At 68.2% G+C, this 108,550-nt stretch carries 89 protein-coding genes, 1 tRNA gene and 1 pseudogene; 45 read left to right on the top strand and 46 right to left on the bottom strand.

Going from position 1 to position 108,550, the window contains the following annotated elements; translation table 11 throughout:
• Nucleotides 1–264: 264 nt before the first annotated feature.
• The 7 genes from ACO0LV_RS16970 to ACO0LV_RS16940 form a co-directional block, all read right to left on the bottom strand.
• The gene (locus tag ACO0LV_RS16970) at nucleotides 265–1,518 is read right to left on the bottom strand and encodes an IS256 family transposase (RefSeq protein WP_424789103.1); all 1,254 of its coding nucleotides are present in this window, start codon (nucleotides 1,516–1,518) and stop codon (nucleotides 265–267) included.
• A gap of 91 nt (nucleotides 1,519–1,609) precedes the next feature.
• Nucleotides 1,610–1,738 carry a hypothetical protein gene (locus ACO0LV_RS16965; RefSeq protein WP_424789102.1) on the bottom strand — a complete coding sequence of 43 codons (129 nt, stop codon included), beginning with the start codon at nucleotides 1,736–1,738 and terminating at the stop codon, nucleotides 1,610–1,612.
• A 235-nt stretch (nucleotides 1,739–1,973) separates the two neighbouring features.
• Nucleotides 1,974–3,536 carry an IS1634 family transposase gene (locus tag ACO0LV_RS16960; protein WP_424789101.1) on the bottom strand — a complete coding sequence of 521 codons (1,563 nt, stop codon included), beginning with the start codon at nucleotides 3,534–3,536 and terminating at the stop codon, nucleotides 1,974–1,976.
• Between the two features lie 262 nt (nucleotides 3,537–3,798).
• On the bottom strand, nucleotides 3,799–4,116 hold the full coding sequence (locus tag ACO0LV_RS16955; RefSeq protein ID WP_424789100.1) for a transposase: 318 nt from the start codon (nucleotides 4,114–4,116) through the stop codon (nucleotides 3,799–3,801).
• 158 nt (nucleotides 4,117–4,274) lie between these two features.
• Nucleotides 4,275–6,056, bottom strand: a complete 1,782-nt coding sequence (locus ACO0LV_RS16950; RefSeq protein ID WP_424789106.1) for an FAD-dependent oxidoreductase — start codon at nucleotides 6,054–6,056, stop codon at nucleotides 4,275–4,277.
• A 2-nt stretch (nucleotides 6,057–6,058) separates the two neighbouring features.
• Nucleotides 6,059–9,052 carry a polysaccharide pyruvyl transferase family protein gene (locus ACO0LV_RS16945; protein ID WP_424789099.1) on the bottom strand — a complete coding sequence of 998 codons (2,994 nt, stop codon included), beginning with the start codon at nucleotides 9,050–9,052 and terminating at the stop codon, nucleotides 6,059–6,061.
• A complete protein-coding gene (locus tag ACO0LV_RS16940) occupies nucleotides 9,049–10,884 on the bottom strand; it encodes a glycosyltransferase family protein (protein ID WP_424789098.1) in 1,836 nt (611 codons plus the stop codon). The genes ACO0LV_RS16945 and ACO0LV_RS16940 overlap by 4 nt, the downstream gene beginning before the upstream one ends.
• Before the next feature lie 687 nt (nucleotides 10,885–11,571).
• Here ACO0LV_RS16940 and wecB (ACO0LV_RS16935) point away from each other — a divergent pair.
• The 8 genes and pseudogenes from wecB (ACO0LV_RS16935) (at nucleotide 11,572) to ACO0LV_RS16900 (ending at nucleotide 20,940) form a co-directional block, all read left to right on the top strand.
• Nucleotides 11,572–12,708: a non-hydrolyzing UDP-N-acetylglucosamine 2-epimerase gene (gene wecB / locus ACO0LV_RS16935; protein WP_424789097.1), complete on the top strand. Its 1,137-nt coding sequence runs from the start codon at nucleotides 11,572–11,574 to the stop codon at nucleotides 12,706–12,708.
• A gap of 271 nt (nucleotides 12,709–12,979) precedes the next feature.
• Complete coding sequence (locus ACO0LV_RS16930; protein ID WP_424789096.1) at nucleotides 12,980–13,720, top strand: DUF6270 domain-containing protein; 741 nt, start codon at nucleotides 12,980–12,982, stop codon at nucleotides 13,718–13,720.
• 98 nt (nucleotides 13,721–13,818) lie between these two features.
• Nucleotides 13,819–14,582: pseudogene (locus ACO0LV_RS16925) on the top strand (IS256 family transposase); the annotation flags it as partial.
• Nucleotides 14,583–15,328: 746 nt separating this feature from the next.
• Nucleotides 15,329–15,700 carry an integrase core domain-containing protein gene (locus ACO0LV_RS16920; protein ID WP_424789095.1) on the top strand — a complete coding sequence of 124 codons (372 nt, stop codon included), beginning with the start codon at nucleotides 15,329–15,331 and terminating at the stop codon, nucleotides 15,698–15,700.
• A 268-nt stretch (nucleotides 15,701–15,968) separates the two neighbouring features.
• Nucleotides 15,969–17,738 carry a polysaccharide biosynthesis protein gene (locus tag ACO0LV_RS16915; RefSeq protein ID WP_424789094.1) on the top strand — a complete coding sequence of 590 codons (1,770 nt, stop codon included), beginning with the start codon at nucleotides 15,969–15,971 and terminating at the stop codon, nucleotides 17,736–17,738.
• Nucleotides 17,708–18,748 (top strand): hypothetical protein, encoded by a 1,041-nt coding sequence (locus tag ACO0LV_RS16910; RefSeq protein ID WP_424789093.1) that lies wholly within the window; start codon nucleotides 17,708–17,710, stop codon nucleotides 18,746–18,748. The genes ACO0LV_RS16915 and ACO0LV_RS16910 overlap by 31 nt, the downstream gene beginning before the upstream one ends.
• The gene (locus tag ACO0LV_RS16905; RefSeq protein ID WP_424789092.1) at nucleotides 18,748–19,977 is read left to right on the top strand and encodes a glycosyltransferase family 4 protein; all 1,230 of its coding nucleotides are present in this window, start codon (nucleotides 18,748–18,750) and stop codon (nucleotides 19,975–19,977) included. Before ACO0LV_RS16910 ends, ACO0LV_RS16905 begins: the two co-directional genes overlap by 1 nt.
• Before the next feature lie 207 nt (nucleotides 19,978–20,184).
• The gene (locus ACO0LV_RS16900) at nucleotides 20,185–20,940 is read left to right on the top strand and encodes a hypothetical protein (protein WP_424789091.1); all 756 of its coding nucleotides are present in this window, start codon (nucleotides 20,185–20,187) and stop codon (nucleotides 20,938–20,940) included.
• A gap of 108 nt (nucleotides 20,941–21,048) precedes the next feature.
• Here the strand turns inward: ACO0LV_RS16900 and ACO0LV_RS16895 are convergent, their stop codons facing one another.
• Nucleotides 21,049–22,419: an aspartate aminotransferase family protein gene (locus ACO0LV_RS16895; protein WP_424789090.1), complete on the bottom strand. Its 1,371-nt coding sequence runs from the start codon at nucleotides 22,417–22,419 to the stop codon at nucleotides 21,049–21,051.
• A gap of 12 nt (nucleotides 22,420–22,431) precedes the next feature.
• Nucleotides 22,432–23,964 (bottom strand): CoA-acylating methylmalonate-semialdehyde dehydrogenase, encoded by a 1,533-nt coding sequence (locus ACO0LV_RS16890; RefSeq protein WP_424789089.1) that lies wholly within the window; start codon nucleotides 23,962–23,964, stop codon nucleotides 22,432–22,434.
• 80 nt (nucleotides 23,965–24,044) lie between these two features.
• Between ACO0LV_RS16890 and ACO0LV_RS16885 the strand changes: the two genes are divergently transcribed.
• Complete coding sequence (locus ACO0LV_RS16885; RefSeq protein ID WP_424789088.1) at nucleotides 24,045–25,808, top strand: PucR family transcriptional regulator; 1,764 nt, start codon at nucleotides 24,045–24,047, stop codon at nucleotides 25,806–25,808.
• A gap of 168 nt (nucleotides 25,809–25,976) precedes the next feature.
• Entirely contained in the window at nucleotides 25,977–27,506 is a 1,530-nt protein-coding gene (locus tag ACO0LV_RS16880) for a DUF222 domain-containing protein (protein ID WP_424789087.1), read from the top strand.
• A 53-nt stretch (nucleotides 27,507–27,559) separates the two neighbouring features.
• On the opposite strand, the gene ACO0LV_RS16875 is transcribed toward ACO0LV_RS16880, so the two are convergent.
• Nucleotides 27,560–28,705 (bottom strand): DUF3027 domain-containing protein, encoded by a 1,146-nt coding sequence (locus ACO0LV_RS16875; RefSeq protein WP_424789086.1) that lies wholly within the window; start codon nucleotides 28,703–28,705, stop codon nucleotides 27,560–27,562.
• Nucleotides 28,689–29,072 (bottom strand): cold-shock protein, encoded by a 384-nt coding sequence (locus ACO0LV_RS16870; RefSeq protein ID WP_424789085.1) that lies wholly within the window; start codon nucleotides 29,070–29,072, stop codon nucleotides 28,689–28,691. The genes ACO0LV_RS16875 and ACO0LV_RS16870 overlap by 17 nt, the downstream gene beginning before the upstream one ends.
• A 224-nt stretch (nucleotides 29,073–29,296) precedes the next feature.
• Here ACO0LV_RS16870 and ACO0LV_RS16865 point away from each other — a divergent pair, with 224 nt between their 5' ends.
• Complete coding sequence (locus ACO0LV_RS16865) at nucleotides 29,297–31,660, top strand: helicase-associated domain-containing protein (protein WP_424789084.1); 2,364 nt, start codon at nucleotides 29,297–29,299, stop codon at nucleotides 31,658–31,660.
• A gap of 483 nt (nucleotides 31,661–32,143) precedes the next feature.
• Here ACO0LV_RS16865 and ACO0LV_RS16860 read toward each other — a convergent pair whose 3' ends face one another.
• From ACO0LV_RS16860 to ACO0LV_RS16850, 3 genes are read right to left on the bottom strand one after another with little or no spacing between them, the layout of a single operon-like run.
• Nucleotides 32,144–32,902, bottom strand: a complete 759-nt coding sequence (locus tag ACO0LV_RS16860; RefSeq protein WP_424789083.1) for a DNA alkylation repair protein — start codon at nucleotides 32,900–32,902, stop codon at nucleotides 32,144–32,146.
• Nucleotides 32,899–33,879, bottom strand: a complete 981-nt coding sequence (locus ACO0LV_RS16855; RefSeq protein WP_424789082.1) for an SRPBCC family protein — start codon at nucleotides 33,877–33,879, stop codon at nucleotides 32,899–32,901. Before ACO0LV_RS16855 ends, ACO0LV_RS16860 begins: the two co-directional genes overlap by 4 nt.
• 40 nt (nucleotides 33,880–33,919) lie before the next feature.
• Nucleotides 33,920–34,267: an ArsR/SmtB family transcription factor gene (locus tag ACO0LV_RS16850; RefSeq protein WP_424789081.1), complete on the bottom strand. Its 348-nt coding sequence runs from the start codon at nucleotides 34,265–34,267 to the stop codon at nucleotides 33,920–33,922.
• A gap of 492 nt (nucleotides 34,268–34,759) precedes the next feature.
• On the opposite strand from ACO0LV_RS16850, the gene ACO0LV_RS16845 reads away from it, so the two are divergent.
• Both ACO0LV_RS16845 and wecB (ACO0LV_RS16840) read left to right on the top strand, forming a co-directional pair.
• A complete protein-coding gene (locus ACO0LV_RS16845) occupies nucleotides 34,760–35,752 on the top strand; it encodes a hypothetical protein (RefSeq protein WP_424789080.1) in 993 nt (330 codons plus the stop codon).
• A gap of 250 nt (nucleotides 35,753–36,002) precedes the next feature.
• On the top strand, nucleotides 36,003–37,085 hold the full coding sequence (gene wecB / locus ACO0LV_RS16840; protein ID WP_424789079.1) for a non-hydrolyzing UDP-N-acetylglucosamine 2-epimerase: 1,083 nt from the start codon (nucleotides 36,003–36,005) through the stop codon (nucleotides 37,083–37,085).
• 158 nt (nucleotides 37,086–37,243) lie between these two features.
• Here the strand turns inward: wecB (ACO0LV_RS16840) and ACO0LV_RS16835 are convergent, their stop codons facing one another.
• From ACO0LV_RS16835 to ACO0LV_RS16805, 7 genes are all read right to left on the bottom strand, one after another.
• Nucleotides 37,244–38,506 carry a nucleotide sugar dehydrogenase gene (locus ACO0LV_RS16835; RefSeq protein WP_424789078.1) on the bottom strand — a complete coding sequence of 421 codons (1,263 nt, stop codon included), beginning with the start codon at nucleotides 38,504–38,506 and terminating at the stop codon, nucleotides 37,244–37,246.
• Nucleotides 38,507–38,636: 130 nt separating this feature from the next.
• Nucleotides 38,637–40,592 carry an ABC transporter substrate-binding protein gene (locus ACO0LV_RS16830; protein ID WP_424789077.1) on the bottom strand — a complete coding sequence of 652 codons (1,956 nt, stop codon included), beginning with the start codon at nucleotides 40,590–40,592 and terminating at the stop codon, nucleotides 38,637–38,639.
• 195 nt (nucleotides 40,593–40,787) lie between these two features.
• Nucleotides 40,788–42,413, bottom strand: coding sequence for a DUF885 family protein (locus ACO0LV_RS16825; protein ID WP_424789076.1), 1,626 nt, complete (start codon nucleotides 42,411–42,413; stop codon nucleotides 40,788–40,790).
• Nucleotides 42,406–44,070 carry a DUF885 domain-containing protein gene (locus tag ACO0LV_RS16820; protein ID WP_424789075.1) on the bottom strand — a complete coding sequence of 555 codons (1,665 nt, stop codon included), beginning with the start codon at nucleotides 44,068–44,070 and terminating at the stop codon, nucleotides 42,406–42,408. The genes ACO0LV_RS16825 and ACO0LV_RS16820 overlap by 8 nt, the downstream gene beginning before the upstream one ends.
• A 61-nt stretch (nucleotides 44,071–44,131) precedes the next feature.
• On the bottom strand, nucleotides 44,132–45,142 hold the full coding sequence (locus tag ACO0LV_RS16815; RefSeq protein ID WP_424789074.1) for an LLM class flavin-dependent oxidoreductase: 1,011 nt from the start codon (nucleotides 45,140–45,142) through the stop codon (nucleotides 44,132–44,134).
• Nucleotides 45,139–45,543 carry a TIGR04076 family protein gene (locus tag ACO0LV_RS16810; RefSeq protein WP_424789073.1) on the bottom strand — a complete coding sequence of 135 codons (405 nt, stop codon included), beginning with the start codon at nucleotides 45,541–45,543 and terminating at the stop codon, nucleotides 45,139–45,141. Before ACO0LV_RS16810 ends, ACO0LV_RS16815 begins: the two co-directional genes overlap by 4 nt.
• Nucleotides 45,540–46,811 (bottom strand): amidohydrolase family protein, encoded by a 1,272-nt coding sequence (locus ACO0LV_RS16805; protein WP_424789072.1) that lies wholly within the window; start codon nucleotides 46,809–46,811, stop codon nucleotides 45,540–45,542. The genes ACO0LV_RS16810 and ACO0LV_RS16805 overlap by 4 nt, the downstream gene beginning before the upstream one ends.
• Nucleotides 46,812–47,010: 199 nt before the next feature.
• Between ACO0LV_RS16805 and ACO0LV_RS16800 the strand changes: the two genes are divergently transcribed.
• The 4 genes from ACO0LV_RS16800 to ACO0LV_RS16785 all read left to right on the top strand — a co-directional run bounded on the left by ACO0LV_RS16800 (nucleotide 47,011) and on the right by ACO0LV_RS16785 (nucleotide 50,901).
• On the top strand, nucleotides 47,011–47,247 hold the full coding sequence (locus ACO0LV_RS16800) for a FitA-like ribbon-helix-helix domain-containing protein (protein ID WP_424789071.1): 237 nt from the start codon (nucleotides 47,011–47,013) through the stop codon (nucleotides 47,245–47,247).
• Nucleotides 47,244–47,687: a type II toxin-antitoxin system VapC family toxin gene (locus tag ACO0LV_RS16795; protein WP_424789070.1), complete on the top strand. Its 444-nt coding sequence runs from the start codon at nucleotides 47,244–47,246 to the stop codon at nucleotides 47,685–47,687. The genes ACO0LV_RS16800 and ACO0LV_RS16795 overlap by 4 nt, the downstream gene beginning before the upstream one ends.
• Nucleotides 47,688–47,763: 76 nt before the next feature.
• Nucleotides 47,764–49,407, top strand: a complete 1,644-nt coding sequence (locus tag ACO0LV_RS16790; RefSeq protein WP_424789069.1) for a DNA repair helicase XPB — start codon at nucleotides 47,764–47,766, stop codon at nucleotides 49,405–49,407.
• A gap of 84 nt (nucleotides 49,408–49,491) precedes the next feature.
• Nucleotides 49,492–50,901 (top strand): sugar porter family MFS transporter, encoded by a 1,410-nt coding sequence (locus tag ACO0LV_RS16785; RefSeq protein ID WP_424789068.1) that lies wholly within the window; start codon nucleotides 49,492–49,494, stop codon nucleotides 50,899–50,901.
• A gap of 9 nt (nucleotides 50,902–50,910) precedes the next feature.
• Here the strand turns inward: ACO0LV_RS16785 and ACO0LV_RS16780 are convergent, their stop codons facing one another.
• The 6 genes from ACO0LV_RS16780 to ACO0LV_RS16755 form a co-directional block, all read right to left on the bottom strand.
• Entirely contained in the window at nucleotides 50,911–51,984 is a 1,074-nt protein-coding gene (locus ACO0LV_RS16780) for a LacI family DNA-binding transcriptional regulator (RefSeq protein WP_424789067.1), read from the bottom strand.
• Between the two features lie 47 nt (nucleotides 51,985–52,031).
• Nucleotides 52,032–52,976, bottom strand: coding sequence for a ribokinase (locus ACO0LV_RS16775; RefSeq protein WP_424789066.1), 945 nt, complete (start codon nucleotides 52,974–52,976; stop codon nucleotides 52,032–52,034).
• Complete coding sequence (locus ACO0LV_RS16770; RefSeq protein WP_424789065.1) at nucleotides 52,973–53,830, bottom strand: carbohydrate ABC transporter permease; 858 nt, start codon at nucleotides 53,828–53,830, stop codon at nucleotides 52,973–52,975. Before ACO0LV_RS16770 ends, ACO0LV_RS16775 begins: the two co-directional genes overlap by 4 nt.
• A complete protein-coding gene (locus ACO0LV_RS16765) occupies nucleotides 53,827–54,801 on the bottom strand; it encodes a carbohydrate ABC transporter permease (RefSeq protein ID WP_424789064.1) in 975 nt (324 codons plus the stop codon). Before ACO0LV_RS16765 ends, ACO0LV_RS16770 begins: the two co-directional genes overlap by 4 nt.
• 20 nt (nucleotides 54,802–54,821) lie before the next feature.
• The gene (locus ACO0LV_RS16760; protein ID WP_424789063.1) at nucleotides 54,822–56,138 is read right to left on the bottom strand and encodes an ABC transporter substrate-binding protein; all 1,317 of its coding nucleotides are present in this window, start codon (nucleotides 56,136–56,138) and stop codon (nucleotides 54,822–54,824) included.
• A gap of 86 nt (nucleotides 56,139–56,224) precedes the next feature.
• Complete coding sequence (locus ACO0LV_RS16755) at nucleotides 56,225–57,175, bottom strand: nucleoside hydrolase (RefSeq protein ID WP_424789062.1); 951 nt, start codon at nucleotides 57,173–57,175, stop codon at nucleotides 56,225–56,227.
• A gap of 314 nt (nucleotides 57,176–57,489) precedes the next feature.
• Between ACO0LV_RS16755 and ACO0LV_RS16750 the strand changes: the two genes are divergently transcribed.
• Together ACO0LV_RS16750 and ACO0LV_RS16745 are read left to right on the top strand one after the other, a co-directional pair.
• Nucleotides 57,490–58,053 (top strand): amidohydrolase family protein, encoded by a 564-nt coding sequence (locus ACO0LV_RS16750; protein ID WP_424789061.1) that lies wholly within the window; start codon nucleotides 57,490–57,492, stop codon nucleotides 58,051–58,053.
• 67 nt (nucleotides 58,054–58,120) lie between these two features.
• Nucleotides 58,121–59,119, top strand: a complete 999-nt coding sequence (locus ACO0LV_RS16745; RefSeq protein ID WP_424789060.1) for an aldo/keto reductase — start codon at nucleotides 58,121–58,123, stop codon at nucleotides 59,117–59,119.
• Nucleotides 59,120–59,180: 61 nt separating this feature from the next.
• Here the strand turns inward: ACO0LV_RS16745 and ACO0LV_RS16740 are convergent, their stop codons facing one another.
• The 4 genes from ACO0LV_RS16740 to trxA all read right to left on the bottom strand — a co-directional run bounded on the left by ACO0LV_RS16740 (nucleotide 59,181) and on the right by trxA (nucleotide 61,281).
• Complete coding sequence (locus tag ACO0LV_RS16740; protein WP_424789059.1) at nucleotides 59,181–59,738, bottom strand: hemerythrin domain-containing protein; 558 nt, start codon at nucleotides 59,736–59,738, stop codon at nucleotides 59,181–59,183.
• A gap of 203 nt (nucleotides 59,739–59,941) precedes the next feature.
• Nucleotides 59,942–60,208 (bottom strand): type II CAAX prenyl endopeptidase Rce1 family protein, encoded by a 267-nt coding sequence (locus ACO0LV_RS16735; RefSeq protein ID WP_424789058.1) that lies wholly within the window; start codon nucleotides 60,206–60,208, stop codon nucleotides 59,942–59,944.
• Between the two features lie 265 nt (nucleotides 60,209–60,473).
• Complete coding sequence (locus ACO0LV_RS16730) at nucleotides 60,474–60,866, bottom strand: DUF302 domain-containing protein (RefSeq protein ID WP_424789057.1); 393 nt, start codon at nucleotides 60,864–60,866, stop codon at nucleotides 60,474–60,476.
• A 46-nt stretch (nucleotides 60,867–60,912) separates the two neighbouring features.
• On the bottom strand, nucleotides 60,913–61,281 hold the full coding sequence (gene trxA / locus ACO0LV_RS16725; protein ID WP_424789056.1) for a thioredoxin: 369 nt from the start codon (nucleotides 61,279–61,281) through the stop codon (nucleotides 60,913–60,915).
• Nucleotides 61,282–61,497: 216 nt separating this feature from the next.
• On the opposite strand from trxA, the gene ACO0LV_RS16720 reads away from it, so the two are divergent.
• The gene (locus tag ACO0LV_RS16720; protein WP_424789055.1) at nucleotides 61,498–63,207 is read left to right on the top strand and encodes a formate--tetrahydrofolate ligase; all 1,710 of its coding nucleotides are present in this window, start codon (nucleotides 61,498–61,500) and stop codon (nucleotides 63,205–63,207) included.
• Nucleotides 63,208–63,345: 138 nt separating this feature from the next.
• On the opposite strand, the gene arsM is transcribed toward ACO0LV_RS16720, so the two are convergent.
• Nucleotides 63,346–64,158, bottom strand: a complete 813-nt coding sequence (arsM, locus tag ACO0LV_RS16715; protein WP_424789054.1) for an arsenite methyltransferase — start codon at nucleotides 64,156–64,158, stop codon at nucleotides 63,346–63,348.
• A gap of 84 nt (nucleotides 64,159–64,242) precedes the next feature.
• Here arsM and ACO0LV_RS16710 point away from each other — a divergent pair, with 84 nt between their 5' ends.
• Nucleotides 64,243–64,626: an ArsR/SmtB family transcription factor gene (locus ACO0LV_RS16710; protein WP_424789053.1), complete on the top strand. Its 384-nt coding sequence runs from the start codon at nucleotides 64,243–64,245 to the stop codon at nucleotides 64,624–64,626.
• 161 nt (nucleotides 64,627–64,787) lie between these two features.
• Nucleotides 64,788–65,066 (top strand): metal-sensitive transcriptional regulator, encoded by a 279-nt coding sequence (locus tag ACO0LV_RS16705; RefSeq protein ID WP_424789052.1) that lies wholly within the window; start codon nucleotides 64,788–64,790, stop codon nucleotides 65,064–65,066.
• Nucleotides 65,067–65,200: 134 nt separating this feature from the next.
• On the opposite strand, the gene ACO0LV_RS16700 is transcribed toward ACO0LV_RS16705, so the two are convergent.
• Nucleotides 65,201–66,001, bottom strand: a complete 801-nt coding sequence (locus tag ACO0LV_RS16700) for an SDR family NAD(P)-dependent oxidoreductase (RefSeq protein WP_424789051.1) — start codon at nucleotides 65,999–66,001, stop codon at nucleotides 65,201–65,203.
• Nucleotides 66,002–66,102: 101 nt separating this feature from the next.
• Nucleotides 66,103–66,879 carry a type 1 glutamine amidotransferase gene (locus ACO0LV_RS16695; protein WP_424789050.1) on the bottom strand — a complete coding sequence of 259 codons (777 nt, stop codon included), beginning with the start codon at nucleotides 66,877–66,879 and terminating at the stop codon, nucleotides 66,103–66,105.
• Between the two features lie 156 nt (nucleotides 66,880–67,035).
• On the opposite strand from ACO0LV_RS16695, the gene ACO0LV_RS16690 reads away from it, so the two are divergent.
• The 4 genes from ACO0LV_RS16690 to ACO0LV_RS16675 all read left to right on the top strand — a co-directional run bounded on the left by ACO0LV_RS16690 (nucleotide 67,036) and on the right by ACO0LV_RS16675 (nucleotide 71,918).
• Nucleotides 67,036–69,147: a TPM domain-containing protein gene (locus ACO0LV_RS16690; protein WP_424789049.1), complete on the top strand. Its 2,112-nt coding sequence runs from the start codon at nucleotides 67,036–67,038 to the stop codon at nucleotides 69,145–69,147.
• A 163-nt stretch (nucleotides 69,148–69,310) separates the two neighbouring features.
• Nucleotides 69,311–70,135 carry a PspA/IM30 family protein gene (locus ACO0LV_RS16685; protein WP_424789048.1) on the top strand — a complete coding sequence of 275 codons (825 nt, stop codon included), beginning with the start codon at nucleotides 69,311–69,313 and terminating at the stop codon, nucleotides 70,133–70,135.
• 184 nt (nucleotides 70,136–70,319) lie between these two features.
• Nucleotides 70,320–70,892 carry an NYN domain-containing protein gene (locus tag ACO0LV_RS16680; protein ID WP_424789047.1) on the top strand — a complete coding sequence of 191 codons (573 nt, stop codon included), beginning with the start codon at nucleotides 70,320–70,322 and terminating at the stop codon, nucleotides 70,890–70,892.
• 246 nt (nucleotides 70,893–71,138) lie between these two features.
• Nucleotides 71,139–71,918, top strand: coding sequence for an SDR family NAD(P)-dependent oxidoreductase (locus tag ACO0LV_RS16675; protein WP_424789046.1), 780 nt, complete (start codon nucleotides 71,139–71,141; stop codon nucleotides 71,916–71,918).
• Nucleotides 71,919–71,921: 3 nt separating this feature from the next.
• On the opposite strand, the gene ACO0LV_RS16670 is transcribed toward ACO0LV_RS16675, so the two are convergent.
• The 3 genes from ACO0LV_RS16670 to ACO0LV_RS16660 form a co-directional block, all read right to left on the bottom strand.
• The gene (locus ACO0LV_RS16670; protein WP_424789045.1) at nucleotides 71,922–72,800 is read right to left on the bottom strand and encodes an MBL fold metallo-hydrolase; all 879 of its coding nucleotides are present in this window, start codon (nucleotides 72,798–72,800) and stop codon (nucleotides 71,922–71,924) included.
• Entirely contained in the window at nucleotides 72,797–73,582 is a 786-nt protein-coding gene (locus ACO0LV_RS16665) for an inositol monophosphatase family protein (RefSeq protein ID WP_424789044.1), read from the bottom strand. Before ACO0LV_RS16665 ends, ACO0LV_RS16670 begins: the two co-directional genes overlap by 4 nt.
• A gap of 138 nt (nucleotides 73,583–73,720) precedes the next feature.
• Nucleotides 73,721–74,011: a WXG100 family type VII secretion target gene (locus ACO0LV_RS16660; protein ID WP_424789043.1), complete on the bottom strand. Its 291-nt coding sequence runs from the start codon at nucleotides 74,009–74,011 to the stop codon at nucleotides 73,721–73,723.
• 309 nt (nucleotides 74,012–74,320) lie between these two features.
• On the opposite strand from ACO0LV_RS16660, the gene ACO0LV_RS16655 reads away from it, so the two are divergent.
• Nucleotides 74,321–75,646, top strand: coding sequence for a DUF222 domain-containing protein (locus tag ACO0LV_RS16655; RefSeq protein WP_424789042.1), 1,326 nt, complete (start codon nucleotides 74,321–74,323; stop codon nucleotides 75,644–75,646).
• A 92-nt stretch (nucleotides 75,647–75,738) separates the two neighbouring features.
• Here the strand turns inward: ACO0LV_RS16655 and ACO0LV_RS16650 are convergent, their stop codons facing one another.
• The gene (locus tag ACO0LV_RS16650) at nucleotides 75,739–76,692 is read right to left on the bottom strand and encodes a permease prefix domain 1-containing protein (RefSeq protein WP_424789041.1); all 954 of its coding nucleotides are present in this window, start codon (nucleotides 76,690–76,692) and stop codon (nucleotides 75,739–75,741) included.
• A gap of 1 nt (nucleotide 76,693) precedes the next feature.
• Entirely contained in the window at nucleotides 76,694–77,086 is a 393-nt protein-coding gene (locus ACO0LV_RS16645; RefSeq protein WP_424789040.1) for a PadR family transcriptional regulator, read from the bottom strand.
• Nucleotides 77,087–77,325: 239 nt separating this feature from the next.
• Between ACO0LV_RS16645 and ACO0LV_RS16640 the strand changes: the two genes are divergently transcribed.
• The gene (locus tag ACO0LV_RS16640) at nucleotides 77,326–78,288 is read left to right on the top strand and encodes a DUF4031 domain-containing protein (RefSeq protein ID WP_424789039.1); all 963 of its coding nucleotides are present in this window, start codon (nucleotides 77,326–77,328) and stop codon (nucleotides 78,286–78,288) included.
• Nucleotides 78,289–78,452: 164 nt separating this feature from the next.
• Here ACO0LV_RS16640 and groL read toward each other — a convergent pair whose 3' ends face one another.
• On the bottom strand, nucleotides 78,453–80,081 hold the full coding sequence (gene groL, locus ACO0LV_RS16635; RefSeq protein WP_424789038.1) for a chaperonin GroEL: 1,629 nt from the start codon (nucleotides 80,079–80,081) through the stop codon (nucleotides 78,453–78,455).
• 331 nt (nucleotides 80,082–80,412) lie between these two features.
• Complete coding sequence (locus ACO0LV_RS16630; RefSeq protein WP_424789037.1) at nucleotides 80,413–81,897, bottom strand: phytoene desaturase family protein; 1,485 nt, start codon at nucleotides 81,895–81,897, stop codon at nucleotides 80,413–80,415.
• Between the two features lie 186 nt (nucleotides 81,898–82,083).
• Between ACO0LV_RS16630 and ACO0LV_RS16625 the strand changes: the two genes are divergently transcribed.
• Nucleotides 82,084–83,448: a glycoside hydrolase family 15 gene (locus tag ACO0LV_RS16625; protein WP_424789036.1), complete on the top strand. Its 1,365-nt coding sequence runs from the start codon at nucleotides 82,084–82,086 to the stop codon at nucleotides 83,446–83,448.
• Nucleotides 83,449–83,502: 54 nt separating this feature from the next.
• On the opposite strand, the gene ACO0LV_RS16620 is transcribed toward ACO0LV_RS16625, so the two are convergent.
• Both ACO0LV_RS16620 and ACO0LV_RS16615 read right to left on the bottom strand, forming a co-directional pair.
• On the bottom strand, nucleotides 83,503–84,186 hold the full coding sequence (locus ACO0LV_RS16620) for a LytR C-terminal domain-containing protein (protein ID WP_424789035.1): 684 nt from the start codon (nucleotides 84,184–84,186) through the stop codon (nucleotides 83,503–83,505).
• Between the two features lie 39 nt (nucleotides 84,187–84,225).
• Entirely contained in the window at nucleotides 84,226–84,516 is a 291-nt protein-coding gene (locus ACO0LV_RS16615; protein ID WP_424789034.1) for a DUF3263 domain-containing protein, read from the bottom strand.
• A 311-nt stretch (nucleotides 84,517–84,827) separates the two neighbouring features.
• On the opposite strand from ACO0LV_RS16615, the gene ACO0LV_RS16610 reads away from it, so the two are divergent.
• From ACO0LV_RS16610 to ACO0LV_RS16595, 4 genes are all read left to right on the top strand, one after another.
• Nucleotides 84,828–85,508 carry a uracil-DNA glycosylase gene (locus ACO0LV_RS16610; protein ID WP_424789033.1) on the top strand — a complete coding sequence of 227 codons (681 nt, stop codon included), beginning with the start codon at nucleotides 84,828–84,830 and terminating at the stop codon, nucleotides 85,506–85,508.
• 99 nt (nucleotides 85,509–85,607) lie between these two features.
• Nucleotides 85,608–86,516, top strand: coding sequence for an SGNH/GDSL hydrolase family protein (locus ACO0LV_RS16605; RefSeq protein ID WP_424789032.1), 909 nt, complete (start codon nucleotides 85,608–85,610; stop codon nucleotides 86,514–86,516).
• A 235-nt stretch (nucleotides 86,517–86,751) separates the two neighbouring features.
• Nucleotides 86,752–89,406: a cation-translocating P-type ATPase gene (locus ACO0LV_RS16600; RefSeq protein WP_424789031.1), complete on the top strand. Its 2,655-nt coding sequence runs from the start codon at nucleotides 86,752–86,754 to the stop codon at nucleotides 89,404–89,406.
• A 171-nt stretch (nucleotides 89,407–89,577) separates the two neighbouring features.
• Nucleotides 89,578–90,333 carry an SDR family NAD(P)-dependent oxidoreductase gene (locus ACO0LV_RS16595; RefSeq protein ID WP_424789030.1) on the top strand — a complete coding sequence of 252 codons (756 nt, stop codon included), beginning with the start codon at nucleotides 89,578–89,580 and terminating at the stop codon, nucleotides 90,331–90,333.
• A gap of 163 nt (nucleotides 90,334–90,496) precedes the next feature.
• Here the strand turns inward: ACO0LV_RS16595 and ACO0LV_RS16590 are convergent, their stop codons facing one another.
• The gene (locus ACO0LV_RS16590; protein WP_424789029.1) at nucleotides 90,497–92,740 is read right to left on the bottom strand and encodes a S9 family peptidase; all 2,244 of its coding nucleotides are present in this window, start codon (nucleotides 92,738–92,740) and stop codon (nucleotides 90,497–90,499) included.
• A 147-nt stretch (nucleotides 92,741–92,887) separates the two neighbouring features.
• On the opposite strand from ACO0LV_RS16590, the gene ACO0LV_RS16585 reads away from it, so the two are divergent.
• The 4 genes from ACO0LV_RS16585 (at nucleotide 92,888) to ACO0LV_RS16570 (ending at nucleotide 97,322) form a co-directional block, all read left to right on the top strand.
• Nucleotides 92,888–94,312, top strand: a complete 1,425-nt coding sequence (locus tag ACO0LV_RS16585) for a sensor histidine kinase (protein ID WP_424789028.1) — start codon at nucleotides 92,888–92,890, stop codon at nucleotides 94,310–94,312.
• Nucleotides 94,309–95,130, top strand: coding sequence for a response regulator (locus ACO0LV_RS16580; protein ID WP_424789027.1), 822 nt, complete (start codon nucleotides 94,309–94,311; stop codon nucleotides 95,128–95,130). Before ACO0LV_RS16585 ends, ACO0LV_RS16580 begins: the two co-directional genes overlap by 4 nt.
• Nucleotides 95,131–95,268: 138 nt before the next feature.
• Nucleotides 95,269–96,177, top strand: coding sequence for an ABC transporter ATP-binding protein (locus tag ACO0LV_RS16575; protein WP_424789026.1), 909 nt, complete (start codon nucleotides 95,269–95,271; stop codon nucleotides 96,175–96,177).
• Nucleotides 96,174–97,322, top strand: a complete 1,149-nt coding sequence (locus ACO0LV_RS16570) for an ABC transporter permease (protein WP_424789025.1) — start codon at nucleotides 96,174–96,176, stop codon at nucleotides 97,320–97,322. The genes ACO0LV_RS16575 and ACO0LV_RS16570 overlap by 4 nt, the downstream gene beginning before the upstream one ends.
• Before the next feature lie 237 nt (nucleotides 97,323–97,559).
• Here the strand turns inward: ACO0LV_RS16570 and ACO0LV_RS16565 are convergent, their stop codons facing one another.
• Nucleotides 97,560–98,546, bottom strand: coding sequence for a diaminopimelate dehydrogenase (locus ACO0LV_RS16565; RefSeq protein ID WP_424789024.1), 987 nt, complete (start codon nucleotides 98,544–98,546; stop codon nucleotides 97,560–97,562).
• A gap of 427 nt (nucleotides 98,547–98,973) precedes the next feature.
• Here ACO0LV_RS16565 and ACO0LV_RS16560 point away from each other — a divergent pair, with 427 nt between their 5' ends.
• The 7 genes from ACO0LV_RS16560 (at nucleotide 98,974) to ACO0LV_RS16530 (ending at nucleotide 107,892) form a co-directional block, all read left to right on the top strand.
• Nucleotides 98,974–100,260: an ABC transporter substrate-binding protein gene (locus tag ACO0LV_RS16560; RefSeq protein WP_424789023.1), complete on the top strand. Its 1,287-nt coding sequence runs from the start codon at nucleotides 98,974–98,976 to the stop codon at nucleotides 100,258–100,260.
• On the top strand, nucleotides 100,257–101,162 hold the full coding sequence (locus ACO0LV_RS16555; RefSeq protein WP_424789022.1) for a carbohydrate ABC transporter permease: 906 nt from the start codon (nucleotides 100,257–100,259) through the stop codon (nucleotides 101,160–101,162). The genes ACO0LV_RS16560 and ACO0LV_RS16555 overlap by 4 nt, the downstream gene beginning before the upstream one ends.
• The gene (locus ACO0LV_RS16550; protein WP_424789021.1) at nucleotides 101,162–102,082 is read left to right on the top strand and encodes a carbohydrate ABC transporter permease; all 921 of its coding nucleotides are present in this window, start codon (nucleotides 101,162–101,164) and stop codon (nucleotides 102,080–102,082) included. The genes ACO0LV_RS16555 and ACO0LV_RS16550 overlap by 1 nt, the downstream gene beginning before the upstream one ends.
• A gap of 104 nt (nucleotides 102,083–102,186) precedes the next feature.
• Nucleotides 102,187–103,887, top strand: a complete 1,701-nt coding sequence (locus tag ACO0LV_RS16545; RefSeq protein ID WP_424789020.1) for a glycoside hydrolase family 13 protein — start codon at nucleotides 102,187–102,189, stop codon at nucleotides 103,885–103,887.
• A 133-nt stretch (nucleotides 103,888–104,020) separates the two neighbouring features.
• Complete coding sequence (locus ACO0LV_RS16540) at nucleotides 104,021–105,259, top strand: ROK family protein (RefSeq protein ID WP_424789019.1); 1,239 nt, start codon at nucleotides 104,021–104,023, stop codon at nucleotides 105,257–105,259.
• Nucleotides 105,260–106,063: 804 nt separating this feature from the next.
• Nucleotides 106,064–106,822, top strand: a complete 759-nt coding sequence (locus ACO0LV_RS16535; protein ID WP_424789105.1) for an ATP-binding protein — start codon at nucleotides 106,064–106,066, stop codon at nucleotides 106,820–106,822.
• A complete protein-coding gene (locus tag ACO0LV_RS16530) occupies nucleotides 106,819–107,892 on the top strand; it encodes a tetratricopeptide repeat protein (RefSeq protein WP_424789018.1) in 1,074 nt (357 codons plus the stop codon). The genes ACO0LV_RS16535 and ACO0LV_RS16530 overlap by 4 nt, the downstream gene beginning before the upstream one ends.
• Before the next feature lie 125 nt (nucleotides 107,893–108,017).
• Here the strand turns inward: ACO0LV_RS16530 and ACO0LV_RS16525 are convergent.
• A tRNA-Thr gene (locus ACO0LV_RS16525) sits at nucleotides 108,018–108,092 on the bottom strand.
• A 173-nt stretch (nucleotides 108,093–108,265) separates the two neighbouring features.
• Between ACO0LV_RS16525 and ACO0LV_RS16520 the strand changes: the two genes are divergently transcribed.
• The gene (locus ACO0LV_RS16520) at nucleotides 108,266–108,499 is read left to right on the top strand and encodes a helix-turn-helix domain-containing protein (protein ID WP_424789104.1); all 234 of its coding nucleotides are present in this window, start codon (nucleotides 108,266–108,268) and stop codon (nucleotides 108,497–108,499) included.
• Nucleotides 108,500–108,550 lie beyond the last annotated feature (51 nt).

Raw genomic sequence — 108,550 nt, 5'->3', positions numbered from 1 at the left:
GTTGCATCTACGAGATGCCCTTCTTGCGTGGGATACGTGCCTTGAACAAGTCGTATTTTCCCAGGTCAGAGGGGCATTCTCGCTCTCACACGCCGGACCTGCGCCAGCTCACATCGGTGGATCCAGGCTAAGACGTCATCGATCTCTTCGAGGAACAGTCGCTCGTACTTCAGCGAGCCGAAGCCGCGTTCGCGTGAGCCGTTCTGCCCGGGTGTGGTCAAGTCCCCGGGAGTGGTGTAGCGGCTGATTCCTTCGGTCGGGTTTTCAGGCGCTGAGTTCGAGTCTGGGGTCGGGGTCGGTGGTCACCTCGTTTCGGGTGTTTTCGATGGCGGTGAGTCGGCAGCGGGCTAGGACGTCGAGTCCGAGGTAGCGGCGGCCTTCGGCCCATTCATCGGTCTGTTCGGCTAGCACGGCTCCTACGAGGCGCACGATTGCTTCCCGGTTGGGGAAGATGCCCACTGCGTCGGTGCGGCGGCGGATCTCGCGGTTGAGTCGCTCGGCGGGGTTGTTGGACCAGATCTGGGTCCACACCTCCTTGGGGAAGGTCGTGAACGCCAAGATGTCCTCGCGGGCGTTGGCCAGGTGCTCGGCGACCGCGGGAAGTTTCTCGGTGACGTAGTCGATGAGCCGGTCGAACTGGGCGTTGACGCTGGCGGCGTCGGGTTGGTCGTAGACCGAGTGCAGCATGGCCTTGACTGCCGGCCACATCGACTTGGGGGTGATGGCCATCAGGTTGGCGGCGTAGTGGGTGCGGCAGCGCTGCCATACCGCGCCGGGCAGGTTCGCCGCGATCGCGTCCTTGAGCCCGGCATGGGCGTCACTGGTGACCAGGCGCACCCCGGCCAGCCCGCGGGCGACCAGGTCGGCGAAGAACTCGTTCCAGGCGGCACCGGTCTCCGAGGTAGCCACCCGCAGGCCCAGGACTTCACGGTGTCCGTCACCGTTGACGCCGGTAGCCACCAGCGCCACGGCGTTGACCACGCCTCCGCCCTCGCGGACCTTCATAGTCAGGGCATCGGCGGCCACGAACGTGAAGGGGCCGGCCTGGTCCAACGGCCGGTGGCGGAACTGCTCCACGTGCTCATCGAGGTCGCTGGCCATGCGTGAGACCTGGGACTTGCTCAGCGCGTTGATGCCCAGGGTCTTGACCAACTTGTCCATCCGGCGGGTGGAAACTGCGGCGAGGTAGCAGTCAGCGACCACGGTGATCAGCGCGGACTCGGCACGCTTGCGCCGCTCGAGCAGCCACTCGGGAAAGTAGGTGCCCGATCTGAGCTTGGGGATGGCCATGTCGATGGTCCCCACCCGGGTATCGAGGGGCCGATGCCGGTAGCCGTTGCGCTGGGCCGTGCGCTCGGGGCTCGGCCGGCCCCACTCGGCCCCGACCACCGCATCGGCGTCGGCCGACAGCAAAGCGTTGATCACTGTCTGCAGCAGTGATCGCATCAGATCCGGGGAGGCCTCGGACAGGGCCTCGCCAAGCAGGCCGGCAGGGTCGACAATATGAGGAGCGGTCATCGTGATGATGTCCTTTCGAGGATTCTGTGGAAGGTTGACTCGAAGGACCACGGTGACCGCGCCCACGTCCACAACGACGCGGCCACCAGGGCTACACCACTCTATGGGGCACTACTCCGGGTGTCTTGACCCGCGTGCGCACGTGGTGCAGTTCGGGGTGGGCGGTGATGAAGTGCTCGAACCGGAATGAGCGGAACGGTCCGCCGTTGTCCCGAGTCATGCCGACACATCGCCCAGACCTTGCGATGGCCCCACGCCGGATGGGCCAGCGCGTGCCGGCGCGCCGCCTCACGTGCGTTCTCCCGAACCGGGCGAGGCCACGGACCCTTCGGCGGTCGTGTTTGCCGTGCCTTGGCCTGCCAACGCCGCCAGGTCCGCTCGGGCACGCCGATCACCGCACAGAACCTCGACGTCGGCATGCCCGCCTCAACGCGGATCACCCGAGTCATGCCGCTTTAGTGTGTTAGCCAGTCGGTGCCCGTCGCAGTGAGGATGTCGCGAGCGGTGTCGGTGAGTGGGTCGGTGGCGGTGTGCTCGTGGCCGGCGATGTTGACGGTGATCTGCTGGATGGGCCGTAGGGCCTGGACGATCTTCTTGATGCTCAGCCCGGTGGCCTCCTGCAGGGACCGGGCGATGGCCAGGGCGGTCATGACGACGGTCAGGTGAGCCTCGATCGCCTCGCGTTGGTGATGGAACACGGGGCGGGCACGTAGATCGCTCTTGGTCATCCGGAACGAGACCTCGACCTGCCACAACGAGTGGTAAGAGCTGATCACCTCGGCCGCGGGCATGAGCGTGGCGGGCAGGTTGGTGACGTAGCCCTTCAACCCGGCCAGCCGCCGGGAGCGGGCCAGCGCCGCCTCGTCCAGGGCCTTGGCGCCGTTGGTGTGCTTGACGAACCGGGGAGTGCGCGCCGCCTTCTCACCGGCGACGACGGCCTTGGCCTTGTTCTCCTGCAGGGTCAGGGTCTTGTTGTCCCGGGCCGCGCGCTTGGCTGAGTAGGCCCACACCGCCCGCCAGGACCGCTGATGGGTGGCTGGGTCCCACACAGGCTCGGCCCGTTTCTTGACGTCGTTGCTGCCCCTGGCACGGTCGGTCGCCACCCGTGGGGTGATGGTGTCGATGACCTGCCCGTCGGTGAACGCCTCCCCGTGCCAGCGGAAGTGGGAGGCCAGGTCGTTCGGGGCCTTGGTGACCCGGGAGCCGACGATGAACCGCAGGTTCGCCTCATCCAACTCTCTCAGGTTGCCGGCGGACAGCATGCCGGCGTCGGCGACGATGACCATGTCCGCCAACGAGTGCCGCTGCGCGAACGCGTTCACGATCGGCAGGATCGTGCTGGCCTCGGCCTTGTTGCCCTCGAAACAGCCGACCTCGAGCGGGAACCCGTTGCGGTCGACCAGCAACCCGACCACGACCTGGGGATCGACCCGGCGTTCCTTGGAGTAGCCGACCTTGCGCAACTCGTCCTCGTCGTCGGCCTCGAAGTAGAGCGTGGTGACGTCATAGAGCACCAGGGACAGGTCACCGTGCGCGGCGGCGTGGGCGAAGCAGGCCGCGGCGACCTGGTCACGGTAGCCCCGCTCCTGGCAGCGGGCCAGGGACCGGAACATCGTGCGCAGGGAGGCGTGCGGGACACCGAGCTCCTCCAGCACCCGGATCGAGTCGGCCTTGCTGGTCGGCTCCACCAGTCGGGCCAGGACCAACTGCTTGAACGCCTCGTCGCCCAGCACGTCGAACCCCAGCTGCGCGTAGGCGCTCGAGAGCACCTGCCACAGCAGCTCGCTGGACTTGGACCTGATCACCGACCAGCCCGCCGGGACCGACCCGGCACTCAGGTCCAGCTCTCCCTGGCCTGGGTAGATCCTCGCTCGAGCGGCCTCCAGCAGCGCCGCCAACTCGGCCTCGGTGTGCGCGGAGCCCAAATGCTCCAAGACCTTGTCCCGACCGCCCTGACGCTCGGCGATCTGTACCGCCGTCGCCCCCGAGGCGGTCCGGACCTTGCGCACGAACACCACCAGACGACCCTACTGACCCCCAATTAGTGTGTCGCCGCCCTCCACGCCGACCCGTTGACCAGCGACAACGCTACGACGCCACATCAATCAGCGGAAAGTGGCACGAGTCGGGCGTCACGTGCGTTCTCCCGAACCGGGCGAGGCCACGGACCCTTCGGCGGTCGTGTTTGCCGTGCCTTGGCCTGCCAACGCCGCCAGGTCCGCTCGGGCACGCCGATCACCGCACAGAACCTCGACGTCGGCATGCCCGCCTCAACGCGGATCACCTCGAGGTCCTCGAAGGGCCCACCTGGCCCTCCGCGCTCTTCTTCCACACCCGGGCTTCCAGGTGCGCCTCACCCAACGCCTGGGTCAGATCCTGCACCTCGGCTTCGAGCTGAGCCTCACGCGTCGAGGGCCCGGACTTGCCCGCGGCCAGGCCCGTGCGGCCGGCCTCAAGGAACGCTCGCTTCCAGTTACCCACCCACTGCTCGGAGACCTTCGCCCGCCGGGGCGCCTCGGCGACCGTCACTTCACCGGAAAGAATCGAGAGCACGATTCTCGTCTTCTCCTCCACCGGGATCGCCGCTGGTCTTGCCATGATCGATCAGACTCCTTCACAGGTCACACCCGCAAGAAACGGGTCCTGCCACTAAGTCTGACGCGCGACAAGGGCAACAAGCCCCCTACCTCAACGGTAGCGTACGCATAAGTATGGAGGCACAACCCGAGGCCTACGTGCGCAATCCACGCATTACGCTACTTATCCCACGACGCCGCCCCATTCAGAATGTCCTTACCAATAGTTCTTGCCACGCCACGCTCCACGCCGAGAACGCGCTCTCCAACCGCGCAATCCGCTTGGAACGTCGGCACCAACTCACGGATCACTGCGAGCGCAACGGTAGCGAAATCACTGTCAGTCCTCTCCAACCCCTTAATAGCTGAGTGAAATGGAAACGCACCGTTCCTGAGTAGACTAGTTTGAATTTGGAGCGACGACACTTCAGTAGGATGCGAATCCGTTCTGATAGATATGGAAGCCAGCGTGCCCACCGCTTCACCGATTCCAACAACAGTGGGATGCAGCCGAGTGGCACCCGCAACAATTCGTGACACAGAGATGTTCTTCTCTGCTAGCAGCAGACTAGGGATCCCCGCGTGAATTAAACAACCACTTGGGATACCGAATGGCCCTTCTCGCCAAGTAGTAGGTTTGTCCAGAAATGTCTCATCCAAGTCATCCTCAAGGTCTTCTTCAGCACGTCCACCGTGCAGGTCCGGTGGATACGTACCGACCGCTACAACATCTGAATACCACCGCGCAGGGGTCCGATTCTTGTGCCTGAATATGCTCTTCGCAGTCAACGTGTCTATACCGATTCCCCGACGCGATTCGCGCATGTAGACCCTAGGGGGGAAATGCTTCAGGACATTTTCGAATTGCACGAGATCAGCGAACCGCCGAGGACGCGTAATGGCCGCGAAGCCTTCGTCAGTCGCGACGCTCCATGGCGCCCCTACCTCCTGTTGAAGGAAGTGAAGGAGCGCCAGCGTCTTTAGCGTAGCTTGCCGATCGTCCTGCAGTTGCCGATCTTTATCGAGGAGGTAGGAGGCCTGAACTGGGAAATCATTCAAATAATTGAGCGACGTTCGCGTTACCTGCTCCCACTGGGAGCCAGTGTAAGCGACCCTACCACTCAAATCGGGTGTTGCACGATACCCGGCAAAACCCCGATCAGATACGCGTGCGCCTGATGGATCATAAGGATACGTCCCTAGAAACTCCCTCCTAAACTGCATATATCGTGGTGGTTCCGGCACCCTCAGATCGTCAGGCAAGCCCCCTGGGTAATACTGAACTGTCACCGCTTGAGTAATGTCCTGTATAGAGACCCGATCAGCGCTGCCCGCGCCCAAATCACCATCTCGGAACACGAGGTTGCCAACACGATGGTCCGCCCCAAGCAGAGGCAGCAAGGCACCATCCTCTGTGGCGTCTACTACATACTTGCCTGAGAAGACGCCACGGTCAGTGTCGACGGAAACACCCACTCGCGCCGTTCCTGCGTCGAGAACCTTCGACCTCCGGAAGACTGATACACCAGCCTCCTTAACCATCTCGCCCAGAACACGGTCAATAATAACCGGATTCGCAGCCAATGAGTCATCTCGATATCGAGCTGTATTCATGGCCAACCCCAACGAGTCGTATACAATGCGGAGACGGTCAACGATCTCGCCCCAGAGGCCATATCCATTCAAGAGGACCTCATACGCGAATGTTATATCGAAGGCCGCAACTGCTGAGGTGCTTGCCTGCCCTCCGAGCATATGGGACTCTTCGATAATCGCACATCGGGTACCCCTTCGGCTTGCTGCAACAGCCGCTGCGACACCAGATAGACCTCCGCCAACGACGAGAAGATCGAACGATCTATTTTTGACCGCATGGCCGTACCGCCACGCGGCTAGTTGCTGTTTAGTGGTGTGCCTCCAGGCCCGACTATCTGGGCGCCAGAGATCTGGCCCGTCTGACATCTCTATCCCCAAAGCTTCCACCAGGGTCGCGCACTACTTGCTCCCGATTCCCCGCCTATACCTGTCGGGACACGAGGGTCCACGTCGTTGATAATCTGATCCGGCGAGGCTTCGCCCGCTAAGGCCCTGCCAGGCGACTCACGTTCATTAGGTCCAACTTGGACTCCGGGGCTAGATGCTCCCCACACGAGATCCTGGTCCGACGGAGGATCCCAGGGCAACACTCGGGCCGCCTCGATAGTAATCGCCGTGGCTTTGCCCCAGTTCCAGTCCTCACAGTCCCTAAGAGCCAGAATCCGGACCTTTACAGTCATCTCTGACGACCGCTTACCAATCCAGACGCTATTGCGCGGCTGCCATGCGGTCACATCTTGCTCAAACAGCAGCGTCTCGTCCACTAATACCTGATACAGGAGCCGACCTTTGAACTTGTGTTTCTCGGCGTACTTCGGCTTGATCCATAACTCGACTCTAACCGCGTTCGAGTCAATGATGCGTACTGGTAGTCCCCATTCGGCTGTATCACCTTTCTTCGGAGCCCGAACGTCAAGGTGAAACGTGCTACCAGTGTAGCCGTCACGACGCTGATAAGGGACCACCTTCTCAGGCTCGAATTGATTGTAGCCCCTTACTGTTGCCCGTCTCACATCAAGCGACTCTTCCGGATTCCAGATTCTCAATTGCCGCTTCGTAGTAGAATCCTTGGATGGGCTATGGACCATCGAACCAGTGTCGGGAAGTTTGACATCGGCAGTAGAAAGCGCCCTACACAACTCATTTAGAGATTCATTCGCTCTTTCTTCGAAACTAGTCACGAGTTGCCGCGTACCGTCAGATTGTCGGGACCTAGAGATCGCCTCGTGCAACTTAATATGCAATTCATCACCGTTCACCGGCATGCCCACAAAAGCCGAGCCTCGTTTGAGCTGCTTGAAGTGTGCAGCGACTTTGGGGTCATACGCAATCCCTACGGGCATTTTGCCAGCGCGGTGTGCGAGGAGATTGGTGTGGAGCCGCATAGCAACGATGCCCGCAGCCCTTCTCAGGGCATCCATGAACACAGACCATGGGGCATCGACCGGAAGGATGGTAAAGGACGGGTGCGCAGAATCCAACCATGCCGCCATGGCCTTCTCATCAACCGGCTGCATTGGAATTCCCAAGACATGCCAATTCCGTTCAGACGCAATTCGCAGAACGGTATTGAGAACAGTTGCTACTGAGTCATCATCCTTGCCGAACGGACGGACATTGACCGCGATATACGGCTCAGTTGGAAGCCATTGGTGGCCCTCAGCCGAAGTCGGACTACCCATCGGCAATGTATACGCAACATCCGGGGATACCCGTGGTCGAGATGGCCAAGCCTTCTCGATTCCGTCCAGTAAGGCCCGAGACTCCTCATCACGAACCGTTACCGAATCCGAGATGAGGCCAGTCAGCCGCACAGATGCCTTGGCGGATGTGTCCTCAAGCGGCCCTACCCCCATCCCGTGCACATGGAACTCACCACCGTATGCTTTCACCATCAGCGGCAACTGTGCCAGGTGCGATGGGGATAATCTGGACCCATTAACTATTCCAGCAACACCGTCCCCTGCCTGGATCGTGTAGTCGTGCCACAGACCACCCGGACCCAAAATAAGTGCCGTGGCCGAACTGGCATACCTATCCGATATGTACGGATCGGTACGCTTGAATGCCTGTACACCCTGATCTCGTTCGACGACCAATGGATTGACCGCCGCTGCGATAACGTTTGCGTCAGGCACTTTCTCTCGAATGCGAAGAAGTAGCGCTTCGAGCAACAAATCATCACCGCGGTTCCTAGCACCGTAGTATCCGCTGATAATCACGTTACGAGGTCGCTTATGATCACTGCTTAGGACGCGCCAGATTCTGTCTACCCAACCTGAATCGCCGCCAATGCCTTGTAGCCATTCTTCGATAGAGCGAAAGAGGCTTATCCACCGGTGCTCGTAAAGATGTTCGGACAACAACCTATTAAATGCTCGGCGTCGTAGGCCCTCGAGTTCCGTTGGCCTGTTCAACAAACGTTTGATGGTGTCTGCCAGATCCGAAGCCTCTGTGTAGCCGACGATTTCATCATCATAACTAAAAAGGTCAGCCATTTCATCGAAGCGTGTCGTGCAGAGTACGGCGCCTGCCCCCACGGACTCGAACACGCCAACTTTCACGTTCGTATAGCCGGCTCTCGTGGCGGGGAAGTTTATGTGGAACGTACCAGCCTTGGCTGCCTGAAGGAGTCTATCCCCCGAAACAGAGCCCGTATCAGGAACGGGCCACCCCGAGCCGTATGTCTTCACATCCATGTGTTCAGCGAGGTGCAGCATGACCTCATGCCTGTCAGGTCGATCTTGTGCGTGACCTATGCAAATAGCATCTGCACGCAATGTGGGATCCTCGGCAACTGTGCGTAGGACGTAATTCCGGTCTATACCGAACGGGAATAGAAAGGTATTTGCATGGCCCTCGAGGCGGTAGCGGTCCAAGGCGAGTTTAGAATTGGTTGCGTGTACGTCGAAATTGGGAACATACGGAAATACACTCTCTTGAACATCCGGGTCGGAGAGGGTCAACCCGACTGACATGACTCCACGGGCTCGGAGCCAGTCGGAATCCTCGGAGGTAAGCACCAATCCACCTGCGCACGTTACAAGAATCTGCGGCTGGAATGTGTCGAATATTCGCTCAATGGACTGCGGAAGGAAGAAGACAGGTGCATAGCCACCTCTCGCACCACTCGATTTGTCCAGCGCCTGCTTATGCAAAGCGGTGTCTAGTTTGAAGACGGTGTGGCCAAGTGTCTCCAAGGAACGGTGCAACGTGGCAACTATTCCTGTCGGTCCTTGGAAGAAGTTGCCAACATAGAGTATTCGGTACTTACGGTCAGCTTCGAAGACGCGCTGTCGAAGGAAAGCCCGCTGCTCCTCAACGCTGGGATATTCGACCGCGTCATCGGTTGATACATTCATTTCCGTCCCCAGTTCCTCATTCTCCGAGTCATCCTACCAGTGTTCTGAGTTTGGGTCTCTTGCAGCCAGGCACCTATAACACTAGATACTGAGTAGGCTTCTTCGTGCGATTGGAGCCGCGTAAGGTAGTCCAGCATCAGACGCCGATCACGGGTATACAAAAGCATTTTGTACTCCAACTCTGCGATTCCGCCTACGGTAATGAATGGACCATTTTCTATAGTGTCAGTGCGCACTGTAGACATTCGTGGCGCGAACTGGAGTGCTGGTGACTGGAGGGCTAAACCATGGAGGGGTGACCGGGGAACAGGCCCCGTCATATCTGGCACAAGTAGGACCGCGTTCACAGTATGCCCTTCGGGGGCGCTTTGTTCCGCATCGTTTCCGTCTAGGTCGATCACCACCTCGTCTTGGAACATTTCATCAAGAATCCATGGTGCGGCGAGTTCGATATCCCTAAAGCGGTCCGCAATCACTCTAACCACGGCCCGTTGAGCAGGTTTATCCACCGATACAGGCTCGGAGTATTTAGTATACACGTTTGACGCGACAATTGTGTTGAAGTATCCCAAGTTCGCGAGTTCTTCCGCTAAAGCGGAGGAACTGATAATCAGCGCATTGCTGTGTTGAGCCAATCGTTCAACCCGTCGAGAACTATACTCGGAACGCTCCCACAGTGAAAGAACGGGTGGCAGGCTTGCACCAGTCGAGGTGATCAGGTACTCACCGCCGACGGATATAATTGTGTCGAGACGTTTGGCGTGTCTATCACGGGATAGGTCGATAATACCGCGGAAGTGCCCCTGTAAGTCTGAACGGATGAGATGAGGAAAGTGGAATGGATTTATTTGGATAACATCCGTTCTAGTGGCGCTCAGGGCATCATTAGTCCACTTCAGCAGACTCGACGGGTTTGCCCAGCCCGTACCGGTGAGACCTACCACCAGAGGTTTCGAGCGCGCCATCAACTTGACCTTATACTTCGCACGGCGAAATCTGGAGGGTTGGCGATCCGAGACTTCTTGTGAGAAATTTTGAAAAGCTTCGGCTCGGTCGTCTAACGACCACCGGCGCCATCGGTCGTTCTCCACAAGTTGCTGTAGAAACCGCGCTCGATTCGCAGCGTGGAATGCAGATCTTTGCCTCTGATGAGATTGTTGTGCGAGGTTGAGCCTGTCTGCTTCGTCCATATCGTCTGCGATAGCCCTTGCTCTGGCCGCACTTTGAGCCTCTAGCACCTCTGGCACTACACTTCTGCCTAGTGCATCAATATCTCGGGTCATGACAGGCAGACCCATTGCTAGGTACTGTACGAGTCTGCTTGTGAAGCTGAAGTGGCCTGACCTTTCAAGGGCTATCGACCAGTTTGGACTGTTCCTATACTGATAAAATCTCTGAGCAAAGTTCAAGCCGAAGCGTGATCTGCGCGCTACCGCATGCAGTTCTTGAAGGCTTTCGATGATACCGCGATGCTGGCTTCCTGCTTCCCTTGAGGGCTTCCCAAAATGTGCGACACGCTCGCCTAAGGCACTGAGGTACTCTTGCCTATCTCGACGGACTTCATCATGGACGTTTCCCAGGAAGAGGATGTCGAAGCACTTTTCCGTGGCCTCTCCATTGAAGGGGTGCTCAATATTATCCGTCCAGAATGGAAATTGTACGCCGTTTCTCAGGCCGAGAGACTCTCTGTAGACTTCGAGTGTACCGACCCCGCCCGTATGTAAAACGATATTATAGGCTGGGGCTGAGTCGGCGTAGACGGATTTGTAATGGACGGGATCATCTGAGAACCATGCAACTGTGAGATCGACTGCTTTACGTGCACGGTCCAAGAGAGGAGGAGGGAGGCTTCCTGGGCGAAAGCACACTAGGACATCAGCTCCACTTTGTTCCAGAGCACGGACACTCCGTTCGCATACCGCGTACTCTGCTGCGCTTTTCGGATAGCGTGACAGGTGGGTAATCTTCCCAGTAGTCGACACGGTATGGCCGTAACTCCGCAGGGCTCGTACCAGAGAGCGCTGCACGTGGTGTTCTGTTATGTCGTCATGAAACCAGAAATGCATGTAATCGTAGCCTCTTTCTGCGGTGCTATATCATTAGTGCATTCGAAGGGTGTATGAACTCTACGGATTGGATGGCTCCAGCCGTACCGGGACGGTCGGAGTTGCTTGAGGTTTGCAGTTAATGTACACGAGGCGGCAAACACCGCTGAGTCTCTGAGCAAGATCTAGGATCAATACTCGCCCTGTAAGGTGAAGCGATGGCAACTGGTGGTATGGCCCGGCGACGCGGAACTGCTGGGCCGCTCTGGGTAGTCCCGGGAGACGGATCGATCCAGACGGGAGCGGCCTTGAACGTCGTAAGGAGTTGGCCCTTTCGTGGTGGTGGTGTGTTGCGAGGCGCTTGTCTCCTGGTCGCCGAGGACCCCCAGAGCACCGGCGCAGTACAGTGATCTGGCCCGAGATAGTTGCCTGTGGATTAACGACAGAGGATTTCCAATGCCTAGACCCCGCGTTATGACGATCTACGGTACCCGTCCTGAAGCAATCAAAGTAGCTCCGGTCATCAAGGCCATCGAAGGAGCGCCAAAACTGGAGTCCATCACTGTCGTCACCGGCCAACACCGGATGATGCTGGACCAAGTCAACGAGATCTTTGATATCGATCCCACCTACGACTTGGACGTCTTTGGGGTCGGGCAGACACTGAACCTGCTGATGGCTAAGGTCTTCGACCGACTCGATCCAATTCTAGAGGAGGTTGCCCCGGACGCCGTGGTGGTCCAAGGGGACACCTCCTCCGTGGCTGCGGCTTCAATTGCAGCCTTCTACCGCCGCATCCCCGTGGTGCACCTAGAGGCCGGCCTGCGCAGTGGAAGCATCGAGTCCCCCTTCCCCGAAGAGGCAAACCGCAGGATTACGAGTCAGGTCGCTACGCTGCACCTAGCTCCCACGGCCACTTCACGAGCCAACCTGTTGCGTGAACAGGTCGACCCGGGTTCGGTCGTTGTTACGGGTAATACCGTAATCGACGCGCTTTTGCGCGCTGTAGAAGCCGGGGGGCCCTTCTCCGATCCGGACCTCGCGAGGCTGGCCGACTCCGGCAGGCAGGTGCTCCTTGTGACCACCCACAGGCGGGAAAACTGGGGGGAAGCCATGCATGGCGTGGGGCGCGCCCTGCACCGCCTTGCCACAGAGTTCCGTGACTATGTCATTGTGCTGCCTGTCCACCGCAATCCAATGGTGCGGACTGCGGTGCTGCCTTACCTCGCCGGACTGAGCAACGTAATCGTTACCGAGCCCCTCCCGTATGGCGACTTCACCCGGCTGCTCTCGCTGTCCACCCTCGTGCTAACCGACTCAGGTGGCATCCAGGAAGAGGCCCCGAGTTTGGGCAAGCCGGTGCTCGTGCTGCGGGAGAATACTGAAAGGCCCGAGGCCGTCGAGGCCGGAACAGTCCGGCTGATCGGAACAGACGAAAACCGCATCGTCACCGAGGTCCGCTCGTTGATAGCCGATCACGCGCAGTACGAGTTCATGTCGCATGCGGTCAACCCATATGGCGATGGGATGGCCGCCCCTCGATCGCTCGCCGCCATCGAGAGTATGCTCGGCATCGGTGACCGGCTTCCCGAATTCAAGGCTGAGGAATAGCCGCTGGCCGCTCCTTCACCCCCGACGCCAGTAACGCGCATGCTCGCGGCCCCGAAGGTGACAATATCCATCCTCTGAGCCAGGCGTCAGGTGCTCAGGAACCAACCACCGCATGAGCGGCAGCGCCACGCTGACATTGAGACGTCCTAGTTCCCTACTCAGGAGTCTCTCTACCAAACCCAGTCCAGTCACGATGCCAGGCCCTTCGAAGTAGTGACGCATTAGATTGGGTTGCAGTTCATCGGTCCACTGATCCCAGAAGGGAGACTCCATGGGTGGGGCCTCGCGTCGCGTGCTGCTATACGGCAGTTGCGTCTCCCGGGACATGTACGAGTATCTGGGACCGGATCACGTGCTCAATGGGTACACAGCGCGGCAGTCGTTGATCAGCACCACCACGGAGTCCGTGGACCTGCCCGAGGATCCCGACCTTGCGTCGACCTTCCAGCAGCGCATGGTGGTGAACGACTTCGCTAGTTCGATGCGGAGTGCTTTGGCGCAGCAAGCCGACGACATCGACGTTCTGGTGCTGGACTTGGTCGACGAACGCCTGGGCGTCGTGGCATTGGGCGACGGCGAGTACGTCACGCGCTCCCAGGAGTTGCTGGATTCCAACTTGCTTCAGCACTTTCCGGATGCGTCTCCGATGATCGCCTTCGGATCCAACGAGCACTTCGCGCTCTGGTTGCCAGCGGCGTCCGCCTTCATCGGGCTACTACGCCAAACCGGATTGATCGAACGGACGTTGCTCATCGAGGCCACCTTCGCCAGCCACACCGACGTAGGCACCCCGGCCAACAAGTGGTGGAACAAGTCGGCGCGGCACTGGAACAGGGCATTCTCTCGCTATCATCAGGTGTTCAAGGATGCGGGCGTTCGGACGCATGTGATCGGCAAGGACGCCATCGCAGACTCCGCGCACAAGTGGGGCCCGGCGGCCTACCACTACACCGAGCAAGCCTACCTGGGCATCACCCGCACCATCGAGCAGATGGTCGCTAACTCCAACTAGCGACCAATGAGGTTGACCCCGTTCGGTGGGGGACTGTGGATTTTTCGGTGTTTCCGGCCTGGCACGCCGGGCGTGGGCCTGGCGGGGAAGGTGCCGTGATGACTACGACACTGAGCGATGTGAATCCACCGAAGAAGAAATCCGAGCCATCGCCTGAAGTGGCCGCTGCAGCCGAGCTGGTCAAGTTGGCCAAGGACCAAGGCCTGTCGCTGACTGGCCCGGACGGGTTGTTGAAGCAGTTCACCAAGTACGTGCTCGAGACCGCGCTGAACGAGGAGATGACCGAGCACCTGGGCCATGAGAACAACCGGGCCGAACCTGAGCGTGGTGGCCGCGATGTGCGCAACGGGACCCGGCCCAAGACGGTGTTGACCGAGGCCACTGGCAAGGACGAGATCGAGGTCCCTCGTGACCGCGAGGGAAGTTTGAGCCGCAGATCCTCAAGAAGGGGCAACGGCGGTTGAGCGGGGTCGATGAGATCGTGCTCTCGCTGTATGCCAAGGGCCTGACCACCGGTGAGATCGCTGCGCACTTCGACCAGATCTATGGCGCCTCGGTCTCCAAGGAGACCATTTCACGGATCACGGACAAGGTGATCGAGGAGATGACCGAGTGGGTCAATCGTCCCCTGGAGGGCGTCTACGCGGCGATCTTCATCGATGCCATCATGGTGAAGGTCCGTGACGGTCAGGTCGCGAACCGGCCGGTCTATGCCGCGATCGGGGTCACCCTGGCCGGGGAGAAGGACGTCCTGGGCCTATGGGCAGGGACCGGTGGCGAGGGTGCGAAGTTCTGGATGAGTGTCCTGACCGATATCAAGAACCGCGGCGTACTCGATGTGTTCTTCCTGGTCTCTACCGGGTCCTTGGCCACGACGGTGAAGAACACCTTCAGGTCATACCCGCAAGCGAGCACCGTGTTCGGTCGGCATCGGGCCGCGACGAATCTGAGGTAGTCATCGACCAGTCCGTGGCCCAAGCGGACCTCGACCCCCGACACCCCCAAAGGACGGCGCTCTAAAAATGGTGACCAAGGCATGCAGGGACCTCTTCTCCGCCCTCCCCGGCGGCCGCGCATCGCGTCCTCAGACCCGGGAGAGGATCACCTGCATATCAGAGCCTTCTTCGTGGCGGAGAACGCGTCGAACCCGAACGGGCGTTCGCAGTGATCGAGGCGGAGAAGGCCAACTGTGACGTGACCAGGATGGTCGACCTGCTCGGAGTCTCCCGCTCGGGCTACTACGCCTGGCAGCAACGACAGTCCAGCCAGCCCGGGTCGCGGGCGGCGCGTCGGGCCGATCTGACGGTCAAGATCAAGGTCGCCCACGACGCCTCCGATGGCGTCAACGGCGCCCCACGGATCTTGGCGGACTACGCGATGCCGGCGAGGTCGTATCGCCTAAGACGGTCGCGAAACTCATGCGGGAGAACGAGATTCGCGGGATCAGTCCGCGCCCGTGGCGCCCGGTGAGCACGATCGCCGATCAGAAGCCGCATGCCATCCCTGACCTGGTCGAGCGAGACTTCGACCGAGGTGCGCTGAACCTCGTGTTGGACCTCAGACATCACCTCTCTGGCTACCGGACAGGGCTGGCTGTACCTGTGCGCGGTGCGCGACGGCTGCTCCCGTCGAGTACTCGGGTACACCGGCTCCACCGCAAAGGTCATCTTCCACGCCGACCGCGGCTGTCAATACACCTCGAGTCAACTGGCTGCCGTCGCCGAGGAGATCGACGTGCGTCTGTCCGTCGGACGCACCGGGGTGTGCTGGGACAACGCCCAGCAGGAGAGTTTCTGGTCGACGCTGAAGACAAAGTTCTACCAGCGGCACACCTTCGCCACCCGAGTCGAAACTATCGCCGCGGTCAGCTCATGGATCGAGAACGTCTACAACCGCCGCAGACGCCACTGCGCGCTCGGCCAGATCAGCCCGGTAGCCTTCGAGCACCGGCTCACCACGATAACCGCACAAGCCGCTTAACCGATGCCCACGAAACGGGGTCAACCCCAACAAGGCTAAGGTAGCGCCAGCGGTGCCAAACAGCACATGCTCTACCTGATGGTAGGGTCCCTCGGTACTCTGAGCAGGTAAGTTGCCCAATTGTAGGGGGTCTTTGGGGAGTGTCTGTGTGAGTAGGCCACCCGTACCACCATCCCCAGTTGACGCTGGCCGAGGGATCACTCCCCGCCACCAGCGCTCCAGCCGCGCCGACTGGGTGCTCCGCGCATCGGTGGATGTGCTGTGCTGGGTGGTGACTCTTACTGCGTTCGCCCTCGCGCGGTTCGATCTGGCGGATGTGCCCGTGCGGGCCGGGGGCCTCATGTCGGCCGTCCTCATTGCCGTGGTGATCCAGGTATCGCTCGGCGCGGCGCTGATCTACCGCGGCCAGTACCGGTATGGGTCTCGCGACGAGATCGTCACGTTGGCGATGATCGGCGCCTTGATCGCGATCGCGCTGACAATCTACACGGTCCTACTCCCCTCGCGACCGATTCCGCTGTCCGTAGCGCTGTTCTCCTTCACAGGTGCAGTCGGCCTCATGGCTGCGGTGCGCTTCTTCGCCCTTCGCCAAGGCAGCAACCAGACACGCAAGTCCAATGGTCCGCGCACGTTGATCCTCGGAGCCGGCGAGGGTGGGGCGCTGGCCATCGAGATGATGCAGACCGACCGGAACAACCACTACGTCCCGGTTGCACTCCTTGATGATGACCCGCACAAGCGATTCTTGCGTATCGGTGGCGTGCGGGTGATGGGCACGCTGGATGACTTGGCAAAGGTCGCCGAGCGCACCAACGCAGACACCGCCCTGCTAGCGATCCCGAGCGCGAGCAGTGAGGTGGTGCTGCGCGCCTCGCGGGTCGCCCGTGAGGCTGGTCTGCAGTTCCGTACCATGCCCTCCACCTCGGCACTGATGACGGTGGCCCCGGAGGAAGCACGAAGGGAACACCGCCTCACCACCCAGGCGATGTTCCGCAAGGTGGGCCTGGAGGACCTCATAGGGCGCAACCCGGTCGATACCGATCTCCAGGCCATCTCGGCGTACCTGGATGGCAAGGTCGTGCTGGTCACCGGCGCAGGGGGTTCGATCGGTTCACAACTGGCGCGGGAGATCTCCCAGTTCGCCCCCCGGCGGTTGGTGTTGACCGACCGTGATGAGTCCGGCCTGCACACCACGCAACTGTCCATCGAGGGCAGCGCGCTCCTGGATTCGGAGGACGTGGTCCTGTGCGACCTGCGCGTACCGGGCATGGTGGATGAATTGATCGGCACCATCAGGCCCGATGTGGTGTTCCACGCCGCCGCGCTCAAGCACCTGCCCTTGCTCGAGCGGTTCCCCTACGAGGCACTGTCCGCGAACGTGCACGTCACCTACGACCTCGCTCGCGCCTGCAAGCGGCACGATGTCGCCCGGTTCGTTCACATCTCCACCGACAAGGCCGCCGACCCCATCAGTGTGCTCGGCTACTCCAAACGCGCCGCCGAACGCTTGGTGGCCGGGGTGGCCAATGGATCAGGCAAGCACTACATCTCGGTGCGCTTCGGCAACGTGTTGGGTTCCCGTGGCTCGGCGCTGCGCACCTGGAGCGCCCAGGTCGCAACCAACCGGCCCCTGACCATCACCGATCCAGGCATGTACCGGTACTTCATGTCAGTCAACGAGGCTTGCCAGTTGGTGCTGCAGGCAGCCACGATCGGCGGCCCGGGCCAAGCCCTGGTGCTGGACATGGGCGACGCGGTGCACGTGGAGACCATCGCGCGCCGATACGCCGAACTCAACGGCGCAGTCAACGTCGATGTGGTCTACACCGGGGTGCGCCCCGGGGAGAAACTCCGGGAGAGCCGCCTGGGCGCCGCCGAAACCGATGAACGCCCCCACCACGAGCTGATCACGCACGTACAGGTTCCTCCCCTGCAGCCGCGGCAGTTGACCGACCTGGCCGAGTTGCGCAGTCGGGCGGGGTTGCTCCCGGCCGAGGACGTGCTCGCGTGGTTGAAGCGGGTGGGGACCGAAACTTGATGGGCGTGCTGGCCGCCGGCGCCGGCGCAGCGCTCACCGGCGCCGGCCTGACCTGGGTGCTGATCCGGGTGCTGCACCATTTCGGTGTGGTTGATGCTCCGGTCGCCCGATCGCTACACCACCAGCCCGTTGCTCGTGGGGGCGGGCTCGCCGTGCTGGTGGCCCTCGCGATCGGGGTGCTGGTCGGGGCAACCCTGGGGTCGGACTATCACGCCATGGGGGCGTCCTGGCTGTTGGCGAGCACGGTGTTGTACGGCGCGCTCGGCTTCAACGATGATCTCACCTCCCTCAGCGCCAGGTTCCGGTTCGCGATCCAAGTGGTGCTGGGATTCCTGGTAGCCCTGGTGGGAACGATCCTCACTGGGTGGAGCCCGGTGTGGGCATTGTTCGCCGCCGGTGCCCTGCTGGTGGCGGTCAACGTCACCAACTTCATGGACGGCGCCAACGGCTTGGTCTCAACCCACACCGTGGTCAGCGGACTCTGGCTCGCGGTACTGGCTCTGACCGCCGACAGCCCCACCACCGCACTGTTCAGCGCCTCCTTGGCCGGCGCCGCGTTGGGGTTCTTGCCGTTCAATGCGGTGGCGCCCAAGATCTTCCTCGGGGATGTGGGCAGTTACTCGATCGGCGCCGCGCTCACCGCGGCCGCACTGGTGCTGGCGGGCAACGGGGTACCAATCGCCGCGCTCCTGGCTCCGTTCCTGGTGTACCTCCTGGACACCGCCTACACCTTGCAACTACGGATCCGGGCCGGGGAACGCTGGTACGAACCGCACAAACTGCACATCTACCAGCGCCTGATCACCGCCGGCTGGTCTCACCTGCGGGTCGCCGGCACCGTGAGCTTCGTGGCCGCCTCGATGTGCCTGCTGACCCTGCCGATGCTGCTGGACGCCCCAGTGCCCTTGCAGGTGGTCACGGCGGTACTCATCCTCGCCGTGGCAGCGGCATACCTGCGGCTACCGGTGTGGGCCTCGGCGCCAGTGCCGTGGCGGAAGGCAGCAACCTGATGCGCGTGCTCCTGCTGAGCCACTACTACCCGCCCGAGGTCGGGGCCCCACAGCGGCGCTGGTCCGCACTGGTGCCGCACCTGCGCAACCGCGGCGTGCGGGTCAACGTGATCACGACTCCCCCGCACTACCCGCACGGCTATGTGCGCGCCGAACACGCTGTGCTTCGCCCCGGAGCCCGCTCAGCCGGTGCCTGGGGGGAGGTGGTGCACCGTGTGCGGTACCTGCCCTATGACAAGACGGTGCGCACCCGCGGATTGGACCAAATCATCGCCGCGGTGGACACCGTCCGGGTAGGCCTGACCAGATTCAGCCGGCACCGCCCGGACGTGATCGTGGCGACCGCCCCCAGTCTGCCCACAGTCCTCGCCGGTGCTGTCCTCGGGCGGTTGCTGGGCGTGCCGGTGGTGGTGGAGATGCGCGATGCTTGGCCGGACCTGATCTCCTACCGGCGCCAATGGCAGGACGACGAGTCCAGCGTGCTCACCAGTGTTCTCGCCACTGCGGCTCACCATGTGGTGACGTGGGCGCAGCGCCGGGCCACCGCGCTGGTCACCACCTCGGAGGCCTTCGCCCAACGGCTCCGCGACCGCGGCATGCCGCCGGTGCACGTGATCCGCACCGGGACCAACCAGCAGCAGGTGTCGGCACGCATCGACCACGATGGTCCGCTCCGCATCCTCTATCTGGGCACCGTGGGCCGATCTCAGGACTTGGCAACTGCGGTGCGAGCCGCCGCACTACTCCGGCAGCAGGGTGTGGGCGGGCAGATGCGCATCGTGGGCGATGGGGCGCTGCGCCCCGAGGTCCGGGCGCTGGCTGACCAACTCCAGGCACCGGTGACGTTCCTGGACCCGGTGTCCCCCGCCGAAACCGCAACGCAGTACACCTGGGCCGACACGGTGCTGGTGAGCCTGCGGCCCTGGGAGCCGATGGCCTGGACGGTGCCCTCGAAGCTCCTAGAGGTGATCGGCACCGGCCGACATGTCACCGGGGCGCTGGCCGGTGAACCGGCTCAGATCCTCACCGACGCCGGCGCTGGGCACGTGGTGCCCTCCGGGAATGTGGAGGCCCTCGCCGGGCTGTGGCGCACCCTCGAGCAGGACCGCAGCCTGCTCGACGTCGGGGACAGCGGCGCGCAGTGGCTCGCCACGCACGCCCGCGAGGAGGACCTGGCCGAGCGCTATCTCTCCCTCTTGCAGCACGTGACGACCACCGCCCGGCGGTGAGTTCTGCAACGACCGCCGGGCGTCGTCGTCGTCCGTTGTTACCGCTGGTTGGAACCGGGGTGGTTCTCGGTCATCGAGGCTAGGCGAGGGCTGATTACCTGCTCACCGTGGGTGGCGAGGACAGTCGAACGATGAGGCCCCTTGGTATAAACTCAGTCCTGCACTCGGATCCATCTTGGCGCTCCTCAACTTGACTCGCGTTGCGCTATGGGAAACACTGAAGCCTTGCTCCCCGCCGTCTACGGATTGGCGGGGATTTTTTTTCATGGAGGAGCAGTGCTGCGAGCATCCGTGGTGATCGACTACCAGAACGTTCACCTGACAGCGCGCGACGTCTTCGATCCGGGTGGGCCCGAACGCGACTCACTCATCCACCCGATGCAGTTCGCGCGAAACGCGATCCGCGAGCGAAATGCACGCCAACGAACGGGGTTTCCTCAAGCCGAGTTGCACCGCGTCACTGTGTTTCGGGGACTCCCCCACGTGGATCACGACTGGGAACAACACCGCCGTTGCATCGACCAGGCCAGCCAGTGGCGGGAGGACGGCGCGCAGGTCGTACTGCGCGACCTCAAGTACGCGTATCAACGAGGCGCAGACGGCAGGGAGACCCGAGATGTCAACGGCAAGAAGGTGCCGATCGGGCGACCGCGCGAGAAGGGAATCGACGTCTTGTGCGCGGTGGCGTGCATCAACGAGTCGGAGAGAGCCGACATCGATGTTGTTGTACTGGCCTCTCGCGATTCCGACCTGGTCCCAGTGCTGGACGAACTCTACGACCGCCATGGGCGCAGTTCCACACGGTACGCAGCGGTCGAGACCGTGGCCTGGTTGAATCGACACCCAAGACCGGGCGGTGTCACGGGCGGCCCCCTGGTACCGACCCGCCCACGACGCATCTGGAACACTAACCTGGGACAGCAGATCTACGAGGCCTCCATCGACCGGACAGCCTATCGCTGAGACAAACCTGGGCCCCACTTCGATACCCCTCGACGGGCGCAGAGACGACCACCGCCCGGCGGTGAGTTCTGCAACGACCGCCGGGCGTCGTCGTCGTCCGTTGTTGCCTTACCGCTGGTTGGAACCAGCGGTGGTGTGCGCATCGGCGACGTGCAGCACCTCATCGAGGATGTCTAGGCCCTGCGTCAACTCCGCCTCGGTCACGGTGCACGGGGGCACCACGTGGATGCGGTGGTAGTTGCTGAACACCAGCAGGCCGGCCTGCTTCGCCGCGCCGATGAGTTCACCCATCGCCGCGCTGGTGCCGCCGTACGGGGCCAGCGGTTCGCGGGTGTCGCGGTCGATCACCAGATCCAGGGCCCAGAACATGCCCAGGCCGCGCACCTCCCCGATCACCGGGTGGTCCTCGGCCATTGTGGCCAGGCGCGGGCCCACCACCTGCTCACCCAGGGTGGCGGCGTTGTCGATCACGCCCTCGTCGGTCATCGCCGTGATCGCCCCAACGGCCGCTGCGCACGCCAGCGGGTGGCCGGAGTAGGTCAACCCGCCGGGGTAGACGCGCTCATCGAAGGTGGCGGCGATCTCGTTGTTGAGCACCACCCCGCCCAGGGGCACGTATCCGGAGTTGACGCCCTTGGCGAAGGTGATCAGGTCCGGCACCACGTCGTAGTGCTCGAAGGCGAACCACGTGCCGGTGCGGCCGAACCCACTCATCACCTCATCGGCGATGTAGACGATGCCGTGCCGGTCGCACAGTTCGCGCACCCCGGCCAGGTAACCCGGCGGCGGGGGCATGATGCCGGCGGTGCCCGGCACGGTCTCCAGGATGATCGCGGCGATGGTGCCCGGACCCTCGAACGCGATGGTCTGCTCCAGGTGGGCCAGGGCGCGCTCGGTCTCCTGCTCCTGGGTCTCGGAGTGGAACGGGGAGCGGTACAGGAACGGGCCGAAGAAGTGCACGTACCCGGCGTTGCCGAACTCGTTCGCCCAGCGGCGCGGGTCACCGGTGAGGTTGATCGCCGCCGAGGTGGCGCCGTGGTAGCTGCGGTAGGTGGACAGCACCTTGTTCCGCCCGGTGTGCAGGCGGGCCATCCGCACCGCGTTCTCCACCGCCTCGGCCCCGCCGGAGGTGAAGAACACCTTCTCCAGGCCTTCCGGGGCGCGCTCGGCGATGAGGCGGGCGGCCTCGGAGCGGGCGTCGTTGGCGTGGGCGGGGGCGATGGTGCAGATCTTGTCGGCCTGGTCCTTGATGGCCTGGACCACCGCGGGGTGCTGGTGGCCGATGTTGACGTTGACCATCTGGGAGGAGAAATCCAGGTACTTCTTTCCCTGGTCATCCCAGACGTAGGAGCCCTGCGCCCGGGTGATGACCATCGGGTCCAGAGCGCCCTGGGCGGACCAGGAGTGGAACACGTGCGACCGGTCCAGGTCGTAGGTGCGCTGGGTGTCCGCTGTGCGTGCCGTCTCGGTGGTGGTCATGGTGCCTTCGTCTCAGTCGTTCTGGGGGAAGCCGAGGTTGATGCCGCCGTGGCTGGGGTCCAACCAGCGTTCGGTGATCACCTTGGTGCGGGTGTAGAAGTTGACCCCGTGATGCCCGTAGGCGTGCGCGTCACCGAAGAGGGAGGCCTTCCAGCCACCGAAGGAGAAGTAGGCCACCGGCACCGGGATGGGTACGTTCACCCCGACCATGCCGACCTCCACCTCGTTGCGGAACCGGCGCGCGGCGCCACCGTCATTGGTGAAGATGGCGGTGCCGTTGCCGTAGGGGTTGGTGTTGATCAGTTCCAGGCCCTCCTCGTAGGTGTCGGCGCGCAGCACCGAGAGCACCGGACCGAAGATCTCATCGGTGTACACGCTCATGCCCGGGGTGACCTGGTCCAGCAGGGTGGGGCCGAGCCAGAAGCCGGCCTCGTCGCCGTCGGGGGTGACGGTGCGTCCGTCGGCCACCACCACGGCGCCGTCACGTTCCCCGGCGTCGATGTAGGAGGCCACCTTGTCACGGTGGTCCTTGGTGACCAGCGGGCCCATATCGCAGTTGCGGCGGCCATCACCCACGGTGAGGTTGTTCATCCGTTCGGTGATCTTGGCGACCAACTCATCACCCACCGGCCTCACGGCCACCAGGGCCGAGATGGCCATGCACCGCTCCCCGGCGGAACCGAACCCGGCGTTGACCGCAGCGTCCGCGGCCAGGTCCAGGTCGGCGTCGGGCAGCACCAGCATGTGGTTCTTCGCCCCGCCCAGGGCCTGCACCCGCTTGCCCGCCGCGGTGGCGGTCTCGTAGACGTACCGGGCGATCGGGGTGGAGCCGACGAAGGAGACGGCCTTGATGTCGGAGTGGGTGAGCAGGGAGTCCACGGCGACCTTGTCGCCCTGGACCACGTTGAAGACCCCGTCGGGCAGACCCGCTTCGGCCAGCAGTTCGGCCAGCCACAACGAGGCGCTGGGGTCCTTCTCACTGGGCTTGAGCACCACGGTGTTGCCGGTGGCCAGGGCCAGGGGGAAGAACCACATCGGCACCATGGCCGGGAAGTTGAACGGGGAGATGATCGCCACCGGGCCCAGCGGGTGGTTCACCGAGTACACGTCCACGTTGGTGGAGGCGTTCTCCGTCATCCCGCCCTTGACCAGGTCGGCGATGCCGCAGGCGAACTCAACCACTTCCTGGCCGCGGGTGATCTCACCCAGGGCGTCGGAGAGCACCTTGCCGTGCTCGGCGGTGATGATCTCGGCCAACTCGTGCTTGCGGGCGTTCAGCAGTTCCCGGAACGTGAACAGGATGGCCGTGCGCTTGGCCAGGGACGTGTCCCGCCAGGCGGGGAAGGCAGCCGTGGCGGCGGCCACGGCGTGCTCGACGTCCTCGGCGCCGGCCAGGGCCACACGGGAGGAGACCTGGCCGGTGGCGGGGTTGAACACCTCGGCGCTGCGCTCGGCCGTGCCGGCGTAGGGCTGCCCGTTCACCCAGTGGGACACGGGCGTGTTGGCGGTGGTGGAGGCGGCAGTGGCTGTGTCGGTGGTGGTCATAGTGCCAGTCTGCGCCCGTGCGGGCCCCGGCGGTAGGTACATACTGTTCGTTTGGCGGGCGAATTCCATACACTGTGTCAATGTCGATCACGGTGCGTCAGGTGTTGGACTCCCCCGCCGTGCAGACCGGGATCCCCCGGCTGCTCACCGGTGCGGACCAGTTGGACCGGCCGGTGCGGTGGGTGCACGTGTTCGAAGGCGATGACCCGGCGGCGTTGCTCTCCGGTGGGGAGTTGCTGCTCACCACCCTGGTGGCCCTGCCCGACGACCCGGCGCGCCAGCGCGAGTACATCCGCGGGCTGGCCACGGCCGGGGCGGCGGCGCTGGTGGTGGAACTGGGGCGGCGCTTCGCCTCGGTGCCCCAGGTGATGGTCGATGAGGCCAGTGCGGCGGCGCTGCCGGTGGTGGCGCTGCACCGCACGGTCAAGTTCGTCACCATCACCGAGGCGGTGCATGCCCGGATCGTGGACGATCAGCACGAACTGCTCACCTTCACCCGGCAGGTGCATGAGGTCTTCACCCAGGTGGCCGTCGCCGGCGCCGATGCCCAGGAGATCATCGAGCGCACCGCGCAGATGGCCGGCACCGCGGTGGTGCTGGAGAACCTGGCCCATGAGGTGATCGCCTACACCCGGGCCGATGCGCAGGTGCTGACCGACTGGTCGGCCCGCTCCCGGCTGGTGGACCGGGTGGGCGGCACCCACGAGGTGCCCGAGCACGGGTGGCTGGTGACCGGTGTGGGCGGCACCCAGGGCGACTGGGGGCGGCTGGTTCTGGTGGGCAAGCCCGTGGTGCCCCCGTCGGCGGCGCGGATGCTGGTGGAGCGGGCCGCGCAGGCGTTGGCGGTGGCGCGGTTGATGGAACGCGATGCGGCCTCGCTGCGCTCCCGGGCCCTGCAGCGCTTCCTCGCCGGGTTCGCCGACACCGGTGCCCGCGCGCCCGATGAGGACGTGCGCGCGGCCGCCGAGGCGTTCGGCCTGGTGCGGGCGCAGCGTTACCTGGCGCTGTGCGTCGCGCGGGGGCGGGCCGACGACGGGGGTGCTGGGGCGGGGGCGGGGGCGGCCGGGGCGGGGGTGGCCGGGGCGGGGGCGGCCTCAGGCAGACGCGACGGCGCGGACTCACCGGGTGCGGACGCGCTCAGCGACCGCGGTGCCGACCCGCTCAGCGACCACCGCGCCGACCCGCTCGCCGGCCCGCGGTCGGAGCAGGCCCTGGCCGAGGCGGTCTCGCGCGCTATCGCCCAGGCGCAGTTATCCGCGTTGGTCAGCCCGCTGGACGAGGACCTGGTCGGGGTATTGGTAGCGCTACCGGCAAGGACGAGCCCGGAGGCGGCGCTGGAGACGTTCGCGGCAGCGCTGGGGCGCACCGCGGTCACCCCTGGCGGCGTCCGGCAGGGCGCGGTGGTGGGCGCCACGCCGGAGCGGCACAGCATCTCCCAGGCCGGGGCAGACCTGACCGAAGCCGGCTACATCGCCCGCGCCGCCGCGCTGATCCCGGCCGAGCACCGCAAGGCGTACCACCGCATCGCCGACATCGGGATCCGCGGGCTGCTGATGCTGCTGGGTGGCGACGAACGCCTCACCGCCTTCGCCGAGCGCCAACTCGCCCCACTGCTCATCCACGACGACCAGCACGGCACCGGCCTGGTCACCGTGCTGCGCCGCTACCTAGAGGCCGGCGGGGCCATCGCTCCCCTGGCCCGCGCCCTGCACCTGAGCCGGCAGGCCCTGTACGCCCGGCTGCGCAGGATCGAACGCATCCTCGGCGTGGACCTGGCCGACGCCGAAACCCGCACCGCCCTGCACGTGGCGCTGCTGGCCAAGGAGGTCGGGTCGGCGACCTGAACGGCCGGGCACCGCCGTCGTCGTCGGGCCTGGCTTCGACCGGCCCGGAACACAACGAACGAGCAGGGGCTTCATCGAATCTGCCATGCATCGGATCGAACGTGTGCAATGTGAAAGAGTTTCGTTCGAACCATTGACTCGAACGCCTGTTCTAGGTAGTGTGGGTTTATGGCAGTCCACCCGCTCCCGCATATCTCCCCCACCCAGGAGGTCTATGCCGCGCTGGATGGGTTGGTGGGGTTGGACCCACGTGGGTTGAACGCTGCAGGGCAGGGACAGTTGCTGGTGGATCTGAAGCGGATCGAGTCGCGGGTGCGGGCCTACAAGCTCAAAGTCCTCGCCGCCGCCGATCAGGCCAGAACCGCCCAGAGATCCGGTCATGCCGATACCGCCTCATGGGCGGCCAAGCACACCAACGACGACGGGCGTGAGACCAGCCGAGAGACCAAACTCGCCACCCGGCTCACCGATCGTGTCCCCACCCAGCGGGCCCTGGATGGAGGCGATATCTCTGCCGAGCACGCCGAGATCATCGTGGGCGCCGGAGAGAAACTCCCCGAAGGCCTCACCGCCGCGGAGCGGAACCGGGTCGAAGCGGACCTGGTGGACAAGGCCAAGCAGATACCCCCGTCAGCGCTGCGCCAACGCGCCCGGCGGCAACTGGAGGCGCTGAAGAGGGACCGCGAGACCGTCGACGCGCACGAAGAGGGCCAAATCGCCGATGAAGAAGCCCGCGCCCGGGCACAGACGCGTCTGACACTGCGGGACAACCACGACGGCACCGTCACCGGACACTTCACCCTCCCGGTCTTCCACGGCCACCTGCTGCGCAAGATCATCCACACCATGACCGCACCCCGCCGCACCAACGGACCCGCAGACAACAGCACCGACGACAGCACCGGCAACGCAGGCAGCGGTGCCGGGGCGTTCGGTAACGCCGGCGCGGGCCGTCAGGCCTTCGACAACACCAGTGCGGATGAGGACGCGCTCTTCGGTGCCGATGACGCCACCAGCAAAGCCCCCGGTGCCACCGCAGCAGGCACCCGCGCGGGTCCGGGCCCGCAGCCGGTCCCCGGACCGGGCACAGGACTGGGTGCAGAGGCACGCCGCGGCACGGGCGCGACCGACAGTTCGATGGAGGACCTGTCCGGGCTGCCCAACCCCGCCCGGGTAGCCCACGGGCGGCGCACCGACTGGGCGAACACGCACGGCCTGGCCCTGGCAGAACTCATCGAACACCTACCCACCGACCACCTCAGCCCCAAAACCGCGGCCACGATCGTGGTCACCCTCGATGAAGACGTACTCCGCGGACGACTCGCAGCAGCCGGGTTGGACACCGGAGAAAAGATCTCCGCCGCCCAGGCCCGCCAACTCGCCTGCAACTCCGGCCTCATCCCAACGGTCCTGAACGGAAAGTCGATCCCACTCGACCTGGGGCGCAGCAAACGACTCTTCACCGAACCCCAACGCACCGCCCTGACCGTGCGCCACACCACCTGCGCCGCCGACGGCTGCCAACGCCCCTACGCCTGGTGCGAACTCCACCACGCCATCCCCTGGTCCCACAGCGGACCCACCGATCTCGATAACGCGGTGCCACTATGTCATCGCCATCATCGGATGGCCCACGACCACAGATATCACCAGGGCCGAGCATCCGCCGGCGGCTACACCTTCACCATGCGGCAGTAGCGGCAGCGACGCGGTTGCAGCAGTAGCGGTGGCGTTTTCCACACCCGCCGAGGTTAAGCGTCGTCCTCGCGCCTCTCCGCGCCATCTGCATCGGTGTCAACACTGTTGTCCGCAGTAGAGCTATCTGCATCCGTGTCAACACTGCTGTCGGCAGTCGCCACGTCGTCGTCGGTCCGGGTGGCCTCGGTGCTCTGTTTGCTGCCAGCGCCGCCGCCGTCGTCCGTCTGGGTGGCCTCGGCGCTCTGCGGGCTCTCAGCACCCTCGCCGTCGTCCGTCTGGGTGGCCTCGGTGGCCTGCGGGCTACCAGCATCCTCGGCGGTCTCACGCCCGTCAGCGCCCTCAGCGGTCTCACGCCCGTCGAGCCCGTCGCCGCCGTCGTCGTCCTCTTCTTCGGCGCGGCTGCGCTCCACCGAGACGACCACTTCCAGTTCCAGGTCGTTCAGGTGCGGGTCGGACTGGGTCCACTCCCCACCCTGGCGGCGCACGTCGGTCTCCGAGTGCGCCCCGCAGCCGTGGTCCAGGGAGACCACCTTGCCGTCGTCGGGGGACCACTCGTTCGCGCACACCCCGAACAGGGTGCCCAGCGACCCGGCCAGCGGCACGATGAACCCGCAGGAGGCACAGTCCGCTCCGGCCTGGCGTGCCCCGGAGGTGTCCGGGCCGGCGGGGCCGTTGTACCAGCGGGTGGCGGCGGCATCCAGGGCCTTGCGGTTCATCACCCGATCCCGGCCCAGGCCCAACTCGCGGATCGCGACCCGGTCGGCCTCGGGATCCCCGGTGGCCACATACCCCCGCTCCAGACGCTCATCGTCGGGGTCGTAGGGCAACCGGTCGGTGGCGCTCAGGTCCCCCGGGGCCAGCCGGTCGGCCCACGGCACCCACTCCGGGGCCAGCAACGCCCCGTCACCGGGCAGCAGCCCGACCTCGGCCACCGCGGGCGTGCGCGAACGCGGGGCGCGGGTCAGGGTGACGAACCAGCGCCAGCCCACGTACCCGGGCGCGGTGGTGGTGAAGTAATGGGTGCCCAGCCGTTCGCCCTCGAGTTCGAACCCGAGGTACTCACCCAGGTCGGTCCCGGCCTCGCTGGCCACGGCCATCCGCGCCAGGTCCACGGCGCCGGACAGGACGGCGTCCTTGTTCGGCTTGCGCACCGACCCGGTGCGGGCCGGGGGGGCGAAGGTCTCACGCGTCGAACTCATCGGCCACCACCCTCAGGAGTCGGGCCAGGTTCGCCGCTTCGGCCTTCTCCGGGTAGCGCCCACCGCGCAGGCGCCCGCCGGCCCGGTCCAGGGAGCGGATCAGGTCCTCCACGATCACGGCCATGTCCTCCGCGGGGCGGCGCTTGGCGCGCACCACCGAGGGCCCGGAGTCCAGTACCTGCACCGACAGGGCCTGCAGGCCGCGCCGCCCGTCGGCCACCCCGAACTCCACCCGGGTGCCCGGGCGTGGCGTCTCGGCGTCGGCCGGTAGGGCCGAGGCGTGCAGGAAGACCTCTTGGCCGTCGTCGGAGGCGATGAAGCCGAACCCGCGATCAGCATCGAAAAACTTGACCTTGCCGGTGGGCACCTGGATCCCTGACTTTCTGTGCTGTGGTAACTGGGCAGGATCGAACCCGCCGGTATTCAATGGTCCCAGAGTAACGCCGCGCGTAGGCAGTGACGAACCCAATGGGGCGCGGGTGCAGGTGCGGTGGGGCCGGGTGGCGGCGCGGTCGGCGCGACCCTGACGCTGCCCGACCCTGACGCTGCCCGACCGCGAGCCGGAGCCACACACTTACTAAGATGGTGCGGATGACCTCCCGCCCTGCCGCACCCGAGACGGTGCCCTCCGGCGCCGACCTTGCCGGCACCCTGCGAGGCTGGGACGACGACGCCCTGGCGCACATGCTGCGCACCCGCCCGGATCTGGCCACCCCACCGCCGTCGTCGATCACCGCGATGGCCACCCGCGCCGGCTCGCGCGCCTCCATCACCCACGCGCTGGGGCAACTGGACCGCCCCACCCTGACCGTGGCCGAAGCGCTGGCGGTGATGAGCACGCCCTCCTCCCCCACCTCGGTGCGCGCACTCACCGAGGCGCTGGGGTTCGAGGCCGACGACGGCGCCGCGCACCTGCTCGACCGCGCCCTGGCGCTGGGGTCCCCAGAGGCGATCTCGCTGGTGGAGGGGGCCCGCGAGGCGCTGGCGTCGGCTCCGCTGGGTCTGGGCCCGCCGCTGCGCGCGCTCGGGCTGCGGGCCGCCGATGGATGGCCGACGACGAAGCCCGCCGTGACGGCAGCCCTCACCGGGGCGCCGGAACCAGCAAAGCGGATGCTGACGGCGCTGATGTGGGGGCCGGCAGTGGGATCCTTCGAGCAGGTGCCCGAACCGGTGCACTGGTTGCTGGGCGCCAAACTCCTGCACCGGCTCTCCGAGACCCAGGTGGTGCTGCCCCGGGAGGTGGCGCTGGCCCTGCGCGGGGGCCGGCTGGTGCGCGAGGTGCCCACGGCCGCCCCGCTCACGGAGGCGCCGGTGCGGGATGCCTCGACGGTGGCGGCCGAGGCGGCCCGGGCCGGGGAATCGGTGCTGCAACATCTGGACCAGTTGACCCGGGCCTGGGCGCAAGACCCACCGCCGGTCCTGCGCACCGGTGGCGTGGGAGTGCGGGACATGCGGGCCCTGGCCGGGATGCTCGACGCGGAGGTGGAACACGCGGCGCTGATCGCCGAGCTGGCCGGGATGCTCGGCCTGGTGGGTCACCACCATGGTGGGGACGGCTCGTTCTGGGCGCCGACCGCGGTGGGGTTGGAGCCCGAGCCCGACCCGGTGCAGGACCGGTGGGCCCAGATGGTGTGGACGTGGCTGGAGTCGGCGCGCACCCCGTGGCTGGTGGGCACCCGGACCGACAAGGGCGTGCTGCGCGCTGCCCTGGCCCCGGACCTGCAGCGCTCCTGGGCGCCGCAACTGCGTCGCCGGGTACTGGAGGCGTTGGACCGGTGGCCGGCCGGGTCCGCCCCGGACGCCGCGGCCGTGCAGGAGCACCTGGCTTGGCACACCCCGCGTTCGGCCCCGCCGGAGGCCACGGTGGCCGCGGTGCTGGCCGAGGCGGCAGCCCTGGGACTGACCGGAGCCGGGGCGTTGAGTGAGCCCGGCCGGGTGTTGCTGGCGGCGGAGGCGACACCCGCGGCGATAGCCGAAGCCTTCGCCGTCGGCCTGCCCCCGCTGGTGGAGGAGATGTTCATCCAGGGCGACCTCACCGGGATCGTGCCCGGCCGGCCGGACCCGGCGCTGGCGCGGCTGTTGGAGGCGACCGCGCAGGTCGAGTCGCGCGGCTCGGCGATGACGGTGCGGTTCACCCCGGACTCGGTGCGTGCGGCCCTGGACGGTGGGTGGCTGCCCGAGCAGATCCTGACCGACCTGGGTCGGTTCTCCCGCACCGGCGTGCCCCAGCCGCTGGAGTACCTGGTCCATGACACCGCCCGCACCCACGGGCAGTTGCGGGTGGGCCGGGCCGCCTCGTTCCTGCGCGCCGGGCAAGACGGGGTGCTCACTGCGCTGGTGGGTGAGAAGGGCCTGGCTGACCTGGGGTTGCGACTGCTGGCGCCCACGGTGGCGGTGGCCGAGGTGGGGCCGCAGGAGTTGATCGAGGCGCTGCGCGCGGCCGGGCACTCGGCGCTGGCCGAGGGCCCCGACGGGCAGGTGGTGGCCCTGGGCAGCCGTCAGGTGCGGGCCAGCCGGGGGCTGCGGGCGGGCACTGGGCTTTCTGCGGGCAGCGGAGCGCGGGGCGGCAGCGGGATTACTGCGGAGGGCTCAGCCGGTGGCGGGACGCACGCTGGAGTCCCTGCGGGCACGGTGACGCACAGCGCTGCCGATGATCCCGGTGCACTGGCCGAACTGATCGCCCAGATGCGCACCGGGGAGGAACGGGCGCATCGCAGTGCCGGCAACGGGCACAGCCAGGATCCCGTGTACGCCTTGGAACTCCTGCGCCAGGCCGCCGCCGGGGGCACGCAGGTGGAACTGGTGATCGCCGGATCGGCCGGAGCGCCCGAGCACCGCCGGGTGCGCCCCTTGAACGTGGCCGGCGGGCGGGTGCGGGTGCTCGACGTGGTGAAGCAGGCCGAGTTGACGGTGGCGGCCCACCGCATCGTCAGCGTCGCCACCCAGCCCGGCTGACGCCGTCTGGCCTCCCCTACCGACCACCACCCGATCGCGCCGCCCTTCCACCTGCCGTTGAGATCGCGGCACCTGCCTCGAGATCGCACCACCTGCACGGCGGACTCAGTCCAACTGCCGCGATCTCAGCAGCGGCGCTACGCAGCCCGGCAGTCGCCGTCGGCCCTCCGCTGCCGGCCCTCCCCTGCCGACCACGACCGCTCGCGCCGCCCCTCCATCTGCCGGCGCCAACCCTCTATCTGCCTGACGTCGCGGCATATGCCTCGAACTCGCACCACCTCCACGGTGCGCTCAGTCCAGGTGCCGCGACCTCAGCGTGATGGACCGCGGCCGGCGGGCCAGGTCCGCGGCCGGCGGGCCAGGTCCGCGGCCGGCGGGCCAGGTCCGCGATCTCAGCGGCGGGGGCCAAGGTGCCGGGACCTCAGCGGCGGCGGGTCAGGTGCCGCGACCTCGGGGCAGGTGGCGATCGGCACGCGGGGTGGGTCAGCGGCGGGGGCGGATGAACTGGGCGCGGGTGGCGTCGTCGAGGTTGCTGGCGGCCAGCCGCAGGCTCGGGCTGGTCATCTCCTGATGGTGCCGGTTCAGGAAGTCCACCAGAGCCTGCTCATCGACCGTGCCCACCTGGCGCAGCGCGGTGCCGACCGGCTTGGTCACCCACGGCGAGGGATCCGCCACCAGCATCCGGGCCAGCGTCAGCGGGTCCTCCAGATCCCCCGAGCCAATCAGCCAGAACGCCGCGGTGATCGCGGTGCGGCGTTCCAGCGCCACCTCCGAGCGGGCGAGGTCGTACAGGGGCTGCCTGGACTTATCCAACAAGTAGGCCCCCACCACCCGCGGTGCGGCCCGGTCGATGAAGTCCCAGGCGGTGAGCAGATAGTGGTTGTCCAAGTACACCTCGTACAGGGCGCGCCGGTCCTGCTCGCTCAGCCCCCGCCGTCGGGCCTTGAAATCCAGGACGGCCACGCCCACCATCCGCACCTCGTACCACCGGGATGCCAGCAGATCCGGCACGGAGGACACCGGGAGGCCGGTGGCGGACTTGGCCAGGTCGAACACGTCCCGCATCCGCACCCCGACGGCCGCCAACCCGCTATCGGGCGGCAGCCGCCGGGCGACCTTGTCCCGCTCGGCCGGTGAACTCACCTCGCGCAGGGCGGTGAAGATCTGCTCGACACCTGTGGCGTCGGAGCGGATCGGCTCGGCGCGAGCCCTCGCGGTGCCCGTGCTCCCGGCGGCGCTCATGCCGCGGCCAGCACCGCGCGCTCCAGCCGGGCGTAACTCATCTCCATGCCGTCGGTCATGCCGGTGGCCAGGATGGTGTCACGCAGTTCGGCGTTGTCGTAGGTGATGAGCAAGGTGATCAGGGTGCCACCGGTGACGGGGATGAGGGTCTGCTCGTTCAACGTGGGCGGGCCCTCCATGCCCTCCATCGCCTCGGTCTGCACCGCGCGGTGCGGTTCCTCGACCTCCAGGAGCTCACCGGTAAGGGCGAACCCGGGGCTGCTGCCGTCATCGGGGGCCCAGGCGTACCGGTAGGTCTGCCCGACCTCGGTGGCGACCTCACACGAGGTCATCGACCATCCGTCCGGACCGAGCAGCCAGCGCTTGAGCAACTCCGGGTCCTGATGGGCGTCCCAGACCTGCTGCGGTGTGCCGCGGATGATCCGGGAGAAACGCACCTGGGTGTCGGAGAGGATCTGGGCCTGGACCGGTAGGTCTGCGGCGAAGGAGGCCAGATCGGCCACCACGTCGTCGATCTGGCTCATCGCCGAGCGCATGCCCTCCTCCATGCCCATGGTGAGCATCCGCTCGAGGTCGCCTGCCGAGTTGAAGTAGGTGGTGGTGGTGCACCGGGACCCGGTGTCGGTCTCGGTGAACTCGTACACCATGCGCATGGCGGGCATTCCCCGATCGGGGTTGCCGTCCGGGCCGGTGAAGCCGTCCAGGACCTCGAAGGAGCGTCCCGGATCGACGGCCAGGAACTCCCAGTAACCGCCGGACCGCTCCCCGTTCGGCCCGGTCATGTAGTAGTGGGAGAACCCACCCGGGGCCATATCGTGGCGTGTGAAGGTGGCCGGCCAGGTGACCGGTCCCCAGAACTTTTCAATCTGACGGGCGTCGGCGTAGGCGTCCCAGAGCCGCTGCACCGGCACCGTGAAGTCGGCGACGATCGTCATCTGCAGGGTGTCGGTGTCCTTGTGGACGGTGGTGATAGGCATCGTTGGTGACCTTCCTCGGTCTGTCCTCGATAGGTGTTCCTCAGTCCTGCTCCAACAGCGCGTCGAGGCGGTCGATGCGGCTGCGCCAGATCTGCTCGTAGTGGTCCAGGAGGGCCTGGGCCCGGCGGATGGTGGCGGGATTGCCGCGGACGAGTCGTTCGCGGCCCCTGGAGTGTTTGGTGACCAGTCCTGCCCGTTGCAGGACGGTGACGTGTTTCTGCACGGCGGCGAACGACATGTCGTACTCAGCGGCCAGACGGGAGACGGAGAACTCCTCGACCAAGGTGCGCCGGACGATGTCACGCCGGGTGGTGTCGGCGAGGGCCTGGAAGATCCGGTCCACCTCGTCGTCGTTGAGTTCCAGTCGCTGCTGGTGATGTGCAACCATTTGGTTGTACATTAGACCCGCGGAGCGGTCTCGTCAAGGCCTAATTTCGGAACGAGGATGCCCGGAGTCGGCGACTGTCAAAGCGGGCCGGTGCCGGCTTCGGATGCGGGGAATGGATGGCTGTCAGAGCGGTCCGGAGCCGGCTTCGGATGCGGGGAATGGATGGCTGTCAGAGCGGGCCGATGCCGGCTTCGGATGCGGGGAATCGGCGACTGTCAGAGAGGCCCGGAGACGGCTTCGGATGCCGGAAACGAGCGGCCGCCAGAGCGGGTCGGCGCTGGCTTCAGATGCCGCGAAGCACGGCCTCAGGTACGGCCCGTGGGCACCGCACGGACCTGGCCCGGCGGCTAGCACAAAGCCGGCCGCTGCGCCCGTAAAGATGCGTTTGTGCACGTCAGGGCATTGCTTCACGGCAGGTTGGAGACGTACAGTGGATAGTCCCTGACATCGTTGGGCTCTCCCACGCGTCGGTGAGCCTGCCAAGGAGACACCGTGCGTAAGTCATCTCGCCCCGCCGCCGTGCTCGCCGCGCTGGCGCTGGCGGCTACCGGTGCCGTGGCGACCGCCGCTACCGCCTCGGCCGATCTGGTCACCCGTTGCGTGGGCACCGCCGGGGAGGTCACCGTGCCAGGTGATCTGGTGGTCCCCTCGGGGCGCACCTGCATCCTGGAGGGCACCACCGTGACCGGGCAGGTGCGGGTGCAGTCCGGCGCGAACCTGGTGGTCACCGACGGCACCCTCGCCGACCGGGTGGTGGTGGCCTCCGACGCCTACTTCGACGCGACGAACACCGCCATCGGGGCGAACCTGGCCAGCAACGGTGCCTACGGAGTGTTCCTGGAGGGCGCCCAGGTGGGCGGGCATGTGGTTGGCCGAGCCGGCGACGATGATCCGGGCTTCCTGTACTCGATGGACACCGACGTGGAGGGCCGGATCGACGCCGTCGACGGAGCCGTCTACCTCGACTCCACCAGGGTGGGCCGCTTCGTCAGCACCGAGGGCACCGTCTCCACCGACATCATCGACTCCACGATCGCCCGGGAACTGACCGTGGCCGACAACGCGGCGGGGGCACTGATCTGCGCCAGCGAGGTGGACGGCAACGCGAGTTATCTCGGCAACACCGCCGTGCAGGTGGGCGCCGGGGACGCGCTGGCCGAGTGCGACGAGGTGAACTACTTCGGCGCGGACCTGACCGTCTCGGGCAACACCGGAGGGGTGAGCGTGGCGGACAACATCATCCGCGGTGACCTGACCGGTGCGGACAACAACCCGGCCCCGGTGGGAGTCGACAACCGGGTGCGCGGAGAGCTGGGCGGCCAGTTCACCGATCTGCGCGCCGCCGGACCAAGCATCTCCGCCCAGCAGGACGCCCGCGCCGACGTGGAGGGCTACCGAACCGGTGAGGAGATCCTGACCGAGCGCCAGGACAAGCGCGAGGCGGCGATCAGCGAGGGCGAGCGCATCGGGCCGGCCGGGTTCTGACGCGGACGACCGGCTGACCTGACAGGCACATCAGGTTCGGACGGGTCCCGGGCGCGGACGGCGCGCAGCCGCGGACGCGGCGCAGACTCGGACGGGTCCCGGGCGCGGACTCGGACGGCGCGCAGGCGCGGACGGGTCCCGGGCGCGGACGGGCGCGGACGGGCGCGGACTCGGACGGGCCGCGGCTTTGGCGCCGGCTCCGCGCCATTAGGCTGGCCGGGACCTGACTCCGGCGATTGCTGAGGCCCTGATGAATCCGTTGGTCATCCATGTGACCGGTGCCCGCCCGAACTTTCCCAAAGCCGCACCTGTGCTGGCAGCCCTGGAATCCCGGGGCGTGGAGCAGCTCCTGGTGCACACCGGCCAGCACTACGACGAGCGGATGTCGGAGGTGTTCTTCCGGCAGCTGGGCATCCCCACCCCGGACGTGAACCTGGGCGTGGGCTCGGGCACGCACGCCAAGCAGACCGCGGCGATCATGGTGGCGATGGAGGACCTGCTCACCGAGCACAAGCCCGCGATGGTGGTGGTCTACGGGGACGTGAACTCCACCGTGGGAGCGGCTCTGGTCGCGGCCAAACTTGGCATCCCCATCGCGCACGTGGAGGCCGGGCTGCGCAGTTTCGACCTGACCATGCCCGAGGAGATCAACCGGATCGTGACCGACCGGCTGGCGGACCTGCTGCTGGCCACCAGCCCCGACGCGATCGCGCACCTGGGCAACGAGGGGGTGCACCCGGACAAGATCCACCTGGTGGGCAACCCGATGATCGACACGTTGCTGGCCAACCTGGACCGCTTCGACGCCGATGCAGCCCGGGCCTCCTTCGGGCTGGAGGGGCCCTATCTGGTGGGCACGCTGCACCGGCCGGGGAACGTGGACAACGACGACGACGTACGCCGGTTGGTCACGGCGCTGCACCAGGCCGCCGGGCTCGCCCCGATCGTGGTGCCGCTGCACCCGCGCGGACGCCCGCGCCTGGAGGCGGCCGGCATCCTAGACCACCCGAGCATCCGGCTGGAGGAGCCGCTGGGGTACCTGGAGTTCATGGGCCTGGTGCGCGGCGCCGCCGCGGTGGTCACCGACTCCGGGGGCGTGCAGGAGGAGACCACCATCCTGGGCGTGCCGTGCCTGACGCTGCGCCCGAACACCGAACGCCCGGTCACCATCACCCACGGCACCAACGAACTGGTCACCACCGACACTCTCGCGGGCAAGGTGGAGCAGATCCTGGCCACCGGACCGCTGACCGAATGGCCCACCCCGCCCCTGTGGGACGGCAAGGCCGGTCAGCGCATCGCGGACGTCATCGCCGGGTCACTGCCCGGCTGACCGGCCGCCCACACCGGCCCCCCGGACGCGCTAGAGCCACGCCGCGGCGCTCCACGACCCCCGCCGAAGTCAGCATAAGTCGGCCCAACGCCACGGTTCAGCCGACTTATGCTGACCTCGGCGGCAGGGACTACGGCAAGGACGACGGCAAGAATTACTCAGAGCCGGTGTGCGCCGGGAGCGGTGACTTTGCCCTTGGTGTCGAAGAACCGCTTGGAGGCCTTGGCCAGGGCCTCGACGTCGTACTCGGCGTGGTCCTGCACCAGGATCACCAGGTCCGCCTGCGCCACCGCCACGTCCAGGTCCCCCACCCGCTGCAACGCCTGGCTGTTGACGTTCCAGGTGACCACGTTCGGGTCGTGGAAGGACACTACCGCACCCTGGGCCTGCAGCGCCTTCGCCAGCGGTACGGCCGGTGATTCGCGTTGGTCGGCGATGTCGGGCTTGTAGGTCACCCCGAGCAGCAGCACGCTGGCCCCGCGCATGGCCAGGGCGTCCTCGTTCAAGATGTCCTGGGCCCGCCGGGCCACATACCCGGGCATCGTGGCATTGATCTCCTGGGCCAACTCCACAAACCGGAACGGATACCCCAACCGGGTCCGCACGTTATAGGACAGGTAGTTCGGGTCGATCGGTATGCAATGCCCACCCACCCCGGTGCCGGGATAGAAGGCCTGGAACCCGAACGGCTTGGTCTTGGCCATATCGATCACATTCCACAGATCGATATCGAGCTCGTGAGCGAACCGGGCCATCTCATTGACCAACGCGATATTGATGTGGCGGTAGGTGTTCTCCAACAACTTGGCCATCTCGGCCTCCCGCGGACCCTTGGCCGGCACCACCGTGTCCACGAACCGCTCATAAAACGCCACCGCAGCCGCAGTGCTCTCCGGGGTCAGGCCCCCCACCACCTTGGGAGTGTTCCGCATCCCGAACTTGGCGTTGCCCGGATCGATGCGCTCGGGGGAGAACGCCACATGGAAATCCACCCCCGCCTTCAGACCCGACCCCTCCTCCAACAACGGCACCAACACCTCATCGGTGGTGCCCGGGTAGGTGGTGGACTGCAAGATCACCGTCATCCCGGCCTTGAGCTGGCGCCCCACCGCCTGACCCGCCGAGACCACCGGACCCAGGTCCGGGCCACCCTCCGCCGACAACGGCGTCGGCACACAGATCACCGCGGTCTGAGCCCGGCCGATCACCGACTCATCGGTATCGGCCCGAAAACCCGCCCCCACCATCTGCCCCACATCAGCATCGGAGAGGTCATCCACATGCGAACGCCCCGCGTTCAGCCCCTCAACCACCTTGGCGCTGACATCGAAGCCCAGCACGCCCAACCCCGAACGCACCGCCTCCTGGGCCAACGGCAAACCCACATAACCCAGGCCGAGTACCACCGCGTCTGCGCTCACCGCGCCTCCTCATCCGCTCTGTCCCAGGCGGGTGCCCCACCTCGATTCCGCCCCACGGTAACGCGCCAATGCTGCTCTTGGCACGCTCCGCGGCAGAGTGTGGCGGACCCGACGCCGGCGGGCCCGGGGATCAGTCCTGGAACTCCCACTCCCAGTAGTTCCAGAAGATGGTCGGCGCCAGCGGGATCGGGTCGATGTTCTGCAGGCGGGAGTCATAGCCGGCGATCAACTCGTGCTGGAAGAGCACCGTGCCGAAGGCCTCCTCGACCAGGATCTGCTCGACCTCGGCGAGGATGTTGGCCTGCTCGGCCGCGTCGGTCTCCGAACTGAGCCGGTCGAAGAGTTCGTCGACGCGCTCGCTGGAGAACTCGCCGATGTTGTTGAACCCACCGGTGATGTAATTCGCCGAGGAGGCCCCCACGGCGGTGGAGGTGGACTGCCAGCCGAACAGGGAGGCGTCGAACAGGCTGCTGTCGGTGAGCAGGGAACCCCAGTTGACGTCGCCGACGTCGACCAGCTCGAACAGGCCCTCGCGCTCCACCGACTCGCGCATCAGTTCGTAGATGTTGGAGCGGCGGGCGTTGTTCGGGTCATACATCACCCGGACCGGCACCGGGGTCTCCACGCCTGCGTTCTCCAGCAACTCGGTCGCGGCGTCCAGGTCGGTCTCCACCGGCCAGGTCTGCGGCATCTGGTTGGTCTCGACCATCTGGTCGTAGTCCGGTGAGCCCGGCACCTGGGTGTAGGAGTGGCGCACCTCGGCCTCGGGGTACAGCGGCTGCACCTGGGTCTCCACGATCTCCTGGCGCGGGATCAGGTTCAGGAACGCGTTGCGCACATCCCGGGCGGTGTCGGCGTCGCCCCCGTAGGTCTCCGGGTCGAACGGGCCGCCGTTGTCCACGGCCAGGGTGACGTGCTCATACGTGGGTCCATCACCGGTGTAGACCCCGACCAGGTCCCCCAGGTTCTCCAGAGCGGCCAGCGTGTCCGGGGTGGCCTGCGGCTGGACCAGGTTCACCTCCTGGTTCTGCAAGGCCTGGATGTGGCTCATCGGGTCACCGGAGATGGTGACGGTGATCTCCTGGATCGCGGCCGGCCGATCGCCGGTGTAGTCCTCGTTCGCGGTCAGCGTCAGGTACTGGTCCCGCTGGAACTCGGTCATCAGGTACGCCCCGGAGGACAGGTACACCAGTTCGTCATCGGGCAGGGTGTCACCGAACTGGAAGCCGGTGTTCCAGAACGCGGCGATGGAGGACAGCGCCTCCACGTCGTTGTCCTGGATGGCGGCGATCACCGCGTCCTTGGCCTCCTGCGGGTCCTCGATGTCCAGGGCGCGCATGCCGACCACGTGCGCCGGCACGCCGACGTCGAAGTCGTACTCCCAGTCCACGTACGGCACCGAGTAGTCGAAGGTCACGCCCTTGCCGTCGGCGATGATCTCGGGCACCTCCTGGATCAGGCCGATGGTGCTGGCGCGGGTGCCGTTGAAGAACACCTCGTTCTCGGCGTCGAGGCGTTGGGCGGCCTCGTCCTGGACGGCCTGGTCGTAGTCGTCCTGGATCTCCTCGGGGATCTCCGGTTCGCCGTCGTCGCCCTCCTGCGCGTACTCCTCGAACAGTTCGGACTCGACCTGGGCGATCACCTCGTCGTCGTCCGCCAGGGTGTTGCGATGGCCGGAGTGCGCCGCCCAGTACAGCATCAGGTCGGCCGCGTCGACCTCCACCGGCTCCGGGCCGCCGTACCAGTACGCCTCATCGGAGAGGATGAACTCCATCGTCATCCCCTCGTCGGTCTCGCTGACCATGTCGAAGGTGCCGAAGCCCTCGTTGCGCTGCAGTTCCAGGTCCTGGTCGAAGTACCGGAACGACTCGTTCATCAGGTACAGGATGTTGGCGTTCGCGGTGGCGTTCCCGGTGCGGGAGTCGTTGTTGTACTCATAGAACGACTGGTTCCAGCCGATGGTCAGCGAACTGTCCTGGGCCTCGCCGGTGGAGTCGGTGTCGTCGGCGTCCACCGGGTCGGCATCGGGGTCGTCCCCGGTTCCGCCGTTGCACGCCGCCAGCACAAGGGCGGTCGCAGCGGTCACGGCAACTCCGGCCATCAGGCGCCTGGTCTTCAACATTCCTCCTACGTGGTGCCGCGGGCCCGCGACGACGGGACTGGCTCGCCGGGATGCCCACCGGACCGGGAAACTCGAGTGTGCCTCGGTGTCCACCATGGACACCGGGATCGTACACAGATTGGTGAGTCTCGCCGTCGTCCGTCCTACCAGGTAAGACGGCTACGGCGCCGCGCCGAACTCGCGGCGCAGCACCGGCTCCAGCAGCGACACCGGCGGGGAGCCGTGCCGCAGCAACGCGTCGTGCAACCGGCCCTGACCCCCGGGCACGATGGCGGCGAAGGTGGCGCGGAGTTCGTGGAACATGTCCCGGCCCAGCACGTACGTGGAGGGGTAGGTGGGGTTGTCGTGGCGGGTGTAGCGATCCACTTCCCCGGCGGCCATGTGGTGGTCCATCCCGGTGCGCTCGACGAGGAGTTGCACGGCGTCCTCGTGGGTGAGACGGCCGGTGTGCAAGCCGGTGTCGATCACCAGACGCAGGGAGCGCCACAACGTGTTCCGGCGGGCGAACAGGGCCTGGGTGCTCTGCCCGAACACCCGCTCCTCCAGGATGTCCTCCACATACAGTCCCCATCCCTCCACGAACAGGGGCGTGCGGAAGAACCGCAGGAAGGAGTCCTCGGCCGTGCCGAGCACGTGGTGCACCGACTGCAGGTGGTGGCCCGGGTAGGTCTCATGGCCCACGATCGAGCGGATGAAGGTGGGGCAGTTGTCCCGCTCGTGCCCGGCCTGGCGTTCCGGGGTGGCATCGGGATCGGCCGGGGTGATGAGGAACTGGCTCACCATCGACGTGGCGTAGGGAGGAACGGTGCGCATCTCCCCCAGCGGCAGTCCCGCCCGGCGGAACTGCGGGAGCGGGGCCACCACGCACTCCTGGTCCGCCGGCACGCTGAGCAGGTCGTGCTCGAGGGTCTGCTGGATGCTGGTCTGCACCTCGGCGCGGTAGGCGTTGACGAACTCCGGGCCGGGGGTGCGTTCGGCCTTGAGTTCCTCGATCTGCTCCGGCCAGGTGCGGGCCGGGTCCAGGACGGCGGCGAGTTCGGTCAGGCCCTGTTCGGCCTGGGTGACCTTGGCCCAGCCGTGCTCCCAGATCTCATCCGGGCTCAGGTCCAGCAGGTGGTAGTCGCGCAGCAAACCGGTGAAGGTCTCCTCCCCCACCGCCCAGGTGCCGGCGCCGGCGGTGGTCAGCGCGTCACAGTGCTGCCCGAAGGCGTCCATGGCGCCAAGGAGGGCCGTGCGCCGTCGATCCGCCTCCCCGGCCAGGTCGGTCGGCAGCGCCGCGGCCAGGTGCGGGAGCTCGTCCGCGATCAGGGCGCGCAGGCCGGCGACGGCGGGGATCGCCATGGTGGCCCAGCGGGACGGGACCAGTTCGGGCGTCAGCGATGCACGTCCGGCGTCCAGGAAGGTCGCGGCCTCCTCGAGCAGGTCGAGGTAGTCTGTGGCGTAGGCGTGCTCGCCCAGGTGGTCCGGGTCCAGGGCCGTCAGCGCGTCACCGAGGACCTCGGCGTACCAGTAGGGCGCGCGCTGCCACGGGCGGGCCACCCGCAACTCGTGCAACCGGTAGGCGACCTCGGCCTGCAGGCACCGCTCCTCGAGCCACTCCCGGGACCCTTCGGGGCTGAGCACCGGCCCCGCCCACGCGGCGATGGTCTCCTCCAGCCGCGTGTAGAAGGCGGGGTCGGTGGCGGGCAGCGCCAGCGTGGGCCTGCCCGTCTGCGGGTCGAGCACGCCGACCTGGCGTGCGGTGGCCGGATCGGCCCGGACCAGGACGGCGGCGAACTCATGCACGGGCCAACTCCTCCAATGTCTGCTGCAGCGGTCCCAATCCCATCGGTCCCAGGGACAGTGCCTGCTGGTGGAAACTGCGTTCGTCGAACCGGCCGGTGGCCAGGGCGATACTGCGCGCGTCCTCCCACAACTTCGCGCCCATGGAGAACGCGAGCGCCTGACCGGGCCAGCCGAGGTAGCGGACCACCTCGAACCGGGCGGTCTCGGTGTCACACCCGGCGGCCTGGGTCAGGACCTGCACGCCAACGTCGGTGGTCCAGGTGGTGGCGTCGGTGAAGCCGTTCCCGGCGGGGATCTCATAGCCCAGGTGCAGGCCCATGTCGATCACGATCCGGGCCGCCCGCCACCGCTGGGCCAGCACCACGCCCAGTTGCTCCCCTGGATCGGCGATCAGGCCCCAGTCGCCGGCACGGCCCTCGGTGTAGTGCGCCCATCCCTCGGCGTAGCCGTGGATGTGGCACAGGTAGCGCTGCCAGGGGTGCAGGGCCTGAGTGGACATGGTCATCACGTACTGCAGGTGGTGCCCCGGGACGCCCTCGTGGTGCACGGTGCTGACCTCTCGCCACACCGGCAGTTCGGTGGCGCCGGTGGGGGTGGACCAGACCACCCGACCGGGCCGGGTGCCGGCCGGGTCCGGTGGGGAGTAGTAGATCGAGCCGGATCCGGGCGCGGCCAGCACCGCACCGCAGCGGGAGTTGGCGGGGATGTCGAAGATGGTGCCATCGAGGGTGTCGTGGGCGCGGGCGATGCGGTCCTCGACCCACTGCACCAGCGGCGGCCCCACCTGCACGTGCCCGGAGGCGTCGGCGTCCAGCATCGCGGCCGCCTCGTCCATGCTGGAACAACCGAGCCGGGCGGCCAACTGCTCGCCCTGGCGGGTGAGTTCGGCCAGCCGGTCCCAACCGAAGGCGTAGGCCTCGGCGAGATCGATCTCCTTGCCGAGGAACGCCGTGGAGGTGGCGCGGTACAGGTCGGGGCCGACGGCGTCGACCTCGCTGCCCCGGGCGGCGTGGACGTCCTCCAGCCAGGTGGCCAGTTCCACGCACGCTGCTCGCGCGGCGGCCAGTTCGGTCTCGGCGCGCGGCGCTGTCTCCGGGGTGAGCAACTGGCCCAACCGGTCATCCCGGGCCGGGTCGGCCCACCGGCGGAGCTGGGCGGCCAGGGTCCGGGACTGCCGGGCCGCGACGACGTACCCTCCCTCAGCAGCGTGGTCCAATCGCGCGGCGTAGGAACGCAGTGCGTCCGGTACCTGGGCGAGGCCACCGATGAGCAGGTCGGCGTCGCCCGCAGCGGACTCCAGACCCATCACCACCTCGTGTGCGGGTGAGGCGAGCGGGGCGACCAGGCCCGGGATGAAGCCACTGTCGTGCAAGGCCATCTCGCTGTGCAGCCGTTCACCCAGCGCGCGCCGCAGCACCCGGGCCGGTGCGGACTCTTCGGACTCCCCTGCCGCGCGCTGGTCCAACTGGCGCAGGCCATCTCGGGCCAGGGCCGCCCGTTGCTCGACCTCCTCCGGGCCGGGCGCCGCCCAGAGCCGGTCGGTCTGCTGCCCCATGGCCTGCGCGGCCCGTGGGTTGAGCACGGTCAGGCCGTCCACGTAAGAGTCCGCGACCTGGCCGGGGTGGCCCAGATCCGCCGTCACCGCATCCTGATGCACTGCTCACCATTCTCTTCGTCGATCATCATGACTATGTCGATCACCATGAAGCCCGGGTAGTTCACGCGCGGGCGAGTTCGCGGCGGACCATCGGCACCACCTCGCGCCCGAGCAGGTCGATCCCGCCCGGGCCGGTGAGACCGTGCGGGGTGCCGAACTCCACCCGGGAGGCCCCGGCGTCGAACAACTCCACGGTGCGGGCCGCCACCTGCTGCGGGGTGCCGCACAGGGCGAACTTCTCCAGCAGGTCATCCGGTAGCAGGGCGCCGGCCTCGTCGCGCTTGCCCGCCTGCAGCAGGTCGTGCAGTCGCTGCAGCAACTCCGGGTCCACCTGCACGGTCCGGTCCAGGCCGGCCACCACGTCCACGTACATGGCCACCTCGCGACGGGCCAGGGCCCGGGCGGCCTCGCCGTCGTCGTCGACTACCGTGACGGCGCCGGCGACGATGCCCACCGCACCGGGGCCGCGACCGGCGGCGGTGGCGGAGTCATCGAGCCAGGTGCGCATCAGGGCGACCATGTCCGGGTTGACCGAGCCGCCGATCTTGACCTCCTGGGCCACTTCGCCGGCAAGGGCGGCGCCGCGCGGGCCCCAGACTCCCAGCAGGACGTCCACGTCGGTGGCGGCCGGTTCGTACTGCAGTCGCTGACCGGCCGGCAGGGAGTACACGGCGCCGGTGTAGCCGCTGTCATCACCGGAGAGCAGCCGGCGCACGATGGTGATGGTGTCCCGCAGCGCCGCCAGCGGGCGCGGCGTGGGCACGCCGGCCTCGCTCAGCCAGGCGCCCCGGACCAGACCCAGGTAGGCGTTGCCGGCGGCCGCGTCGAGCAGCGTGGCCGTCTGTCCGGCGATCTCCAGGGGGTGGGTCAGGTAGGGGTTCATGCAGGCCGCGCCCAGCCGCAGGCCGGGGGCCTGGGCCGCCGCGGTGAGCAGCGCGGGCAGCGGTGGCTGGAACCCCAGGTCGGCATAGACGGACAGTCCATCGAAGCCGAGGTCGCGCACCTGGGTGGCCAGGGCCCGGTAGGCGGCGATGGTCTTGTCCGTCTGCAGGGCCACGGTCAGGGCGGTCACGTGAGTTCCTCCGTGGGGATGCTGGAGTGGCCGATGCGCTCGATGCGCATGATGAGACGTTCGTCGGGGTCGGGGCAGGCGACCAGGGAGTCCGAGGCGAGCCAGTCGCCGTCCTGCAGGGCCCGTTGCTTGGCCGGTAGCAGGGGCAGCACGGAGGCCAGGGCGTACATGCAGAAGTGCCGGCCCTCGGGGATGCGCAACTGGGAGGAGTGGGTGATCTCCACGTAGTCACCGGGGGCGAGCCCGCACACCGAGCGTCCCTCGATGCGGTCGACGACGACGCGCAGGTCGGCTGTTTCGGTGCGGGGGGCGTCCGGGCCCGGTGGGGGTTGGGCGGACGGGTCCTGGTCTGCCGCGTTCTGGCCCGCTGCGTTGGGCTCGGACGGGTTCTGGTCGGTCATGGTGCCGTCCTGGTGGGTGCTGCGGTCCTGGCGAGCGGGCGGAGGAGGCCGCGGTCATCGCGGACGGCCCGGCCGGCCTGGATGACGGCGTGCATCCCGCGCAGTGCTGAGACGCCCCGGGTGGGGTCCTCATCCAGGAGGATCAGGTCGGCCGCGGCGCCGGGGGCGATCTGTCCGATGGTTCCTTCGGCGTCGAGCCACTGCGCGGCCCAGGACGTCGCCGAGCGCAGCACGTCCACATCCGTCATACCGGCCTCGGCCATGAACTCCATCTCCCGCACGGTGGCGGTGGTGCCGTCGTAGTCGGCCTGGGGTGGCATGTCGGTGCCCATCGCGATGCGGACGCCGGCGGTCAGCGCGTGCTGCAGGCTCTCCCAGTGCCGCGGCCCGGCGGCAAGGGCGCGTGCGCGCATCCACTCCGGCACGCCGTTGTCGATGAAGAACTGCTCGCAGCGGCTGACGGTGATGGTGGGCACGTACCAGCAGCCGTGCCGGGCCATCGACTCGCACACCTCGGGCGTGAGTTCGTACCCGTGCTCCACGCAGTCCAGGCCGAGTTCGACCGCGCGGGTGATCACCGCGGCGGTGCCGGCGTGGGCGGTCACCTTGCGGCCCCAGTCGTGGGCGGTGGTGATGACGGCGGTCATCTCCTCATCGGTCAGTTGCGGGGTGTCGATGGCTTCGTGCTCGCCGGCGATCCCGCCGGTGAGGCAGACCTTGATCAGGTCCGCACCGGCCCGCAACTGCTCGCGGGTGGTGCGGCGGAACCCGTCGGCGCCATCGGCCTCCAGCCCGTCGGCGTCGTGACCGTGCCCGCCGGTGCAGCACAGCGCGTGCCCGGCCGTGTAGATGCGCGGGCCCGGCACCGTGCCGGTGGCGATGGCCTCGCGCAGGGAGAAGTCGAGGTAGTCCTTCTCACCGACCAGGCGCACCGTGGTGACACCTGCCTGCAAGGTGGCCGCGGCGTTGCCGGCCATGAGCAGTGCGCGGGCGGCGTCGTCGGAGGACTTCGCCAGTTCCTGCATCGGACCCGGCAGCGCCAGGCCGAGGTGCACGTGCATGTTGATCAGCCCGGGCAGGACCACTGCGCCGTCGGCGTCCACCACGGCCGCGCCGTCGGGACGGTCGATGCTGCCGGCCGCTCCCACGGCGTCGATGCGCCCGTGGGCTCCGAGGTGGATCTCCTGGCCGGTGCGACTGGTCGCGCCGGTCCCGTCCCAGAGCGTGAGGTTGGTCAGCACCTTGGTCAGCACCGCGGGAGCGTTCATCGTGCGCACCCGCCTGCCACGCCCTGGGGGCATTCGCTCGGCACGTCGTCTCCTGTTCCCGGCCCCCGGGTCGCGCTGGACGGCGGCGGGTGGGGCCTGCCGGACATTCGACCACAACCCCACCCCGCTGTACATTTCCGCCCCATGCTTCGACAACACCAGTAGTGCTAGCATAATGACTGCATTCGAGGAGGTGGCGATGGCAACGATCACGGTGCGGGGGCTGGAGGATTCGGTCAAACGAGCGATCGCGGAACAAGCCCGAGCCCATGGCCGCTCGATGGAGGCCGAGGTGAGGCACATCCTCACCGAATCCATGCAGCGGCAGCGGCGGAACATCGGCGCCGCGTTCCTGGACACGTTCCAGGACTTGGGGGGAGTCGAGGTCGAGGTTCCGTCGCGGTCACAACGGCGCAGGGTGCCCGAGTTCGAATGATCGTCCTTGATACCAATGTCCTGTCGGAGTTGATGAAGCCCGACCCGGCGCGGCGCGTCGTCAGATGGGTGCGATCGCAAGAGTCGACGGCAATCACCGCGGTCACCGTCGCAGAGATCCTGTACGGCATCGCCCGCTTGCCCCACGGGCGTCGACGCTCAGCCCTCTCCAGCGCTGCGACGGCACTGTTCGATGAATACGCCGAGAACACGCTCGGTTTCACCGCCGATGAGGCTCCCCACTATGCCGAACTCGCCACCAGGCGGGAGCAGGCCGGCCAGCCAATCGCAGACATCGACGCACAGATCGCCGCCATCTGCCGACGTCACCAGGTGCCGTTGGCTACCCGGAACGTCAAGGACTTCGAGAACACCGGTGTCCTCGTGATCGACCCATGGGCTGATCCGGCGGTTGCGGCGGAGCACCCCCTCCCCCGGTGAGAGATCACGCACACGTCCCCCGCCGTCGTCGGCCCCCGATTGCGAACTGAACCCATCGGTGGGTGACAATGGTCCGATGACCGGCGGACCCCTCATCGTGCAATCGGACAAGTCTCTTCTGCTCGAGGTCGACCACGAACAGTCCGCCGAGTGCCGGCGGGAGATCGCCCCGTTCGCCGAACTGGAGCGCGCCCCGGAGCACATCCACACCTACCGGCTCACCCCGCTGGGGCTGTGGAACGCCCGCGCCGCCGGGCACGACGCCGAGCAGGTGGTCGACACCCTGCTGCGCTTCTCCCGCTACCCGGTGCCCCATCACCTGCTGGTGGACGTGGCCGAGACGATGTCGCGCTACGGGCGGCTGCAACTGATGCAGCACCCCGAACACGGTCTGGTGCTGCACGCCCTGGACAAGCCGGTGCTGGAGGAGGTGACGCGGGCCAAGCGAACCCAGGGTCTGCTCGGCACCCGCATCGACGACGAGACCGTCGTGGTCCACCCCTCCGAGCGCGGGCACCTGAAGCAGGTGCTGGTGAAACTGGGCTGGCCGGCAGAGGACCTGGCCGGGTACGTCGACGGCGAGAAGCACGCCATCGAACTGGGCACCGGCGACTGGCAGCTGCGCCCCTACCAGGCCGAAGCGGTGGATACCTTCTGGCACGGCGGCAGCGGCGTCGTCGTGCTCCCGTGCGGAGCGGGCAAGACGATCGTGGGTGCGGCCTCGATGGCCCGCTCGGGCACCACGACGCTGATCCTGGTGACCAACACGGTGGCGGCACGGCAGTGGCGCGACGAACTGGTGGCGCGCACCTCCCTGACCGAGGAGGAGATCGGGGAGTACTCCGGGGCCCGCAAGGAGATCCGCCCGGTCACCATCGCCACCTACCAGGTGCTGACCACCAAGCGGAAGGGTGCCTACCCGCACCTGGAACTGCTGGACGCGCGCGACTGGGGCCTGATCGTCTATGACGAGGTGCACCTGTTGCCCGCCCCGATCTTCCGGATGACGGCGGACCTGCAGGCCCGGCGCCGGCTCGGGCTGACCGCCACCCTGGTGCGCGAGGACGGCCGGGAGGACGAGGTGTTCTCCCTGATCGGGCCCAAGCGTTACGACGCGCCGTGGAAGGACATCGAGGCCCAGGGTTACATCGCCCCGGCCGAGTGCATCGAGATCCGGCTGGACCTGTCCCAGCGCGACCGGATGGCCTACGCCACCGCCGAGCCGGAGGACCGCTACCGGCTGGCCGCCTCCGCGCCCGCCAAGACCGCGGTGGTGCGGGAGCTGCTGAAGAAGCACGACGGCGAGCAGACCTTGATCATCGGGCAGTACCTGGACCAGTTGGAAGAGTTGGCCGGGACGTTGGACGCGCCCCTGATCACCGGGGCCACCACGGTGCCGCAACGGCAGAAACTGTTCGAGGCCTTCCGGACCGGTGAGGTCCCCACCCTGGTGGTGAGCAAGGTGGCCAACTTCTCCATCGACCTGCCCGAGGCGTCGGTGGCGATCCAGATCTCCGGGTCCTTCGGGTCCCGGCAGGAGGAGGCCCAGCGGCTGGGCCGGGTGATGCGCCCCAAGGCCGACGGCAAGACCGCCCACTTCTACGCCGTGGTCACCCGCGACACCGTGGACCAGGAGTTCGCCGCGCACCGCCAGCGGTTCCTGGCCGAGCAGGGCTATGCCTACCGGATCATCGACGCCGAGGACCTCACCGCGGCGTAGCGCAGCAGGCGTGCTCAGAACCTCGGCGAGCGCAGTCGTCCCTCCGCGGCTACTGTGACCGGACGAACCGGACGGGGAGGGCAGATGTCGACTGCGGAATCGACCGACTACCACACCGGCAAGGCGGTCCAACTCGCCACCGTGGCGGCGCTGGGCGGCTTCTTGTTCGGGTTCGACACCGCCGTGATCAACGGCGCGGTCAGCGCCATCGAGGCGCAGTTCGAGATGAGCCCGGGGCTGCTCGGCTTCACCGTGTCCTCGGCGTTGCTCGGGTGCATGGTGGGCGCCTACCTGGCCGGCCGGTTGGCGGACCGGATCGGGCGGGTGCGGGTGATGGTGATCGCCGCGGCCCTGTTCTTCCTGTCCGCGCTGGGCTCGGGCCTGGCGTTCGGCCCCGCGGACCTGATCGGCTGGCGGCTGCTGGGGGGCATGGGGATCGGCGCGGCGTCGGTGATCGCCCCGGCCTACATCGCCGAGATCGCCCCCGCCCCGATCCGCGGCCGCCTCGGCTCGCTGCAGCAGCTGGCCATCGTCACCGGCATCTTCGTGGCGCTGCTGTCCGACGCCTGGTTGGCTGCCACGGCCGGCGGCGCCGCCGAGGAACTGTGGTTCGGGCTGGAGGCCTGGCGGTGGATGTTCATCGTGGAGGTGGTGCCCGCGTTCGCCTACGGCGTGCTCGCCCTGACGATCCCGGAGTCGCCCCGGTTCCTGGTGGCGCGCGGGGATGAGAAGGACGCCCGCGGCGTGCTGCGCCAGGTGATGCGGGTCGGAGTCGATGAACGGATCAAGGAGATCACCCGCACGGTGGTGCGCGAGGAGCGAGCCACGTGGCGTGACCTGCTCAACCCCGGCGGGAGGAACCTGCTGCCGATCGTGTGGATCGGGATCGGCCTGTCGGTGTTCCAGCAGTTCGTCGGCATCAACGTGATCTTCTACTACTCCTCGGCGCTGTGGCAGTCGGTCGGCTTCACCGAGGCCGACGCCCTGACCCAGACCGTCATCACCTCCGTGACCAACATCGCCGTGACCATCGTGGCGATCGCGCTGATCGACAAGATCGGCCGGCGCCGGTTGCTGCTCATCGGATCCTTCGGGATGTCGGTGTCCCTGGGCGCGCTGGCGTTCCTGTTCGCGACCGCGCGGGTGGTGGAAGGCGCCGACGGCGAACTCGAGCCGGTGCTGGACGGTGGGGCCGGCGTAGCCGCCCTCATCGCGGCGAACCTGTTCGTGGTGTTCTTCGGGGCCACCTGGGGTCCCGCGGTGTGGGTGCTGCTGGGCGAGATGTTCAACAATGTGATCCGCGGGACCGCGCTCGGTCTGGCCGCCGCAGCCCAGTGGCTGGCGAACTTCGCGATCTCCACCTCATTCCCCGCGATGGCCGACCTGGGCCTCGGGTTCGCCTACGGCTTCTACACCACCTGTGCAGTGCTGTCGCTGCTGTTCGTGTGGAAGTTCGTCCCGGAGACCAAGGGCAAGGAACTGGAGGAGATGTAGGCCGGCCACCTACCGATGCTCTGCCGGCAGACCATCGGGCGCAGGCTCGGCCCGGTCGTCACAGCCGCAGCTGCGTCCGATCACCAGGGTGCCTTTGAACGTCTGGTGTGCCGGCTCCAGCGCCGGGTCAGCGATCCGGGCGAGCAGCACCTCGGTGGCCACGCGCGCGATCTCCTCGATCGGCTGGCGCACGCTGGTCAGTGGCGGGTTGGCGAATCGCGCCAGTTCGGTGCCGTCGAAACTGACGATCGCGACGTCCTGCGGCACCCGCAGGCCCAGTTCCTGAGACGCCAGCAGCACACCGAAGGCCTGGACGTCCGAGGTCACGAACAGTGCCGTGGGCGCGGGCCTGCCGGAAGCACGACGACGGGACCCCGGACCGAGCAGGGCGTGCGCGGCGCCGTGACCACCGGCGGCGGAGAAGTCCCCGTGCTCCACCAGGGAGTCGAAGTCGTCGTCCCGGCCGTCCTGCTGTTGCCGCCAGCCCTGGATCCGTTCGGCCACCAACTTCTCCGTCGGCGGGCCCGCGATGCATCCGATGATCTCGTGACCGTGCTGCTGGAGATGTTCGGTCGCGAGCCGGGCACCATGGGTGTTCTCCACATGCAACCGGGAGAAGGCCGGGACCTCCATGGTCCCGACCCGATCGACCACCAGCACCGGAACCGAGTGCGGTCCCAGTTCCTCCATCGCGACGACCGATCCGGCGGAGGTCAGGATGACGCCGTCGACCTGCCGGTCGAGGAAGGAGCGCAGGTGGAGCAACTCGAGGTCGGAATCCTCATCGGTGACGGCCACGGACAGGGACTTTCCGCGAGCGGAGAACTCCCGCATGAGCGTGGCGGACAACTCCGCGAAGAACGGGTTGGTGGGGCTGGGCGTGAGCAGTCCGATGGAGTGGGTCGTCGCCGCGCGCAGTGCCGCCGCGATCCGGTTCGGCCGGTAGTCGAGTTCGGCGATGGCCGCCTCCACCCGCAACCTGGTCCTGGCCGACACCGGTCGGGGCCCTCCGTTCACCACGTAGGAGACCACGGCCGGGGACACCCCAGCGTGAGCGGCCACTTGGGCGCGCGTTACCGCCACCTGCACCTCCCCTTCCGGTCGTGCCCGACGCTACCAACACCGAGCCCTCAACGGACTCGCAGCGGGCTCAGGATCGGGGCCAGATCGGCCGCCGTCGGGTGGGAGGACTGGGCGCCCGGGCGGGTCACCGAGAAGGTTCCGGCCGCCACGCCCACCCGGACCGCGTCCGCCAGGTCGGCGCCACCGGCGAGGTGCACGGCGAGGGCACCGACGAACGCATCGCCCGCACCGGTGGTGTCGACGACCTGCTCAACCCGTTCGGCTTCGACCGCGCCCGCGTCGTGAGCATCGGCCCAGACCGCGCCCTGCCCCCCCAGGGTGATGACCACCGACCGGCTCCGGTGGCGTAGCTCCTGGGCCGCCCGCAACGCCACCGGTACCGACCGCACCGGCTCACCGAGCAGTTCACTGGCTTCGGACTCGTTGAGCACCAGCGGATCGCACGTCGCCAGCAGCTGCGCCGGCAGGTGGATGAACGGGGCCAGGTTCAGCACCGCCCTGAGTCCCTGTACGGCAGCGGCGTCGATCGCGGCGGCGATCACCTCCGGGTCGATCTCCGCCTGGAGGGTCAGCACGGCTCCGGGGGCCGATGCTCGGATCACCCGTCGCACCCGATCGGCCTTGATCGCGAAATTCGCTCCGGGCACCACGAGGATCGAGTTCTGCCCGAACCGGTCGACCGCGACGACCGCGAGCCCGGTGGCCTGGTCCCCGACAGTTTCCACATCGGAGGTGTCGATGCCTTCACTTCGCAGCACGCGCAGCAGCATCGCGCCGTCGTCATCGTCGCCGACGCATCCGATGAACGAGACCCGGCCGCCCAGGCGGGCCGCGGCAACTGCCTGATTCGCCCCCTTCCCGCCGGGGGACTTGCGGAACTCCTCGGCGAGGACGGTCTGGCCCGGCACCGGCGAACGGTCCACCCGCATGAGGTAATCCACGTTCGCCGAGCCGACGACGACCACCTGCCGGGAGTGCGTCGATTGAGTCACTTCTCACCTGTGGTGAGCGAGAGGCCGCCGAAGAAGCGCTGCAACATGAACATCATCACCGCCGGGATCAGGGACAGCACCACCGCTCCTGCGAAGTTCTGCCCGTAGTCGAATGAATGTTCTCCGAAGGTTCGTGCGAGGGCGACCGGTGCCACCTGCAGCCGCGCCTCGGAGACCACCAGCAAGGGCCACAGGTAGGCGGTCCACTGTCCGAGGAAGATCAGTAAAGCCGAGTTCGCCAGGGCCACGCCACCGATCGGGACGTACACATTGGTCAGGATCCGGGCCTCCGAGGCACCATCCAGGGTGGCGGCCTCACGGTAGGAGTTCGGGATGCCCAGGAAGTACTGCCGCAGGTTGAAGATGGCCAGCCCGTTGCCGATGCCCGGCAGCACCAGACCCATGATGGTGTTGGTCAACCCCCATCCGGTGAACAACTGCGACAGGGGGATGGCGATCGCCTCGAACGGCACCATGAAACTGACGACGACGAACGCGAACGCCGCGCCCCGCCCGGGGAAGTTCAGCACCGCCAGGGCGTAGGCGGCGGTGGCGCTGAGCACCAGGCCGATGCCCACGGTCAGCAGGCACACCACCAGGGAGACGATCAGGGCCCGGCCGAACGGCCCGCTGAGCAGGTCCACGTAGTTGTCCAGGCTCACCGAACTGGGCACCAGGATGCGCCAGCTCAGCGGTGAGACGGAACTGAAGATCTCCGAGCCGGGCCGCACCGACCCGACCACCAGCCACAGGCCGGGCAGGATGAAGATGGCCGACGCCGCCATGGCCGCCAGGGTCAGGATCGCGGACTTGCGCTCCAGGCGGCCGCGACGGCGACTGGCTACTGCGCTCATCGTTTGCTCCTCGCGGGTCGGTCCTCACGCAACAGCCGGAACTGCAGCGCGACGAAGACCAGCATCAACACGGTCAGGATCATCACCTCGGCGGCACCGAGGTTCTTGCTCGAGTAGGTGAACGTGGTCCGGTACGCGTTGAACATCAGCATCGTGGTGCTGTTCTCCGGACCACCGTTGGTGAGCATCTGGATCGGCACGAACAGGACGAAGTTGGCCACCGTGCACGCCACCAGGACGAACAGCAGCGGACGCTTCAGCAGCGGCAGCGTGATGGAGAAGAAGGTGCGGATCGGACCGGCCCGGTCCAGTTTCGCCGCCTCCATGTACTCCTCGGGGATCGCTTGCAGACCAGAGATGAGGAACAACATCCAGTAGCCGATGCCGATCCAGGAGATCACCACCATGATCGAGGCCATCGCCTGGGCGGGTGAGGTGAGGAACGGCTGGCGGTTCCCACCGAGGGCATCGATGATCGCGTTGATCGGTCCGTTCGGCCGCAGCCCGATGCCCCACACGATCGAGGACCCCACGACCGGGACCGTCGCGGGGATGAAGATGAGGGTGCGCCATAGCGCCGGCGCCGCGATCCGCCGGGTCACCAGCACCGCGACGGCCAATGCCAGAGCCACCTGCAGCGGGTTGATGATGACGTTGAACACCAGCGTGCGGACCACGGTGTCGCGGAACATGTCATTGGAGAAGAGCGTGGCGTAGTTGGTCAGGCCGCTGAAGTCCGCCGGCTGCACGCCACCGGGGAAGCCCCGGTAGAGGCTGTCCACCGCTGCGCTGACGGTGGGTGCGATCCTCAGGGTGATGATCGTGAGGAGGGCCGGGGCCAGGAAGACCGCGACCCAGGCCAGTTCCTTGGCCCGGCGGCGTGAACGCTTGTGCTGGCCGGACCCGCCCGCACCCCGGCGCTGTGCCGGGGTGCGGGTGGGGCCGGTGGTGGACCGAGTAAGGGCAGTCATGAGATTGGTCTGATCGCGCCTTACTCGTACTGTGCCCACGCGTTGGTCAACTCATCCTGAGCCGATTGCAGCGCAGTCTCCGGGTCCGTACCGGAGGCGATGTCGGAGAAGGCCCGGCCGAGGATCTCCTCGAACTCCACGAAGCCGACGGTCTGCAGACGCGGCACCGCGGTCTCGGCCGTCTCGTGGTCGATGATCGTCACGGCGTCCTGACCGGCGTCGGAGTCGAACACATCGCGTTGGAAGTAGTCCTCCTTGCCTTCCGGTGTGGAGGGAAGTTCCGGTGCCCCGAAGTTCACGGCGTACCCACCACCGTTGTCAGCCGACATCCACCGCATGAAGACGGCGGCGGCTTCCTTGTCGTCGCTGAACGGGCTCATCCCCAGGGACCACGAGCCGGTGGGGGTGACCGGCTCCCCGCCCTCGAAGTAGGGGTGCGGGGCCACGCCCCAGGTGAACTCGGCCTCGTCGAGTTGGGGAAGGAGCCACGGGCCCTGCACGAAGAAGGCGGTGTTGCCGGTGATGAACTCGGCGCTGGACTGCTCCGGGTTCACGCCCAGTGGGGACAGGTCCTCGGTGAACAACGACTGGTAGAACTCCATCGACTCCACCCACGGATCGGAGGTGATGTCCGGCTCGAGGCCGAGGTCGTCCGAGGCGCCGGCGGAGCCGCCCTTGGACTGCGGCAACGGCTGGATCTGGTAGTACCGGTGCACCTGGCCGAAGAGGAAGCCGTGCTCGGCCCCGCCGTCGACGGCCTGCTGGGCTCGATCGCGGATCTCTTCCCACGTGATCCGCTCGGAGATGTCAGCCGAGGGCGCTTCGACACCGGCCTCGTCCAGCAGGTCGGCGTTGTAGTACAGCAACTGCGTGGAGTTCGCGATCGGCAACGACCACAGACTGCCGTCGAAGGAACTGGACTCCACCGGCGCGCTGTCGAATGCTCCGGTCACGTCCGCGAACTGCTCGGTCAGGTCTTCCAGGTAGCCCCGGGAGGCCAGCGCCGCCACCCGCGGCTGGTCCGCCCAGTACACGTCCGGGTTTCCGTCCTGGTTGGCGATCCGCGCATCCAGCACCGAGTTCAACTGGTCGAACGGCACCGCCTCGTACTGCACGGTGATGTCTGGGTGGTCCTCGTGGAAGACTTCGATGACCGGTTCCATGAGCTCGGCGTCCTGGTGGCCCAGGACCTGGATCGTGGCAGTCGGATCCTCCTCCGGGATGGACCAGCCGTCACCGTCGCCGTCGCCGGCAGCGGTGGAGGAGTCGGAACATGCTGCGGTGAGGATCAGGGCCGCAGCCCCCGCGACGGCGGCAGCCGTGTGGATGCGTCGCATTTCGTGTGTCCTTTCGTGACAACGGTGTCGAGGCGAATCAAAGGTGCGCGTGGCGCGGTGGACCTGGTCGGGTGCGGCCGGGTCGGTCAGTAGGTGGCGATGCGGTCCAGGAAGTAGGTCATGAACTCCTCGACCCGCACTCCTACGGCCACCTGGGCGTTCGGGGCCGGGGCGTCGGCGCGCTCCTGGAAGTCAGCGATGGCCACGCCGCGCCCGGCTTCCTCTGCGGTCAGGACGTTCACGTGGGCCGGCTGCCAATCCAACAGTTCGGGCCGGGACAGGGCCGCGACGGCGAGCGGATCGTGCATGGCGCAGGACTGGCCCGCGCCTTCCTCACCAGGGTTGGCCTTCGCCAACCGGTCGAGCCACGCGACCGTGCACTCTCCGGCGAACGCGCCGAACTCCCGGCCACTGTCGGCCATGGTCGCTGCGTCGTCCCGGGTGAGACGCACCTGGGTCGTCACATCCAGGCCGATGAGGCGGATGGCCGCGCCGCTGTGCATCACCGCTCGGGCCGCGTGCGGATCGACCCACCAGTTGAACTCCCCCGGCATCCGCGCCGCCTGGGTGTGACCGCGGAACACCCCGCCCATCACCACGATCTCCTTGGCCGCGGTGGCGACCTCGGGTTCCATCGCGATCGCCAGGGCGATGTTGGTCAGCGGTCCGATCGCGACCAGGGTGATCTCACCCGGTGACTCCAGGACCCGGCGTGCGATCTCGGCTGCGGCGAACCCTGGCGCGGCCCGGTGGTGGCCGAAGTTCTCCGTCACGCTCTCCGGCGCACCGCGAGCCTTCTCCGGCTCCATCATCGGCGCAGCGGCACCGCGCACCACCGGGATGTCCGGGCGCTTCAACCGCTGCAGGAGTTCGACGCTCAGCAGCGTGCCGGACTCGACGTCGATGTTCCCGTTGACGCTGGTGACCAGTTCGACGTCGAACACCTCATCGGCCATCAGCAGCGCCAGCGCGAAACCGTCGTCGATCTCTGATCCCGGGGCGCCCATCGCCATATCGGTATCAAGAATGATCCGCATTTAAGACCCCATTCAACTCGTGTTGCGTGGACTCTACACGTGTTGAATGGTGATCTCAACCACAACCGCGAAAGTGGAGAGGCGAGGTTCGCCCCACCGGGCCGCACCCGAGGCCGGGGGTCTGCAGCTGAACCCGAGGCCCGGGGACCGGGGCCGCACCCGAGGTCGGGGGTCTGCGGCTGAATCCGGGGCGGGACCGAGGCCAGTCGCGAGACCAGGGACTCGAGCAGGGCCGCGGCCTGCCCGGCCTGAAAATCCTGGTGTCATCCACGACACTGAACATGAACGGGAGACGACACCGGCGGAGGTCGAGCATGTTGCGGATTGATACCCACCACCACGTCTGGGATGAGGCCGTCCGCCCCCAGGAGTGGATGGACGCGGCGACCAGGGGCCTCATCGGTGGGCCCTATGACTTCGGCGACTGGCACGAGGCGGCACGCGAGAACGCGGTCGACTTCGGGATCTTCGTCCAGACCGTGGCCCAGCCCGAGGAGACATCGGAGATCCTTGCCCTCGCGCCGAGCCAGGACGGGCTGGCCGGTGTGGTCGGGTGGATCGACGTCGAAGGCTCACGGCCGCCCGGTGACCTGCTCACCGAAGTCCGGATTCTGCCTGCGGCGACCCGCCGGGCTGCGGCCAGCCCGGGCACCCGAATCATGTTGGATCACCTGTCCAAACCCACGATGGCCCGTGCGGACTTCGACTCCTGGGCAGCCGACATCCGCGATCTTGCTCGCCCTCGAAACGGGGCGTGCAAACTGTCCGGCTACCTCACCTTCGACGAGGAGCCGATGACGGCGCAGCGGCTGCGTCGCTACGCCGAGACCGTCCTGGAATCCTTCGGACCCACCGCTGTGGTGGATCGCTCCCGATGACCTCCGCTGCCCGCGCATCCCACCCCGGCCGGGCCCACTGACCCATTCACCAGCAAGGAAGACAGCCATGCGAACGGACAACCCTCAGATCGGCCGCCGCACCACCCGGAGCGGCCTGCCCCTGACCGAACTAGGAGTGGGCGGGGCACAGTTCGGCAACCTCTACCGCGAGATGCCCGAGGGCGAGGTGGAGCGGATCGTCGACGCCGCATGGGAGTCCGGCGTCCGGCTCTTCGACACGGCTCCCCATTACGGCATGGGCCTGTCCGAGCGCCGGCTCGGCAGAGCGCTGGCGCAATACCCGCGCGATGAGTACGTGCTGTCGACGAAGGTCGGGCGGCTCATCCGGCCGAACCCCGGCGGCATCGGGACGGACGAGCAGTTCCACGGGGTGCCCAACACCACCAAACGGGTGTGGGACTTCTCCGCGGCGGGGGTGCGACGCTCGATCGAGGAGAGCCTGGAGCGGCTCGGCCTGGACCGGATCGACATCGCCTACATCCACGACCCCGACGACCACTGGGACGAGGCGATCAACGGCGCCGTGCCCGCCCTCCAGGAACTGCGCGCCCAGGGCGTGATCAGCAGTTTCGGGGCAGGGATGAACCAGTCGGCGATGGTCGCCCGGTTCATCCGCGAAGGCGACGCCGACCTGGTGATGCTGGCGGGCCGCTACACCCTGCTCGAGCAGGGCGCCCTGGCCGACGTCTTCCCGGCTGCCGAGGAAACCGGGGCGAGCGTGGTGATCGCCGGCGTCTACAACTCCGGACTGCTCGCCCGGCCACGCCCGGCGGCGGACGCGCCCTACAACTACGAAGCGGCACCTGCCGAACTGATCACGCGGACCAACCGGATCGCCGATGTCTGCGAACGGCACGGACTCACCCTCCCCGAGGTTGCCGTGGCATTCGTGCTGCTGAAGCCCCAGGTGGCATCGGTGGTCGTCGGCAGCTCCAACGCGGAGCAGTTCCAGCAGGCCCTGCAGCGCTATCAGACCCGAGTCCCGGCAGCGCTCTGGGAGGACCTGGTGGCCGAGGGACTGCTGGCACGGGAGGCCTTGCCGTAAGTCCGCTCAGGAGGTCACTCGGGGCGCACGGAACCGTCTCACGGGGGCGGTTCGGCCGGGATCAGGCCGAGACCTTGGACGGCCTCGTCCCCTCCGGTGCGCTCGGGATCGAGGGCATCGCCGGGTCCTGGTTGACGCGCCGTCCCCGCGCTCCGGTTGGCTCGAGTCGGGCGGCCACACTCTTGCGTAGCGCGGCCAGCTCCGCAGCCGGAACACCGGCTCGCCACATGGGGAAGACCTCATCCTCCTGATCGTGCGCGTGATCGCGGAAGAGTTGCTCCAGGTGGCTGACCCACTCGAAGAACTCCGGATCGGCGACGTCGAGAGTCGCCATCCGATCCATCGCAACGACGATGTTGCGCTCCCGCTCCTCCCGATCGACCCATGCGCCATCCGGTCGATCCCGCGCACCCTCGGGCAGCTGCCTCTCGATCACCGCGTACACGTGTGCCTCGATCGCAAAGTGCCGCTTCACCTCGGCGATCACGGCCGCAGCGAGGTCTCGGCGCCTGGCGGTGCGCACGGGCCCTTCGACCTGCCTCAACAGATAACGTATCCGGCCGTGGTCAGCGACCAGAACGTCCACCACATCCCGGCTGTCACCACTGACTTCGCTCATCAAACTCCCCCGTCCGCTCGCATGGGTATACAGCGTAAACTTGGCCCGCCGAGTCGGCACCTCAGACGTGGGCACCCCGCAACGTCCGGGCCGCAGCCCCGACCTGCGCACCCTTGCCACCGTGCGCGACGTGCGGTCGACTGGGTGAGTCCTGCGTCCGATTGCCGGGGACGCCGGGTCGCGACGCTTTCGCCCGCGTCGTCTCACGCGAAGACGAAGTAGAACGCCAGGTGCAGGGCCAGCAGCAGGTGCAGGGTGCCCAGGCGGGCGCGCAGCAGCGCGAAGAGCGCGCCCATCGCCAGCATCGCCAGGGCGGCCAGCGGGTTGGCCGGGCCGAACGTATCGGGCAGCAACAGTGCGTGACCGAGCCAGAACATCACGGCCACCATCGTGATGGTCCCCCAGGTCGGCAGGCGCTCAGCGAGGTAACTCTGCAGCAGGCCGAAGGTGAGGTAGTCCTGCCAGAACACCGAGACACTCGGGAGCGCGAGACCGTTCCGGGCGCCTGCGCGACGGTGCTGCTCTGCGCTCGCGCCGCGGGGTCCACCCGCCCACTGTAGGGGTCGCGGAAACTCGGGTCCGCCGTCGCTCCCACTGCGGCAGCCGGCGTCGAGTGTCGGCGGTGGTTCACGCTCCGGGTGAGGCGGTGCGCGCACCTCGGTCCGGCCGCGCCCAGCAAGCACGGGGGAAGGACCGACGACGACGACGGGGGAATCGTCGTCGTCGGCCCATCTCCTACTGCGCCTGCAGGGACTGCAGCGCCGCGCGCAGGCGGGTGGAGGCCTCATCGGCGACGCCGGTGAGTTCCTCGTTGCCGGTCACGCCGACCATCACCTGGGGATCGAGCGCCTCGACGACGGTGCCGCCATCGCCGGAGCGCACCACCACGTTGCACGGCAGCAACAGCCCGATGGACTCCTCGACCTGCACCGCACGGTAGGCCAGCGGCGGGTTGCAGGCGCCCAGGATCACGTGCGGGGCGATCTGCACGTCGAGCTTCTTCTTCAGGGTGGCGGCCATGTCGATCTCGGTGAGAACGCCGAAGCCCTGCTCGGCCAGCGCCTCGATCACCTTGGGCATCGCGGCGTCGAAGTCGTCGGGGAGGGTGATGCTGATTCCGTAGTCCATGTGAGGACCTCTCTGGTCGGGTAGCGCGATGTGGTTGCGTTGGTGTTCAGGCGCTCGCCTGCTGGTCGGCCATCTGGGCGCGGACCTCATCCATGTCCAGGTCCTTGACGGCGGTGATGACCTGCTCCAGCGCCTTGGCCGGCAGCGCACCGGGCTGGGAGAACACGCCGATCCCGTCGCGAAAGGCCATCAGCGTCGGGATCGAGGTGATGTTGGCCGCGGCGGCCAGCGCCTGCTCGGCCTCGGTGTCGACCTTTCCGAAGACCACGTCGGGGTGCTGGGTAGCAGCCTTGTCATAGATCGGCGCGAAACTGCGGCACGGGCCGCACCAGGCGGCCCAGAAGTCCACGAGCACGATGTCGTTGTCGGCGATGGTGGATCCGAAGGTGGACGCGGTCAGGTCGATGGTGGCCATTGGGCTCTCCTCAGGGGGCTGCGTGGTTGATGCCTGCGTCGAGTATACCCCCCAGGGTATCTTGTGGCAATCGCCTGCCGGAATCCGCCGCAATCAGCCTCGGTGCGGGTGAGGATTGGGGTGCCGGGCCCGCCACCTCCGGGCGCCGGCCACCGGACCGATCGGCTCCGGCCCGGGACTCACGCGTACCGCCGCGATCGATTCGAGGGAGAACGGATGACCCTGACCACCCCGCCCAGCAGCCTGCAGATCGCCCAGGGCGCGTCCCTACGGCCCATCCCCGAGATCGCCGACCGGATGGGCCTCGATCCCGACCTGCTCGAGCCCTACGGCCGTGACGTGGCCAAGATCGACCTGGATGCGATCACCGCGCTGGCCGACCGGCCCAAGGCCAAGTACGTCGTGGTCAGCGCCATCACACCCACTCCCCTGGGTGAGGGCAAGACGACGACGGCGGTGGGCCTGGGGCAGGGGCTGAACCTGACCGGGCGGCGGGCCACGATCGCGGTGCGCCAGCCCTCGATGGGCCCGACTCTGGGCATCAAGGGCGGCGGTGCCGGCGGCGGGTACAGCCAGGTGGTGCCGATGGAGCGGTTGAACCTGCACCTGACCGGGGACATGCACGCCGTCACCGCGGCGCACAACCAGCTCGCCGCGATGGTGGACAACCACCTGTTCCACGGCAATGAACTGGACATCGACCCCGATGCGATCACCTGGCCACGGGTGATGGACATCAACGACCGGTCGCTACGCAACATCGTGGTCGGCCTGGGCCCGCGACTCGACGGCGTGCTGCGCCAGAGCGGGTTCGACATCACCGCCGCCTCGGAGGTGATGGCCACCCTGGCGATGGCCACGTCACTGCGCGACCTGCGCGAGCGGCTGGGCCGCATCGTGATCGGCTACACCCGCCAGACGAAGGAACCGGTCACCGCCGAGCAGCTCCGCGGCGCCGGCGCGATGACCGTGCTGCTCCGGGAGGCGCTGAAACCGAATCTGTTGCAGACCCTGGAAGGCACCCCCGCGCTGGTGCACACCGGCCCGTTCGGCAACATCGCCACCGGCAACTCCTCGGTGGTGGCGGACCTGATCGGCATCCGCACCGGGGACTTCCTCATCACCGAGGCGGGGTTCGGTGCGGACATGGGCGCCGAACGGTTCTTCAACATCAAGAGCCGCGTCTCCGGGCTGGTGCCCGACGTGGGTGTGGTGGTCACGACGGTACGGGCGATGAAACTGCACTCCGGGCGGCACAAGGTGGTGGCCGGGCGGGCACTGCCGGAGCAGATGCTCGCGGAGAGTCCCGACGACGTCTACGCCGGTGCGGACAACCTGCGCCGCCAGATCGAGAACATCCGCCTGCACGGGACCACCCCGGTGGTGGCAATCAACGCCTTCGGCTCCGACTACCCCTCCGAGCACGAGGCGATCGGGCAGATCGCGGCCGAACTGGGCGTGCGATGCGCCGTCTCGGAGCACTTCACCCACGGCGGCTCCGGCGCGGCCGAACTCGCCGAGGCAGTGGCCGAGGCGGCGCAGGAGCCCAGCGACTTCTCCTTCCTGTACCCCGAGGAGATGCGGCTTCGGGACAAGATCGCTGCGATCGCCACCAAGGTCTACGGTGCCGACGGCGTCGAGTATGCCCCGGCCGCGGCGCGCGCCCTGGAGGCCTACGAGGGGTACGGGTGGTCCAACCTGCCGATCTGCATCGCCAAGACCCACCTGTCGCTGTCCTCCGACCCCACGCTGCGCGGGGCACCGACCGGGTGGACGCTGCCGGTGCGGGAGGTGCGCGCCTCGGTGGGTGCGGGGTTCATCTACGCCATCGCCGGGCAGATGCGCACCATGCCGGGCCTGGGTTCGGACCCGGCGGCGGCGCACATCGACATCGACGAGGACGGGAACACCGTCGGGCTGTTCTGAGCGCGAGCTGTTCTGAGCAGGAGTCTCAGGCGGTTCAGGACCGCCACCAACGCGCCGAGCGCCGTGGCGGGTAACGCGACGCCGGGCTGGGTCAGACCCGCACTTGCTCCGGGCGGGTGGCACCCGGGCAGGGCTCGCTCAGGCCCGCACTTGCTCCTGGCGCACCTGGCCCTGGTTCGGTTTGCTCGCCCTGATGATCGCGGCGTGCATGCCGGGGGCTACCTCGTGGGTGAACTCCACCTGGGCGTCGACGAAGCCCGCTTGCTCCAGACCATCGAGGTACTCGGCCCTGGACAGCGCCCCGGCGATGCAGCCGGTGTGGGACCCGCGCTCCGCCCGCTGCTGCGGCGAGAGGTGATCCTCGGCGACGACGTCGGAGATCCCGACCCGCCCTCCGGCGGCGAGCACACGGAACATCTCGGCAATCACGGCCTGCTTGTCGGTGGAGAGGTTGACGACGCAGTTGGAGATCACCACATCGACGGCGCCCGCCGGCAACGGCACCTCCTCGATCGTGCCGTGCAGGAACCCCACGTTCGCGGCTCCGGCCTCGGCGGCGTTCGCCCGCGCCAGGTCGAGCATCTCCTCGGTCATATCCACCCCGTAGGCGAACCCGCTGGGACCGACACGCCGGGCCGAGAGCAACACGTCGATGCCACCCCCCGAGCCCAGATCCAGCACTCGTTCCCCCTCGCGCAGGTCCGCGACCGCGGTGGGGTCGCCGCAACCCAGGCTCGCCTCGAGCGCCTGAACGGGCAGGTCCGCCGATGCGGCGGTGTCATAGAGACCGGCACCGAAGATCGGTCGTTGCGTCGGTTCGCCGCAACAGGATCCGGAGTCCGTCCGGCCGTCGTCGAGCAGGTCGCTGTTCGGTATGCCGGCGCCGACCTGGCCGGCGGCGCGTGCGTAACGGCGCCGGACCTGCTCACGCAGTTCGGTGTTCTCACTCATGGTCCCGTCCCGGGTCGCAGGTACAGACGCATCGATACTTATCGATTGATCGACAACTGTCAATACGTCTGGGAGAATTGTTCCATGACGATCTCTGCGCCCACGACCCCCGAGGACCTGGCCGCCTGCTGCACGCCCGTGACCGGTGGCGTCCTGGCGGAGGAGCCCGCCCGCCGCCTGGCGCGGATGTTCAAGGCGCTGAGCGACCCGACCCGGGTTCGGCTGCTGTCGATCATCGCCGCCCAGCCGGGCAGGGAGGCGTGCGTGTGCGACCTCACCGAGCCGGTCGGACTGTCCCAGCCGACGGTCTCGCACCACATGCGGCAACTGGTCGAAGCCGGCCTGGTGAGTCGTGAGCAGCGCGGCCGGTGGGCTTTTTACGCCGTCGAAGCCGACACGCTCGCGGTGCTGAGCCGGGCGCTCGAGCCCGGACCCGCGGAACCGTCGGCGCCGCCCGCCGGTTGCTGATCGCCACCCACACGCGCCCCACCGCTCTGGGCCTCAGCCCTGAACTGAGCACTCAACTTCACTATATACCCTACGGGGTATCGCGGTATGCTGTCCGGAGAGCGTGTGCACTCCCCCACCCGCACACCGGAACCGTACCGTCGATAGAGAGCGGAATCCCGATGAGAAGTGCAGACCCCGAAACCCAACGCCGGATCCTCAACCGCCTCAAGCGCGCCCGCGGACAACTCGACGCAGTGATCAACGCCGTCGAGGACGGCGGGTCCTGCCGGAACGTCGTGACCCAACTGTCCGCGGTCTCCACCGCACTGGACCGGGCCGGATTCGCCATCGTCTCCAGCGCGATGCAGTTCTGCCTCACCGAACCCGGGGAGGCCGCCGAGGTGGAGGACGGGCTGACGATCGAGGAACTGGAGAAACTCTTCCTCACCCTCAGCTGAGTCCGTTCGTGCCGGACCGGCGGCCGTTCACCCGGTCCGGTGATCCCCGGGGTCGATCCCGGTGATGCCCGGGCACCGGGCCTGTCCGATGATCCCGGGGCCGGCCCGGTCTCCGGGGTTCCCCGGGCGCCGAGTCAGCCGACCAGGTCCTTCATCCGGCTCGCCACCATCTCGGTGGCCCGCTTGGGCGCGATCCGTGAGAGCGCATCGAGCATCTTGGTGTCGCGCCCGATGAGCACCCGGTAGGAGCCCTTCTCGATACCGTCCACGATCAGCCGGGCAGCCTCCGCCGGTGAGGTCATGTTCGCCGCCGCCTTGGAACTCTCCGCATCCCGGCCGGGGATGGCGGCGTCGGAGTGCTGGGCGATGTCGGTGTTGGTGGCACCGGGATAGGCCATCGTGACGGCCACGTTCGTGCCCTGCATCTCGGCGTACAGGCCCTCGGTGAACAACTGCACGGCGGCCTTGGACGCCCCGTACGCGCTCTGCCCGGGCACCGGCACCAACCCGCCCATGCTGCCCACGTTCACCACCGCGGCATGTGGGCGCGCCATCAGGTGCGGCAGGAACGCCTTGGTCATCCGCACGGTGCCCCAGAAGTTCACCTCCAGCACCTTGGCCATCTCGGCGACGTCGAGGTCGGCGATCGGCACGAACCGCTGGATGATGCCCGCCACGTTCACCACGCCGTCGACCGTCCCGTGGAGGGCGAGCACCTGCTCGGGCAACGCCTCGACGGCACTTGCATCGGTGATGTCCAGCGCGTGGGTGGACAGCCGGTCGGTGCCGGCGCTCTCGGCAGCCGCGGCCAGGGCCTGCTCGCTCAGGTCGACGGCGGCCACGTTCGCCCCGCGCTCCAACAGCGCCTGGACCACCGCACGGCCGATCCCGTTGGCCCCTCCGGTGACGACGAACGTCTTGCCCGGGATCTCCATGACTACCCCTCCTGCTGCTCGAGTGCCGGGGGTTCGCACCGCCCGGCCGGCCCGTGGCCGCAGGATGAGACTAGGGCCGGTCCCGGCCCGTGGCGAAGGTCTTAGGTCCCGAGCGGCTCGAGCGCGCCGACCTGCTTGCCCACCTGCGGGCCCGTCTGCGCGCCCACCTGCGCGGCGAAGGCGCGCGAGAGCAGGTCGGCGACCTCGGTGATCTCCTGGGCCGAGGCATCCCATTGCGCCCGGACCTCATCGGCGATGCGCTCGGCGTCCTCCAGGCCGTGCCGGCGGATCCAGGAGGCCAGCATGGTCCCGGACACCTCCGGGTGGAACTGCACGCCCAGGGCCGAGCCGATCCGGAAGGCCTGGAAGGGGTACTGCCGGGAGGCGGCCAGCCAGCAGGCACCCTCGGGCAACTCGGTGATGGCGTCCATGTGCAGCGACGGCACCTGCACGGTCGCGCCCTTGGCTGCCACCAGCGGGCCGAGCACCACATCGCGCTCGGCGTCGGGACGCAGACGCACCTCGATCACTCCGATCTCCGCGCCTGCCGGTGCCGCGACGTGCACCTGACCGCCGCGGGCCACGGCGAGGAGCTGGGCGCCCAGGCAGACCGCGAGCGTGGGCACGTCCCGGTCAACGGCGGCGGAGAGCAGGTCGCGAAGTTGGGGTAGGTAGGGCTTGGCCTCGTCGTCGTAGGCGTTGGCGGCCCCACCGAGCACGATCAGCGCGTGCACGTCCTGCACCGCGGGCAGCGCGTCACCGCGATAGGGGTGCACCACCTCGAGCTGCGCTCCGTCCAGGCCGGGCGCAAGCAGGTCCAGGCCGACGTCCTCGGCGTTCTGGATCACGTGGATGCGGGGTTGCGTCGTCTCAGTCACACGCGCAACTTACCCCAGCGGGTGCCGGAGCGGGCAATCGACGGTACCAGGGACCTGCCGTGGCTGATCCGATGGACATGGGTTTGCGACCGATGGGCCGCTGTTGCGGGGCAACCACATTGCATCCCTGCGCGCCAACAGGAAGGATCGGGAACTGTGGCCCGCCTCTCGCGTATCGCACGCGCCCTCCTCGCCGGTGTGCTGCTGGCTGCCTGGTTCACCGTGGCCGGACCGGCCCTGGCGCCGGCACACGCGCAGGACCCGCTCTCCCTGGATGAGCAACTCACCGACCTGACGAGCGATCAGGTGCTGGACTCGGGGCGGGCCGAGGCCCAGGACGCCATCGACGAACTGCGCGAGGAGACGGGGTATCTGCTGTTCGTGGTGTTCGTGGACACCTTCGGCGGGACCAACTACGACGACTGGGTGGATGAGACCGCGAACCTGTCCAACCTGGGCGACCGGGGCCTCCTGCTCGCGGTGGCGGTGCAGGACTCGGCCTACGGGGTTTCCATCTCCGACACCTCGGGCCTGTCCGCGGCCACGATGGACCGGGCCGAGACGCGCATCCGCTCGGAACTGGGCGCCGAGAACTGGTCCGGCGCGGTGGTCGCCGGGGCGCAGGCCTACGCCGACGGCGGCGCCGGGGGTGACGGGGCCGGGGGTGATGGCGCCGCTGGCGGAGGCGGCGGCGGGGGCCTGACGATCTTCCTGGTGGGTCTGGCCGTGATCGTGGCGCTCGCCCTGATCGTGGTGTACCGGCGCTCCACCGGCAACGCCGCCCGCTCCGCCGGCCCCGCCGGCAGCCGACACGTGGGTGCCGGCCGACCAGCATCCCCGCCGGACCCCTACGAGGGTGTCAGCACCGAGGAACTGCGCACCCGGGTGGGCTCGGCCCTGGTGGCCCTGGACGACGACGTGCGCACCTCCGAGCAGGAGCTGCGGTTCGCCCAGGCCCAGTTCGGGCTGGAATCGACCGGGCGCTTCCGGGAGGTGCTGGAGCAGGCCCGCAGCACCCTGCAGGAAGCCTTCACCCTGCAACGGCAGGCAGAGAACGACGACGTCTCCGCCCCCGAGCAGCGCGCCCTGCTGATCCGCGTGCTGGGTCTGTGCGAGCGCGGTGAGGACCTGCTGGAGGAGCAGGCGGAGGCGTTCGCGCAGTTGCGCCGGCTGGAGCAGAACGTGCCCGAGGTGCTCTCCGAACTGCACCAGCGGGCCGGGGAGATCGAGGCACGCATCCCCGCGGCCCGGGCCGCGCTGACCACCCTGGAGGTGACGTATCCGCCGGCCACGCTGGCCACCATCGCCCGGGCCCCGGACCAGGCCGAGCAATTGATCGAGGCGGCGCGAACCTCGGTGGCCGAGGGCCGGGCCCGCGTCGAGGCCGACGACCGCGGGAACGCGGTGGCCTTCGCCCGCACCGCTGAGGGCGCGCTGGGGCAGGCCGCCGACCTATTGAACTCGGTGGGCAGCGCCGGAGCGGACCTGGAGTCGGCGAACGAGGACCTGTCCGAGGCGATCGCCTCGATCAGCGCCGACGTGGCCGACGCCGACCGCCTCGCTCCGAACGACTCCGCGGTGGCGCCCCTGCGCGACCGGGCCACCGAGGCGATCAGGGTGGCCGAGGCGGCCCGCTCCGGCGGGGACCCGATCGCCGCGCTGCGTCAGATCGCCAGCGCGGAGGCGGCCCTGGACGCCGCGCTGGAGGGACACCGCAACAGCGCCGAGGTGATCCAGCGGGTGCAGACCTCGTTGCGGCGACAGATCGCGGCGGCGTCGGAGAAACTGCGTTCGGCCGATATCTACATCGAGTCCAACCGAGGGGCGATCGGCGCCCAGCCCCGCGCCCTCGTCGCCGAGGCCGAACGGCTGCTCGACGAGGCCCGCGGCCTGGCCGACAGTGACCCCAAGCAGGCGCTCGGCCTGGCCACGCGGGCGCTGGAGCTGGCCGAGCGTGCCAATGAGCAGGCGTTGGCCGCGGTGACCACGTGGCGCCGCGACTACTCCAGCAGCGACCACAACCCCTGGGGCCAGCACGGGCGCTCCGGTGGGATCGATGCCGGGTCGCTGATCCTGGGCGGGATCCTCGGGCAGGTACTCACCGGCGGGCGCGGGCGCTCCCGCGGCGGCTGGGGATCGGGCGGCGGATTCGGTGGCTCCTCGCGCGGGGCCGGCGGACGCAGTACGTTCGGAGGAGGCTTCGGGGGCCGCTCCATGGGGGGTGGGGGCTTCGGCGGCGGACGCATGGGAGGTGGTGGCCGGTTCTAGAGTCCGCACTGGAATCCCGCGCAGACCGAGCCCGACCAGAGCACACTGACAGTTCAGCCGGACCGGACGGACAGCCAGCCCGGCAGCGCAGCCAAGACCGCACCGAGAGTTCAGACCCGCAGTTTCAGACCCGCAGTTCAGACCCGCTAGGAAAGGACCACCCGTGGCCGAGAAGCAGAGCATTCTGGGGCGGATCGCCCAACTGACCCGAGCCAACATCAACTCCATCCTGGACCGCGCCGAGGACCCGGAGAAGATGCTGGATCAGTTGATCCGCGACTACACCAACAACATCGCCGAGGCCGAGCAGGCCATCGCCCAGACCATCGGCAACCTGCGCTTCGCCGAACAGGACTACAACTCCGACGTCGCCGCGGTGCGCGAGTGGGGGGACAAGGCCCAGGCCGCGGCGAACCGGGCGAACCAGGCCCGCAGCAACGGTGACGAGGCCGCCGCCGAGCGGTTCGACAACCTGGCCCGGCTGGCCCTGCAGAAGCAGATCGGCTTCGAGAACGAGGTCAAGTCCGCCGAGCCGTTGCTGGCCTCCCAGAACGACGTGGTCGAGCGGCTCAAGAGTGGCCTGGCGATCATGAAGGAGAAACTGGTCGACCTGCGTACCCGCCGGGACAACCTGGTGGCGCGGCAGAAGTCGGCGGATGCTCAGCAGCAGGTGCATAGCGCGGTGCAGTCGTTGAACGTGATGGACCCGTCCAGCGAACTGGGCAGGTTCGAGGAGCAGGTCCGCCGCCAGGAGGCAGAGGTGATGGGCCAGCAGGAACTGCAGTCCTCCAGCCTGGATGCCCAGTTCGCTGAGTTGGAGACCTCCACCGAGGCACTGGAGGTCGAGGCCCGGTTCGAGGCACTGCGCTCCGGTTCCCTGAACGCCGGCGCCGGCGCGGACCCGGGCCGGATCGACTCCGGCAAGCACGCCGCCGACCCGAACGCCACCCAGCAGGACGAGAGTCAGGCCCCGGGTCAACAGCACTGAGGGACCGACCAGTCGCGGGGGGTGCCGGGACGACGGCGAGCGCCGGTGACGCAGCGGGGAACCGGACCGTAGCCGGGCTGCCAGGAGCCGCTCCGGACCATGTCCAGGGCGGCTCCTTTGCTGCCCGGGCGCGGCGGATCGCCCGGCGACCCCAGCCGTCGTCGGCCGCGAGTAGGGTGCAGCCATGGTCCAGACTGAAACCGACAACACCCGCCGCACCTACCTGCTGGTGGACGGGGAGAATATCGACGCCACGCTCGGGATGAGCGTGCTGGGCCACCGCCCCAACCCCGATCAGCGGCCCAGGTGGGACCGGATCACCGAGTTCGCCCAGCGCACCTGGAGCCAGCCGGTGACGGCGCTGTTCTTCCTCAACGCGACGTCGGGGCAGTTGCCGATGTCGTTCATCCAGGCGTTGCTGGCCATGGGTTACCAGCCGATCCCGCTGTCCGGCAGCCCGGACGAGTCGGTGGTGGACATCGGCATCCAGCGCACCCTGGAGGCCCTGGGCCCGCGCATCGGCGATGTGATGCTGGCCAGCCACGACGGCGACTTCGTGCCTCAGGTGCAGCGGCTCGCTACTGACGGGCGGCGCCTGGCGGTGCTGGGGTTCCGGGAGTTCATCAGCGCCCGGCTCGCCGAGATCTCCGGGGTGACGGTGTACGACCTGGAGGACCACATCAAGGCCTTCACCGAGCCGCTGCCGCGGGTGCGGGTGATCCCGTTGGAGTCCTTCGACCCCACGCGCTACCTCTGAGTCACCGCGCTCCGCTGCCTCTCCGCGCGCACCGCGCATCTCACGCACTCCGTGCCCCCAAGCGCCCCGCGCATTCCACGCACGCCGTGCGCCCCACGCGCCCCGCGCCGGGCCACGCCGCGCCGCGCCGGGCCGCGCACCTCGCGCCGGGCCGCGCACCTCGCGCCGGGCCGCGTCGCGCAATGGCCGCTGAGAGGCCGGCTCATCCGCATGGGTGCGGCCGTGACGCACCGATAGCCTGGCGCCATGGATCTCTCAGAGGGCACCAGCGCACTGATTACCGGGGGCGGTTCGGGTCTGGGGGCGGCGACGGCGCGCCGGCTTGTTGAGCGGGGCGTCGCGGTCCTGCTGGCCGACCTGCCCGACTCCCCCGCCGCCGACCTGGCTGAGGAACTGACCGCCGCCGGCGGGCGGGCGCGGGCCCAGCCCACCGATGTATTGGACGTGGAGCAGGTCCACGCTGCCGTACAGGCGGCCGGGGACCTGGGCGATCTGCGCGTGCTGGTCTGCTGCGCCGGGGTGGCCACGCCCGGGCGGATCCTCGGCAAGCGCGGGCCGCTGGACCTGGGGACCGCCCACCGGGTGGTGCAGATCAATCTGCTCGGCACGATGAACGCGATCGCCGCTGCGGCGCCGGTGATGTCCGGCCTGAACCCGGTCGGCGACGACGGCGAGCGCGGCGTGATCGTCATGACCGCCTCGGTCGCGGCCCAGGACGGCCAGATCGGCCAACTCGCCTACGCCGCCTCCAAGGCGGGGGTCGCCGGGATGACGCTGCCGGCCGCGCGGGACCTGGCCGGCCACGGCGTGCGCGTCATGACCATCGCGCCCGGGGTGTTCGACACCGCGATGATGGCCGGAATGGCCGATGAGGTGCGCGAGAGCCTCGAGGCACTGGTGCCGCACCCTTCGCGGCTGGGGCACCCGCACGAGTACGCCGACCTGGTCGCGCACATCGTGGCCAACCCGATGCTCAACGGTGAGGTGATCCGGCTCGACGGCGCACTGCGGATGCCGCCCCGGTAGCGGTCAGCCCAACGCGGCGAGATTGTGGGCGTGGGGGCCGCGGTTGGACTCGCTGTGGAGGCGGGGGTCGGCGCTCTCGCGGCCGGCGAGCAGGTCCTCGACGTAACGCTGATCAGCGGCCCACCGGCGTGCGCCCTGATCGGTGATCGTGCCGTGGCCGGGGATCAGCACCTGCGCGGCATCGGCGTAAGGGCGCAGCATCTGCAGACCGTCGAGATAGGCCCGGGCACCGGTTTCCGCGAAGATCGGGATCTCGATGTCACTGAGCATGTCGCCAGCGATCAGTACCTGCGGTTCGGAGAGCCAGAGCGCGGCGTGGCCGGTGCTGTGCGCATCGTGCACGATGACCTCGGCCCAGTCCCGCAGGTGATCCACAGTCGGGAACGCACGCACGGCCCCGGCCAGGTCGAGCAACTCGGTGGTCCAACCAGCCGCGGAGGCGCGCAGCCCGGTGCGGTTGTCCTCGGCGTGGGTACGCGCCAGCCGGGCAGTCCCGGGCGAGGCCCAGCGCGGCACATCACCCAGTTCCGGGTGCCACAGCACATGGTCGTAGTGGGCGTGGGTGGCGAACCCGGCGACCACATCCAGGCCCCAGGTGCGCACGTCCGCGGCGAGCGCGTCCAGTTCCTCCGGCGTCCAGCACGGGTCGACCACCAGGGCGGAGACGGCACCGGATGATTCTTCGCGGGTCAGGATCACGCTGGCGGTGTGGTCCAGGCGGCTGTGGGTCACGGCGATGCCAGGGGCTGGGTGGATCCAGGCGCGACGGGTGGGCTGGGTGCGCTGGGCGCGCCGGGTGCGCTGGGTGCGCTGGGTGCCCTGCCTGTTCGATGCCCGCCACGGCGCGTCCTCGCTGCCCGGCCGGGCGCCGTCGTCGTTCATCCCACTACGGCAGCCAGCGCCGCTCCGACCGGTCCCATCACCTGCCGGCTCGCGGTGGTCAACACCCACGGTCTCCTCGTGACCAGATCGTAGGCACTGCCATCCAGCCGGCCTGTGGCTCCTCCGACCTCGGCCACCAACAACGCGCCGGGCACGTGATCCCAGGGCCAGTCGTTCTTGTACACCAGGAAGTCCACCTCGCCACCGGCCAGGCGCGGATAGTCGATCCCGCACGACCACCACGCCTCCTCCAGCGGCGCCAAACCCTGCGGCGGTTGCTTCAGGAGCTTGCGGTTGGAGGTGGCCCCAACCAGTCTCGCTGGATCTGCAGGCGGGTTCAGCGGCTTGATCCGCTTCCCGTTGCACCAGGCGCCGGCGCCGGCCTCGGCAACGTAGGCACGCTGGTGCTGGGGCTGGTAGATCCAGGAGCGCACGGTCTGCCCGTTCCGCACCTCGCCGACCATGACGGCGTAATCGGGTGAGCCCTCCACGAAATTGCGGGTGCCGTCAACCGGGTCGATCGTGAAGACGTGCGGCGCCTGGCTGGCGCGCTCCAGAACCCGGGGATCGATCGAGGTTGCTTCCTCCCCCAGCACCGCGGCGTCGGGGTAGGCGTCCTGCAGTCTCTTGGTGAGGAAGATCTCGGCTTCGCGGTCGGCCACGGTCACCAGGTCGCCGGGGCTCTTCTCCTGCACCTGATCCTCGCTGAGCGCGCGGAAGCGGGGGATGATCACCTCATCCGCGGCTTGGCGCAGCAGGTCAAGGATCTCCTCGGTCTCCATGCCTCAAACCTGCCAGGTTCGGGCGGAGGGACCAAACCGGCGGGTGGGAAAGTCGGGGCTGCTGGTATGGCAGAAGCGCAGCGGCGGACCCGAAGACGGGCGACCAAGGCGGCACCACGACTCCGCGACTGCCCGCCCTCACCTGCGGAACAGGTGAGTCGTGGAACTCTCGACGTCGCTGTAATGCTGAGCACTCGAGGCCAGCGCCTCACTGATCCGCTGAAGGTTGGCTTCCACCTGTTGCTGGGTGCCACGCCACTCCTGGGCGAGGGAGGCGAATGCCGCGGAGGCACTACCCCGCCAGGCCGATTGCAGCGCGGTGAGGATCCGGAACATGTTGGCGACCTCGGTGTTGATCGCGGTGGCGGAGCGACCCGCGGCCGAGGCCGCGCGGGCGACCTCCTCGGTATCAACTTCGAATCGGGACATGACTGCGCCTCCTGCTGGGTGGGTCCGGGATGATCACCCGGCGGTGTCCGGCACGGTAGGCCTGTACCGGCCGTTCTTGCCGGCCCCGAGGCGGCGGCTGTGGATGACGGATGCGGGTGTGGACGCGAGAGCCCGGTATGGACGCGAGAGCCCGGTATGGACGCGAGAGCCCGGTATGGACGCGAGAGCCCGGTGTGAACGCGCCGGTACTCAAATACCGGCATCCACAGGGAGCACCGCACATGAAACGCTATCCACATTCTCAAAAACACTCGAACGTTTGTCGGAGGCAGGCTGTAGGTTCGAGTCATGTCCATCACCCAGGTCCCACCGATGATCGAGGCGCCGGCCGCGTTGGCTCAGGTCGCTTCGGTGGTCGAGGAACTGGCTGCCGGCGGGTGGTGGCGTGTGGGCGGGTCGGACCTGGGCGAGACGCTGGCACAGGCGGGTCGGCTCCGCCACGAGGTGGCACGGCTGGAGGCACACGCCGCGGCCGAAGCGATCTCTCGCGGGTTGCCGGCAGGCCAGGGAATGACCGCCGTGGACTACCTGGTCAAGGTGGCGAGTCAGTACGCCCCGGCGCCACCACGGGGGCAAGCGATCCACACCGCACGCATTGCCGAAACGATCAACAACCCCTCACCCGGTGTGCAGAACACCCTTGCCGGGTTTGATGCCGGGCTGATCAGCACCTCGAAGGCCTCAGCGATCATCCAGTTCCACGACGAGGTGGAGACGATCTCCGACGCCGAGGCGCTCGCCACCACCATGAAGACCGTCAATGAAGGCGCGGCCGATCAGGTCGAAAATCCCGAGCCGACGGACGACGAGAACGACGACGGGGATGCCACCGAAGTAACTGATAAGCCACCTGTGCGCCGATGCGGTTGGACCGACCGGCAGTTGTCGCTCCTCCTGCGCCGGGCGCGGCGAACCATCAAACCACCCAAGGACCTGGAAGCCGAGGAGCACGGGCAACGCATCCGGCGGGCCCTCTACACCCTGCCCGCGGCCGGAGGGATGACCGAGTACCGGGTCTTCCTCGACCCGGAGGGTGCGGCCATCATCGACGCCACCTTGTCAGCCCTCTCCAAGCCGCAACCGGCCGAGGACGGCACACCCGATCCGCGCAGCGCACCCCGACGCCGGGCCGATGCCCTGGTGACAATCATCCAACGCGGGGTATCCGCCCCCGAGGGCATCTCACAGACCACTAAGGCTCAGGTGTTCGTCACCATCCCACTCAGTGACCTGCGGTCTGAGACCAACGGCGCCGGTATCACGATGACCGGTCAGGTGCTCTCCCCCGAGACGGTCCGACGTATGGCCTGCGACGCTTCGATCATCCCCGCGGTGCTGGGTTCCAAGGGCGAGATCCTCGATCAGGGCCATGACGAGCGCCTGTTCACCCGCGCCCAACAGCGAGCGCTGTGGCATCGCGACAAGGGATGTTCGTTCCCGGGTTGCACGATCCCTGCGCAGTGGTGCCAAGCCCATCACGTCCAGTTCTGGGCCAACGGCGGACCCACCGACCTGGCCAACGGCGCTCTCCTGTGCCAACGGCACCACACCCACGTGCACAGCCATGACCTGACCGCCACCGTCACACCCACCGGCGTCACCTGGCATACCTGAACGTCCCGCCCCACACCCGGCCACCACCGCCGGGCCCATGGCATGCCGCCAGGCGGGCGGCCCGCACCGGACCCCGACGTCGGCCGCGCGGGTCAGGCCGCGTGGCCCGTCCGGCGCGAGTCACGCTGTGCCTTGAGCCAGCCATCGATCACGGCCCACACCGCAACTCCTGCCGTCCCGAAGCCGAGCAGGATGGCGAGGATGCGCAAGACGTCCGGGCCCACACCGTTGTCGAGGAAGACCGCTTCCAGGAACTCGGTCGTCACCAACTGCCCCCGCACGAGGAACGTGAGCACGAGGCCCGCGAAGAGCACCGCCAGCCCGGCGTTGACCGCGGCGAGCCCCGTGGTCCATCGTCCGCGCAGATATAGGACCACACCGTGAACGCCCTGCAGCACGATCAATACGATTGCCCAGGGCCACAGGTTCGCGTGCAGCACCGGCAGCGCCTCACCGCCGATGCGAAGGAATCCCAAGTACTGATCCCACAGGATCGCTCCGGCCGCGAGGCCGAGCAGTGCCAGGCCCACAACGAGATCGACTCGGCTGGTCGCGGTCGACTGCGGCTCCGGGAGTTGGTCGAGATCCCAGTTCACGCCGGTATCGGTACCGGTCCGCTCCAGGATGACGAACACCACCGTCACCCAGAAGAACAGGTGCACAGTGACCGTGATCCCCACCAGGACCGTCCGTCCGATGATGGTCGCGACCGGAGCATCGGCAAGTCCCTGCCCCAGGGCGACGGCGACCATCGCGGTGGCGGGGACGATCATGAGCAGCAGCTTCAGCAGCCGCCACCACGTGAGGTAGTACTGCGGACCAATCAGGTGCAGCCGGCGGTCGGTGTAACCGGCGGCGAGGACCGTGGGGTCCCCGAGTTCAGTGAGGACAGCCCGCTCGGCATTGTCGGGGTCCTCACCCTGTTCGATGCGTGCCTCAAACGCATCGGCGATGGAGGCCTCGAGTTCGGCCCGGACGTCCTCCTGGGCATCGTCCGGGAGGCTCTTGACGGTGGCGGAAATGTACCGCTCGGTCAGCGTGGTCATGTCAGCGTTCCTCTTCTAAGGGCGTGGTGTGGGTGGACCGGTCCTCGACCCGTGGGGCTTCGGTTCGCTGGCTCTCAGCCAGAGAGTCGATGGCGCCGGTGATCGTGCGCCACTCCCGGCCGAGCGCCTCGGCCAGGCGTGCACCGTCGGCGGAGGTTCGGTAGAACTTGCGTGGTCGGGCGCCTGCGGTGTCCCACTCACTGGTCAGGTACCCCTGCTTCTCCAGCCGCCGAAGCAGCGGGTAGAGCGTGTTGGCGTCGGTGGCGAAACCGCGATCTTCCAGGTCCGCGAGCAGGCCGTATCCGTAGCCGGCGTCGCGAAGCATGTGCAAGCACGCGAGCACGATGGTGCCGCGACGCAGCTCCTGCAGATAGGTCTCGAACTCGGCCTTCATGCCCACACTATACTGTGTCTCACACACTATTGTCCAGAAGCAATGACGGCTCAGGAAAATGGCACAACCCGGATCATGACCGTGGCAAACCACGGCCTCCGCAACGAGGCAGCACGAGCCAGCCCCCACGCACCCCTGGCACCTCCGCCACGCGTCCCCTGCCCTGCCGCCACGCCCCGTCCTCCGCCACTTCTCCTCTGCACTCCCTCCTCCTCCCGGCGCGGACTTAGGCTGACGGGGTGGCCATCCTCATCGATCCGCCCACCTGGCCGGCCCACGGCACGGTGTTCGCTCACCTGGTCTCCGATCAGTCCCTGGAGGAACTGCACGACTTCGCCACCCGTGCCGGCCTTCCCGAGCAGGCCTTCGACATGGACCACTACGACGTGCCCGCCCACCGATATGACGACCTGGTGGCCCGGGGCGCGATCGTGGTCAGCGGGCGCGAGTTGATCCGCCGGCTACGGACCTCCGGCCTGCGGATCCCGGCGCGCGACCGCCCCGAGACGCTGCGTCGCGTACTGAGCGCGTCCTGGGGCAGCACGGTCGAACGCTGGCAGGACAGGCCCGACGACGACGTACCTCACCGTGGCGCGTCAGGTCCAGCACCGGCGGCAGTTGCCCGGGGCGCGGACCTGATCGAACGCTGGGCGCAGCCGCACCGGCGCTATCACGACCTGCGCCATCTGCGTGATGTGCTCGCGGCCCTGGCCCTGCTGTGCGACCCGGATCCGGCCCCGCTGCCGGTGGTGCTGGCCGCCTGGTTCCACGACGCGGTCTACGACGGTGTCCCCGGCGAGGATGAGCAGGCCAGCGCCGACCTGGCCCGCGCCGAACTCGGGCCCGAGGCGCTGGGTCCCGAGGCCCTCCCGAGCGACCGCATCGAGGAAGTCGCCCGCTTGGTGCTGCTCACCCGCGCCCACTCCCCCGAGCCCGGCGATGACAACGGCGCGCTGCTGTGCGATGCCGACCTCGCCGTCCTGGCGCGTGATGAGCCCGGCTACCGCCGCTACACCCGCGACGTGCGCGCGGAGTACTCCCACGTGCCGCACGCCGACTTCATCAACGGGCGCACCGCCGTCGTCCGCCATCTGCTGGAGTTGGAGCCCCTCTACCGCACCGACCGGGGCCGGGAGTTGTGGCAGGAGGCGGCCCGGGCGAACCTGCGCGCCGAACTGGCCACCCTCACATCCACGCCCTGAGCACAGCACCCCCTGTGCGCGACCCCCTGTGCGCGAGTCCGCTCACTGTCGCGTGGATCCTGGCGCAGGAACGCTCCCGTCAGAAACCACAACGGCCCCCGATCCACGAGGGATCGGGGGCCGTGTGTGTTTCGGCTGGTCAGCCGAGCATCTGATCGGCCAGATCAGAAGCCCATGCCGCCCATGTCCGGCTCGCCACCACCGGCCGGGGCCGAAGGCGGCTCCGGCTTGTCGGCCACGATGGCCTCGGTGGTGAGGAACAGACCGGCGATCGAGGAGGCGTTCTGCAGTGCAGAGCGGGTCACCTTGACCGGGTCGGCGATGCCTGCAGCGAGCAGGTCCTCGTACTCACCGGTGGCGGCGTTCAGGCCGTGGTTGTTCTCCAACCCACGCACCCGCTCCACCACGACGCCGCCCTCGAGGCCGGCGTTCACGGCGATCTGCTTCAGCGGCGCGTCGACGGCCACCTTGACGATGTTCGCCCCGGTCGCCTCGTCCGCTTCGAGGGTCAGGCCCTCGAACGCCCGGGCGGCGGCCTGAATCAGGGCCACGCCACCACCGGCGACGATGCCCTCTTCCACAGCAGCCTTGGCGTTACGCACGGCGTCCTCGATGCGGTGCTTGCGCTCCTTGAGCTCCACCTCCGTGGCGGCACCCGCACGGATGACGGCCACACCACCGGCGAGCTTGGCCAGGCGCTCCTGGAGCTTCTCGCGGTCGTAGTCGGAGTCGGAGTTCTCGATCTCGGCGCGGATCTGGTTGACCCGGCCCTCGATCGCGTCGGCCTCGCCGGCACCCTCGACGATCGTGGTCTCGTCCTTGGTGACAACCACCTTGCGGGCCTGGCCCAGCATGTCCAGGGTGGCGTTCTCCAGGGACAGACCCACGGTCTCGGAGATGACCTGACCACCGGTGAGGATAGCCATGTCGTTCAGCATCGCCTTGCGGCGGTCACCGAAGCCGGGGGCCTTGACGGCCACGGACTTGAAGGTGCCACGGATCTTGTTCACCACCAAGGTCGCCAGGGCTTCGCCCTCGACGTCCTCGGAGATGATGATCAGCGGCTTGCCGGACTGGATGACCTTCTCCAGCAGCGGCAGCAGGTCCTTGACGTTGGTGATCTTGGACTCCACCAGCAGCACGTAGGCGTCCTCGAGGACGGCCTCCTGACGCTCCTGGTCGGTCACGAAGTATGCGGACAGGAAGCCCTTGTCGAAGCGCATACCTTCGGTCAACTCGAGCTCCAGACCCAGGGCCTGGGACTCCTCGACGGTGATGACACCCTCGTTGCCGACCTTGTCCATGGCCTCGGCGATCAGTTCACCGATGGCCGGGTCACCGGCGGAGATCCCCGCGGTGGCGGCGATCTGCTCCTTGGTCTCGATCTCGGTGGCGTTGCTGAGCAGCGACTCGGTCACGGCCTCCACGGCCTTCTCGATGCCGCGCTTCAGCGCGATCGGGTTGGCACCGGCGGCCACGTTGCGCAGGCCCTCGCGCACGAGCGCCTGGGCCAGCACGGTGGCGGTGGTGGTGCCGTCGCCGGCCACGTCATCGGTCTTCTTGGCGACCTCCTTGACGAGTTCAGCGCCGATCTTCTCGTACGGCTCGTCGAGCTCGATCTCCTTGGCGATGGACACGCCGTCGTTGGTGATCGTGGGGGCGCCCCACTTCTTCTCCAGAACGACGTTGCGGCCCCTGGGGCCGAGGGTGACCTTCACGGTATCGGCGAGGACGTTCAGTCCACGCTCCATACCGCGACGAGCCTCCTCGTCGAAAGCAATCATCTTTGCCATTCGGGTTTAATCCTCCTGCTGGCGGACGAAAGCCGGTTCGACGCCCGCGACGGACGATGCCCGGCATGCGTTCACGTCACGCATCCCGCGGCACCTCGTCTTACCGGCCACAGTTGTCACTCTCAGGTCGAGAGTGCTAACGCCATTATTGGCACTCTCGGGGTGAGAGTGCAAGCAGGATCCACGACGACGCAGGCCTTCGGTGCGGTATCTCACCTTTCGCAGCAGTGACGGCCGTGGCGATCGGCTCAGCCCCGGAACAGCGTTTCCCACCGTCTTGGACGAAATCGACAGGGGCGAAAGGCACCCACTGGTTGCTGGGCCGGGTCTCTCACCGCGGCCCCAGACCGGGCATCTGCAGGATGCCGAAGCGTTCCCGCAGCGCCCACCTGGCCGCATGGTGGCCGCACATCCCGTGAACGCCGGGGGCCGGTGGGGTGGCGGCTGAGCACAGGTACACCCCGGGGATGCCCGCGCGGTAGGGGTTGAGGCTGGTCAGAGGGCCGCCGAGGATGCGGCGCAGTTCTAGGGCACCGTTGCTGATGTCCCCGCCGACGTAGTTGGCGTTCGTCCGGCTCATCTGCGCCGCCGGGGTGCACCGGGCATCGACGACCACATCCCGGAAGCCCGGAGCGAATCGTTCGATCTGCGCCGTGACCGCTTCGGTGACGTCCGCCGTCGATCCGGCGGGCACGTGCGCGTAGGTCCACAGCGGACGCAGTCCGTCCCGGCAGCGCGCGGGGTCAGCGACGGCGGGGTCGCTGAGCAGCACCATCGGCTGCTCAGCGTGTGCGCCGGCGGCCACCTGGGCCTCGGCGCGCACCATGTCCGCCCGGGACCCGCCCACGTGCACGGTCCCGGCCCGCCCCACCGGGGCGTCGCGCCAGGGCACCGGTTCGGAGAGCACGAAGTCGACCTTGGCGGCGGCATTGCCGTGCCGGTACCGGCGCAACCGGGTGGCGGTGCGGGGTGGCAGCCGGTCCCCCCAGATCCGCGCGATCGCGCCGGGTGCGGTATCGAAGAGGTAGGTCCGGGCCCGGGGCAGTTGCTGGTAGTCATGAATGGGCGTGCCGGTGTGGATCGTGACGCCGTGGGCACGCAGGTCCGACACCATCGCATCGGCGATCGCTTGGGACCCGCCCACCGGGAGCGCCCACCCGGAGGTGTGTGCCAGCAGGCCGAGCAGCACTCCGAGGCCGGCGGGCGCGAGCCCGGGCATCCGGGCGATGCCGTGGGCGGCCACCCCGGTGAACAGGGCCGGGGCGGCGTCTGCCCGGAATCGGGTGTTCCATAGCGGGCCGCCCTGTTCCAGAACGCGCAGGCCGTAGTGCAGCGCGCCGAGGAGCCCGCTGGGGTTGCGCAGCGCGGCGGGGATGGCGCGCATGTCGGCCAGTCCGATACCGAGGACCGCGGGCTCGTGCTGTATCAAGGGGCCGAACAGCGACCGCCAGGCGCCGCCGTCGGCCCCCAGGGCTGCTGCGGTGCGCTCCAGGTCGGTGTAGGCGAGGGCGGCGGGTTGGTCGTCGAGGGGCTGGGCGTAGGCAATCTCGGGGACGGTGAACCGCACCCCACGAGCCGGCAGGTCGAACTCGGCGAAGAACGGGCTGGCCAGGGCCAGGGGGTGCACCGCGGAGCAGATGTCGTGCTGCAGGTTGCCGGCCAGGCCAAGGCTCTCGGTACGCGCGCCCCCGCCGAGGGTGGGCTCGGCTTCGTACAGGTGCACATCCAGTCCGGCGCGGGCCATCGTGACCGCGGCGGCCAGGCCGTTCGGCCCGGAACCGACCACGACGACGTCGGTTACCGCTCGCTCGCCCATCGCCCTCCTACCGCTTCGGCCTTCGCTGGTGCCACTTCTTGGACAGCCGTCTGGACCACCGCCCCGACCGACTCTCCGACCATCGCAGCATCCCACCTCGCCCCCACCCGCCGCACGTGCGCCCTGTGGGGCCGCACCCCCTCCGCAGCCCACCCGCTCGAGCGCTTCTCGTAGGATCGGGCGACCATGCACCGTCGCCCACTCATCGTCCTCACCGCAGTGGTCCTGGCCGCTCTGCTGACCGGGATGGCGCTCGCGCGGACCGACCTGTGGGACCCACGACGCATCGATGAGGTGGATCCCTACGCCTGGGGCGTGCAGGTGCGCCCCGACGGTGAACGGGCCGTGATCCTGCCCGGCGCCGAGGTCTCCTACCTGCGCGGCAGCCGGGTCCTCGCCCCCACTCCGGATACCTCCGCGGGACAGCACCGGGACGCGCACGAACGAGCCCAGGCGGACCGCGACTGGCTCGCCGCCGGATCGGTTCCCGGCACCGGAAGCGCCTACGAGGAGATGGTCACCGGCGCACTGCTGGACATCCGTGCCCTGACCCTCGACGACGGCGCCGCCCTTGCCGGGTACAACCCGAACTGGCGGTACGTGTGGCCGCGGGATGCCTCCTTCATCGCCGCCGCGCTGGCCAGCGCCGGGCACGCCCGGGACGCGGTGGAGGTGCTGGCCTTCCTGCAGCGCGTGCAACACCCCGAGGGCACCTTCGAGGCCCGCTATCTCCCCGACGCCTCCGGACCGCCGGATGGCCGGGGCATCCAGACCGATGGAACCGGTTGGGTGCTGTGGGCCACCGACCACGTCCTGGCCACGCTGGCCCCGGACGACCCGCTCCGTGAGCGGATCCACCACGACCTCACGCCACTACTGGCCCGCTCCACCGCTCAGTTACTGCACCAGGCCGAGACTCCGGACTCGCTGCCGCCGCCGAGCGCGGACTACTGGGAGCACCCGGAGCAGGACCTGACGCTGGGCACAGCCGCCCCGGTCCTGGCCGGCCTGCACGCGGCTACCCGGATCTGGTCCGGTGCCGGCGACATGGACCTGGCGCTGCGCACCGGCGCCGCCGCCGACCGGTTGCGCACGGCTGTCGAGAGCACCTTCGGGCCCACCTATCCCCGCTACCCCGGTGGCACCGACCGCGACGCTGCCACCGCCTTCGCGCTGCCGCCCTTCCAACCGGAACCCCTGAGCGAGGCCCTCGGGGCGTGGCACGACTCGATCGCGCCGATGCGCAGGCCCGCCGGCGGGTTGGCACCGGGCGCGAGTTGGCGGGAGCAGTCGTTGTCCTGGACCCCGCAGACCACGCTGTATGCGTTGGTCGCGGCGCACAACGGCGAGCCTCAGATGGCCCTGGACTGGTTGGACTGGGTCGATGCCCACCGCACCCCGCTGGGTGCGATCCCGGAGAAGGTCTCCCCCGACGGCACCCCGGCCGCGGTGGCGCCGCTGGCGTGGAGTGCGGCGGTGGTGGTGCTCACCGTGGCGCAGTTGGAGGACGACGGCGTGCTGACCCCCGCGGAGCAGGTGCGGGACAACTGAGGTGCTCGGGGCGCAGGACCCAGGAACGCAGGGGTCCCGCGCAGGCCTGACTGCTCAGCCGACGAAGTCCGGACGGAGCACGATCACGATGCCGGAGGAAGCGGCGCTGGCGCTCTCCACCGTGGCCTCGATGCCAAGGTCGGCGGCGACCGCTTCGGCTTCCTCGGCCACTTGGGCGTCGTGGTAGTACAGGGTGGTGTCGGTGGGCAGGGCCTGGCCGTAGTCGGCGGTGGAGGTGTTGGTCCAGCCCTCGTTGTTGAGGGTCTCGGCGGTGCTGCCGGCGATTCCGGCGACACCGGCTCCGTTGAGGATCAGGATCCGCACGTCCCGGTCCAGATCGACCGGATCGTCGGTCGGGTCCTCCTCGGTGGCCTCATCCTCGGGTTCGCCATTGCCCTCATCGGTCCCGTTCTCGCCGTCGCCGTTCTCCGGCTCGTCCTCCTCGGTGGCCTCCGGGTCGGTGCCGTTCTCGCCGTCGTCGGTCCCGTCCTCGGTCTCCTCCTCGGTCTGGTCCTCGGTGGCGGTCACGGCCGGCGTGGGGTCGGGCTCGCTACCGAAGTTCCCGGACAGGATGCTCACGCCGGCCCAGGCCAGCAGCGGGGCGACCACGATCACGATCGCGAAGGGCAGCAACTGCCGCCAGCGCGGAACGGGTGCCCGGTGCACGCCCTGAGGCGTGCGGTCGGCACCGAGGACGTCGAATTCGTCCTCGTCGTAGGGATAGTCCTGGCGGCTCACACCCGAAAGGTTATCTCCTTCGACGGCGATCGTGCGCGATCACGCGCGGTCGCCCAGCCGACGGGCCGAACGCTCCCGCTGGCGGGAACTGCGCATCCGGCGTAACCGCTTGACCAGCATCGGCTCAGCGGCCAGGGCGGCCGGGGTGTCGATGAGGGCGTTGAGCACCTGGTAGTAGCGGGTGGCGCTCATGTCGAAGTGTTCCCGGATGGCGGTCTCCTTGGCCCCGGCGTACTTCCACCACTGGTTCTCGAAGGCCAGGATTGCAGCGTCGCGTTCGCTCAGTTCCTGCTCGGTGGTGTGAGCGTTGATCTGCTGCGCTGCTGACATCGATCCTCCTGGTGCCTGAACTTCCCGGTGCGGTTCCGTGTGGTGGACTCCCGCCGCGGCTACTGAACCGCGGCATGATCCCCACCTCGTGTGCCTGCGCACGTGGAGCCGCTCGGGGCAATACTAGGGGCAAACCACACGCGTGTCATTCACTCGCTTCGGCCGCGTCTGTGCTAATCGAACGCGCCCGAATCAGTTCCCCGTGCTCGTTCAACGGCGCCCGTACTCGTTGGACGGCGTCGGCAGCCGGGCGCGGAGCCAAACGTCTCGAACGCTCGGGCAGGGCATGATACTTCTGCCACCCTGGTGCGGTGAGCACGCGCACCCCACTGGAACACATCATCGACCCGGGCTGGGCCCAGGCCCTGGCGCCGGTGGAGCAGCAGATCCACGCGATGGGAGACTTCCTGCGCGCCGAGGTCGCCGCCGGCCGCGGCTACCTGCCGGCGGGCGAGGACGTGCTGCGCGCCTTCACCCGGCCCCTGGCGAACGTGCGGGTGCTGATCGTGGGCCAGGACCCCTACCCCACCCCGGGGCATCCGATGGGACTGTCCTTCTCCGTCCAACCCCATGTGCGACCGCTGCCGCGCTCCCTGGTGAACATCTTCACCGAACTGGTCAGCGACGTCGGGGCGCCCCAGCCCACCTCCGGCGACCTGTCCGCCTGGGCCGATCACGGCGTGCTGCTGCTGAACCGGTGCCTGACCGTGATGCCGGGCAAGCCCGCCTCCCACCGCGGCAAGGGCTGGGAGCAGGTCACCGACCAGGCGATCAGGGCGCTGGTGGACCGCGACCAACCGCTGGTGGCGATCCTGTGGGGCCGGGACGCCCAGTCCCTCAAGCCGGCTCTGGGGGCCACGCCGTGCATCATGTCGCCGCACCCCAGCCCGCTGTCGGCCTCGCGCGGATTCTTCGGTTCCAAGCCGTTCTCCCGGGCCAACGAGTTGCTGGTGCAGATGGGCGCCGAGCCGGTGGAGTGGGCGCTGCCCTGACACGGGCACGCCGGCACCGTGGCATGGCGGCACCGTGGCATGGCAGCACCCCACCAAGCCGGCACCGCAACACCGCACACCCCAGCACGGCACGGCACAATGGCAACTGTGACTGATGTGTTCTTCACCCCGTCCGCACCACGCTGGCGCCGCTTCGTCGCGATCGGTGACTCCATGACCGAGGGCCTGTGCGATGAGCCCGGCGAACCCGGTCACTACCGGGGCTGGGCGGACCTGCTTGCCCAGTCCCTGACCGAGCGTCGCACCCGGGCCGGGCGCGCGCCGCTGGAGTACGCCAACCTCGCGATCCGGGGCAAGCTGCTGGGCCCGATCCTGACCGAGCAGTTCCCACGGGCACTGGCCGCCAAGCCGGACCTGATCTCCATCATCGGTGGCGGCAACGACCTGCTTCGCCCCGGCGGCGACCCCGACGTCCTGGGCGCGCGCCTGGACCGGGCGGTACGCGCCGCGCGCGAGCAGGGCATCGACGTGCTGCTGGCCACCGGGATGGACACCCGCCGGGCCGGGCCGCTGCTGACCGTGATGCGCCCCAAGGTCGGGATCTTCAACGCCCACATCTGGTCCATCGCGCGCACCCACGGCGCCCACGTCATGGACATCTGGGGCCTGCGAGCGCTGCAGGACCGGCGCATGTGGGCCCCGGACCGGGTGCATCTGAGCACGCTGGGCCACTGGCGCGCCGCTCAGGCGGCGCTGGACGCGCTGGGGTTGGAACCCGACGACGTCGACTGGTCGAAACCGCTGGACACCCAGGCCCGGCCCGCCCTGCCCGCACGACTGCGCGAGGACGCCACCTGGATACGCCGCGACGTCTACCCCTGGGCCACCCGGCGGTTCCGCCGCGCCTCCTCCGGCGACACCCGCGCCGCCAAGAGACCCGACCCGATCGTCCTGGACACACCTGGCGACCTTGAACACGCTGCACCCGGGCACGGCGCCGCGACGAACAACCAACACGCCAGGCCCGACGACGGCGAGCGCTCCTGAGCCGGGCAGCGCACCCGACGTTCGTGAGCCGGCCCCTCCCCCGAGGTCGCACTGGCGAAGGCCGCACCCCCGTGATGTGATCGGCCCCCGTACCGCGGGGCCACCCGGGCGGGTCCTTGGTCCCACGGCACCACGCCCTTCTGGCACCAGACTGGTAGGCAACGGTCTTGCCTGCCACAACGGTCACGGTCCCGAACGACCCCCCACCCGGAAGCCACCAGTGTCCGCCCCCACCATGTCCACGCAACCCACCGTCGAATCCGCCTCCGAGCGGACCTGGCACGCGCTGGACATCAAGGACGTCACCGCGGCCCTGCAGGCCGATGACCAGGGACTGACCTCGGCCGAGGCCGGGCAGCGCCTCGCCGTCCACGGCCCGAACACGATCGAGACCAGCTCGGCCACCCCGTGGATCGTCACTCTGCTACGCCAGTTCGTCAGCCCGATGATCGGGATCCTGCTGGCGGCCTTCGTCATCACCATGCTGCTCCGGGAGTACGTCGACGCCGGTGCGATCGCCCTGATCCTGGCCCTGAACGCGGGTCTGGGATTCTGGCAGGAGCGCAAGTCCGCCCGCGACGTGCGAGCGCTCGCCACCCTGTCCGCGCCGAACTGCACGGTGGTGCGGGACGGGGCAGCCGCCACCCGGCCTGCGGCGGACCTGGTGCCCGGGGACGTGGTGCACCTGGAGAGCGGGGACCGCGTCCCGGCCGACGTCCGGCTGCTGGACGCCAAGAGTTTGCAGGTCGATGAGTCGATGCTGACCGGGGAGTCCGAGGCGGTCACCAAGCAGACCGGCGTGGTCACCGAGGAAGCCCCCGTCGGTGACCGCATCAACATGGCCTTCTCCGGGACCCTGGTGCGCTCGGGCCGGGCCCGAGCGCTGGTGGTGGCGACCGGTACCGGCACCGAGCTGGGCGTGATCAGTGAGCTGATCAAGGGGCCGCCCGGCAAGACCCCGTTGCAGGAACTGACCAACGGCCTGGAGCGCAAGATCGGTGTGATCATCACCGCAGTCTCGGCGGTGCTGTTCTTCTCCGGGGTGGCCCTGGGTAACGCCCCGGGCGAAATGTTCTTGACCATTGTGGCCCTCGCGGTCGCGTCGCTGCCGGAGTCGTTGCCCATCGTGCTGACCGTGGCGATGAGCGTGGGTGTGTCCCGGATGGCCAAGCGTCACGCCCTGGTGCGGTCGCTACCGGCTGTGGAGACGTTGGGCTCCACCACGGTGATCGGCTCGGACAAGACCGGCACCCTGACGATGAACGAGATGACCTCCCAAGCCGGCTGGACCACCGCCGGTGAGGTCGAGCTGACCGATCCCGGGCTCACGCTGAGCCCGGCAGCGCGCCAGATGCTCCTCATCGGGGCGCTGACCAACGAGGCCCGGCCCGACCGTGATGACCCGAGCACCTTCATCGGGGACGCCGTCGACGTCGCGATGGCCAAGGCGGCGTTGCGCACCGGCGCGGTGACCATGGGCGAGTTCACCACCGCGCCCCTGGCGCATGCCCCGTATGAGTCCGAGGCCCGGATGTCCCAGAGCATCCACCGGGTCGGCGACGACCGGGTGTTGTTCGTCAAGGGCTCCCCGGATGCGCTGCTCGCGGCCTCGGTGAAGATCCAGACCGACGACGGCGTGGCCCCCCTCGACCTCGAGGTCGTCCAGTCCGCGAATCATCACCTCGCCAGTCGGGGACTGCGGATGCTGGGCACCGCCTTCCGGGTGCTCGCGCCCGGGGAGCAGATTCCCGAGGAGCTCCCAGCGCCCAGCGGCCTGACCTTCGCCGGCCTGCAGGGCATGGCCGACCCGCCCCGCCCCGGGGTGGCCGAGGCGATCGCAGCCTGTCACCGGGCTGGGATCTGGGTGCTGATGATCACCGGCGACCAGCCGGCCACGGCGCTGGCGATCGCGGCTCAACTGGGTCTGCCCACCGAGGCCGAACCGCTCACCGGCGCCGAGATCCTCACCCTCGACGATGAGGCCCTGCGGGCACGGCTGCGCCGGGTCGGGGTGGCGGCGCGGGTGTCCCCGCAGGACAAGATGCGCATCGTGCAGGTGCTGCAGGACAGCGGCGAGGTGGTCGCCGTCACCGGTGACGGCGTCAACGACGCGCCCGCGCTCAAGGCGGCCGCGCTGGGGGTGGCGATGGGGGCCTCCGGGACCGACGTAGCCCGGGAGTCGGCGGACATGGTGCTCACCGACGACAACTTCGTCACCGTGGTCGACGCCGTGGAGCAGGGCCGGGTCACGTTCAATGCGATCCGCAAGGCCACCCACTTCCTGCTGGCCAACGGTGCGGCCTCGCTGCTGGCGGTCTCGATCAGCGTCTACACCGACATGCCGTTGATCTTCCTGCCGATCCAGATGCTGTTCATGAATGTGGTCACCAACGGTGTGCAGGACATCGCGCTGGGGTTCGAGGGTGCTGAGGGCGATGAGCTCAACCACCCGCCGCGCTCGGCCAAGGAGGGGGTGCTCAGCCGGGTGCTGTGGTGGCGCACCGTGATCGCCGGCGCCTGGATGGGCCTGGCCGCGGTGGGGATGTTCCTGTGGGGTCTGAACGAGGGATTGGCCGAGGAGCACGCCCGTACCCTGACGATGACCCTGTTCGTCATGATGAACTTCTTCTTCGTGCAGACCTCCCGGTTCGAGCACAAGTCGGTGCTGTCGGACCCCTTCAGCAACCGGCTGCTGGTGGTCTCCTCCTTCGCCGCACTCGCACTGTTCTGGGTGGCGGTGACCTGGCCGGTGGTGTCGAACCTGATGGGCTTCGTCCCGCTGTCCGGCGGGGAGTGGGCGTTGTGTGCGGCACTGGGCGTCTCGGTCCTGGTGATCGTGGAGGCGGAGAAGTGGGTGCGGCGCCGCCTCACCGCCCGCCAGCACGCCTGAGGCGGTTCTCGCACCCTGAGTCCCGTGCAGCCACCCCTGATGGGCCGCTCCCGCTACCCGCCTGAGCGCCGACGCCGCCTTTGCGCCTCAACCCTGAGGGTCGCTCGCAGTCCGGCTACGGTTGAGGGCGGATCAGATCATCAGCCAGGACGATCAGCGCAAGGAGCACAGATGTCTCGTTTGGCCGGCAAGAAGGCACTGGTAACCGGTGGCGGCATCGGAATCGGCCGCCGCATCGTGGCGGACCTGGCCCGGGAGGGCGCCCAGGTCGCGTTCACCTACCTGACCCACGCCCCCGACCCGGAGTTCCTGGAGGCACTCGCTGCCACCAACGCCCCACCGGCGCTGTCGATGCAGCTGGACGTCACCGATGAGGCGGCAGTGATCGACGGCGTCGCCGACGCCGCCGGCAGACTCGGCGGGTTGGACATCCTGGTCAACAACGCGGGCGGGCTGATCGGGCGGGTGCCGTTGGCGGAGATGAGCACCGAGCACTGGCGCAAGGTGATGGCCGTCAACCTGGACTCCATCTTCATGGTGACCCGGGAGGCGATCAAGTTCATGCACCCCGGCGGACGGATCGTCAACGTCTCCTCGGTGGCGGGGCAGAACGGCGGCTCGGACGGCTCGGGGGCCTACGCCGCCGCCAAGGCCGGGATCTTCGGCTACACCCGCTCCCTGGCCAAGGAACTGGCATCCAAGCAGATCACCGTCAACGCCCTGGCCCCCGGGCTCATCCTGGACACCCCCTTCCACGAGACGTTCAGCACCCCGGAGCGGCAGCGGGCCACCATCGACGCCATCCCGCTGGCCCGGGCCGGCTACCCCGACGACGTCTCCGGCCCGGTGCTGTGGTTGTGCTCGGAGGAAAGCGCCTTCGTCACCGGCACCGTGGTGGACATCAACGGCGGGGCCCACTTCTCCTGAGGTAGCCCGCGCCCGCCCGGTGCTACGCGTCCCGCCCCGTGCTGAACGCGTCCCGGCCGGTCGGCGCGCACCCAGCCCGGTCCGGCGCGCCCCGCCCCGTGCTGAACGCGTCCCAGCCGGTCGGCGCGCACCCAGCCCGGCCCTGCGGGCCCCCGCCCCGTGCTCAGCGCACCGGCAGGTGCTTGTCCCACCAGGTGAGGATGTGCTCGAACCGGGCCAGGCGGTGCTTCGGGCGCCCGGACCTGCTCAACTCATGCCCCTCACCGGGGAAGAGCAGGAACTCGGTCTCCACCCCGCGCCGTTTGAGCCCCACGAACCAGCGCTGGCCCTGCTCCACCGGGCAGCGCCAGTCCTGCTCGGAGTGGATCACCATGGTGGGCGTGGCGACCTTGTCGATGTGGGCCATCGGGCTCTGCGCGGCCACCTGCTCCGGATCCTCACCCAGGTACTTGATCCCGAAGAACCAGCCGATGTCGCTGGAGCCCTCGAAGCTCACCGGGTCCAGGAAGCCGCGCTCCACGATCGCGGCGACGAACCGGTCGGTGCGGGTGGTGAGCCACGCCGTCATGTACCCGCCGTAGGAGCCACCGAGCACGCCCACGCGCTGGGCATCGAGTCCGGGGTGAGCGGCCAGGGCGCCGTCGAGGAAGGCCAGCACGTCGGCGGCGTCCCGGTCCCCGAACCCCTGGATGATCGACCGGCCGTGGTCCTGCCCGTATCCGGCCGAGCCCCGTGGGTTGCAGAAGACGACGGCGTAACCCGCCCGGGTGTAGACCTGCACCTCGTCGAAGAGCACCGATTCGTACTGTGCGTGCGGGCCGCCGTGGATGAGCAGCAGCACCGGGTGCGGGCCCTCCCCCTCGGGCACCGTGACCCAGCCGTGCACCGGGTAGCCGTCCTCGCCGTCGACCTGGAGTTCCTGCGGGACGAACACCCCGGCCTGCTCGTGCAGTCGCGCGGACAGGTCGGTCAGGCGGCGCGCGTCGACGTCCTCCTCGTCGGCGCCGCCGGACTGCTCGACGACGAAGAGGTCGCCGGCACTGTCCGGCGTCGAGGCGCTCACCAGCACCCCGCCGCCGGGCAGCAGGCCGGCCCCGGCCACGCTCACCTGCCCGCCGAAGACCGGCCGCAGTTCGCCACCGGTGTAGCGCACCAGTTCGGTGCTGCCCCGGTTCAGGCGGGTGAGCAGCACGTCGGCGCCGTCGGCCAGGAACACGTCGTTGGTCAACGACCCGGTGCGCGGGTCGGTCACCTGTTCCAGGTCGGTGAGTCCGGCCCGGGTGAGCCGGGCGCGGTGCAGCGCCGGGGTCTTGCCGATGAAGTCCATCGCGTCCGGGCCCAGATCGGAGATCAGCAGCCAGAGGGTGTCGCCCGGGCCGGTGCGCACGCCGACAGCGCCGTGCTCGAGGCCCTGCAGAACCTCCGGTTCCGGTGCCGGTGCGTCGCGCTGGTCCGTCGACCGACTGCCAGCGCTGTCCGGTCCCGCCGACGCACTCTCACCAGCACCGTCGCCGGACCTGTCGGCACCGGGGGCAGGTACGCGGATCAACTCGCTCCGCAGTTCATCGACCACGCCTCGCGTGATGAGCAGGTGGGTGCCGTCGTGGGTCCACACCGGTTCGCGGTGGTCCCGTTCGCCGGCTGTGACCGCCACCGGGCGCACCTGCACGCCCTTACGGGCGCCGAGCGTGCCGGCCTCGTCCTCGGTGGTGCCGCCCTCGCCTTCGTTCGACTCGTCCTCGTTCGATTCAGCCGCGCTCGATGCAGCCGCGTTCGACGCACCCCGGCTCGCCGCGTCCCGGCTCGACCCAGCCGGCTCAGACGCAGCCGGGCCGGGTGCAGCCGCGCTCGATGCACCTGGGCCCGCCGCCATCGGGTCGTTCTCCTCGTGCACAGCGATGACGTAGACATGCTGGGGCCGGTCGGCGTGGAAGCCGGCACCGTCGAGGCGGTAGGTGAACCGGGTGATGTGCCGCGGGGGCTCGGCGTCGGGCCCCACGCCCTCGGTGGTGCCGTAGCGCCCGTCCTCGGGCACCCGGGCGGTGTAGGCGATGCGGGTGGAGTCCGGGGAGAACTCCGGCCGGCCCGATACTCCCAGCGGGTGGTCGGTGAGCAGTTGCGGCTCCCCGCCGTCGACGCGCATCAGGGCGAGTTGGGGCTTGTCCCCCTTGGCGGCGCGCAGGAAGGCCAGGTACCGCCCATCGGGTGAGATGACCGGTTCGGCATCGCGGAGACCGTGCGTCAGCGGGCGCAGTGCTCCGTCGCCCAGGTCCAGGCGCCAGAGCCGGGAAGGGTAGGTGTCCTCCTCCAGGTCCGGGCGGGAGACCGCGATCACCGCCCAGGTGCCGTCGGGGTGCACGGCCGGGCGGGCGGTGCTGTGCAGCAGGTTGAGATGTTCGGGACGCATGGTCGCCGAGCCTACCGAGGCATCGCCACAGCCTGCGCACCGGGCGCTCCACGGGCACGGGCGTGGACCATCCCCGGCGGCCTCCACCTACTGGCCTCCGCCCCGAGGCGGAGGAATCCCCGCGTACCCGCCGCTACCGTTGGGCTCATGAGCGCACCGGCCCCCACCAGCCAGCCCGGCGCTGCCGCTGCGGCAGCGCCCGCAGGACCAGCCGGCGGCGGGGAACTCGGCACTCGGACCACCCCCCGCCCGTGGCAGCGTCCCGCCCCCACCCAGGCCCAGTTGCGGGTGGACGCCGCCGCGGCTCTCGCACTGTTCGCCGGCGCACTGCTGGCCATGGCGCTGCAGCGCGCGGCGATGCTCTTCACCGACCCGGCCCACCCGGTGCTGTCGGTGGTCGTGCTGGCCGGGATCACCCTGCCGCTGGCCCTGCGGCGGCGATATCCGGCCTCGGTGCTGGTGGCGGTGTCGGCAGTGTTCATCGTGGCCGGGGAGACCATGGTCCCCGAGACGCTGATCACCAACATCGCGCTGTTCATGGCGCTGTACACCTCCGGCGCCTGGATCTCCGACCGGCGCCGCGCGCTCATCCTGCGCCTGGTGGTCGTGGACGTGATGGCCATCTGGCTGCTGGTCTCCTTCTTCCGCATCGCCACCGATCCCCCCGACGGGGAGCAGGTGGACATCGGGCCCGGCACGCTGAGCCCGCTGGCCGCGTTCATGTTGGTGCAGGTGCTGATCAACGCCCTCTACTTCGCCGGGGCGATCTGGTTCGGCAACCACGCGTGGAAAGCGGCCCGGGACCGCCACCTCCTCATCGAACGTGCCCACGACCTCCAGGCCGAGCGCGCCCTGGTCGAGGCCCAGGCGGTGACCATCGAGCGGATGCGCCTGGCCCGCGAACTCCACGATGCGGTAGCCCACCACGTGTCGCTGATGGGGGTGCAGGCCGCGGCCGCGCGCACCCTGCTGGACCGGGATCCCGGCCGGGCCGGCGACGCACTGGAGCGGGTGGAGGACGCCGCCCGCGATGCCATCAGCGAGTTGCACACCCTGCTCGGCACCCTTCGGGCCGAACCCGACGGCGGCGTCGATCCGGGCAGCACAGATCCCGTGGGCTCCCTGGGCGTGGAACGCATTCCCGACCTGATCGAGGACGCCCGGCACGGCGGCCTGCAGGTGCAGTACCAGGTGATCGGCGAGCCGGTGCCGATGCGCCCACTGGCCTCCCTGAACCTGTACCGGATCGCCCAGGAGGCCTTGACGAACGCCCGCAAACACGCCGGCAATGGCGCCCAGGTCGACGTGCGGTTGCGCTACCTGCCCGAGGCGGTGGAGTTGGAGGTGGCCGATGACGGTGCGGGCCGGCGGCGACGCCCGGTCCGCCCCGGCAGCGGCGGTCTGGGCCTGGTCGGGATGCGCGAACGGGTCGGCACCGACGGCGGTACCCTGCACGTGGGCCCGCGCCGTGAGGGCGGGTTCCTGGTGCGTGCCCAGGTGCCGCTGACCCCCACCGCGCTGGCCGCCGACGAACACAGATCCCCCGACGAGGAACAGGAAGCTCCCGCATGAGCAGTCCGGCCGAGCACGAGACACCGGCAGGCGACGCGGGGGTGCGGGTGGTGCTCGTGGATGACCAGCCCCTGCTGCGCGAGGGCATCGCCACCATCCTGGACGCCCAGCCCGGCATCACCGTGGTGGGGCAGGCCTCCACCGGGGCCGAGGCGCTGGAGGTGGTGGCCGACACCGGCCCGGACGTGGTGTGCATGGACGTGGAGATGCCCGGGATGAACGGCCTGGAGGCCACCCGGGCGATCATCGCCGCAGACCCCGGCGGGCCCAAGGTGCTGGTGCTGACCACGTTCAGCCGGGAGGACTACCTGCTCGAGGCGCTGCGCGCCGGCGCCAGCGCGTTCCTGCTCAAGACCGCCCGGCCCGAACAACTCGCCGACGCGATCCGCTCGGTGGCCGACGGCGACGCCCTGCTCTCCCCCGAGGTCACCCGGGCGATCATCGAGCGGGCGGTCTCCGGCGCGGACCTGGACGGGGCCAGTCCTGGCCAGGCGGGCCCGGCTGCCCAGGAGAGTTCCGCCGTCGGCCATCCCGCCACCGGCCGGGCCGACGCCGGCGCCGATCCGCTGGCCCCGGCCCGCGGCGCCGGTGGCAACGCGGCCCGGCCCGCGGCCGCGGCTGACCTGACCGAACGCGAACGGGAGGTGCTGGCGCTGGTGGCCCGCGGCATGTCCAACGACGAGATCGCCGCCCACCTGGTGATCGGGCGCGCCACGGTCAAGACCCACGTCTCCAACCTGCTGATGAAACTGCACCTGCGCGACCGGGTCCAGGCCGTGGCCTTCGCCTACCGCCACGGCCTGGCCGGGCAGGACTGACGGTGCCCTCCCTCCCCCGCAGGGTGGAGACCGGAAAGATCCCCCTGACGGCCGAAGCGGCACCGGCCGGTGGCCTCATAGCCTCGATGTCATCGACGGGCGCACACGGTGCCCGCATCAGCAGGGACGGGGTGAGGCATGCTTCAGGTAGAGGGCATCGACCGCTTCTTCGGCGACCACAAGGTCCTGGACAACGTGTCCTTCGGCGTCGAACGAGGCAAACTGACCGGATTCGTCGGGGGGAACGGCGCCGGTAAGACCACCACGATGCGCATCATCCTGGGGGTGCTCAGCGCCCACGCCGGAACGGTGACGATGGACGGTCAACCCCTCGACGGCGGTGGACGGCGGTCGTTCGGGTACATGCCCGAGGAGCGCGGCCTGTACCCGAAGATGAAGATCGCCGAGCAGATCGGCTACCTGGCGCGGCTGCACGGCTACGACCGGGACGGCGCCAACACCCGGGCCCGGGATCTCTTGGAGCGCCTGGGGCTGGGTGAGCGGGCCGATGACCCGCTGGAGGCACTGTCGCTGGGTAACCAGCAGCGGGTGCAGATCGCCGCCGCGCTGGTGCACAACCCGGATGTACTCATCCTCGATGAGCCGTTCTCCGGACTGGACCCGATGGCCGTGGAGGTGGTGCTGGGCGTGCTGACCGAGTACGCCGAACGCGGGGTGCCGGTGCTGTTCTCTTCCCACCAGTTGGACGTGGTGGAACGGCTCAGCGACAGGCTGGTGATCATCGCCGGCGGCAAGATCCGCGCCGACGGCACCGCCGAGGACCTGCGGGAGGCCTTCGGGGTGCGCCGCCACCGGATCGTCACCGCCCGCGACGCCGGCTGGGTCCGGGATGTCCCGGGCGCCCGGGTGCTGGAGCTGGACGGCGCCACGGCCTTGTTCGAGGGCGGGGACCAGGTGGCCCAGCAGGTGCTCACCCGAGCGATCGCCACCGACACCGTGCTCAGCTTCGGGCCGGTGCACCCCTCACTGAGCGAGATCTTCAAGGACGTCGTCACCGACGAGGAGAGCAAGGAGCAGGCAGCATGACCACGCTGACCACCACCCCGACCCGAGGCACCCGGCACGAGCCCACCGAGACCGAGCGTGCCGAGAAACTGTCCACCACCGCGGCCTCGCTGCTGGTGGCCGAGCGGGAGATCACCACCCAGGTCCGCACCAAGTCGTTCATCATCTCCCTGGCCGTCACACTCGGTCTGGTGCTGGCCGGAATTCTGGCGTCCGGCTTCTTCGCCGACCGCATCGGCTCGGACACCCCGGTGGCCGTGGTCGACGGGGCCGGCGCGGAGTTGGAGAACGTGGACGGCTTCGAGGTGACCGCCGCGGCGGACGTGACCCAGGCGCAGGACCTCGTCCGCGACGAGGAGGTGGACGCCGCCATCGTGCCCGATGAGACCTCCCCGGTGGGCGTGCGCGTGATCGCCCTGACCGACCCGCCCACCGAGGTGCTGGGGGCGCTGTCGGTGCAACCGGAGGTGGAACTGCTCGACACCACCACCTCCCGCGGGCTGCAGGTGCTGGTCTCGGTGATCTTCGGGTTCCTGTTCATGCTGTTCGCCATGGGGTCAGGGGCGATGATCGTGCAGAACACCGTGCAGGAGAAGCAGTCCAGGATCGTGGAGATCCTGCTCTCGGCCGTTCCCGCGCGGGCACTTCTGGCCGGGAAGGTGATCGGCAACAGCGTGCTCGCGGTGGGACAGACCGCAGCCATCGGAGCGGTTGCGGTGCTCGGGCTGATGCTCACCGGTCAGAGTGAACTGCTGGACCTGCTCACCGGGCCGATCGCGTGGTTCGTGATCTTCTTCCTGTTCGGGTTCGTGCTGGTGGCGGCGATGTTCGCCGCCGGGGCCTCCCTGGTCTCCCGCCAGGAGGACACCGGCGCGGTGATGATGCCCACGATGATGCTGATCATGGCCCCGTACTTCGTGGTGATCATCCTCGGCGAGAACAGTCTGGCGATGGCGATCGCCTCCTACATCCCGTTCAGCGCCCCGGTGGCGATGCCGGTCCGGCTGTTCATGGGCGATGCCCTGTGGTGGGAGCCGCTGCTGTCACTGGGCGTGCTGGCCCTGGCCGCCGGGATCGTGATCGCCCTGGCCGCCCGGATCTACTCCGGCTCGTTGCTGCGCACCGGGGCGCGGGTATCGCTGCGATCGGCCCTGAAAGGAGACTGATCGCCTAGTCTGTGAAGACGGTCCGGGGTACAGACCGTATGGAGCCGGTGGTGCGGGGTTTCCCCCACCACCGGCTCTGCTGTTCCGGCCCGCCCGAGGTCGCGGCGCCGGCAGTTCGCAGTCTCTGGTTGGCATCGGGCCGGACAGGGGCGCCTGGGGGCGTTCATCCTGGGCGCCAACTCCGTCCTGGACGGGGCGGTCACCGTCACCGTATTGACGTCCTGGCGGCCGAGCGCCTCAGAGCAGTTCGGCGCGCAACTGCTCCACCGGGGTTGGCGAGAGCAGCGCCGGCGGCACCTCCAACACGGTCTGCGCCCCGATCACGCCCTGAGTGTTCAGCCGGGCCGCAGCGCGGGCGTAGGCCACCAGCACGCTGGCGGTGAACTCGGGGTTGCTGCCCAGTTCCAGCCGGTACTCGATCACCTGGTCGTAGCCGCCACCGGTGGTGCCGCTGCGGATCACGAAGCCTCCGTGCGGCATCGCGCCGTGCTCCCGGCGCAACGTCTCCTCACTGACGAAGTGCACGGTGGTGTCGTACTCGGCGAAGTAGTGCGGCATCGTCACGATCGCCTGCTCCACCTCCGCCGCATCGGCGCCCTCGGCCAGCACCACGTAACACTCCCGGCGGTGCTTGTCCCGGGTGCTCAGTTCGGGCCGGGCACCGGAGCGGACCGCCTCGATCGCGTCGGCAGCCGGGATTGTGTACTGCACGCCCGCGGCCACGCCGGGCACCCGGCGGACGGCGTCGGAGTGCCCCTGGCTCAGTCCCTTGCCCCAGAAGGAGTACGTCTGGCCCTGCGGCAGCAGCGCCTCCCCGAGGAGGCGGTTCAGGGAGAACATCCCCGGGTCCCAGCCCACCGCGATGATCGATGTGGTCCCGGCCGCGCGTGCGGGCTGGTCGACGGCGGCGAAGTACTCCGGGATCCGCGCGTGGGTGTCGAAGGAGTCCACCGTGCTGAAGTGTGCGGCGAGTTCGGGGCCCTGCCGGGGAAGGTCCTCCTTGGACCCACCGCACAGGATGAGCACGTCGATGTCACTCTTGTGCTCCAGCAGCTCCAACCAGCCGAACACCGGGGCGACGTCCCCGGGAACCCGCAGCGAGGCCGGGTCCCGGCGGGTGAAGATGCCGTGCAGTTCCATGTCCGGGTTCTGCCCGACGGCGGCGGCCACCCCCTTGCCGAGGTTGCCGTAGCCGGCGATTCCGATCCGCAGTGGTTGCCTCATCCGCCATCCTTCCCAGGTTGATCCGAGGGTCAGGTTACCGCCGCACCCGCTGGTCGCCGCTCCCTCCCCCGGGCGGGGAGGTCGTGGCGTGGCTTGGTCCGACGCCGGAGCCACCCCTGATCGACCCCTTGTTCGTCGGCGCTCGCACTGCTACCGTGCATTTACTTTAGCGACTAGATGTAATGTCCACATCAATCAAATGATGCGCTATTCCAGCGTTGGAGTACGTTGCGCACCAGCGAGACCCGGGCGTCGTCGATGACCGCCCGTGACGATCAATGATCAGCCATCCCGAAGGAGTGACCATGGCCGATGTCGCCTCCGCTTCCCCGCAGCACCTGACGACGAACGCGAAGACGCAACGCCCACCGGCACCTGGGAGCCACCCGATCCCTGGAGCCGACCGGCCCACCACATGGGCCGCCGCATGAACCGCCGGATCACGGCGATGCTGGCTGTCGCGGGCTTCCTGCTCCTGGCCGCCTGCTCCGCGGGTGGGAGTGGACCACAAGAGATCCGGTTCACCTTCAGCAAGCGCGAGGCGATCAGCTTCATGAACGAGGTCGTCGCGGACTACAACGACTCCCAGGACGAGGTGCGGGTTGTGATGGACACCTCCGGGCCCGACGTGATCTCCGCGAGTTTCGTCCGAGGAAACCCGCCGGACCTGATGCTCGCGAACTACAACTACGAGGTCGCCCGGTTCGTCCAGCGATGCGCTCTCATCGACCTCTCCGATACCGAGGCCGCGACTCTGATGCGTGCCGACCTGCAGCCGCTGATGGACCAGTACGGCGTGTGCGAGGGCCGAACCCCCGCCCTGCCGTACTCGGTGATGGGGGCCTCGGTGATCTACAACAAGGAGATCTTCGACGAGCACGATCTCGAGGTGCCGCAGACCTGGAGCGAACTGCTCGAACTGGCCGACGTCCTGCAGCAAGCAGACGTCGATCCCTTCTACGCCACCTTCGCCGATCCCTGGACCATCAACCAGGGATGGTTCGACTACTCGGTGGGCGGATCACTCGACGTGCTCGACTTCTTCGACCGCCTCGCCGCCCAGGGCACCGACGTCGGGCCCGACTCGGACGTCTCGTTCCAGAAAGACTTCCTCGAACCCGTCGAGAAAATGGTGCACCTGGCCGAGAACTACACCAACTCCGACGCAGGCAGCCGCACCTACGACGCCGGGAACGTGGCTTTCGCGAACGGCGCCGCGGCAATGTACCTGCAGGGCCCGTGGGCATTCAGCGAGATCGCGCTGACGTCGCCCGACCTTGAACTCGGAAGTTTCCCGCTGCCGATGACCGAGGACCCGGACGACCTCGCGGTGCGGGTGAACATGGACCTCGCCGCCATGATCCCGGAGGACTCGGACCACCACGAGGAGGCGCTCGACTTCCTCGAGTACCTCTTCCAGCCTGAGGTCATCACCGCTTACAACGAATCACAGCTCGGGTTCGTCCCGCAGGAGGGAGGTGCCGAGCCCAGCGACCCCCGGGTGGAGGGGATGATCGGGTACTACCAGGAAGGCCAGGTGTACCAGGGTCCCGGCGTCCTCATCCCGGCAGCCATCCCGACTGAGAACTATGTCCAGTCGATCATCCTCGGCGCCGACCCGGCCGCCCAACTGGCCACGTTCGATTCGGACTGGGCCCGGGTCGTGTTCCGCGAACCGGCCCCGACCAGCCAGACAGAGGAGTCCGGGCAATGAGCACCATGACATCGAAGCCGATTTCCGCCCCGCCGGAACGCAACCGGCGCAAGGTCGAACCGATCTACTACCTTTTCCTGTTCCCCGCCGTCATCCTGTTCACGCTTGCGATCACGGTTCCCGGGATCGTGGGCATCTTCTTCAGTTTCACCGACTCCATCGGGATCGGTGACTGGCAGTTCAGCGGGTTCACGAACTACATCGCCGCGTTCAGCGACCCCGCGATCCTGTCCAGCTTCCTGTTCACCTTCGGCTTCGCCTTCACGACGGTCATCGTGGTGAACGTGGCGGCCTTCCTGCTCGCGGTCGGGCTGACCTCACGGATCCGCTTCAAGACCGGGTTGCGCGCGATCTTCGTGATCCCGATGGTCGTCTCGGGCATCATCATCGCCTACGTCTTCCAGTTCCTGTTCCAGAACTCCCTACCCGCGCTCGGCACTCTGCTCGGGATCGGTGCCCTGGAAACGTCCATCCTGGCCAATGAGGATCTTGCCTGGATCGCGATCGTGATCGTGACAGCCTGGCAGGCCATCCCTGGCGCGTTGCTGATCTATATCGCGGGGTTGCTCTCCATCCCCGGCGAGGTCTACGAGGCTGGCGACATCGACGGCGCCAGCAAGCGCCAGCAACTGTTCCGGCTCACCCTCCCGCTGGTGTCCGGCTACGTCGTCATCAACGTCATCCTGGGCTTCAAGAACTTCCTGAACGCCTACGACATCATCGTCGGTCTCACCGACGGTGGACCGGGAACCGCGACGCGAAGCATCGCGATGACCATCATCTCCGGGTTCAACTCCGGTGATTACAGCTACCAGATGGCGACCGCGACCATGTTCTTCATCGTCGCCATCATCATCGCCGTTCTCCAACTCCTGGCGACGCGCGGAAGGAGTTCCGTCTGATGTCCTCGACGAACACCGCACCAACTCTCAGCACCGCCACGCTCGCCGGTGGCAAGTCCGGCAAGGCTCCGGGTGGCAAACGACTCGCGAAGATCAAGCCGGAGCGGGTGAGCTGGACCACCACGATCATCCTGTTCCTCTGCGCCATCACCGTGCTGCTCCCCCTCTACGTGACGATCGCGATGGCCTTCAAGACCTCCGCCCAATCGGTGGACGGCAACGCCTTCTCGCTGCCGGTGCCAGTGAGCATCCAGGGCTTTATCGACGCCTGGCTGCTGACGGACGCGCCGGTCGGCTTCGGCATCTCCGTCCTGGTGACGGCGGGGACCGTCACCGCAACGATCATCCTGGCGTCGGCGGCGTCCTTCGCGATCATCCGAAACTGGGACAGGCGACTGTTCAAGTGGTCCTTCTTCTACCTGCTGGCGGCGATGTTCATCCCGTTCCCGGTGGTGGCCCTGCCGCAGATCCAACTCACCGGGCGGCTCGGTCTCGACAACCCGATGGGTGTGATCCTGCTGGCCAGCATGTTCCAGCTCAGTTTCAGCGTGCTGCTGTTCACCGCGTTCCTGCGCTCCATCCCGATGGAACTCGAGGAGAGCGCGCGCATCGATGGGGCGTCGACGTGGCAGACGTTCTGGAAGTTGATCTTCCCGCTGCTGGCCCCGATGAGCGCCACCGTCGGCATCTTCGCGTTCCTCTACGCCTGGAACGACTTCATGATGCCCTCACTGATCATCTCCGACCCGGCGTTGCAGACCTTGCCGGTGCGCCAGAACCTCTTCCAGACCCAATTCAGCAGCAACTACAACGTCGCTTTCGCCTCCTACCTGATGGCCATGGCGCCGGCCATCATCGCCTACCTGTTCGCGCAACGCTGGGTGATGGAGGGCGTCACCCAAGGCGCCGTCAAAGGCTGAGGTCTGCCGCTGTCGGGCCTGCGGCCGGGCGCAAGCCCGGCTGCGGGCACGCGCCGTCGTGTCCCTATCCGCAACGAACCACCACCAGATCGGCAAGGAGCCCCATGAGCCTGGCAGCGTCCGACACGCAGTCGTCCCCCCATTCATCCGTCCCGCCGTGGTGGCGCCAGGCGGTGGTCTATCAGATCTATCCTCGCAGTTTCGCCGACGCCAACGGCGACGGTCTGGGAGATCTGGCCGGCATTACCGGTCGCATCGACTACCTGGCCGACCTCGGCGTCGAGGCCGTCTGGCTGTCCCCGTTCTACCCTTCCGCGCTGGCCGACGGGGGCTACGACGTCGCCGATTATCGCGACGTCGACCCCCGCCTGGGCACGCTCGGTGACTTCGACGCCATGCTCGCCGCCCTGCACGCACGCGATATCAAGATCATCGTCGACATCGTGCCGAACCACTCCTCCAACCTGCACGAGTGGTTCCAGGAAGCGGTTGCGGCCGGCCGCGGTGCACCGGAGCGGGAGCGTTACATCTTCCGCGAGGGCAGCGGACCCGACGGCGCGGAGCCGCCCACGGACTGGGTCTCGACATTCGGCGGCCCCGCCTGGACCCGGGTGGCCGACGGCCAGTGGTACCTGCATAACTTCGCTCCGGAGCAGCCAGACTTCAACTGGGACCATCCGGACGTGCGCGAGGACTTCCTCACCACGCTCCGGTTCTGGTCCGACCGCGGCGTCGACGGTTTCCGGATCGATGTCGCGCACATGCTCACCAAGGACCTCACCGAGCCCCTGCCCTCCCGGGACGAACTGGCGCTGATCCCTGTTGACGGCAACCACCCGCTCCTAGACCGTGACGACGTCCACGACATCTACGCGCAGTGGCGCTCCGTGTTCAACTCCTACACTCCGCCGCGCACCGCTGTCGCCGAGGCGTGGGTCGAGCGCTCCCGTATCCCGCTGTACGCGCGGCCGGAGAGCCTGGGGCAGTCCTTCAATTTCGACCTGCTGCTGGCCGACTTCGACGCGGCACAGTTCCTCCAGGTCGTGACCGACAACCTGGAGTTGGCTGCCCGGTCGGGCTCCTCGAGCACGTGGGTGCTGTCGAATCACGACGTCGTTCGCCATCCGACCCGGTACGGGCTGCCTCGGCCCGAGCGCCTGGCGGGCGGAGGGCCGGCCGTGCGCCATGGGGAGACTTGGCTGCGCTCGCGGGGAACCGACCCGGTGCTCGATGCCGAACGAGGGCGGCGCCGTGCTGCGGCCGCGACCATGTTCCTGCTCGGTCTGCCGGGCTCGGCGTACCTGTACCAGGGTGAGGAACTCGGCCTACACGAGGTCGTCGAGATCGACGCGACCGAGCGGCAGGATCCGCACTTCTTCCGCACGGCCGGCCACGACATCGGCCGGGACGGATGCCGCGTGCCCCTGCCATGGCAGGTGAGCGGGCCTTCACTCGGCTTCGGAACCGGCGACGCCGCCCCGCACCTGCCGCAGCCTGAGTGGATGGCCGACTACGCCGTCGAGCGGCAGCAGGACGATCCGGAGTCGATGCTGTCGCTCTACCGCACCGCCCTCGCCCTGCGTGCGCAGTGGCAGACCAGTGAGGCGCTGGAGTGGGTCGAGTCCGGTCGCCCGGACGTGCTGTCGTTCCGGCGGCCGAACGGGTGGCGCGTCGTGACGAATTTCGGCCAGAAGCCCTACCGGCTGGACGAAGGGCCGATCGCCCTGTCCAGTACCGCCGATGTCGGGCCTGACGATGGTGTGGTCGCCGCGGAGTCCACGGTCTGGATCGCCCCGCAGGGATGAGGCCCGAACCCGGACCTGCGCCATCGCACGCCGCGCCTGCGGCGCCGACCCTGCGCACGTTGCCACACGTACTAACTCTAGTTCTTAGATTTATCCCGCGGATTATGCGCGGCCGCTCGGATATCGTGGACACGTGAGGCCGGCCAGAATTGACGCATCCCGGCAGCAACGCCTCGGAAACGCCACCGACGTGCTGCGCCAGGTGTGGTCTACGGAGTCCTTCACCGGCAGCGATGTGATCGCGGCCACCGGCCTGACCCGCTCAACCGTACTCGGCCTGTGCGCCGACCTGCTCGCGCGAGGCTGGATCCAGGAGTTGGACGACACTCGCCGTGCGGGCCAGTACAGCAAGGGCCGCCCGGCCCGCCGGTACGGCTTCGACTCCCACGCCGGTCACGTCGTCGGGGTCGACGCGGGCCAGCACAGGATCACCGCCTCGGTGGCCGACCTGGACGGCTCGATCCTGGCCAGTGCCGTCGAGATCGACCCCGGCGGGGAGATCTCGCCGGCCAAACGCCGCCGGATGGTCCTGGGCGCGATCCGGGCTGCCCTGGAGCAGCGGGGCGAGCATCCCGGACCGGTACTGGCGCTGGTGATCGGGGTGCCCGCACCGGTCGACGCCGAGGGCGTCTCACCTGACGGCCACGAGGGCTACTGGTCGCGGATGAACCCCGGCCTGGCCCAGGCCGCCTCATCCCTGGCACAACGCGTCGTCGTGGACAACGACGCCAATCTCGCGGCGGTGGCCGAAGGCGCCGTCGGTGCGGGCCGGGACCTGCGCTCCTTCGCCGCGCTGCTGTCCGGAGAGAGGTTCGGCGCCGGGCTGATCGTCGACGGAGCGCTCCTGCGGGGCCGCCTCGGTGGCGCCGGTGAGTTGCGCCTACTCGAACTGGTCGAGGGCGTGAAAGGATCCCACGGCCTCGGTCACCTCGCCCGGGACCTCATCCGCCAAGCGATCGAGGACGGCGAGGTGCCATGCGACTCCGAGCTGCCCCAGAGCGTCGCCACCGGCGAGGAGCACCCCGATGCCATCGCGGTGTTCGCCGCGGCCCGCGCCGGTGACGAGGTCGCAATCGGAATCGTGGACGAACTGGCCGAGCGGCTGGCTCGGGTGTGCGCGGTGATCGCGACCATGTTGGACCTGGAACGGATCGTGGTCAGTGGGGCGATCGCTCCGGCGCTCGATCACCTGGTGCACGAGGCGACCCGGCGCCTGACCGAGCACGTCCATCCACCGGTGCCGACCATCGTCGCCTCCTCCCTCGGCGGGGATGTAGTGCGGGCCGGTGCGCTGCACCGAGCGCTGGCGATCGTGCAGGAGGACCCGCTGGCCTTCACCGTCGGCCGGCAAGCAACCCACAGCACGGCTTGAGGCCCGCCCGGGCCCGGTTGCGGCATCCGTAGGCAGCGGCAGTCTTGGCCAGGAGGAGTCCGGTAAAGCCGGTGACGTTGATCTCGGCGCTGATCTTGCGCACAGTGCTGCGGGCAGCGAGGCGTCGGTGATGACATCCGTAGGTTCGGGGGCGACCATCGACCGTGCTCCCCATCGGCCATGTTGCGAAGTGACCTCTATATGAGCGAGTCCTCTTCTGCGGTGGCGCGGTGCCACGCGGTACTTTCTCCTCATGGAGTCCGATCTCATCGCCGCCCTGCGTCGTGCTGTGGCGGCAGCGCCGCAGGACGTCGCTCTTCGGGTGCACCTGGCCGAGCAACTTCTGAGCGCCGGGGACAGCGGTGGCGCGGTCGCCGAGGCTGCTGCCAGCCTTCAGCTCGATCCAGCGAACGCCGCCGCACGGACCGTGATGGGCCGGGCACTGGGCACCGAGGTCCCGGAATCAGGTCGGACGGCTCCCGACCAGGCACCCGACCACACACCGGGCCAAACCCCGGACCAGGCCCCGCCTGAATCGAATACCGGGGGTTTCGACTGGACTGCGGCCGAGGAACAACTGGGCCTCGACCTGACCGACCCGCTGTTCACCGGACCAGAACCAGCCGGCGATGCCACCGACACGTCCCCTGACACCGCCCCGAACAGACCCAGCGCGGACAGCAGCCGGTACTCGATCGAGGCCCCGGACATCACCCTCGACGACGTCGGTGGCATGAAAGGCGTGAAAGACCGGCTCAACGCCGCGTTCCTCGCCCCGCTGCGCAACCCCGCGCTGCGGGAACGATTCGGCAAAACGCTGCGGGCGGCCTCCTGCTGTACGGGCCACCCGGATGTGGCAAAACGTTCATCGCCCGGGCGCTGGCGGGTGAACTGGGCGCGAAGTTCCTGTCCATCGGCATTACCGACGTCCTCGACCCGCACTTCGGCCAGTCCGAACGCAACCTGCACGAGGCCTTCCAACTCGCCCGCCGGGAGGCACCGTGCGTGCTGTTCTTCGATGAGGTGGACGCACTCGGCGGCCGGCGCAGCCAGACCTCGACCAGCATGATGCGCACCGCGGTGAACCAGTTGCTCACCGAACTCGACGGCGTCGGGGCGGACAACGAGGGGGTCTTCGTCCTCGGTGCCACCAACCAGCCCTGGGACATCGACCCGGCACTGCGCCGGCCGGGACGGTTCGACCGCACGGTACTCGTCCTCCCCCCGGATGCCGAGGCCCGGGCAGCGATCTTCACCTTCCACCTGCGCTCCCGGCCCACCGGGGCCATCGATATCGCAGCCCTCGCCCGCGCCACCGAGGGACTGTCCGGCGCCGACATCGCCCTGGTCTGTGAGACCGCCACCGAGACCGCCATGATGGACGGCGTCACCAGCGGGGTGGTGCGGGACATCCAGCACGACGACCTGCTCAGCGCGCTGGAACAAGCCCATCCGACGGTGAGCGCCTGGCTGGACAGCGCACGCAACGTCGTGCTGTTCGGCGACGACGACGGCACCTACAAGGAACTGCGGCGCTACCTGAAGAAGGTCAAGAGGTTATGAGTGACGTTCCGGCCAACGCACTCTTCACGGCCCAGACATTGATGGCCTCAGGCCGCTGGCCGGACGCGCGCCGGATACTGGTGGCCATTCTGGCCACTACTCCCGACCACCCGGGCGCATTGGTGGCCATGGCCGAGTGTGCCCTGGGCCTGGGAGAACCGGATGAAGCGCTGAGGGCAGCCGCGCAGGCCGTTGCGCAGCACCCGTTGATGGTTGCCCCCCTGATCGTCCGACCCCGGGCGCTCAGCGCCGTGGGTCGTCACGATGAGAGTAGGCAGAGCGCGGACGCCGCCATTCGCCTGGACCCGCACGGATACCTGGGCCATCTGCAGCGAGCCAGTGCCGACGCACACGCCCGCAAGGTCACCACGGCCGGCCGGGCGTCGATGCAGACAGTGCTGAGATTGGCACCGAACGAGCCCGACGCGCACGTGGTTGCGGGCAACCTCAGCCTGGCCAGGGGCAACCTCGCCGCCGCCCAGCGCAGTTATCAGACCGCGCTGGGGCTGGATCCCGACAACAAAGCCGCCCAGTACAACTTGGCGATCGCCAACCAGCACACCTTCGGCTGGGCCACCAGTGCCAGGTTGCTGCGCGGCCTGATCCGGATGGACCCGACCGATTCGCGGTACACGATCATGCTGCGGTCGCTGCTGTCGCTGATGCTGGTGATTGCGGCGTTGTACTGCGCGGTGTTGATCATGTTGAACGCGACACCGGGCCCGGACCGTCCCGATCCTGATGCCACCCGGATGCTGCTCGTCCTCGGCGGGTGTCTTCTGCTGCAGGGTGCGGCCGTGCTGTGGGTGCGCCGGATCGGGGGGCGCAGCGTGTTCCAGTTCCTGGCTCCCGGTCGTCTCGGCACCGGGTGGCGCACCAACGTGCTGTATCTCGCGGCGGCCGGGATCGCGCTGGTGGACCTGTGTCTGCTCATGGGTGCACTGTTCGTCGACATCGCCGGAACACTGGCCGGCATCGCGATGCTGTTCAGCATGCTCACCGCCGGCCTCGTCATCGCCTCCATGGCGGGGCCGCGTTCGCCGTCGTCCTCGCCGTCATCGGCCGGCTAGATCCGCCAACGTCCACCAGGGAGTGGTGACTGAACGAAGAACGGCACGTTCTTTTGCGCGCCTTCCCCAAGCGCGGTGCAGCAGGCGCCCCCAAAGGAACTTCCTCAACTGCAGTTCGCAATCAGAGCCACCTGTCGGACTCGAACCGACGACCGTCCGCTTACAAGGCGGGTAGTTCCAGACCCGCGGAATCATACGGCTGAAACACCACCTGACCTGTGCAAACACCTGCTTCACGGGTGCGTGGACCTACGTGCGACCTACGTCTGATATACGCCCAACCACGGGGGGTTTTCGCCCAATAGACGCCCAGTATGGGGTCCATGGGGAATGAGCGTGGCGCGAGCGGCCGGGTGCCTCACACCTGGTGGGCATGCAGCCAAATGAGAAGACGACGCCTGAGCCGCTGTGGGACAGCGCAGCCCTCGCCGCATACCTGGGGGTCACCGTGAGGACCATCCATGACTGGCGCATGCGAGGCGACGACATGCCCATGGCGTATGTCATCGCGGGCAAACTGCGCTTCCGGCCGTCCCAAGTAGAGGGCTGGGTCACCCGGCAGCGAGTGTCAGCGGCCACGGCAGACTGCCCGGAGACGGCCAGATAGTTGCCCGGTGGCGGACGTGAGAACTGCCCGCTGACGGTCATGGGATCTGCC

The organism is Pseudactinotalea sp. Z1739, assembly GCF_049725055.1.
Classification (GTDB): domain Bacteria; phylum Actinomycetota; class Actinomycetes; order Actinomycetales; family Beutenbergiaceae; genus CALKWS01.
The sequence above is the reverse complement of the archived record's forward strand: the minus strand, read 5'-3'. Positions and strand labels throughout refer to the sequence as shown.

Excerpts from the sequence above, each read along its gene's own strand:
- ACO0LV_RS16970 (WP_424789103.1), bottom strand. The coding sequence starts at position 1,518 with ATGACCGCTCCTCATATTGTCGACCCTGCCGGCCTGCTTGGCGAGGCC.
- ACO0LV_RS16965 (WP_424789102.1), bottom strand. The coding sequence starts at position 1,738 with ATGACTCGGGACAACGGCGGACCGTTCCGCTCATTCCGGTTCGAGCAC.
- ACO0LV_RS16955 (WP_424789100.1), bottom strand. The coding sequence starts at position 4,116 with ATGGCAAGACCAGCGGCGATCCCGGTGGAGGAGAAGACGAGAATCGTG.
- ACO0LV_RS16950 (WP_424789106.1), bottom strand. The coding sequence starts at position 6,056 with ATGTCAGACGGGCCAGATCTCTGGCGCCCAGATAGTCGGGCCTGGAGG.
- ACO0LV_RS16945 (WP_424789099.1), bottom strand. The coding sequence starts at position 9,052 with ATGAATGTATCAACCGATGACGCGGTCGAATATCCCAGCGTTGAGGAG.
- wecB (WP_424789097.1), top strand. The coding sequence starts at position 11,572 with ATGACGATCTACGGTACCCGTCCTGAAGCAATCAAAGTAGCTCCGGTC.
- ACO0LV_RS16930 (WP_424789096.1), top strand. The coding sequence starts at position 12,980 with ATGGGTGGGGCCTCGCGTCGCGTGCTGCTATACGGCAGTTGCGTCTCC.
- ACO0LV_RS16905 (WP_424789092.1), top strand. The coding sequence starts at position 18,748 with ATGCGCGTGCTCCTGCTGAGCCACTACTACCCGCCCGAGGTCGGGGCC.
- ACO0LV_RS16900 (WP_424789091.1), top strand. The coding sequence starts at position 20,185 with ATGGGAAACACTGAAGCCTTGCTCCCCGCCGTCTACGGATTGGCGGGG.
- ACO0LV_RS16895 (WP_424789090.1), bottom strand. The coding sequence starts at position 22,419 with ATGACCACCACCGAGACGGCACGCACAGCGGACACCCAGCGCACCTAC.
- ACO0LV_RS16890 (WP_424789089.1), bottom strand. The coding sequence starts at position 23,964 with ATGACCACCACCGACACAGCCACTGCCGCCTCCACCACCGCCAACACG.
- ACO0LV_RS16885 (WP_424789088.1), top strand. The coding sequence starts at position 24,045 with ATGTCGATCACGGTGCGTCAGGTGTTGGACTCCCCCGCCGTGCAGACC.
- ACO0LV_RS16880 (WP_424789087.1), top strand. The coding sequence starts at position 25,977 with ATGGCAGTCCACCCGCTCCCGCATATCTCCCCCACCCAGGAGGTCTAT.
- ACO0LV_RS16875 (WP_424789086.1), bottom strand. The coding sequence starts at position 28,705 with ATGAGTTCGACGCGTGAGACCTTCGCCCCCCCGGCCCGCACCGGGTCG.
- ACO0LV_RS16865 (WP_424789084.1), top strand. The coding sequence starts at position 29,297 with ATGACCTCCCGCCCTGCCGCACCCGAGACGGTGCCCTCCGGCGCCGAC.
- ACO0LV_RS16860 (WP_424789083.1), bottom strand. The coding sequence starts at position 32,902 with ATGAGCGCCGCCGGGAGCACGGGCACCGCGAGGGCTCGCGCCGAGCCG.
- ACO0LV_RS16855 (WP_424789082.1), bottom strand. The coding sequence starts at position 33,879 with ATGCCTATCACCACCGTCCACAAGGACACCGACACCCTGCAGATGACG.
- ACO0LV_RS16850 (WP_424789081.1), bottom strand. The coding sequence starts at position 34,267 with ATGGTTGCACATCACCAGCAGCGACTGGAACTCAACGACGACGAGGTG.
- wecB (WP_424789079.1), top strand. The coding sequence starts at position 36,003 with ATGAATCCGTTGGTCATCCATGTGACCGGTGCCCGCCCGAACTTTCCC.
- ACO0LV_RS16810 (WP_424789073.1), bottom strand. The coding sequence starts at position 45,543 with ATGACCGACCAGAACCCGTCCGAGCCCAACGCAGCGGGCCAGAACGCG.
- ACO0LV_RS16805 (WP_424789072.1), bottom strand. The coding sequence starts at position 46,811 with ATGAACGCTCCCGCGGTGCTGACCAAGGTGCTGACCAACCTCACGCTC.
- ACO0LV_RS16800 (WP_424789071.1), top strand. The coding sequence starts at position 47,011 with ATGGCAACGATCACGGTGCGGGGGCTGGAGGATTCGGTCAAACGAGCG.
- ACO0LV_RS16795 (WP_424789070.1), top strand. The coding sequence starts at position 47,244 with ATGATCGTCCTTGATACCAATGTCCTGTCGGAGTTGATGAAGCCCGAC.
- ACO0LV_RS16790 (WP_424789069.1), top strand. The coding sequence starts at position 47,764 with ATGACCGGCGGACCCCTCATCGTGCAATCGGACAAGTCTCTTCTGCTC.
- ACO0LV_RS16785 (WP_424789068.1), top strand. The coding sequence starts at position 49,492 with ATGTCGACTGCGGAATCGACCGACTACCACACCGGCAAGGCGGTCCAA.
- ACO0LV_RS16770 (WP_424789065.1), bottom strand. The coding sequence starts at position 53,830 with ATGAGCGCAGTAGCCAGTCGCCGTCGCGGCCGCCTGGAGCGCAAGTCC.
- ACO0LV_RS16765 (WP_424789064.1), bottom strand. The coding sequence starts at position 54,801 with ATGACTGCCCTTACTCGGTCCACCACCGGCCCCACCCGCACCCCGGCA.
- ACO0LV_RS16760 (WP_424789063.1), bottom strand. The coding sequence starts at position 56,138 with ATGCGACGCATCCACACGGCTGCCGCCGTCGCGGGGGCTGCGGCCCTG.
- ACO0LV_RS16755 (WP_424789062.1), bottom strand. The coding sequence starts at position 57,175 with ATGCGGATCATTCTTGATACCGATATGGCGATGGGCGCCCCGGGATCA.
- ACO0LV_RS16750 (WP_424789061.1), top strand. The coding sequence starts at position 57,490 with ATGTTGCGGATTGATACCCACCACCACGTCTGGGATGAGGCCGTCCGC.
- ACO0LV_RS16745 (WP_424789060.1), top strand. The coding sequence starts at position 58,121 with ATGCGAACGGACAACCCTCAGATCGGCCGCCGCACCACCCGGAGCGGC.
- ACO0LV_RS16740 (WP_424789059.1), bottom strand. The coding sequence starts at position 59,738 with ATGAGCGAAGTCAGTGGTGACAGCCGGGATGTGGTGGACGTTCTGGTC.
- ACO0LV_RS16730 (WP_424789057.1), bottom strand. The coding sequence starts at position 60,866 with ATGGACTACGGAATCAGCATCACCCTCCCCGACGACTTCGACGCCGCG.
- trxA (WP_424789056.1), bottom strand. The coding sequence starts at position 61,281 with ATGGCCACCATCGACCTGACCGCGTCCACCTTCGGATCCACCATCGCC.
- ACO0LV_RS16720 (WP_424789055.1), top strand. The coding sequence starts at position 61,498 with ATGACCCTGACCACCCCGCCCAGCAGCCTGCAGATCGCCCAGGGCGCG.
- arsM (WP_424789054.1), bottom strand. The coding sequence starts at position 64,158 with ATGAGTGAGAACACCGAACTGCGTGAGCAGGTCCGGCGCCGTTACGCA.
- ACO0LV_RS16710 (WP_424789053.1), top strand. The coding sequence starts at position 64,243 with ATGACGATCTCTGCGCCCACGACCCCCGAGGACCTGGCCGCCTGCTGC.
- ACO0LV_RS16705 (WP_424789052.1), top strand. The coding sequence starts at position 64,788 with ATGAGAAGTGCAGACCCCGAAACCCAACGCCGGATCCTCAACCGCCTC.
- ACO0LV_RS16700 (WP_424789051.1), bottom strand. The coding sequence starts at position 66,001 with ATGGAGATCCCGGGCAAGACGTTCGTCGTCACCGGAGGGGCCAACGGG.
- ACO0LV_RS16680 (WP_424789047.1), top strand. The coding sequence starts at position 70,320 with ATGGTCCAGACTGAAACCGACAACACCCGCCGCACCTACCTGCTGGTG.
- ACO0LV_RS16675 (WP_424789046.1), top strand. The coding sequence starts at position 71,139 with ATGGATCTCTCAGAGGGCACCAGCGCACTGATTACCGGGGGCGGTTCG.
- ACO0LV_RS16670 (WP_424789045.1), bottom strand. The coding sequence starts at position 72,800 with ATGAACGACGACGGCGCCCGGCCGGGCAGCGAGGACGCGCCGTGGCGG.
- ACO0LV_RS16665 (WP_424789044.1), bottom strand. The coding sequence starts at position 73,582 with ATGGAGACCGAGGAGATCCTTGACCTGCTGCGCCAAGCCGCGGATGAG.
- ACO0LV_RS16660 (WP_424789043.1), bottom strand. The coding sequence starts at position 74,011 with ATGTCCCGATTCGAAGTTGATACCGAGGAGGTCGCCCGCGCGGCCTCG.
- ACO0LV_RS16655 (WP_424789042.1), top strand. The coding sequence starts at position 74,321 with ATGTCCATCACCCAGGTCCCACCGATGATCGAGGCGCCGGCCGCGTTG.
- ACO0LV_RS16650 (WP_424789041.1), bottom strand. The coding sequence starts at position 76,692 with ATGACCACGCTGACCGAGCGGTACATTTCCGCCACCGTCAAGAGCCTC.
- ACO0LV_RS16645 (WP_424789040.1), bottom strand. The coding sequence starts at position 77,086 with ATGAAGGCCGAGTTCGAGACCTATCTGCAGGAGCTGCGTCGCGGCACC.
- groL (WP_424789038.1), bottom strand. The coding sequence starts at position 80,081 with ATGGCAAAGATGATTGCTTTCGACGAGGAGGCTCGTCGCGGTATGGAG.
- ACO0LV_RS16630 (WP_424789037.1), bottom strand. The coding sequence starts at position 81,897 with ATGGGCGAGCGAGCGGTAACCGACGTCGTCGTGGTCGGTTCCGGGCCG.
- ACO0LV_RS16625 (WP_424789036.1), top strand. The coding sequence starts at position 82,084 with ATGCACCGTCGCCCACTCATCGTCCTCACCGCAGTGGTCCTGGCCGCT.
- ACO0LV_RS16615 (WP_424789034.1), bottom strand. The coding sequence starts at position 84,516 with ATGTCAGCAGCGCAGCAGATCAACGCTCACACCACCGAGCAGGAACTG.
- ACO0LV_RS16605 (WP_424789032.1), top strand. The coding sequence starts at position 85,608 with ATGGCAACTGTGACTGATGTGTTCTTCACCCCGTCCGCACCACGCTGG.
- ACO0LV_RS16600 (WP_424789031.1), top strand. The coding sequence starts at position 86,752 with ATGTCCACGCAACCCACCGTCGAATCCGCCTCCGAGCGGACCTGGCAC.
- ACO0LV_RS16595 (WP_424789030.1), top strand. The coding sequence starts at position 89,578 with ATGTCTCGTTTGGCCGGCAAGAAGGCACTGGTAACCGGTGGCGGCATC.
- ACO0LV_RS16590 (WP_424789029.1), bottom strand. The coding sequence starts at position 92,740 with ATGCGTCCCGAACATCTCAACCTGCTGCACAGCACCGCCCGCCCGGCC.
- ACO0LV_RS16585 (WP_424789028.1), top strand. The coding sequence starts at position 92,888 with ATGAGCGCACCGGCCCCCACCAGCCAGCCCGGCGCTGCCGCTGCGGCA.
- ACO0LV_RS16580 (WP_424789027.1), top strand. The coding sequence starts at position 94,309 with ATGAGCAGTCCGGCCGAGCACGAGACACCGGCAGGCGACGCGGGGGTG.
- ACO0LV_RS16575 (WP_424789026.1), top strand. The coding sequence starts at position 95,269 with ATGCTTCAGGTAGAGGGCATCGACCGCTTCTTCGGCGACCACAAGGTC.
- ACO0LV_RS16570 (WP_424789025.1), top strand. The coding sequence starts at position 96,174 with ATGACCACGCTGACCACCACCCCGACCCGAGGCACCCGGCACGAGCCC.
- ACO0LV_RS16565 (WP_424789024.1), bottom strand. The coding sequence starts at position 98,546 with ATGAGGCAACCACTGCGGATCGGAATCGCCGGCTACGGCAACCTCGGC.
- ACO0LV_RS16560 (WP_424789023.1), top strand. The coding sequence starts at position 98,974 with ATGAACCGCCGGATCACGGCGATGCTGGCTGTCGCGGGCTTCCTGCTC.
- ACO0LV_RS16555 (WP_424789022.1), top strand. The coding sequence starts at position 100,257 with ATGAGCACCATGACATCGAAGCCGATTTCCGCCCCGCCGGAACGCAAC.
- ACO0LV_RS16550 (WP_424789021.1), top strand. The coding sequence starts at position 101,162 with ATGTCCTCGACGAACACCGCACCAACTCTCAGCACCGCCACGCTCGCC.
- ACO0LV_RS16545 (WP_424789020.1), top strand. The coding sequence starts at position 102,187 with ATGAGCCTGGCAGCGTCCGACACGCAGTCGTCCCCCCATTCATCCGTC.
- ACO0LV_RS16530 (WP_424789018.1), top strand. The coding sequence starts at position 106,819 with ATGAGTGACGTTCCGGCCAACGCACTCTTCACGGCCCAGACATTGATG.
- ACO0LV_RS16520 (WP_424789104.1), top strand. The coding sequence starts at position 108,266 with ATGCAGCCAAATGAGAAGACGACGCCTGAGCCGCTGTGGGACAGCGCA.